The organism is Nonomuraea recticatena (genome assembly GCF_039533245.1).
GTDB lineage: Bacteria > Actinomycetota > Actinomycetes > Streptosporangiales > Streptosporangiaceae > Nonomuraea > Nonomuraea roseola.
Genome location: NZ_BAAATE010000028.1, coordinates 1 through 80,910 on the forward strand (window position 1 = coordinate 1; position 80,910 = coordinate 80,910).

Genomic DNA, 80,910 nt, shown 5'->3' on the forward strand with positions numbered 1-80,910 from the left:
GCCCATCGATTGGACGACGCCCCAGCGCCGGCAGGCGTCCTGGAAGCGGGCGGCGCTATATTCGCTGCCGCGGTCGGTGTGAAAGATCACCCCGTCGGCGGTGCCGCCGCGGGTGACGGCTGCCATCTGCAGCGAGGCGATGGTCAGCGCCGCGTCGGCGATCGAGACCGGCTGGCCGTCGGGCGACCGATCCGTCGCGACCCGGGCATTGGGCGGGTGTACGTCGAGGATGCGGTTGTGTCGACCTGTCACAGTCGAGATGTCTTGGCCAAGGAGTCGCCGCAGCAGGTTAGTCGCGCTGTCCTGCGCTTCAGCGGGAAGAGCGACTGGATCGCCCTCGAACCGATCACGGAACCTTTCCACGAAGCGGTCGCCGAAGTCGTCATCCACGCGGAAGAGGTAGCCCTGGTTGACGCCGCCGTCCTTGTTGAACGGGCCGCCTGGCGAGGAGTGCCCGGTGCGCCAGGCCTCCGGGATCTCATCTCGGTGCACGGACTGGGAGGCCTGACGGTAGGCCACGTGTACGAGGCGACCGTCATCCTCCCAATCGCTTTGCAGACTATTCGGACGGCGGGCATCGATTGCTTCGGCGGTCACCCGGCTCAACGCGACCACTTTCTGGGATGCGTAGTGAATCACCGTGTCGTCGAGGCGCACCTCCGTCATGGTCGTCCAGTGCGACTTGCGGCGTCCGTTTCTATCCGCCTTGGGCGCCCACAGGATGCCGGCTGCGGCTCCTGATCGAACGTGCGCTGCTGATTCACCCACCAGATTGCCACGCAGGGATCCCTTCTCGTCGCGAGGGAACTCAGCGTAGGGAACATAGACGACATTTCCTGAATAAGCCGCTATGGGCATGGGGTTCAGGAGAGGAATTTGGGTGAGCGTCCCCGACGCCCGGGCTTGGGATGGTGAGCATGAGACGACTGACAATCATCGAGCGTGGCTGGGTCTCCACCGATCCCGGCGTGGTTTACTACGCCAGCCGCACTCTGTAGGGCCCACCTTGGATCTCTGTTCGGTACTTACTCTCTGGCCGGCTGTTCCGAAAGTGCGCCAGGTGAAGGCATCGTCCAAGGTTCGCTGATGGGTGACGAGCAAGGGCTCCAAACAGGCCGCGCACATGGGTGGCATCCAGCCAACGCGGCAAGACTCCGCGAGGACCCAGGGCACCCGTCTGGGCGGGCACGGCCAGCACCTGCTGAGTATGGGCGTACTCATGCCGTGGGTCGAGCTTCGACGTCACCGTCGGGGTCCAGGTCGTCTGCCGCCCAGGAGTTTCCCGTGGTTGCTTTCAATTTCACGCCCGTCAGTCGCCCGTTGAAGGAGGACGTCTTCCTGGAGATCGGCGACGGGGACACTGCCACGATCCAGGCTGATGTGCGGATGGTGTCCATCGACACTCCGGAGAAGGAGCAGGACGCCGGATCGCCCCCGGTGGCTCAAGCCAAACTCGACCTGTGCAAGAGCCGGCTGCTCGATGGCACCTACAAGGCCCTTCCGCGGCGCTCCCACAGGGCGCGGACCTGGCGGCAGGACGGAGGTGGGGCCAGTTGCGGCGCATCAGCACCGGGTTGAGCAGGCGGCGCTGGTCGGTGTCGTCGCCTTCCTCCGGGACGATCTTGTAGAGCGCGCCGCGGTCGTAGTCGTCGTCGAGATCGAACTGGCGGCGACCGCTCCAGGCCAGCGCGAGCGGGAGTTGGATCACGCCGTGTTCGGGCCCCTGGAGGTCCTCCAGCGACCGCGGCACGGTGTATGGCCTGGTGTCGGCGTAACTGAAGGGAGGCGTGTCCATGCTTCCAGTGTGCCCAAACGGCGAATGGGGAGTCGCACTCCCAGCCCGATTCGCCGAGCATGAGGGTGAACGGCACCTCTGCGCCGTCTGGTGACGGCATACTGACATATTGTTATGTCTCATACGCGTACTCAGGTATTCGCGCACCTCGATGTCCCCAACGCTTCCCTCTACCGGCGGATCATGAATGTCTTCATGGCCAACAAGCGGCGCTTCGTGGTGCACCTGCGACCGGAGGATGTGGCGGAGGCTCTTCGTGGAGACGGTGGTGAGCCGGTTGTCCAGGAACAGGTCGACAGCGCGCTGGACAGCTTGGACAAGTGGGACAACCTGCGCGCCGACCCCGACACGGGCCGTGTCACTACAGTCGAGGACTTCTACCGCGCCCGTTACCTCTACCAGCTCAGCCGTGAGGGTGAGGCCGCCGAGCGGGCGCTGGAGGTCTTCGAGCAGGAGCTTGGACGCAGGGGCGAACTCCAAGCGGTGGCACTGGAGGACATCCGCGTACGGCTCCACGCGCTGTCGGCTCTGAAGGCGCCGCCGGATCCGGCGGTGGTGCACAACCTGCTACTGGAGATCATGAGCAGGCTCGACAGCCTGGCCGCCAACGCGAGCGCCTTCATCGGCGGGCTGCAGAGGACCATCGATCTGCAGGACATCGAGGAGGAGGCGTTCCTCGCCTACAAGGATCGCTTGATCGCCTATCTGGAGCGGTTCGTCTCGGAGCTGGTCGTCAAGTCCTTCGACATCTCGGACAAGATCCAGAAACTCACCACAGTCGAGGCGCTGCTCAGGCTGGCCGCAGAACGGGAGGCGGCCGATGCGGCGCCTGATGAGGAAGACCCCGTCGGCTTGAAGCTGGTGGAGTGGCGTAACCGCTGGTCAGGCTTGCGGTCGTGGTTCGTGGGCGATCGCGCGCGTCCCTGTCAGGCCGATCTGCTGCGGACCCGGGCTCGCCAGGCGATTCCGGATCTGCTGGCCACCATCAGCGTGCTGCAGGAACGCCGCGCGGGCAGGAGTGACCGCTCAGCTGACTTCCGGGCACTGGCGCGGTGGTTCGCCGAGTGCCCCACCGAGGAGGACGCGCATCGCCTGTGGCGGGCGGCGTTCGGGCTGGCCTCCGCACGGCACCTGACCGTGGAGGCCGGAGAGCCGGACGGGGCGCCGTCTGCTACGAGCTGGCTTGAGGGGCCACGTGCGGAAATCTCGGTACGGCTGCGCGCCACCGGCAGTTACTCGAGAAGAGGTGCCCCGAGCAAGGTCGTCAACCGGAGCAAGCAACGTGAGGAACTGGCGGCGTTCGTGGCGGCAGAACGCGAACAGACGGAGCTCGCCCGCAAGCGGCTGGCGACAGGCCGGCCGGTGCTGCTGAGTGAGCTGGGCGATCTGGACCCGATGGAGTTCCGGCTCTTCCTGCGCCTGCTGGGAGATGGGCTGGCAGCCGGGCCGGGTGAGGTGACGGCCAGGACCTCGGATGGCAGCTTGGAGGTGCGGTTGAGGCCGGTGGACGGCTATGCGGAAATCCGGACGGAGGACGGTGTGCTGCGTGGGCCCGATCATGAGCTGACCATCATCGACCTGTCGGTGGTGCCGTATGGCGGCTGAGGTCGCCGATGTGCTGGACGCGCAGCGTGAGGAGGAGCGCGGCAAGGCGATTCGGGCGCTGCTGCGTTATCCGCTACTCACCCCCGAGGCGCCCGATTTCCGGCTTGTGCGTAAACACCAGGGTTGGTTGACGGACTGGTTCGCGCGCGAAGCCGGGTGGCAGCTGCACGCCGATACGGCCGTGGCCCGGCTGCGCAAGGTGCCGTCGCGTCACGTCGATGGCACGCGAGCCGCGCAGACCAAGGGAAAGGTGGCGTTCAGCCGCCGCCGTTACGTGCTGACCTGCCTGGCGCTGGCGGCGTTGGAACGGGCCGACAGCCAGGTGACGCTGGGCTGGCTTGCCGAGCGGATGCTGGCCTTCGCGGGCGACCCGGACCTGCTCGCCTCCGGAATGGTCTTCACGCTCGGCACCCGTGAGGAGCGCACGGACCTGGCGACCGTGGCCGGGCTGCTGATCGGTATCGGAGTTCTGAACAAGGTGGCGGGAGACGAAGCCGCTTATGTGAGCGGCTCCGGCGACGCCCTCTATGACGTGAACCGGCGGGTGCTCGCTGTCCTGCCGGTCACCCGACGTGGGCCTTCCATGGTGGAGGCCCACGACCTGTATGAGCGGCTGGCCGCGATCATCGAGGAGCTCGTGCCCGATACCGAAGACGGGCGCAACCGGCTGATCCGGCACAGCCTTACCCGGCGGCTGCTGGACGACCCCGTCCTGTACTATCGCGAGCTGACCGAGGCCGAGCGCGGCTACCTCGAACGCCAACGCGGACCGCTGCTCAAGCGCCTCACCGAGGCGACCGGCCTGGTGGCGGAGGTTCGATCTGAGGGGATCGCCCTGCTCGACCCCACCCGTGAGACCACTGATCTGGGCATGCCGGAGGAAGGAACCGACGGGCACGCCACCTTGCTGCTCGCCGAGTATCTCGCCAACCACCTGCGGACGTATCCCGGAACGGCGGTAGAGGCGGACCAGGCAACGAGTGAGATGGAGCGCCTTGCCGTACAGCACCGCACGTTGTGGCGGAAGAACGCCTCGGTCCCGGAACTGACCGCGGCGGCCATCCACCGGCTGGTGTCGCTCGGGCTCATCAGGCTCCAGGCCGACACGATCGTCCCCTTGCCCGCGCTGGCCCGTTTTGGCTTCGCCGACCCCGTGATCATTGGAAAGAAAGACGCATGACACTCCCGATCGTCGTAACGAATCGCTGGCAGCCGCTGCGCACGGGTCTGGTGGACCTGTTCTACTACGACGACCAGGAGTTCTGGTTCCGGGACGGACGCATCCTGTTCCGCGGTAACAACGGCACGGGCAAATCCAAGGTGCTGGCCTTGACGCTGCCGTTCCTTTTGGACGGAGAGCTGACGCCGAGCCGGGTGGAGCCCGATGGCGACCCCGGCAAGAAGATGGAGTGGAACCTCCTGCTGGGCGACCGGTACGAGGAACGGCTCGGCTACACCTGGCTGGAGTTCGGCCGGATCACCGACGACGGCGAACCCGCGTATCTGACCGTGGGATGCGGGCTGAAGGCGGTCAAGGGCAAGGGAATCGCCGACCGCTGGTTCTTCGTCACCTCGCAGCGAATCGGTCAGGACCTGTTCCTGATCGGCAAGAGTGGCACCGCGCTGACCCGGGACCGGCTGACCGAGGCGATCGGCCTGTCCGGTCAGGTCGTCCAGCAGTCCTCCGCCTACCGCAGGCTCCTGGACGAGCACCTGTTCCACCTGGGGACGGAACGGTACGAGGCGCTGATCAACCTGCTCATCCAACTTCGCCAGCCGCAACTGTCCAAGCGCCCGGACGAGAAGAAGCTGTCACAGGCGCTCTCCCAGGCCCTCGCCCCGCTTGACCAGGCGCTCATCTCCGACGTCGCCGCGGCCTTCCACGATCTGGAGCAGCAGCGTGAGGAACTGGCCGGGCTCAAGGACACCCGTGAGCACGTGCGCCGGTTCATGACGCGCTACCAGCGTTATGCCGCGGTGGCCGCCCGCAGACAGGCCGGGCAGGTAAGGCTCGCGCACTCCGCCTACGAGCAGGGGCAGCGCGACCTGAACACCGTGGCCGAACTGATCGCCGACGCCGCCTGGCGCGAGAGCGAAGCCGCCGCCTCCACCGAGAGCGCCCAGACAGAGCTGGCCGAGCAGAACGCCGTCAAGGAGGAACTCGCCGGCGACAGCCGGATCAAGGATCTGGACGCCGCCGAACGGTACGCCGACGAAGCCGATCAGGCCGTCACCGCCGCAGTGGAGTCGGTCGAGGCAGCCGAGAGCAAGGTTGCCGAGCGGACCGTACGGCACGGCAGGGCCGAGCAGGCCGCGGCCGAGAGCGCGCAGGCGCTGGCCGACTGCCGTGATCGCGCGCTGCCCCTCGCTGAGCAGAGTGGGCTGGCGGCCGAGCACGAGCGCCTGCTGGAGGCCGGTGAGCCGATCGAGTCCGCTCTGCGGTCGAGGGCCGAAGCCATCGACCACGTCACCGCCCTCGCCCAGACGGCGGCCGAGCGCGAGCGCGATCTGGTCGCCGCCCGCACCCTGCTCGCCAAACGCGAGTCCCAACGTGACGCGGCAGCCGACCGGCTTGCCACCGCCCGCGACGGGCTGGCTGCCGCCGCCACTGATCACGTCACGGCCTGGCGCCGGTACGGCCTGGGACTTCGAGAGCTGAGCCTGCCCGATCCCGAGGAGTACGGCCTGGCCGCCTGGTCCGAGAGCCTGACCGGGCCGCATCCAGGCGAGGTGGCGCTGCGCGAGGCCGGGCAACGCAGCGGGCAGGAGCTCGCTCACGCCCTGGCGGCCGCGACCATGGCCCTGGATGCCCGCCGCGCTGATCACGACGAGCTGGTGGCCGAGCGTGACCGGTTGTCCGCAGGCGAGCAGGCGACGCCGCGCGTGCCGTACACCAGAGGAGGGGACGTCCGCGAGGGCCGGCCGGGCGGGCCGCTGTGGGCGTTGACCGACTTCGCAGCCGAACTCGATGCCGGCAGCCGGGCCGGGCTGGAGGCGGCACTGGAGGCCTCCGGTCTGCTGGACGCCTGGATCACCCCGGACGGGCGGCTGCTGGCTGCCGGTACCCACGATGTGATCGCGCTGCCTGGCGATCGTGCGCAGACGCCGCTCAGCCGCGCGCTCGTCACCTCCGACCCTGCGGCGCAGGCCGTACTGGAGAGCATCGGTCTGGCGGAACAGCCTGGGCCTTACGTCTGCGTCGACGGACGCTGGCGGCTCGAGCCGTTGAACGGCGCTTGGACCAAGCCGAGCGCCGAGTACATAGGCGCCACGGCTCGCGAGGAAGCCAGGCAGCGCCGTCTGGCGGAGCTGGCCGCGCTGATCGACGTGGCCGCCACTGAGGTACGGCTGGCCGAAGAACTGGTGATGGCCATCGAGGCGCGGCAGGAGCGGGTGGCCGCCGAGATGGCCGGACACCCGCCGGACACGAGCGTGCGGGACGCCCACACGGCGCTTGCCAGCGCGGCCGATCGCCATGCAGATGCCGTTGCCGCGATGGAGGAACAGGAGAACGACGTCCAGTGGGCCATGGACGACCTGACGTCGGTGATCGGCGAACGGGACCGCGCCGCGACCGACACCCGGCTACCCGCCGATCTCGCCGGGCTGAAGCAGGTACGTCAGGCCTTGGGTGCCTACCGCCAGGTGGTCACCGAGCTGCTGGCCGCCACCCACCTGAACAGCCAGAGTCAGGCCGAGGTGCTCACTTGGACGGGTGAGCTGCGCGCCGCGGAGCAGGAGCGGGAACGAGCCCAGGAGGTTGAGCGCACGGCGCGCAGACGGGCGGCCGAAGAACAGGCCCGGCTGGAGACCCTGCGGGCCGCGATCGGCGCGTCGGTGGAGGAACTCCGGGAGCGGCTCACCGAGACCAAGGCCCGGATCGCCGCGCTGACCGTCGAGCTCAAGCGGCTGGGCCAGGCCCACCAGGAGGCCGTGGAGCAGCGCGCCAAAGCCGAAGGACGGCAGGAGCAACTCCGTGAGAACGCCGACGGCGTGGCGCGCCGCAGGGAGGACGCCATCGAGGCGCTTCGCCGCTTCGCCGAAACCGGGCTGCTGGAGGTGGCCTGCGAGGTGGAACAGAGCGGCTCCTGGGCGGCCGATCCTGCAGTACGGCTCGCGCGACGCATCGAGCAGGCACTCTCGGAGGTCGACGACTCCGACGACGCGTGGCGCCGGGTCCAGGATGAGATCACCCGGCGCTATAGCGAACTGGCTGAGGCACTTACAAGGCACGGCCACCACGCCGTTGCGGGCCTGTCGGACTGGTTCGTGGTGACGATCCAGTTCCAGGGTCGTGAGCGGGCACCCGGCGAACTGGCCGCCCTGCTGGAGGTCGAGCTGGACTACCGCGAGCGGACACTGACCGCGCGCCAGCGGGAGATCGTCGAGGAACACCTGGTCAATGACGTGGCGGCGCATCTGCAGCAGCTCATCGCGGATGCCGACGAACAGGTCGACCAGATGAACAAGGAGTTGAAGGAACGGCCCACCTCCACCGGCATGCTGCTGCGCATGTCCTGGACGCCCGACAAGGACGCTCCCGCCGGATTGGCCGAGGCCCGCGCCCGGCTCCTGCGCCAGGGCGCCGACCTGTGGTCTCCGGCCGATCGGACGGCCGTGGCCGACTTCCTCCAGGGCCAGATCGAGGCCGAGCGCAGCAGGGACGAGCACGGCACCTGGGCCGAGCACCTGCGGCGGGCTCTGGACTACCGGAGCTGGCACACCTTCGTGATCGAGCGCTACCAAGACGGACGCTGGCGTCCCGCCACTGGCCCCGCCTCGGGCGGCGAGCGGGTGCTGACAGTCTCCCTGCCGCTGTTCGCGGCGGCCTCCTCCCACTACCGCTCCGCCCACCCGCACGCTCCGCGTCTGGTCACCCTGGATGAAGCCTTCGCCGGAGTCGACGACGACGCGCGGGCCAAGTGCCTGGGTCTGTTGACCACCTTCGACCTGGACGTGGCGATGACCAGCGAGCGGGAGTGGGGCTTCTATTCCACGGTGCCCGGCATCGCCACCCATCAGTTGGTCCGCCGCGACGGTATCGACGCGGTCCACGTGACTACCTGGGAGTGGGACGGGACCAGGGCCGAACGCGTAGAGAGGGAGGATTCCAGCCAAGAACCCTCGGCACTGTCCGAGGAGGAGGACGGTTTGTGGTGAACGACCTCGACCGGCTTCGCCGTACCCTCGGCGGGGCCGGGCTGGCGCGCGTCGTGGCGCGCCTAACAGATCGAATCGCTCACGATCGGTATCTCTACGCTCCGCTGATGCTCGATGAGGTCACGGACGAGGAGCGACGGGCGGTCGCCGCGCTGCTGGGCCGCAAGGACCGCGGCGCGGCCAGCCTCAGCGTGTCCCCAGCAGCGGTGGAGGCGACGCTGCGCCGAGCGGGGATCTGCGACGACCTGCGCGCCGCCGTGCTTGCGCTCACAGGGCCGGTGCCGGTGCGCGCCGAGGAACAGGCTCGCCACGACCACGCTCGCGCTGAACTGATGGAGGTCCTGGCCGCGTGCCGTCACGCGAGCGAGCCATGGTTCGCTGACTGGAGCGCCGGGCTGGCCGCCGATGGCAGCTTGACCAAAGCAGTACGGCAAGGCGGTGAGGTCATCCATCGGGCGCGTGCCGTCCTCGACCTGCTACCCGCCGCCTATCCGATCCCGATCAGCGTGCTGGCGGAGCGGGCCACCGGCGACACCAAAGCACTGGCTGGGACCCCGCTGGCCAGATTGGTGCTGCGGGCACTGGCGGCTCGGATCAGCGCGCCTGCCTGGGCGACTGCGGAGGGACGCCGCGCGCTGTGGGAGTCCGCCGGAGTGATCGTGGACGACCTCGCGAGCCAGGTGCTCGTCCTGGGCCTTCGCGCGACCGGCTCGCCGCTGGCCGACTGGCTGAACGCGGCGGCGGATGCGGCCACGCCCTTCCGCGTCACGTTGCACCAGCTGACGACGATGCCGCTGCGGGTTACCACGCCGCTGATCTTCGTGTGCGAGAACCCCGCAGTGCTCAGAGCCGCGGTGGCCGTGCCCGGAGCGGCCCTGATCTGCACAGAAGGGATACCGTCTCTGGCGTGCCACCGGCTGGTTGCTGCATGCGCGGGCGCGGTGTGGTGGCGCGGCGACTTCGACTGGACGGGCGTGCGGACCACCGCCGAGGCATGGACGAGATATGGGGCTACGCCCTGGCGGATGGACGTGACCACCTATCGGCAGGCGCTTGCTCGCGGCGAGTCAGAGGCGTTGAAGGGTAGTTCGGCCGATAGCCCCTGGGCGCCGGAGCTCGCGGCACAGATGGCGGCCACTGGACGAGCGGTCATGGAGGAACGACTCATCGGTGAACTTCTCGAGGACCTGGCCGACTTCGATGAACCTTTCCTGGGACGCTGAGCTGCCCGTATTTGTGGACACAGATTTCGGGTCGGTGCTCGACGGGTGCTCGGACGTCAGAGACCGATCGAGCACCGGGATGGACCGGCCAGCACGGTAATCAGCGGAGACGCGGACGAACAGGGTCGTTAGTGGACATCCCGGTGCCCGTCCGGACGGCTGATTCCATGATCCTGAATTCTCTTAAGTCAGCGGTTCTTCGTGGTGGAGCGTTCATAGGGGTGCCTCGTCGTCCGTCCACGTGTTGCTCTGTCCGTGTCTCCGCTGATTTTCGTGGTGGCCCGTCCGCCCTCGTGCTCGCCCGCTATTTGACGTCGGAGCACCCTCGCCGCCGCACGACGTTCCCGGGGTGTCGTCGGGCACGCGGCGTGAGTCTTGAAGTGCAGAGCCGAGAGGGAAGTCTGGAGGGGCACGTAGTTGGGGAGGTTGTACGCCAGGCCGATCGCCAATCGACGGGTTCTTCCAGCGATGTCGCTGCTTGATTTGATGGAGTGCCAGTGGACGTGTTGAGCCTGACCAGGTCGGCTTCGTGAAGGTCGCGGGCGCGCCGTTCCCGCTCGAAGAGTCCCGGGCCAGTGGGCGCTGTACTGGCACCCGGTTTGTCGATCCTGGCAGCCATAGCGCTGTGGACATAGCTACTGACGGGCATGGCGACTCTCCGATCAAGATGGGGTAATGGTGAGTGAATCGGGGGGATGTTTGCGATGATGAGGGGACTGAGTCGGGCCGAGGGAGGTGAAGTGGGTGTCCTACAGTCCGAAGCTGGCGGCGGCGTTGTCGGGCGCCACGCTTCGTCAGCTCGCGCACTGGCGTAAGGCCAGCTCAGGCCGTGGGGCCGTGCTGGTACCGGAGACCTCGCCGGTGCGCCCGGTGCTGTACTCGTTTCGAGACCTGGTCGCCTTGCGCACCTGTGTGAAGCTGCGCAACGACGCGTCCCTGCAGAAGATTCGCCGGGCGTTGGACACGCTCCGCGACGACCTGCAGGAGCGTGAGCATCTGTCGGCGTATCAGTTGGTGACCGATGGCTCGACGATCTATCTGGTGGAGCAGGGCCAGGCCACCGATCTGGTGCATCGCAAGGCCAACATCGTCATCCATGACATGGTTGAGGTGTTGCGGCCGTTCTACCGCAATGGGCGGCATATCCCGGACCTGCTGCATCCCCGGGAGCACGTCATCGTCGACCCGGCGGTCCGTGGTGGCATGCCGGTGATCGAGGGGACCCGCGTGCCGTACGACGAGATCGCTGCTCTGCTGCGGGATGGTGTCCCGGCTGAGCGGATCGCGGACTACTACCCGAGTGTGTCGGCCACCGCGGCATTGGACGCCGCTGACTTCGCCGATTACGTCGACAGCTACGACCCCCCAAGGGAGCAGCGTGAGGCTGCTGCTGGATGAGAACGTCCCCCGCCCCCTGCATCAGGTTTTGACCAGCTTCGTGTTGAACCACGACATCGCCCATCTGCTGGATCTTCCTGGCTGGTCGGGCACACGTGACGAGACCCTGTATCCGCGAGCCGCGGCGGAGGGGTTCCACGTTGTGCTCACCAATGACGGCCGTCAGATGCAACGGCCGCGGGAGGTGGCCGCGATCGCAGCCTCTGGCCTGCACCGGATCGAGTACCCGCACAAACATCCCGGGCTGGCCGGGATGGGCGTCGCGATCGCGACGGTCGCCGCTGGGTTGCCGAGCGCACTGGCGTTGCTGGGACAGGCCGGCGGACCACGCTTGATCACGTTGCGAGGAGTCGACCCCACGGTGGCCAGTCGGTTGCGGGTGACCGATCCTGCGGTGAACCCGCCCAAGTTCTGGCCAACGTCTCCGTAGGGTGGGCGGACCGCCAGGCTTCCCAGATCTCGGGCCGGATTTTACCCCGTGATGCAACGGAGAGGCTTCGAGTGAGTCGCCCACGCCCGGACTTCGGCGATGGAGGGTTCATGCGTGAGTGGAACCGCAGGCGAGTTGTCCGACTGTGGTTCGGACGGTGGCAGGGGCTGCGGACGGAGTGGCGCTCGCGTAGGTGTTTCAGCGGTGGTGAAACCGAGGCGGGTCAGGGTGCGGCGGCGCTTGCCGTACATCCGTTCCAGCTGAGGGGACCTGCACGTCGAGGTAGTCGTGGACCTCGACGTCGTGTTTGGTGGCGGCTTCGCGCATGATGCGTCCGACCTGTTGGATGACGCGTCCTTTGAAGGAGATGGGAATGGCCAGGAACAGCGTGTCGAGCCTTGGCAGGTCGAATCCCTCCCCGGCGATCTTGTCGATGGCGATCAGGGCCAGCGGTCTGCCTTGGTTGTCTGTGAGGTCGGCGCGGAGCTGGGCTCGTTCGGCCGGAGTGAGTTTGCCGTGCAGCAGAGTAGAAGTCACACCGAGGCCACGGAGGTTGGCGTCGAGACGTTCGAGGTGCTCCAGCCGGTTGGTCAGGATGAGGCATTGTCGCCCACGCGCGACAGCGTCGGCAACATCGGTGGCGATCTGGGCGTTTCGCTTCTGATCGGCGGCCAGTTCGCCGTACATGGCCTGGAAGGACGCGCCGTCATTGCCGATCTCCTCAGTGGTGAAGGAGGTGATGTGTACCAGCTGGCGCTGGGCGAAGGTAACCTCGGCGGCGATCTCGTGCCGGATGGGCCCGCACTGCATCGTGATGATCGCGTCCATCTGATCGGCGCGATACGGGGTGGCCGACAGGCCTAGCCAGCGCTCCACCCGCACTTGCCGGATCGCGGCTTCGGCCGCGGGCGCGCCGATGGCGTGACACTCGTCGACCACGACGAGTCCGTAATCGTCCAGGAGGTCGTTGGCGCGCTGCGGCTGGTCAGTGAAACGAACAGCGTCCGGAACAACGCCAGCTTCTGCGTCGGAGTTGAGGAGGCATCCGCGTAGGGCAGGCCGGAACCGGCCGTCTGTGATGGCGAACTTTGCTGAGCTACTGGCGGACTTGACTGCCGCGAGTTTCCGGTCGCCAGCAAACCACGCAGGCGCTCGTTCTCCTCCCGTAACTCAGCGATCTCCATCAAGGCCAGATCCAGCCGGATCCGAAGCTCTACCGGATCATTCCATTCGGCCCACGAGTCCACGCCTCCATCCTGCGCGATGTGCTCCGTGCCGCCAAACGAACACCAGCCGTGTCGATGGGATGCGCTTGAATCACTGCTGGGGCAGGAGCGTACCCGCCGGGCGCGACGTTTTTGGTGACGCCGTAATTACGAACACGGGCGGACGGGCGCTCGGTGGGTGCTCGGACGTCAAAGACCAGACGAGCACGGACGCGGACGGCCCAGCACGGGAACCGGCGGAGGCGCGGACAAACCAGACCGTAGGCGGACGCCCAGGCGCCTGTCCGGACGGCTGATTTCATGATCCAGGGCTCTCTTAACCAGCGGGTCCGGGGTTCGAGTCCCTGGCGGCGCACCGGCAGAAACCCCGGCTCATGCCCTAGTGAGCCGGGGTTTTCGCTTCCCCGCGACCTGCGTACTCCATGCGCAGTAGTTCGACCGTCTCCCGCCGACGGATGCCCCGAAGGGCGCGCTGTCCGACCGTGGGGGCATGGAACTCTTGCGCCTGCTCCTCCTCTTCTTCCACCTGGCTGGGTTCGCCGCGATGGTCGGCGGGTTCTTCTACCAGATGCGCGTCAAGCAGCCGGAGATCGGCGGCTACATGATCGGCGGCGCGATCGGCCAGGCGGTCACCGGCGCCGCGCTGATCGGGGTCAGGTACGCGCTCGACCTGCCCGTCAACAACCCCAAGATGGGCCTCAAGCTGGGGCTCGACCTCATCCTGCTGGTGCTCGCCGTCGTGGGGGTGCGGCAGCGGGTCAAGCGGCCCGCCGTCTTCTACGGCGTCGGCGCGCTCGCCATGCTGACCGCGGCGGTGGCGGTTTTCTGGAAGTAGAACTGTCGGTGACGATCTCTAGTGTCCCCGGCATGACGAACGCGGTGCAGGCGTACTCCTACGCGGGGCCCTCGACCCTCGACGGCTCCAGGCTAGACCTGTCGACCTCCGGTGGCCGGGCGCTGTCCGGACCTCAGGCCCATCCTCGCTTCTTCAGCGGGCTGATCACCGAGGCCGCGCCCGCCGCCGCCGGCCTGCTGGCGCTGGCCGACGTGGCGATGACCCGCTACCACCAGCCGCGGCCCGGCTGGACCCGCGACCCTGTGGTGACCTGCGACGGGCAGCGGCTGCGCCTGGAGTCCTTCTCCGCGTGCGGCGGCGTCTACGCCAGGCTCGACCTCGACGCGCTCGACGGTGAGGTGCTCGACAGGGGCACCACCAACGTCGACGTCAACGGTCCGCTGCGCGAGGCGCTGGTCAGGGTCGGCGGGAAGGATCCGCTGCACCTGGGCGTGGGCCCCGACGAGCTGACCGTCACCACGCTCGAAGGGGCGGTGGTGGAGAAGAAGGTGCCGCTGCCCACGCGCTGGCTGCGCGGTTTCGCCGAGGTCCAGGTCATCGCCGCGGGCTTCAACCTGCGCGCGGAGCTTCGAGGGCCGCAGGCGGTGCGCTTCCTGCGCGGCCTGCCGCGCGCGTCCAAGGCCACCGTCTGGGTCGCGCCCGCGGGGCGCGACCTGCGGGTGGTCTCGGGCCCCGCGTCAGGCGCGGTCTGCCTGTCGGGGGCAGGGCGGATCACCACGCTGATGCCGCTGCTCAGGTTCGCCAAGGCCCTCAGGGTGTACGGCCCGGCGGCCGGGAGCGAGTTCGAGGCGAGCGCGTGGGAGCTCGAGCTGCCAGGCATGCGCTACACCCTGGCGATCTCGCCCCAGCCCTGGCGCGGCTTCTCCGGCGAGGGCGCCGTTCTCGACGACCTGTCCACCGACGAGGCGGCCGGCGACGCCGACGTGATCGGCATGCTGCTCAACTTCGAGCCCTCGGTGGAGATCGGCCTGCTGGCCGACCGCTCAGGGCTCTCCCCCTCGCGCGTGCGGGCCGCCCTCACCCAGCTCGGTACGGCAGGGCGCGTCGGCTACGACCTGCACGAGGCCTCGCACTTCCACAGGGAGCTGCCCTACGACAGAGACCAGGTCGCCGAGCTCAACCCCAGGCTCACCGCGGCCAGGGCGCTCGTCGACTCCGGCGCCGTGCGGCTCGACGGCTCGACGGCCGAGGTGACCACCCCCGGCGGCGTCCGTCGGGTGAGCCTCGCCGAGGGGAGCTGCACCTGTGAGTGGTGGTTCGACCACCGCGGCTCGCGCGGACCGTGCAAGCACGTCCTCGCGGCCAGGATCGCCGCCAGGGTCGCGGTCGAGGCCGAGGTGACCGCATGAGCGCAGGGCAGCCGACGGAAGTGGTGCGGGCCGAGCGCGCGGACGCGTGGGAGGCGGTGACCGAGGCGATCGACAGCGGTCAGGCCGACCGGGTGGCGGAGGTCGTGATCCGGCTGGACGAGGCCGAGCGCAGGCAGGTCGCGGCCGAGTTGCCCAGTCACCTTCCCACGGCCAGGCGCAGGGCGCACGAGCGGTACGAGACGCGGCAGGGCGAGGCGCACCGGCGCTACGAGCGCGCCCAGCAGGATTTCCTGCGCGAGGCGACGGAGGGCGGCCTGTCGGAGGAGCAGGCCCACGCCCAGTGGTGGTCGGGCCATCACTACCGGTATGAGCAGTGGGTCGACTGGCGTGAGCGCGACCGGTGGATCGAGCCCATGCGGGTCGCCGGCGCGGGCACGATCGGCGGAGCCGCGGCGGTCGCCGCCTGGCTGCACCGCCGAGACCTGATGGAGGCGGCGGACGACCTCGGCCCGATCCTGCGCGTCATCGGCGAGCGTCCGGCCGAGTGGCAGGCCGACCTGGCGGTCAGGCTGGCCACGCGGATCCGGGCGACGCGGCGGCGCGACACGGGCAACGCGGCCGAGCTCGCGCTGGAGCTGCTCCGCAGGAGCGGAGCCGAACCTCCCGAGTACGACCCGCTCGTCGTCGCGTGGGTCGCCGCCGCCCGCAGATCACGTCCCGACCCCCGGAGCGATCGATGGACGGACGCGCTCACCTGGGACGACCAGGGCAGGGGAGCGGTGCCCACCCTTCGTGACGATCCTCTCCTCGTCCACCTCCTGCCGCGGCTCTTCGAGGCCGAGGGCGTGGGGAACACGCTGCGCGACGACCCCGCCGACCCCGGCGCCTCAGGCTCCTGGCTGGGTGCCTTACGGCGGCTCGAGCAGGAGGGCAGGATCGACCGCAAGCTGCTGCTCGACGGCTGCGTCAGCCGCTTCCTGCGCGGTGGCGGCGCCACGGACCTCCGCTTCTTCGCCCGCCTGCACGAGCTGCTGCTGCCCGCCCCTGACGAGACGGCCCCGTACACGCGCGACTATCTGCGGCTGTTGCCGGCCGCCCCTGGGCCGGTGGCCGAGCTGGCCGTGCGGCAGTTGCGCGGGGTCGGTCTCGGCGCCGACGACCTCAACGAGGCGATCGAGGCACTGCTGTTCCGCGCCGAGAGCAAGCTCGTGCGCACCGGGCTGACCTGGCTCGACCAGGCCGCCCGCGCGGCGGCGGGCGACCTCGACCATCTGGCTCCCGCGCTGGGCTCGGCGTTCCTGTGCGACTCCTACGACGTGCGGGAGCGGGCCGTACGGCTGGCGGTCAAGCACGCTCGCCGCTTCACTCCCCTCGGTGCCGACGCCGTCCGCGAGGCCGGCGCGGTCCTCCCCGCCGACCTGGCCGTACGGCTGGCCGAGGCGTTCGGCGGTGAGGTCGTCCCCGAGGCGGAGGCCGACGACTTCCAGTCGGGAGAGCTCCCTGTCGTCGACGAGCGGCCAGCAGCCTTCCCGCCTCCGGCCGAGCGGGCGCCCTCGCAGGGCGGGGTCGCCTTCGAGAGCTGGCTGGCGTGGTTCGTCGGTGAGGGGGCGGCCAGGCGAAGGCCCGTGGAGGGGGAGACCTCCCTCTACGACCGGCGTGAGTGGCACCACCTCGAGGAGTGGGCGGAGGCGATGCTGCGCGAAGCCGCCGCGCCCGGCCAGGAGCCGCCTATTCCCGAACCTGAGGAGCCACCGGCGTACGCTCGCCACACCATCGGCGTCACCACCGCCGACGGCCACTTCGAGGTGGAGTTCGGGCAGCTGCCCGCCGACGTGCGAGAGAGCATCACGGCCGATCTGAACGCGCGCGGGGTGCCGCTGGGCAATCTGGAGCACGTCGAGGAGGCCGAGCCGATCGCCATCGAGATCCTCGGGCTCTCGATGGCGACGACGGGCAACTGGCCCACGCGCGACAGGAAGCCGGAGCCGCCACGCGACAGACTGCCCAAGAACGTCTCCATGCCGCATCTGGTCATGCTCCGCCGGTGCGCGGAGGTGCACACCGCGCTCAAGGCCGGGACGCTTCCGCCGTACCTGCTGGCCACGCCGACCCGCACGGACGGCCACCTGGACCCGGCGGTGCTCGTGGCCCGGCTCGAGGGTTACGAGCGGGCGGGTGTCGAGGCGCTCCCCCTCGACCTGCAGCAGGCGCTGCTCCGGGTGCCCCGCGAGGTCGCGCCCGAGGTGGCAGGCCGGGCGCGGGCCCTGGGCACCCGGGCGGGCGCCACCCTGGTCGGCTGGCTGACGAACAGGCCGGAGCCGGTGACCCGCGTCGACTGGACACACCGCGTCGACTGGACACACCGCGACGGCGACTACACCCACGACCAGCAGCCAGGCGAGCGCTACTCGCTGCGCCTCAAGCCCCGCATCGCGATCGAGCCCACCGGTCTCGAGATCGTCGACGCGCTGCTGTCCGATCCGGAGCCCTACCACTGGGATGGGTACGGGCGCTACACGGAGTCCTGGCCGATGCTGCTGCCCGCGGATCGGGAGGTCGTGGCGATGCACCTGCTGCCGCATCTGCTCAACGAGTGGGACAGGCCCGGTGACTTCCACCGGACCGTCGCCGCGCTCGTCGACGGAGACGGTCCGGCCGGAGAAGGGCTGGCCCTGCTGCTCGCCCGGCTCCTGGCAGAGAGAGGGCCCTGGCACGCGCGCGACGCCGGGACCACGCTGCTGCTCAGAGCCGTGGCGCGCGGCAGCCTGCCCGCCGTCGAGTGCGGCCGCCAGCTGGGGCTGGTGCTGCGCAGGACCGAGGTCAAGCTCGGACGCGTCCTGGAGTCCCTGGAGGACTGCGCCAGGAAGGGCGCCCACCGCGAGATCTGGCAGCTCGTCGAGGGGATGCTGCCGGTCCTTCTGCCTGGCACGGACGAAAGGGCGCACGCCGGGCACACCCAGGTCCTCGGCTTCGCCGTAAGGGCCGCCGGTTGGGCGGGGGCGAGCGGCCCGATCCCGGCCGTCGCCGAGGTGGCCGCGCGCACGGGGTCGAGCGGCTTCGTACGGACGGCACGCCGCCTGCACGAACTGCTGACCCGCTAGGTCGACGGCCCGGAGTTGTCGGTGGCGCTCTGTTCAACGGAGCGCATGCAAAAGGAGACGCGGCGGCGCGGACTGTTCTGGGATGTGCAGGAGGGGCGGGTCGCGCCGCCACCCGCGGCGGTCCTTCTCGGCTGGGAGCTGGTCAGGGTGGATCTCGAGCAGGGGACCGGCAGGGAGGTGTGCTTCCTCGCCGGAGAGCTGCTCGGGCCCGATGGCTGTCCCGTGGCCGTCGCCACCGCGACCGCGCGCATCCAGACCGTCCGGGGGGAGGGGGCGCCGCCGTCCCGAGTGTCAGCCTGACGCGTGCGGGTGTGAGCGGTTCGCCACCAGCGGCTCATCCTGAGGAGCGGGTGACACAGGCGTCCAGGAGGGGCCCCAGCTCGCGCGCCACGGTGGTCAGGGCGCGCACGTCCCGCTCGGTCCTGGCCATGAGGATCGCTCCCTCCAGCGAGCTGATCATGAGTGTCGCGAGAGACCCGGCCCTGGGGCCCGGCACGCCCATCCCCTCCAGCGCCTGGGCCACCGCGCTGCTCCAGTGGGCGAAGGCGGCGGCGGCAGCGGCTCTGACGGAGTCGCTGGAGTCGGCGCAGTCCACCGTCGCCGCGGCGACCGGGCAGCCCGCGACGAACCCGGCCGTCTCGAACTCGTCGGTCCACTGGCGCACCATCGCGGCGAACAGCCCGCTGGGCGAGGGCTCGGCCAGCTCGCCGACAAAGCGGGCGACCCGCTTGCCCGCGTAGGCGCCCGCCCAGGCCACGGCCTCGTTGACGAGCTGCTCCTTGCCTCCGGGAAAGTAGTGCTGGAGCGATCCCCTCGGCGCCCGCGCGTGGGCGGCCACGTCGCGCATGCCGGTGGCGGTGACCCCGTCACGCCGGATGAGCTGAGCCGCGCCGAACACCATCCGCTCGCGCGGCCCCCGTTCGGAAACCGCCACGATGAGCCTCCTCCTCTATGACGAGTGTCATAAGGCTACTACTATGACAGGTGTCATAGCGGACGCGGAGACGGCGGTGCGTCGTGGACGTGGGTTTCATCGGACTCGGCGTCATGGGGCAGCCCATGGCGCTCAACCTGGCCAGGTCGGGCACGCACCTCGTCGTGTGGAACCGCACCCCCGCCAGGTGCGAGCCGCTGCGGGAGGCCGGAGCGGAGGTGGCGGGCAGTCCCGCCGAGGTCTTCAAGCGCGCCAGGACCGTCATCCTCATGCTGGCAGACGGCGCCGCGATCGACTCCGCCCTGGGTCGTGGCACTCCCGACTTCGGGGCGAACGTCGCAGGGCGCACGATCGTCCACATGGGGACGACGTCGCCGGGCTACTCACGCGGGCTCGAAGCCGACGTCCGTACGGCAGGCGGCGGCTACGTCGAGGCTCCCGTCTCGGGATCGCGTAAGCCCGCGGAGGCCGGGCGGCTCGTGGCGATGCTGGCCGGAGAGCGGGCGGCCGTGGAGGCGGTACGCCCCCTGCTGCGGCCGGTGTGCCACGAGGCGTTCACCTGCGGGCCGGTGCCGAGCGCGCTGCTGATGAAGCTCTCGGTCAACCTGTTCCTGATCACCATGGTCACCGGCCTCACCGAGGCCTTCCACTTCGCCGATCGACACGGGCTGGACAGGGCGCAGTTCCTGGAGGTCCTCGACGCCGGCCCGATGGCCAGCGGTGTCTCCAGGATGAAGGCGCCCAAGCTGCTGGCGCGTGACTTCGCCGTACAGGCCGCGGCCAGGGACGTCCTGATGAACAACCAGCTGATCGCCGACGCGGCCAGGGCGTCGGGCATCGCCTCGCCCCTGCTGGACGTCTGCCACGCCCTGTTCGGCGAGGCCGTCGCGCTGGGGCACGGCCAGGCCGACATGGTGGCCGTCCTCCACGCGCTCGAGGCCAGGACCGCGGGCCAGGCCGCACGGCGCACCAGGCGCGGCGGGGAGTGGTGATTGTTAAATGCAGTTGCGGGCTAATGGGGTGATTCGGGATGCTTTCCTCATGTACCGCAGCCGAATGTGCCACAGGGCTCGCACGCGACGTTAGGACGTCACGTGCGAGCCGTCATGGCGGGTGAGGGTGCTGGTGTGCTCGGCGGTTTCATAAGCCGCACAAGGCGGGTTCGATTCCCGCACCCGCTACGACGCGGCGAAAAGTCAGCAACGGGGGCAGCGGGTGCGCCGCCGCCTCGTGTGGACCGTTCTCATGGTGGGCGTGCAGGCCGTCAGTGAGGCGTCGCTGGTGAGAATGGCGAGCTCCAGCCGGCGTAGTTCGGCGCCGGGTTCGAGGCCGAGGTCCGTGCTGAGGATGTGCCTGCCCGCGCGGTAGACCTCCAGGGCCTCGGCCTGGCGGCCGGCGCGGTAGAGGGCGAGCATGAGCTGGCCGCGGAAGCGCTCCTGGAACGGATGCTCCTCCACGAGGACCGACAGCCGTCCGATGAGGTCGGTGTGGCGGCGTAGGCGCAGGTCGGCGTCCATGCAGTCGCCCAGCGCCGACAGCCGCTCCTCGTTCAGCCTGGTGGCCTCCTGGTTCAGCAGCGGGGCCCCTTCCAGGCCGGAGAGCGCGGGGCCGCGCCACAGGGCCAGAGCGGTGTGGAGCAGGTCGCTCGCCCTTTCGACCAGGCCTGAGGCCAGGGCCTGTCTGCCCTGGTGGGCGAGGCTCTCGAAGCGATGGGCGTCGAGCGAGCCGGTGGGGATGTCGAGGGCGTAACCCTGGGCGCGGTGGACGATGGCCTCAGGGGAGCCGAGCGTGCGTCGAAGCCGGTGAAGGTGCAGGCGCAGGCGTTTGACGCCCTGCTCTCCCGCCTCGTCGCCCCACAGCGCGTCGACCAGCGCGTCGCTGCGGACGACCTTGCCGGCCTGGCACAGCAGGAGGGCCAGCAGCGCCTGCTGTTTGCCGGATCTGACCGTTAGAGGGCGATCATCCTTTATCACGTCGAGCGCGCCCAGAATTCTGAATTCCATGGCACTCAAGAGCTTTTCCACGAACGGAGGATAGAAGCGCGGATCGAGAAATGGAGGAGAAACCCAAGAGAAATCCTCTGAACCCACACTCAAGCAAGAAGTCACCGGCCTCGCGGGCTTTAAACCCACCAAGAGGGGGAATGTCGTGAAAAAAGCCTGGTTTGTGCCGGTCGCGATCGGCGTCGTCGCCGCGCTGCCCGCCCCTTCGATCGCCGCGCAGAAGCCACCGCAGGCAGAGAGCCGCGAGGAGACCCACGCCCACGCGGGTCCCGAACGGTCGGACGTGACGCGGCCCAGACCGGAGAAGGCCAGACCGCTCCCCAAGGCGGACCTGCGAGCGGTCGAGGTCGAGCAGGAGCCGAGCGCCCGCGCGACCGCCTCTGGCAGGGTCGCGCTCAGGGCGCTGGTGATCGCGGTGGACGGCGCCGACTTCGGCCTGGCCACCTGGAAGGCGGCGCTCGATCGAGCCGGCATGCCGTACGACGTGGTGGAGAGCAGGTCGCAGAGCCTGCCCCCGCTGGTCAGGCAGGACGGCACGGGCGCGTACAACGCGATCCTGCTCACCAACGGCTCGCTGCTCCACCAGGGCGGCGACGGGTACGTCAGCGGGCTCGACCCCGAGGAGTGGAACACGCTGTGGGCCTACGAGCGTGACCACGGCGTGCGGCAGGTGTCGCTCTACACCGCCTACGGCGCCTTCCCCGAGGACTACTGCCTGCGTCCCGGCAGTGAGGGCGGCATCGGCGCCACGCCGGTCAACGCCACCCTCACTCCTGCGGGCGCGGCCGTCTTCGACCAGCTGAAGGGGACCGTCCCGATCAGCCAGTCCTACCTCTACCGCAGCGTCGTGCAGCAGGGCTGTCAGGCGGAGCCGATCCTCACCTCGGGCAGCGACGTGCTCGGCGTCAGGAGCACCTCGCCGGACGGGCGTGAGCGGATGGCGCTGACCTTCACCTCCAACCAGTACCTCCCGCAGGCCGACCTGCTCACCCCCGGCCTGCTGCGCTGGGCGACCAGGGGCGTGATGCTGGGAGAGCGGCGCCACTACCTCAACGTGGACGTCGACGACTGGTTCTCCCACACCGACCATCTCAGGACCGACGGCACGATCGACAGCACGCCGGGCTTCAGGATCAGCAGGAACGACGCCGAGGCGACCTACAACCAGCAGCAGAGCTTCAGGGCGAACAACCCGCTCGCCGCGAACTTCAGGCTGGCCCTGGCCTACAACGGCGAAGGGGCCAACCCGGGCGCGCCCAAGAGCTGCGTGCTCACGCTGCTCAGCCCCGACCCGCTGACCAGCTACTCCCGCTGCAGAGCCGGCGCGTTCACCTGGATCAACCACACCTTCACCCACCCGAAGATGAACTTCACCGACTACCAGACCAGCTACAACGAGATCACCGACAACCTCACCAGGGCGCAGCAGCTCGGGCTGAGCGTCGACAGGACCGTGCTGAAGACGGGTGAGTACTCAGGGCTCGGCGTCTATCACCCCGACCCCGCCAACGACATCGACCCGCCCACCGACCACGGCCTGGCCGCCTCCAACCCCGGACTGCTCCAGGCGGCGAAGGCGGCGGGGGTGAAGTACCTGCACGGCAACATGTCCTTCGCCAGCCACCGGCCCTCCTGCTTCAACTGCGGCACCCGCCACCCGCTCCAGCCCGAGCTGCTCGTGGTGCCCGACTGGCCCACCAACGTCGCCTACCACGTGACGACCAGGGCCGAGCAGACGCTGTTCTACAACTCCTACTACGGGCCGCGCGGCAGGTTCCCCCACTGGCCTGCCGACCAGACCTACGCGCAGATCCTCCACCACGAGAGCGAGGTCGGCCTGCAGCACGTCATGTCGGGCTCGGTCTACGCGCACACCTTCCACCAGGGCAACCTGCGCGGCACGCCGAACCTCGTCTTCGACTGGGTCAACGCCGTGATGAACAAGTACAAGGGCCTGTACAAGGTGCCGGTGCTCACGCCGACCTGGACCGAGCTGGCCGCCTACGTCGAGGCCCGCGGCGCCCACTTCGCGGCGCTGCCGAACGTCGACGCCGTCCTCGACCGGGAGGCGGGCACGGTCACCCTCACCTCCCCGACGGCGGGGAGCGTGTTCGTCACGCACGCGGGCACGGGCGGCACGCCGTACGGCACCGACAGGATCGCCAGGGTCACGCTCGGCGCCGGCACGTCGGTGACGCTCCCCGCGAGCGTGCGTCCGTGAGGGTGACGCTCGTCTCTGAAGGGACCTACCCCTTCGCCATGGGCGGCGTGAGCGTGTGGATGGACCAGCTCATCCGCGGCATGTCCGACTACAGCTGGGACGTCGTCACGCTGACCGTCGACGGGACCGAGCGCTCGCTGTGGGAGCGGCCCGGCAACCTCGCGACCGTGACCGCGCTCCCGCTGTGGGGGCAGCAGGCCAGGAGGAGCGCTCCCGTCCCGCCGTCCTACGCGGAGTTCCTGCGGCTCATCCTCACGCCCGCGGTGATGGGGCAGGGCAGCGCCGCCTTCCTGGCCGCGCTCGAGGACCTGTCGCGGTGCGAGGACCTGCTCGGCGCGCTGACCGGGGCGCGGGGGCTCACGTTGCTCATGGACAGCTGGTACGGCCATCGCATGGACGGCATCAACCTGGCCGACGCCATCACCGCGGCCCATCTGCTCGGCCACATGCTGCGCCCGCTCACCGAGCCGCCCGTCCGCTCCGACCTGACGCACGTGGCGATGAACGGGCTGAGCATGCTGGTCGCCATGGCGGCCAAATGGCGGTACGGCACGCCGATCGTCCTGTCCGAGCACGGCGTCTACCTGCGCGAGCGCTACCTGCAGTACCTCACGGAGCCGGCCTCGCACGCCGTACGCGTGCTGCTGCTGAGCTTCTTCAGGCGGCTGGCGGGCGCGTCGTACGCCATCGCCGACAGGATCGCCCCGCACTCCTCCTACAACAAGCGCTGGCAGCTGAGGGGCGGCGCCGACGACGAGCGGATCAGGGTGATGTACAACGGCGTGGACCCCGACGACTTCCCCGTGGCGAAGGGGGAGCCCGAGGCGCCGACGCTGGTGTTCATGGGCAGGATCGACCCGCTCAAGGACATCCACACGCTGATCCGCGCCTTCGCGGTCGTCAGGGAAAAGCTGCCCGACGCGAGATTACGGATCTTCGGAGGGGTGCCCGACGGCAACGAGTCGTACCAGGCGAGCTGCGAGGCGCTGGTCGGCGAGCTGGGTCTGGAGGGCGCGGCGATCTTCGAGGGCAGGGTCGCCTCGCCGCTCGAGGCCTACCACGCCGGGCACGTCGTGGCGCTGACCAGCATCTCCGAGGGCTTTCCCTACACCGTGGTCGAGGCGATGGCCTGCGGCAGGCCGGTGGTGTGCACGAACGTCGGCGGCGTCTCCGAGGCGGTGGCGGGAGCGGGCTACGTCGTCGCGCCGCGCGATCACCGGGCCGTCGCCGAGGCCGCGCTGCGGCTGCTGACCGACCCTCCGCTCAGGCGCAGGCTAGGCACGCTGGCCAGGTCGCGCGTCATGGAGAGGTTCACGCTCCGGCAGTCGCTCGCCGACTACCGCCACGTCTACAGGGAGGTCGTGCCGTGAAGATCATCATCGAGCCGATCGACGAGCTGGTCGAGCAGCTGCGGCCCAGGCTGGCCAGGGCGGTCGAGCCGCTGCAGGTGGCCGCGGCGCTGGAGTCGGAGGGGCTCAACGACAAGCTGGCGCGCGAGCGCTACGGCCATGCCGACGTCTTCTCCCTCGCCGAGACCGTCTACGCGCGGCTCGTCAGAGCCGAGCCCGCGCCGCCCGCCGAGGCCGGCCGCGACACCACCTGGCGCTCGCTCGTCCACGGGCCGCTCTACGCCATGCCCGCCGCGCTGCTGCCCGCCGTGACGGCGCTGGTCGGAGTCGAGTCGCTGATGCCCGGTCTCGTCGTGACGACGGGGATCGGGTGGGTGCTCGGCTCGGTGCTGTCGCGGCTGGCCTACGGCCTGACCGGGCTCGGCGCGCCGGCCTCCGCGGCCATGACGCTGCGCAGGGGGCTGGTCCTCGGGGTGATCGTGGCGGGCGGCACGGCGCTGCTGTGGGGGCCGGTGTCGATGGTCGTGCTGGCCGTCGCGCAGCTGACCTTCCAGGTGTGCTCGGGGATCCTGCTGTTCCACCGGCGTGAGGGGCTGCTCGCGCTGCTGATGCTGCCCGCCACCGTGGCGGGAGCCGGCTACGTGGTCGTGGGCGAGCCGGTCGTCGCGCTCGTCGCCGTGGCGCTGGGCGTGCTGTCCATCGGCGCGGTGGCGTGCGCGGCCGTCCTGCTGACCAGGCACGGCAGGCCAGAGCGGCCGGTCAGGGGGCAGTTCACCGCGGACCTGGCTCTCGCGCTGGTCTACAGCGCGCTGACAGCCGGCTTCCTGCTGCTGGCCGAGGCGGTCTACGTCGTCTCCAGGCCCGACCTGGCGGTCGCCGGCGCGGGCCTGGTGCTCGGGATGGGCGTGCTCGAATGGCGGGCGCACCGCTTCGAGTCGGCGGTGCGGGGCGTGGTCAGGCAGGTGTGCTACCCGGTGGAGTTCACCGCCCAGGGGCACAGGCTGCTGCTGCGCGGCCTGCTCTGCTGCCTCGCCGCGCTGAGCTGCCTCGCCGCGCTGAGCTGCCTCACCGTCGCCGTGCTGGCGATGACCGAGGTGAGCCTGCAGGGCGTGGCGATGGCCGCTGCCCACGTGGTGCTCGGCGGCGCCTACTTCGTGGCCTTTCTGCTGGCCAACCAGGGCAGGCTGGTCGAGCTCTGCCTGGCGCAGGGCGCGGCGCTGCTGGTGCACCAGGGCGCGGGGCCGCTGCTGCCGGAGGGCCCGCTGGCCGACGTGCTGCTGTTCCTCGCCGCCTGCCTGCTGTTGCTGTCGCTGCTGCTGGCCCTGATGTCCGGCAGCCTCAAGGACGTGTGGCACTACCGCTGAAGGAGCGCGCGTGAGATCCCCGATCTGTTTCTACTACGGCGACGGACGGCTCGACCGCCTCGCCGCCTACGAGAAGGTCGTCCTGCAGGCCGACTTCTACACCCCCGAGCAGCTGGCCGTCCTCAAGGGCCAGGACGTGCACACGCTCGGCTACCTGTCGCTGTCGGAGGACGTCGGCCCGCCCGCGCCATGGCAGCGGGCCGCGCGCAACCCCGACTGGGGCGGCGCGTTCGTGCACGTGGGCGACCCCGGCTGGGTCACCCACGTGGTGGAGCAGGCCAAGGCGGCGATCGCCACCGGCTTCACCGGGCTCTTCCTCGACACGCTCAACCTCGAGCAGACCTTCCCGGAGGACCTGCCCCACCTGCTCGCCCTCATCGCCGCGATCAGGGAGGAGGCGGGGCCCGACTACCTGCTGGCCAACAGGGGCTTCGCGCTGCTGCCCAGGATGGCCGAGCTGGTGGACGGCGTGCTGTTCGAGTCGTTCTCGGCCCGCTGGGTCGACACCGAGACCTACGCGCCGTGGTCCGACGACGTGCTGGAGGTGCACGCCACGGTGGCCGAGCACCTCCTGGAGTACGACCTGGACCTCTACGCGCTCGACTACGCCGACACCGCCGAGCTGGCCGACTTCGCCCACCGCAGGGCGGCGGAGTACGGCATGCTCTGCTTCGTCAGCGACCGCGTGCTGTCGAGGGCGTAGGGCGGATGCCCGCGCCCGCCACGATGGCGGCCACGCCAGGGTCGTCGTCGAACGCCTGCTGGGGAAGGGTCGTGTTGCCGGAGAGCGTCACACCCTCAGGGGCCTGGCCGGGGTCGGCGTCCCAGAAGTTGCCGGCGAAGGTGACGTGCTCCAGCGGCGGCGACACGTTCAGCACCACGGGAGCGTCGGCCCGATGGACGACGTTGCCCTCGACGGTGACCCACGCGGCCCCGTAGTCGGTGTAGAGGCCGAAGTTGTAGGGAGTGATCGTGTCGCGGACGACGTTGCCGCGGATCAGCGCACCGGTGTCCCGCGAGAGGCCCTGGCTGCCCGAGACGTAGATGCCGCCGCCGTCGGCCAGCACCTGCATCGTGTCGTGCACCAGGTTGTCGAGCACCTGGGCGCCGCGCCCCTCGTAGACCACGATGCCCGCGTGTGGCACGTCGTTGACCTGGTTGTGCGACAGGACGGTGTCGCGGGTGCCGGACAGCAGGATGGCCGGTGAGCCGTGGTAGTCGCGCCCGATGTGGTGGACGTGGGTGTTCTCGATCCGGTGGCGCAGCGCGCCCGAGCCGATGACCACGCCGCCGCCCGACACGTCGTCGACCACGCTGTCGCGCACCACGTTGTCCGCGCCTTCGCCGCGGAACTCCAGCGCCACCCCGCCCATGCGGGTGAACCTGCAGTCCTCCAGCGTGACCCTGGAGGCGCTCTCGAAGATCACGTTACCTGGCATGGTCGCGGGGTCGCCCGGGACGGTGACCTGTCCCTGCCCTTCGGCGAAGGTGACCGTCTGGAGCAGGCCGCCGTCGTAGTAGCCGTTGCCGTGGTAGTGCAGGAAACCCTCGGGGGCGCTGGGCCGCAGCCAGGTCGCGTCGGCGAAGGTGATGCCGAGGAAGGAGACGTCGTGCACGTCCACGGCGTGCAGCAGCGTCTCCAGCACCGGCGCCACCACCTCGCCGAGATCCTCGCCCGGCAGCGGCAGGTAGTGCAGGACCCCGCCGGCCAGGGCGAAGGAGCCCTCCGTCAGGAAGGCGGGGCTGTTCTCCGCGGAGGTCGGGGCGTCGGCGCCGTTCGACTCCCCGGCGCCGGGGCCGTCCCAGGAGATGATCGAGTGGTAGAGCCGCGACGCCCAGCCGAAGGCCGGCTGCGCCATGGTGACGGTGGCCGAGCGGTCGTCGCCCGAGATCCGCGCCACCGGGCAGCGCGCCTCGGACCACGGATAGGCGCCCCTGTAGACGAACTCCACCTCGCCCTGCCACGAGGCTGGAGCGGGGTCGTCGGTGACGTAGCCGGTCTCGGTCCTGGTCAGGCGGTGATCGAGGGTGATGGCCGCGCGGGCGGCGCGCCGCCCCGAGACGTAGAGCTGGCGCGTGGCGAGGCCGGGGACCTCGGCCCTGTGGACGCCGTCGTCGTCCCTGCGCCAGCCGGTGACCGGCCGTCCTCCGCTGATGACGACGCTCTCATGCTCGGCGGTGCCGTAGCCGTGGGCCTGGTAGACCACGCCGGAGTCGGCGGCCGAGAGCCTGAGCGGCTCGGTGAGCCGGTGGACGCCGGCCCTGAGGCTCACCACGGTGCCGGCCTCGGCCGCCGCGCGGGCCCGCTCCAGCGTCGCGAACGGCCGCTCCTGCGTGCCGGGACCTGAGTCGTCGCCTGCCGGATCAACGAAAAGCATGGGGGAGTCCTCTCGCGTGTATGGTGTACACATCTGGTATACAGCATAGACGGGGAGGGAGGTCAAATTGAGTGATCCTGAGCGCAGTACCGAGCTGCTGTGGGGCGAGAGGTCCAGGAGCGGCCTCAGCCTGGATCGGATCGTGCGCGCCGCGATCGAGCTGGCCGACGCCGAGGGCCTGGCCGCCGTCTCCATGCGGAGGGTCGCCGAGCGGCTCGGCTTCACCACCATGTCGCTGTATCGTCACGTGCCTGGCAAGGCCGAGCTGGTCGACCTCATGTGCGACGAGGTGATGGGCGAGACGGCCGGCGAGGACACGCGGCCGCGCGACGGCTGGCGGGCGGAGCTGGAGGGGTGGGCGCGCGCCGACCTGGCGCTCCACCGGCGCCATCCGTGGCTGGTCGAGGCGGCGCATTCCAGGCGGGTGCCGGGGCCGAACGCGCTGGCGGGCTTCGAGTGGGCGCTGGAGGTCGTGTCGAGGACAGGGCTGCCGCACGCGCAGGTGGTGGCCGTGGTGACCCTCGTCGGCGGCTTCGTCGAGAGCGCCGCCAGGCAGATGGCTCAGCGGATGCGCACCGAGCGGCGCACGGGCGTGAGCGAGGAGGAGTGGTGGGGTGCGCGCGACTCCCTCTTCCAGCACATGGACAGGTATCCGACGCTGAGCCGCATCTACGAGGAGGGTGGCTACGACGCCCCTCTCGACCCGTTCGAGTTCGGCCTGCAGCGGGTGCTCGACGGCATCGAGGCGCTCATCCGTGATGAAACGCGTGATGAAAGTCGATGTGCGATATGCGGGAAGGCTCTCGACGAGACCGGTACGGGCAGGCCGCGAGACTACTGCTCCCGCGCCTGCCAGCAGCGCGCCTACCGCATGCGCAAGGGCTAGAAGGCGAAGGCCGCCTCGAAGTGTCTGGTCCTACCGGGGCGTCATCGAGTCCCTCGTCCTGGCCCGCTTCTCCGACGACCCCCTGCACGCGTCGCGCTGAGAGAGCCGCCTGTAAGGTCTGCGCATCGCAGTCGAGGCCGGGAGGCGCAGGTGAGAAGAGACTGGGCGTGGGCCCTCGGCATCCCGCTGTCGGTCATCGCGTGCGCCTGGGTGGCGTTGAACCCGTGGTTGTTCTGGCCGGGGATCGTCGTGGGAACGCTGCTCTGCTTCATGGCGTGGATCGTGACGTCGATGCCGCACGACCGGCATGGGCCCGGCGTGCTGGCGATGTTCGGCGCCTTCGCCCTCCTGCTGTTCGCCGGGTCCGCGGCGTACGAGGCAGCGATGCGGGCGTACGGCGTGCGCGCCGACGTCGTGGTGGTGGCGGTGGAGCACAGGGAGAACGACGGGGGTGCCGACTGGGAGTGCCAGGTGGCGCGGCTCGATGGCACGGCACTGCCGTACACGCTGACCGAGGCGACGGGGTGCGGCGAGGAGCTGGCGCGCGGCCGGCACGTCCGGGTGGTGGAGGACCCGCTGGGCTGGCTGCGCCCGAGGCTGGACGAGCCGCCGACCTTCTCGGCGGCGACTCAGCTGGGAGTCGCGGGCGGCGTCACGGTAGGCGTCGCCGCCTCGATCCTGTGGGGGCGGTCGCGCCCGCGGCCCGGTCGGGGAGCGTCCGTCGGGAGGGGCTCGTCAACCGGTCCGTACCAGTATTGACCGGGCGGCAACCGGGTGATCTCATATGGGCAATCCTGCACCCTTTGAGGGTGGATTGCACATAGGAGGACGAGTGCCCCCCAAACGTCCCGGTTTGATCATCCTTGCGACTGCTCTCATGGCCTCTTCGCTGTTCGCCCCGGTCTCTGCGCACGCCGACGCCGTCGAGATCTATCCGACTCCCCAGCAGGTCACCACCCGCGACGACGGTTTCCCCCTCAGCCCGGTCGTCGGACTGGTCCGTACCAGCCGTAGCGACCCCCAGGCCGAGGCCGTCGTACGGCAGGCGCTCCGAGCCGCAGGGGTGAAGCGCGTCAAGGCGACCGACGGCGAGGACCCCAGGACCCCCGTCACCCTCTGGCTGGGCGGCGGCGCCGACAAGCTGGGCGTGGAGGGGTCGCAGGGCCTGCCCGCCGAGGGCTACGTGCTGGCCGCGGGCGAGGGTGAGGGCGGCAAGCACGTCGCCCTCGACGGCGTCGACGCCGACGGCACGTACTACGCCGCGCTCACCTTCGCCCAGCTGATCCGGCAGCGCCAGGGCAACGACAGGATCCCCGGCGTGGTCGTGCGCGACTGGCCCTCCATGGCCTACAGAGGCTCGATCGAGGGCTTCTACGGCACGCCGTGGTCGCACCAGGACAGGCTCGACCACCTGGACTACCTCGGCGCGCACCGGATGAACACCTACCAGTACGCGCCCAAGGACGACCCCTTCCACAGGGACAGGTGGCGCGATCCGTACCCGCAGGACAAGCTGGCGCAGCTCGGTGAGCTGATCGGCCGCGCCAGGGCTAACAGGGTGGACTTCACGTTCGCGATCTCGCCAGGCCTGTCGATCTGCTACACCTCGGCCGACGACGTGAACAAGCTGCTGGCCAAGTTCGAGGCGATCTACGCCCTCGGCGGCAGGTCGTTCAACGTCGCCCTCGACGACATCGACCCCAACAGGTGGAACTGCGAGGGAGACAGGGCGAAGTACGCGGCGAAGGGCCCGGGGTGGGCGCAGACCGACCTGCTCAACACCGTGCAGGACTGGGTGCGCGGCAAGGGTGACGTCTCGCCGCTGCAGACCGTGCCGACCGAGTACTACAACGCCACGGAGACGCCGTACAAGAAGGCGTTCAGGGACAACCTCGGCCCCGAGGTGATCGTCCACTGGACCGGAAGGGGCGTGGTGCCGACGGCGATCCTCAAGAGGGACGCCGCCGAGGCCAAGGCGGTCTTCGGCCACAAGATCCTGGTCTGGGACAACTACCCGGTCAACGACTACGCCCCGGGCAGGCTCCTGATCGCCCCCTACACCGGGCGGGAGAACGGCCTGTCCGAGAGCCTCGTCGGCATCATCTCCAACCCGATGAACCAGGCGGCCGTCAGCAAGATCTCGCTCTACTCCTTCGGCGAGTTCGGCTGGAACGACCACGCCTACGACGCCGAGCAGTCGTGGTTGAGAGCGCTGTCGGAGCGGGCGGGCGGCGACGAGGCGACCGTGCGGGCGCTGCGCGACTTCGCCGACCTCAACACCCTGGACGGCACGCTGCACCGCCGGCAGTCACCGGTCCTGGCCGAGGCGATCGCGAAGGGCGAGGGGCTGCGCGAGCTCGCCGAGAGGTACGCCAAGGCGCCGGACCTGATCGAGAGCGGCGTGCGGGACAGGGCCTTCGTCGAGGAGGCCAGGTCGTGGCTCGACGCGACCAGGTTGTGGACGAAGGCGCTGGTCCGGTCGCTGGACCTGCTCGAGAAGGTCCGCGCGGACGACGGGGCGGGCGCGCTGGCGATCCGCGGCGAGATCACCCGGCTGGTCGCCGACGCCAAGGCCATCAGGGACGTGCGGCAACCCCACTCCACCACCTCCCCCAAGATCGGCGACGGTGTCCTCGACAGGTTCGTCACCGACGCGCTCAAGACGTACGACGCGTGGATCGGGGTCGGCTCGGGTCGCGCCACCGCCTCCAGCACACTCGGCGTGTACTCCGGTCACGGGCCCGAGCTGATGACCGACGGCGATCTGGGCACCTTCTACTGGAGCCCCTCCTCTCCGCGCACGGGTGACGCGGTCACGCTCGACCTGGGCGCGGTGAAGTCCATCGGCGACATCGCGGTGCTGATGGGCAAGTCCTCGAGCCCCAACGACTACATCCGCTCCGGTGTGCTGGAGCACTCCCTCGACGGGCAGTCCTGGACGAGGCTGACCAGCGGCACCACCGCCGAGGTCCGGTTCAAGGCCCCGGCGGGCACGCTCGCCCGCCACGTCCGTTACCGCTCGGCGGGCGCGCAGGACAACTGGCTCGTCGTGCGCGAGTTCACCGTCGCCACGATGGACGACTCGGAGACCAGGTTGACGGCGAGCGGCACCCCCGCGGGCGCCCTTCAGGCCACGGTCGACGGCAACCTGGACACCGTCTACACGGCCTCCGCCGTTCCGGCCGAGGGCGACGCGCTCCAGGTCGCGCTGTCACGGCCGCGCCTGATCGACAAGGTCGTCGTCATCGGCACGGGAGCCGCCGAGGTGCAGGTCAGGACCGGCGGACAGTGGCAGGGGGTGGGCTCTCTCACGGGGCCCTACACCGAGTTGGACGTCACCGACACGACGGGCGACGCCGTACGGCTGGCGTGGACGGCAGGCGGCGCCAAGCCGCAGATCGCCGAGATCGTGCCGCGCTACGCCGACGTGCCCGCCGCCGAGCTCAGGATCACCCCCGGCACGCTGGTGGCCACGGCGGGTCAGCGGGCCACCGCCACCGTCGTGGTGAGCTCCCAGCTGGCCAGGCCGGTCACCGAGACGCTCAAGGTGACCGCGCCCGAGGGCTGGACCGTGTCGCCCGCCCAGAAGGAGGTCACCGCGCCGCGTGGCGGCCAGGTGGCCGTCCCCTTCGAGATCACCCCACCGGCGGGCGCGGCGGGCCGTAGCGAGAGGCTGTCGTTCACCTTCGGCTCGGTCACGCAGGAACTCCAGGTGGAGGTCCACCGGCCGGTGGCGGCGGACAACCTCGCCAAGGGCAGGCCCGCCACCGCCTCCAGCGTGGAGGGCGGCACCGTCTTCCAGGCGGCCAAGGCCGTGGACGGCGACGCCGCCACCAGATGGTCGTCCAGGGCGGCCGACGGCGAGTGGATCCAGGTGGAGCTCGCCCAGCCCGTGGACGTGGGCAAGGTCGTGCTGCGCTGGGAGGCCGCCTACGGCTCGGCCTACCGGATCGAGGTGTCGGCCGACGGCGTCACCTGGACGCCCGCCGCCGAGGTGGGCGCGGGTAACGGCGGCGTCGACGAGGTGTGGATCGACTCGCCCAACAGCACCAGGTTCGTCCGCATGCAGGGCGTACGGCGGGCCACCCGTTACGGGTACTCGCTGTGGGAGGTGGAGGTCCACAGGGCCGCCTGATCGATGAACGTCAGGACATGCGTCGGCCCCCTCCGTGACGATTCGTCCCTGGCCGGTATGGCCGGGGGCAGTCGTCCGGGAGGGGGCCGGCGCATGCGAAGGAAGCTCGAGGGTTTCGGGTGGATGCGGGGCGGTTTGCCGACTTGGGGCGGTCGGTTGGTGTTGCGCCGAGGCCCTGCTGGCAAGGCACTACAGCATGGGGAGCGAGAAGAGGGGGAATGTCCGACGGACCGGATCCATGCTCAGCTTCCTCGGCCGGGATCTGGCCATCGATCTCGGCACCGCGACCACCCTGATCCACGTCAGAGGACGCGGCATCATGGTCAACGAGCCCTCCGTGGTCGCGCTCGACACCATGACGGGACGGATCGTCGCCTACGGGTCGGAGGCGAGGCGGCCGCCCGCGGGGTCGGTGACCGTACGGCCGGTCAGGAACGGGGTGATCGTCGAGCCCGACATCGCGCGTCGCATGCTTCGATATTTCGTGAGAAAGGTGCACGGACATCCGTTCGCCAGGCCACGGATGACCATCGCGGTCCCCGGAGGGATCACCTCCATCGAGCGGAAGGTCGCGTGGGAGGCGGCCTACGAGGCAGAGGCCCGCAGGATCACCTTCATGGAGAACACCCTTGCCGCCGCCTTCGGCGCTGGACTGGGCAACGGCGACCCCATCGCCGCCATGGTCGTGGACATCGGCGGAGGCACCACGGACGTCGCGGCCGTCTCGCTGGGCGCCGTCGTGGCGGGCGTCTCCAGGCGGGCCGGTGGCGAGGAGATGGACCAGGCGATCAAGGCCGCGGTCCGCCGCCTCTACGACCTCGAGATCGACGACAGGACCGCCGAGACGCTGAAGAAGGAGATCGGCGGGGCGGGGGCGCCGCCGAGGCACCGCGGCCTGCGGGTGAGCGGGATCGATCCCGGCACCGGCAGGAGGGGATATGCCACGATCTCGGCCGTGCACGTCCATGAGGCGATCGACCCGACGGTCAGGACGATCATCGACGCGGTGCGCAGGGTGATCGAGTCGTGCTCGCCCGAGATCGCCACCGATGTGGCGCGCCGGGGGCTGTTCCTCGCGGGAGGGGGAGCGCTGCTGAGCGGCCTGCCCGCGCGGCTCGGCACCGAGCTCGGCATCCCCGTGTCACGGGTGGAGAGGCCTGAGCACTCGGTGGCCCTCGGCCTGAGCATGTGGTCGGCCTCCTCCCGAGCCCTCAAGGCCTGAGCCACCAGAGCCAGGGGCGGCGGATCGTGTGCCCCCGCCCCTGCTCGCGTCGTCAGCCGGGGACGCGCTCCAGCAGGCTCTTCATGTCGTCCGCGTGCTCCTCCTCCTTCGCCAGCAGCTCCTCGAAGATCCTTCGCGTGGTCACGTCCTTGTCGCCGAGCCACTGGACGATCTCGGTGTAGGCGGCGACCGCGATGCGCTCGGCGACCAGGTCTTCCTTGATCATTTCGGAGAGTCCGAGACTGGCGTCGTACTGCGAGTGCGAGCGCGAGGTCAGCGTGTCGGGGTTGAAGTCGGGCTCCCCGCCCAGCTGGACGATCCTGGCGGCCAGCTTGTCGGCGTGCTCCTGCTCCTCCGCCGAGTGCTCCAGGAACTCCGACGCCACCGACTCGGCATTGATGCCGCTGGCGGTGTAGTAGTGGCGCTTGTAGCGCAGCACGCAGACGATCTCCGTCGCCAGCGCCTCGTTGCAGACCTGGATCACACGCTCCAGGTCGGCGCCGTACGCGTCGGTGATCGGGCCCTTGCCGATCTCGGCCCTGGCGCGCTCGCGGATGGTCTTGATATCGGTCAGGAACTCAGCCATGGCCCGCATATGCCCAGGAGTCGGTCCGTAACGCACCGGACGCCGCAAAGGATGACCCTGCACTTCCTCTCCGGGCTCGGGACCTACGGATAGAGCCTGAGCAGGTCATCCTCGCTCTCGCGGCGGACGATCACTCTGGCCGAGCCGTCGGCGACCGCCACGACGGGGGGCCGTGGCACGTGGTTGTAGTTGCCTGCCATGGACCGCTGGTAGGCGCCGGACACCGGTACGGCCAGCAGATCGCCAGGGCGCAGGTCGGAGGGGAGCGGGAGGTCCCTGACCAGCACGTCGCCGCTCTCGCAGTGCTTGCCCACGACGGTCACCTCGCTGAGCGGCGCGTCGGAGCGGCGGTTGGCCAGGGCGGCGGTGTAGGCGGCGCCGTACATGCCGGGTCGCGGGTTGTCGCTCATGCCGCCGTCGACGCTGACGTAGCGCCCCTTGACGGTGCCGACCTCGTAGAGCGCGACCGTGGAGGGCCCCGCGATGGACCTGCCGGGCTCGACCGCCAGGCGCAGCCCCTCCGTCTCCTTCCTGAGGACGGCCAGCAGCTCGGCGGGCGTGGGTGGGGCAGGGTCGCCGGGGGTGTAGGCGACGCCGAGGCCGCCGCCCAGGTCGAGCCTGGTGACCCCGGTCGAGGCGGCGAACTCCGCCATCCTGGCCGCGGCCAGGCCGAAGGCCTCCAGCTCGACGATCTGCGAGCCGATGTGGGAGTGCAGGCCGTACAGCTCGAGCGAGGGCTCGGCGGCGACCCTCGCCACCGCGCGGTCGGCCAGCCCCGCGGCCAGCGAGAAGCCGAACTTGGAGTCCTCGCCGCCGGTGGCGATCGCGGCGTGGGTGCGGGGATCGACGCCGGGCGTGACCCTGATCATCACCCGCTGCCTGACACCCAGCTCGGCGGCGACGGCCGCGAGCCTGTCGATCTCGGTGAAGGAGTCGACGACGACGCAGCCGATGCCCCACTCCACGGCGCGGCGCAGCTCGGCGGGCGACTTGTTGTTGCCGTGGAAGACCACCCGCCCGGGCGGCATGCCGCCCGCCCTCGCCACGGCCATCTCGCCGCCCGTGCACACGTCGAGCGACAGGCCGAGCTCGTCCAGCCAGCGCACCACCTCGGGGCAGAGGAAGGCCTTGCCTCCGTAGTGGACGTCACCGTCGGGCAGCGCGTCGAGCCACGCCTGGGCCCTGGCCCTGAAGTCGGCCTCGTCGAGCAGGTAGGCGGGCGTGCCGTACACCTCGGCCAGCTCGACCGCGCCGACGCCGCCGAGGTGGAGCTGCCCGCCGGTCCACGCGGTGGTCTGAGGCCATATGTCCAAGCTCATGACGTGCGAGCGTAGGCAGAGGCGATGCCTATGAGGGTCGAGCCTCGAAGATTTCGTGGCTGAGAGCCGCATGCCTTCACGGGCCTTGGTGGCGCGCGGCCCGCTCACCACCATGGGCCCATGCGGAAACACCTGGTCATCGCCCTGGCGGCGGTCTGCGCACTGAGCGTGGGATGCGGGAGATCAACCTCCGGTACGGCTGCGCCCACACCCTCCTCCTCCACCGGCAAGAGCGCCAAGGAGCTCGTGCCCGAGGCGGTAAGGAAGTCGGGCGAGCTGCGGATGGCCACCTCGGAGGGCTATCCGCCGATGGAGATGTACAAGCCGGGCACCCAGGAGATGACCGGTGTCGACGCCGACCTGGCTGTCGCGATCGGCGCGAAGCTCGGGCTGAGGACGCGCATCGTCAACGCCTCCTTCGACGGCCTGATCCCGGGGCTGCAGGGCGGCAGGTGGGACATCGCCATGGCCGCGCTGAGCGACCTGGAGCAGCGGCGCAAGGCCGTCGACTTCGTCGACTACTTCAACGCGGGCGGCGCGATCATGGTCGCCAAGGGCAACCCCGAAGGGATCAAGACCCTCGCCGACCTGTGCGGCAAGAAGGTCGTGCTGGCCAAGGGCAGCTCCAACCTGGAGATCGGCAAGCGGCAGAACGACAAGTGCGCCGAGAAGATGGAGATCATGCAGAGCGAGGACGCCCCGACGGGCCTGCTCAGCATCGACTCGGGACGCACGGTGGCCACGATCGTCGACTCTCCCGTGGCCCACATGTACGCCAAGGAGACCGGCAAGTACGAGGTCCTGCCCGAGCAGTACGACGCGGGCCCCTGGGGCATCGCCGTGGACAAGAGGCAGACGGGCCTGCGCGACGCCATCGCCATGGCGCTGCAGGAGCTCATCGACAACGGCGAGTACGGGAAGATCCTGGCGAAGTACGGCACGACGCCGAACGCCGTCGCCAAGGTCACGATCAACACCGGCGCATGATGGAGCTCCCGATCGAGGCGGTGCAACCGTCCAGGCCTGGGCGGGTGGTCGCGGCGGCGGTGGCGGCGCTCGTCATGGCCTGGCTGGCCTACACGATCATCGTCAACCCCAACCTGCACTGGGATGTGATCGTCGGCTTCCTGCTCGACGGCCGCATCCTCGGCGGCCTGTGGATCACGATCGCGCTCACCGCGCTGTCCATGGTGATCGGGGTCGCGCTCGGCGTGACGGCCGCGGTCATGCAGCTGTCGGACAGCCCGGTGCTGCGCGGCGCCGCCGGGCTCTACACCTGGTTCTTCCGCGGCACGCCGCTGCTGGTCCAGCTCATCTTCTGGTTCAACATCGGCCTGGTCTTCCCCGAGATCGGGATCGGCATCCCGTTCGGCGGCCCGATGTTCCTGCAGTGGCCCGCCAACGAGCTGATCACGCCGTTCACCGCGGCGCTGCTCGGGCTGACCATCAACGAGGGCGCCTACATGGCCGAGATCGTCCGGGCGGGCATCAGGTCCGTCGATCCGGGACAGCGGGAGGCGGCCGAGTCGCTGGGCATGAGGCACCGGCAGATCCTGCGCAGGATCGTGCTGCCGCAGGCGATGCGTGTGATCATCCCGCCCACCGGCAACCAGTTCATCTCGATGCTGAAGACCACCTCGATGGTCTCGGTCATCTCGGGCGCCGAGCTGCTGACCGTCTCGCAACGCATCTACCTGGACAACTTCGAGGTCATCGCGCTGCTGGTGGTCGCCTCCACCTGGTACCTGCTGCTCACCAGCGTGGCCACGGTCGGCCAGCGCTTCCTGGAGAGGCGGTTCAGCCGTGGCCACTAGCATGGTGAAGATCGAATCGGTGCGTAAGCGCTTCGGGCGTCTCGAGGTGCTGAGGGGCGTCAGCCTCGACGTGGCGCCGGGTGGCGTCGTCTGCGTGGTCGGCCCTTCGGGTTCGGGCAAGTCCACGCTGCTGCGCTGCGTGAACCGCCTGGAGACGATCGACTCGGGACGCGTCTGGGTGGACGGTGAGCTCATCGGCTTCAGCGAGAAGGCGGGAAAGCTGCACCACCTGCGCCCTGAGGAGCTGTGCGGGCAGCGCCAGGAGATCGGGATGGTCTTCCAGCGCTTCCACCTGTTCCCGCACATGACCGCGCTGGAGAACGTCATGGAGGGCCCGCGCACGGTGAAGGGCGTCGCCCGGCAGGAGTCGAGACGGCAGGCGCTCGCGCTGCTCGACAGGGTGGGGCTCGCCGACAGGGCAGGGCACTATCCCAGCCAGCTGTCAGGTGGGCAGCAGCAGCGCGTGGCGATCGCGCGCAGCCTGGCCATGAACCCCAAGGTGATGCTCTTCGACGAGCCGACCAGCGCGCTCGACCCCGAACTCGTGCAGGAGGTGCTGCAGGTCATGCGCGACCTGGCGGCCAGCGGGATGACGATGATCGTGGTGACCCACGAGATGGGCTTCGCGAGGGAGGCGGGTGACCATCTGGTGTTCATAGACGACGGCGTGATCGTGGAGGAGGGGCCGCCGCGCGAGGTCCTGTCCAACCCTCGGCACGACCGTACCCGCGCCTTCCTCGGGCAGGTCCTGTGAACCTCGAGTTGCTGATCCGCGGGGGGCTCGTCGCCGACGGGACCGGCGCCCCCCTGCGCCCCGCCGACGTCGGCGTCGCGGCCGGTCGCGTCGTCCTGTTCCCCCGCGACCCCGTGGTCGCCGCCCAGGAGCGGGGCGCGGCCAGGGTGATCGAGGCCGAAGGGCTCGTGGTGGCCCCCGGCTTCATCGACGTGCACACCCACTCCGACGCCGTGACCCTGCTCGGCGAGCGGGGCAGGCAGCTGGCCGCCGCCCCCGTGCGGATGGGCGTCACCACAGAGATCTGCGGCAACTGCGGGTCCAGCCTCTTTCCCGCCCTGCCCGAGCGCGTTCCCGCCCTGCGCAGGTCCAGCAGGGCAGGCTTCGGCGGCGACATCCCGATCTTCCAGGACTACGGGGCGTTCGTGGAGGCGCACCGGCAGGCCCCGCGATCGAACCATCTCACCTCGCTCGTCGGGCACGGCACCCTCAGAGCGGGCGTGATGGGCTACGAGGACCGCCCCGCCACCGCCCGCGAGCTCGAGACCATGTGCGCCCTGCTCGACGAGGCGCTGGCGGCGGGCGCGGCGGGCCTGTCCACCGGCCTCATCTACACCCCCGGCACCTACGGCGACACCGCCGAGGTCGTCGCGCTGGCCAGGGTGGCCGCACGGTACGGCAGGCCGTACGTCACGCACCTGCGGGACGAGATGTCGCGCGTCGAGGAGGCGCTGGAGGAGGCGGTCGAGATCGCCAGGGCGAGCGGCGTCGCGCTCCACGTCAGCCACCACAAGACCGCCGGCAGGCACGGCTGGGGCAGGACAGAGCGCACCCTGCCGCGCATCGCGGCGCTGCGCGAGCAGGGCCTCGACATCACCTGCGACGTCTATCCCTACACCGAGGGCAGCACCTCACTGTCGGCGATGTTCCCCCCGTGGGCCAACGACGGCGGCACCGAGGCGCTGCTCGAGAGGCTGCGCGACAGGGCCGAGCGGGAGCGGATGCGCAGGGCCATCGCCGAGGGCGTGCCCGGCTGGGAGAACACCGTCGGCAACGGCGGATGGGACCGCATCTCGGTGGCGGGCGCCACCGGCCACCCCGAGGTGGAGGGCCGCACGATCGCCGAGCTGGGCGGCGACCCCTTCGACGCCGCCGCCGAGCTGCTGCTCGCCGAGCAGGGCGAGGTGACGATCATCAGTCACTCGATGCGCGAGGACGACGTCGTGCGCGTCCTCGCCAGCGAGTTCGCCATGATCGGCTCGGACGGCGTGCCCAAGCCCGGCCGTCCTCACCCTCGCCTGGCCGGCACCTTCCCGAGGGTCCTCGGCCGCTACTCCCGCGACCAGGCCCTGTTCCCCCTGGAGAAGGCCGTGCACAAGATGACCGGCATGGCGGCCGAGCGCTTCGGCCTCGACGGCAGGGGAGTGGTGCGCGACGGCGCCCACGCCGACCTGGTGCTCCTCGACCCCCGCACCGTGGCCGACGGCGCCACCTACACCGACCCGCTGCTGCCGCCCACCGGCCTGGCCGCGGTCGTCGTCGCGGGCGAGGTGGCCGTCGAGGACGGCACGCTCACCGCCAGGCGGCCAGGAAGGATCCTCGCCCTGTGAACGCCATCACGCTCGCCGTGGCGACACGCGACCTGCTCACGGGGGAGGCCCACGGCGTCAACGAGGACGTCGAGCTCCCTCTGGCCAGCGTCGGCAAGCTGCTGCTGCTTGCCGAGGTGGCGATGAGCATCGAGGGCGGCATCCTGGGCGCGGACGAGCCCGTCGAGCTGCTCGACGACGACTACTGCGCAGGGTCCGGACTGCTGACCTCGCTCGCGAACAGGGCGTGGACCGTCGGTGATCTCGCCCTGCTCACCGCCGCGATCAGCGACAACACCGCGACCAACGCGCTGCTGCGCAGGGTCGGCGTGGAGCGCGTCAACGCCGCGGCCGCCGCGCTCGGCCTGTCGAGGACCAGGCTGCTCGACCGCGTCAGGGAGCCCAGGGGCCCCGAGCACCCGCCGACCTTCGCCATCGGCACCGCGGCCGAACTGGTCTCGCTGGCCGTCCTGGTCAGCGGCGAGGAGGGCTGGCAGGTGCTCATGCGCGGCTGGATGCGGCAGAACACCGACCACAGCCTCGTGCCCGCTCTGGTCAGGCACGACCCCGAGGGCGGCTGGCTGGCCAACAAGACCGGCACGGACGACGGCGTCAGGACCGACGTCGGGATCATGTCAGGACGGGTGGCCTACGCGGTGCTCGCCTGCGGGCCGCCCGGCAGCGACCACGAGCTGGCCACCGCCGTACGGCAGGCGGGGCTGGCCATCGCCTCACCTGAGCGCGGGCTCCAGTGAGTTCCTGAGCTGGGCCGAGGCCGTGCGCAGATAGGCCAGGAACGAGATCGCGGCGGGGTTGGGGTTGGTCGGCCTTCGCGCGACGCCGATCCTGCGGAACAGGTTCGGCGTCGCCAGGCGGCAGATCTGCAGCCCCGAGGCGCCGTGCAGGCCGAGGCTCGGCACCAGCGCCACGCCGAGCCCGGCCCGCACGAGCCCGATGGTCACCTCGTAGTGGTCGCTGCGGCAGCGGATCTGCGGGGAGAAGCCCTCCAGGGTGCTGGCCCGCTCCAGGATCGACACGGGGTGGTCGGCGCCGAACGTCGTGATCCACGGCTCGTCGGCCAGCTCCGCCAGCCGTACCTTGGGCCGCAGTCCCGCGGGGTGGCCTGCGGGCACGACGAGCAGCTGCGGCTCGTCGAACAGGTGCACCACCTCCACCCCCTCGGGGCACTTCCACGGGTCGAGGGCGTGCTCGAAGACCACCAGCACGTCGAGCGCGCCGCGCTCCAGATCGGGCAGCAGCTCGTACGGCTGGCCCTCCACCAGGTCGAGCGCCACCTGTGGATACCTGGAGGCGAAGCGCGACAGCGCCAGGGGCAGCAGCCGGTAGCCCGCGGAGGCGAAGAAGCCGATGCGCAGCTCGCCCGCGTCCACCCTGGCCTGGGCGAGCAGATCCTTCTCCGCCGCCTCGATGATGTCCACGACCTCCTGCGCCCTGAGCGCCAGGCGACGGCCCGCCTCGGTGAGGCGCAGGCTCTGGGCGTTGCGCTCCACCAGCCCGACGCCCGCCTCCTGTTCCAGACGGGACAGCTGGTGGGAGACCGCCGAAGGAGAGAGCCTCAGCACCCTGGCCGCGCCCGCGATGCTCCCCGTCCTGAACACTTCGAGGAGCACCCGCAGGCGATTACTACTCAGCACGCCCCCAGGGTAGTGACCCTTTCCCGGGGAGCCTCGGCCGGTGACCGGGCCTACGTCCTGGAGGGGCCCTCCGAGATCACGACGTCGTGCCTGTCCTCCGGTGCCAGGAAGGCCAGCAGCCTGCCGGCCTCCTCGACCGCCTCGGCAGGGTCGAACGGCTCCCACCGGTGGATGGTCAGCGTCGTCGTCCCCTTCGCCCGAGCCGTCGTCCAGTCGCCCGCGGGGAACCCGTCCACCAGGATCGTCCTCGGCTGCACGTTGTAGGGGGCGAACCGCCTGACCAGGTCCACATGCTCGACCACCCTGGAGCGGTCCTCGTGGGAGAGGAAGAGGTTGTCGAAGTCGTACATGAACCGCACGGGCACCGGCAGATCCTCCGGCGGCAGCTCGGCGTCGGGAAGGTCGTACAGCACCCGCCCCGAGGGGTCGCGGTAGGTCACCAGGTCGAGCGACGAGACCACCTCCGACAGGCGCGTCAACCCCGACCACGTCTGCACGTCCTTCACCCCGGCAGGGCCGAAGGCCCTCAGGTAGCGCAGCACCAGCTCGCCGGGCGTCATCGCGGGCGTCTCGAACCCCAGCCACGACGCGGCGCTGGTGTGGGCGATCGGCCCGCTCCTGCCCCACACCCCTCGTGGCGGCACCTGTACCAGCGGCACCAGCCAGCGCACGCCCTGCCCGAGCGCGTGCTGGTCGTGGCCGGGCCAGCGCTCGCCCAGCGCCCTGCCCAGCGCGGCGAACGTCATCGGCCCCCGCTCCAGCAGCGAGCGCCCGAGCGCGGCCAGCTCGTCGAGGTCGACGCCCTCCAGCTTCCTGCCGAAGGTGGAGCGCGTCATGCGCTCGGTCACGACCTGCACCAGCGGCCGCATGGCCAGGCAGTCGCGGGCGCTCACCAGGTGGATGGTCGAACGCTGGAGCGCGATGCGGACGATCTGCCTGCTCTCGAGCAGTTCGGCGGCGTCCTCGGGGCGGAAGTCCTCGATGCGGTTCCACAGGCCCGTGTACCAGGAGTGCGGGGTCTGCGCCTGCAGCCCCACCACGTGCTCGATGACCTCGATGACCGGCCTGGTGGTTCTGGTGATCAGGAGCTGCCTGTCGAGGGTGGCCCTGTTGAGAGCGCGGCGGCTGAGGACGGGATCCATGAGCGCAACCCTAGAGCCGCTCAGGAACACATCCCGCCGGGATAGGGCGTTTCAGGGAAAAGCCGCTTCCAGCCCTCTTCGTCCAGCGCGCCTCCCGCCTTGGCGCACACCGCCTTCGCGGTCATGGAGGGGTCGACGGGGCTCTCGCGCACGGTGCCGTCCTTCAGCAGCCCGATCAGGCGGGTCCCGTCGGCGCTGAAGGCGACGTCGGCGACGTCCTGCCCCAGCGGCACCCTGCTGATCTCGTGCAGCGTGGCCGCGTCCCACAGCGAGGTGTACTCACCCGTCATCGCGACCAGCTTGCCGTCGGGGGAGAACCTGATGCCGGTGCCGTACCCGGACGCCTTCATGACCGGCCGCTTCGGCCAGGTGGACAGCTCCCACACGAAGAAGAAGTCGGCGTCGGTGATGAAGGCGCCCCATCGGCTGTCGGGGCTGAAGGCGGTGGCGACGGTGCTGCCGCCTCCTGTCTCCTTGACGGTGCCGGTCGCCAGCTCGACCACGTCATCACCGGCGAACAGCCGCCTGCCGTCGGGCGTGAAGGCCAGCGGCGTCCTGGTCGTGTCGAGGGGGCCCTTGACCTGCCTGCCCTCGGGGACACTCCACAGCCTCAGCCCACCGTCACCGGAGGTGGCGAGCAGCTCGCCGTCGGGCGACAGCGCCACGGCGAAGACCTGCCCTGTCGGCACCTCGGCGACCCTCTCGCGCGTGCCGACGTCCCAGACGGTGGTGGCCGGCTCTCCCGCCACGGCCAGCAGTCTGCCGCGCGCGTCGAAGGACAGCTCGCCCGCGACGGGCAGCTCGCCGAGAGGTCTGCGCGCCTCGACGTCGTAGAGCCTGGTCGAGGACTCCGCCCCGATCGCGGCGATCCTGCCGTCGGGCGAGAGCAGGCGCTGGGCGGGGGCGTACGCGGACTGCGTGGTGGCGCTCAGCGCCACGGTCTCCTGCCGGGGAGCATCGGTGAGCACGTCGGAGACGTCGAGCGACAGCACCCTGCCGCCCTCGGCGGTGTAGCGGAGGGCCCTTCCGTCGGCGGAGAAGGCGAAGTCTCCTGTCGCCTTCTCGGCAGGGAAGGTGCCGAGCAGCCGGCCCTCACGGACCTCCCACAGGCGGACCTCCTGGCCGATCTCCGGTTCGTCCGGCTGCCGCTGTTCGGGCGGCCGCGGGGAGGGCGCGTCCGTCACAGGGCCGCTCCGTGCGCGCGTCGCGGGGTCGACCTCCTCGGGTTCGAGCGGCTCGAGCAGGTGGCGGCCGTCAGGTGAGAAGACCAGCGGGCCCCAGACGCCGGTCCTGCGTTCGGCCAGGCTGAGGGTGGCCGCGGGCTCGCCTGTGACGGTGCGGAGGACCAGCCCGCCCTCGCCGCCACCGATCACCAGCAGGCGGCCGTCGGGGCTGAACGCCGTGGTGGGCGGGTACTCGATCCGCATCGTGCTGACGGACGGCCGCGTCGTACGGGCGTAGAGGCGCCTGCGCCGGTCGAGATCCCACACCACGACCTCGCCCGTCACCGAGGACACCGCCGCCCAGCGGCCGTCGGGGGAGGTGGTGATCGCCCTGTCCGTCACGTCGAGCAAGGGGCCGCCGCCACCGCCCGCGTCACCGCCCGCTCGGTAGAGCCTGGTGCGGAAGCCGTTCGAGATTGACACAAGCTCGCCCCTCGCGTGGAGCGCGGGCTTGCCGCCAGGCCACTCGCCCTCGATCTCGGCGCCCGACTCGAGGTTCCACATGCGCACCGCGGCCTCGTCGCCCGCGGCGTAGACCCTGCCGTCGCCGGTGAGGGAGGTCCAGGCGTCGGCGGGCACGGGAAGCCGGTGCTCGGCCGTCCGCCGCTCGGTGGACAGGTCCCATACCTCCACCTGGTCGGAGCGCTGCTTGAGCAGGCTCTTCCCGTCGTCGGCCAGCCGGTAGGCGGCTCCGCCGCTCTGCCCGGGGTCGGTGAAGGCGCCCAGGTCGGTCTGGCCGAGTGAGCGCTGCAGGGCGTTGCGCGCCTCGGGCACGGGGGCGAGCCTCCACGCCGCCACGCTGAGCTTCATCGCGGTCCTGGGGTCGGCGCTGCGCAGGCTCTCGGCCCGCGCCGCCACCGTCCGCGCGACCGTCTCCGCCGTCTCGTGCCGGCGCTCCGCGCCCTGCCGTACGGTCACGGCCGTGACGCCAGCACCATGGCCACGCAGGCGGCCAGGCCCGCGACCATGGCCCTGCGTACCAGTTTCCGCCTCCTGAACGGAGTGACATCCTCCGACCATGAGCGCAGCCTCGGCCATGCGTGGAACAGCGCGGGGCTGACCGGGCCTATCGAGTCGTCGGCGACCGCCACCAGGCGGCCCTCAGGGCGGTCGGAGGGAGGGACGGCGATGCTCCGCCGTACGAGCAGGCCCGCCTCGGTCAGCGCGGCGACCACGGGCTCGTCCTCGACCTCGGCCAGAGTGAGCCTGCCCGGCTCGCGCATGCGCAGCAGCAGCTCGGGCAGCGCGCTCTGCTGCTCGGGCGGCAGCTCCTGGTAGACCTGCTCGGCCACCTCGCCGAGCGGGCGGGGGCCCGGCAGGTCCTCGGGCGGCCTGATCTCGGCGGCCAGGTGCGCGCCCACCGCGGGCTCGGCGCTGCCGGTCAGCCCGATCAGCAGCTCGCGCGCCGTGGGGCGGTCCTCGGGCCGCTTGGCCAGCGCCCTGGCGGCCATCGACCTGAGCGGTTCAGGCAGGTCGCCGACGTCGGGGTCGACGGTCAGCACCGCGTGCATGAGCTCGCCCAGGCTCTCCGCGGCGAAGGGGTCGCGCCCCGTCGCCGCGAACAGGACGGTCGCGCCCCAGGAGAAGACGTCGGCCGGCGCGCCGGCCTCGCTGTCGGTGAAGACCTCGGGAGCGGGGCCCTGCGTCCGCGCCGTGCCCACCCCTGTGACCTTGGGCCCCTCAGGGCCGAGCAGCAGGGAGTCGGGCCCCAGGTGGCGATGGGCCGCCCCCGCGTCGTGGATGGCGACCAGCGCCGTGGCCAGCGCCACGGCCAGCCGGTGCAGCCGGTCGCCGGCGTAGGGGCCGGCGTGCGCCACGGCCTCACGCAGGCTCGGGCCCTGCACGAACTCGCTGACCACGTAGCCGGGCCCCGACTCCACCACCCTGGCCACGCAGTGCGGCGCGACCGACGGCGCCCTGCCGCGCGCCATCTTGATCACAAAACGTCTGCCGCCACTGTCGTAGGCGTCGAAGCACGAGCCGAGCCGCCCGGCCAGCCAGTAGCCACCCAGCCGGTCCGGATCCCCCGGGAGCAAACGCGTCGTCACGGCAGCTTAGATGCGCCAATCCCAGGTTTGGTTGTGACCCATTCCTCGCGCAGCACCGACATCACGATCTCGTCGTGCCACCGGCCCTCCCACAGCAGGGCGTCGCGCAGCACGCCTTCCTGGACGAAACCCACCTTCTTGTACACGTGGAGAGCTCGCTCGTTGAAGGCGTAGACGCCCAGGCTGACGCGGTGCAGCGGGGTGGTGGCGAAGGCGTGGTCGAGCACCAGCCTGATCGCCTCGGTGCCGAAGCCCCTGCCGGGCCTGGTCAGCATGATCCGCAGGTTGCAGGAGAGATTGTCGGCGTCGAGCTCGTTCAGCACGATCTCGCCCACGTACTCCTCGTCGTGGCAGACGGCCAGGTCGAGACGGTCGGCGTGGTCCTTGCGGGTGGCGTACCACTGGGCCAGGGCAGCCGGCTCGTCCGCGCCGGCGTGCGAGCCGGTCAGCCGCTGGAGCTCGGGGTCACGCACGCCCTCGAGCAGACCTGCGACGTGCTCGGGGCCGACGGGGCGGAGCGTGACCAGCTCCCCGACGAGGGTGGGTTTGGTGGCGAACATGCGTCTTGGGTATCACATGGCGTCAAGCGCTTTGTCGGCCGCTTCCTGGGGAAGCGTCGAGGTCACGTCCACGCGCAGGTCGGCGATCTGCCTGAAGTACGGGTCGCGGCGGGCCTTCATCAGAGCGGGGTCGAAGTCGGGGCGGTGGTCGCTCGACTTCATCCGCTGGGCCAGCACCTCGGGCGTCGCGTCCAGCCAGATCACGAACGCCCGCTTGAGCGCCTCGCGCACCTCCGGGCGTTCGACGGTGCTGGCGGCCGCGGTGATCACCTGGTTCTCGCCCAGGGCGCTCAGGACGTGCTCGGCCTCCCGCTCGTGCAGGACGCCGGCGCCCTCCTCCTTCGCGATCTCGGCGGCGCTCCTGCCGTACCGCTCCCTGAGATAGGGGTCACTGTCGCTCATCGGCACGCCGAGGGCCTGCGCGAGCAGCAGCGCCACGGTGGTCTTGCCCGAGCCCATCAGCCCGACGACGACGACGGGTTTGTTTCTCGACATGGGGATAGAAGTTTCCTTGGCTTTAGGGAGGTATTCCATGACCATCGCCGGAAGCATTTTCCTCATCATGCTCGGCGCCGTGCTCACGTGGGCTGTCGACTGGGACGTCGCCGGCCTGGACATCAACGTCGTGGGCGTCATCCTCATGCTGGGCGGCATCGCTCTGATGCTGTTCGGTCTCTACAGGGTCAGGGTGACGCGGGAGATCGTGGCTCCGGTGGAGACGGAGAGGGACAGGACAACGGTCTACGAGGAGCGACGCTACACCGATCCTCCGACGATCTAGAACAGCGGGAAAGGGGGCTGTCATGCCAGCACGCCAGGAGATGCCGTCGACCATCGCCAGGTCCCCCAAGAAGGCGCAGGAGACGTGGATCAAGGCCCACGACTCGGCCGTCGAGACCTACGGCGAAGGTGAGCGGGCCCACCGGACCGCCTTCTCGGCCTTGAAGCACTCCTTCGAGAAGGTCGGCGACCACTGGGAGCCGAAGGCGCGCAAGGGTCCCTCTGACAAGGGCGCGACCGACCGCTCAGGACGGACCGACGAAGGCGTGGACGCCAACGCCAGCAAGGTACACCTGTACGGCGTGGCCGCCAGGCTCGGCGTCAGAGGGCGCTCCAGGATGACCAAGTCCGAGCTGGTCGAAGCCATCAAGAAGGCCAACAGGCGCGAGAGCGCCAAGTCGCGCTGAAAGCCAGGGGGATCCCGACATTCACCGGGATCCCCCTGGCTTTCAGAGCAGCCGCCTGACCGCGGCCACGATCGCGTCCCTTCCGATCCCCGCGTCGGCCAGCTGCTCTCCAGGGGCGGCGGAGCCGGGCATCCCTCGCACCGCGAGCTTGACCACGCGGGGGCCCAGCTCCGAAACCGCCTCCAGCACGGCGTCCCCCAGCCCGCCCTCGGGCCGGTGATCCTCGACCGTGATGAGATTGCCCGTCGTGGTGGCCGCCTCGTTCAGCACCGCCCTGTCGACGGGCTTGACGGAGTACATGTCCACCACCCCGACGGAGATGCCCTCCTGCTTCAGCAGGTCGGCCGCGGCCAGCGCCTCGTGCACGGTGATCCCCGCCGCGACGATGGTGGCCCTGTCGTCGGAGGCGTGCCGCAGCACCCTCGACCCGCCGACGGGGAACCTCTCGCCCGGCTCGTAGATGACAGGGGTCTCGCCTCGCGTGGTCCGCAGGTAGGAGATTCCTGAGATGTCGGCCATCTCGGCGACCAGCGCGGCGGTCTGGTTGGCGTCGCACGGGTACAGCACGGTGGTGCCGTGGAGCGCGCGCAGCATCGCCATGTCCTCGAGCCCCATCTGGGAGGGGCCGTCCTCGCCGATCGACACCCCCGCGTGCGAGCCGATCAGCCGCAGGTCGGCGCCGCTGATCGCGGCCATCCTGATGAAGTCGTAGGCCCTGGTGAGGAAGGCGGCGAACGTCGCCGCGTACGGCACCCAGCCGCGCACCTGCAGGCCGACGGCCGTGGCGATCATCTCCTGCTCGGCGATGTAGCACTCGAAGAAGCGCTCGGGGAAGGCGTGGGCGAACTCCTCCGTCTTGGTGGAGTCGGCCACCTCGCCGTCGAGCGCCACCACGTCGCCACGGGCCGCGCCGAGCGCCTTCAGCGCCGCGCCGTACGCGCTGCGGGTGGCCGCCTTCTCCCCGAGGGGATAGGAGGGCAGCGCCAGTGGCCCGCCGGTGAAGGTGTGCGGAGGGCGGGAGACCTCGGGCGGGCTGACCTTGACGGTGACGCCTCTCTCGCCGCCCAGCTCCACGATCGCGTGCTCGGCGTCCTTCAGCGGCTTGCCGTGCGCGCCCTCGCGGTTGTCCACGTCGTTGACGCCCTCGCCCTTGCGGGTGCGGGCCAGGATGACGGTCGGCCGCCTGCGGGTGTTCCTGGCGTCGCCGAGAGCGAAGTCGATCTGGCCGGGGTCGTGCCCGTCCACCTCGATCGTGTGCCAGCCGAAGGCGCCGAACCTGCGCGCGTACGCGCCGGTGTCCCACCCGTGCCTGGTGGGTCCCTGCTGACCGAGGCGGTTGACGTCCACGATCGCGGTGATGTTGGAGAGCCCCTCGTGACCCGCGTGCTCGGCGGCCTCCCAGATCGAGCCCTCCGCCAGCTCGCTGTCTCCGCACAGCACCCACACGTGGTACGGCAGGCGGTCGAGGCGCCGGCCCGCCAGGGCCACGCCCACGCCCACGGGCAGCCCCTGGCCAAGGGAGCCCGTGGCCACGTCCACCCAGGGAAGGCGCGGCGTCGGGTGCCCCTCCAGCCGGCTGCCCCTCTTCCTGAAGGTCAGCATCTCCTCGTCGGTGATGGCGCCGGCCGCCTTGTAGAGCGCGTAGAGCAGGGGAGAGGCGTGCCCCTTGGAGAAGATCAGATGGTCGTTGGCGGGATTGTCAGGGTGATCGAAGTCGTATCTGAGGTGGTGGGCGAACAGGACGGCCATGAGGTCGGCCGCCGACATCGACGAGGTCGGATGGCCTGAGCCTGCGGCGTCGGAGCTCCGCACCGAGTCCACCCGTAGTTGCATGGCCAACTCACACAAGTACTGAACATCCCGCTCGGGCATCGGTCCTCCTAGGGTTTCCCGCCGCCTACCCCGCCCGGCTCTCGCTATGTCAGCGGCGCGCCAGTGTCACCTGCGCAGCGCGCGAGCGGCCAGGGCGCCCGCCGCCGCGGCGCCCAGTGTGACGAGGACAGGCCCGCGGTGCTGGGACAGCCAGAGCTGCGCGCTGTGAGCGTGCGACCTGTCGTCGAAGCTCCCGTGCGCCCCGTAGTCGTGCTCCTCGTCGGCCGGCTCCCAGAGGTTGGCCACGCCCGTCGGCGGTTTGTCGGTCGCGACCTGCGAGGACTTGCCCGTTCTCGCCAGGTACCGGTCGACGAGCCCCGGCGCGAAGCGCTGGCCGAGCAGGGTGAGCGCCGTGGAGGAGCCGACCCAGTACTCCCTGCGCTCGGGATGGTCGGCGGCGTGGACCAGGGCCCGCGCCGCGACCTCCGGCTGGAAGATCGGCGCCACCGGCTGCGGATGCCGCCGCAGCCGCGACAGCACCCAGTCGAACTGCGGCGTGTTCAGCGCAGGCAGCTGGACCATGCACACCCGAACCCCGCTGTCCTCGGCCATCAGCTCGGTGCGCACCGACTCGGTGAACCCCTTGATCGCGTGCTTGGCGCCGCAGTAGGCCGACTGCAACGGGATCCCCCTGTAGGCCAGGGCGGACCCGGCCTGGATCACGACGCCCTTGCCGCGCGGGCGCATCAGGTCGAGCGCCACCTTGGTGCCCCACACGTAGCCGAGGTAGGTCACCGCCGTGGTCCGCTCGAACTCCTCGGGGGTCACCTCGGAGAAGGGCGCGAACACCGACGAGAAGGCGACGTTCATCCACACGTCGATCGGCCCGAGGTCGCGCTCGACGCCCTCGGCGGCCTGCCGTACCTCCTCGTAGGAGGAGACGTCGGCGGGATAGACCACCCCCGCGCCGCCCGCGGCGCCCACGTCGACCGCGGCGGCGGCCAGTCCGGTCGTGCCCCTGGCGATCAGCGCGACGGAGTCGCCGCGCGCGCCGAGCTCACGCGCCACCGCTCTGCCCACACCACCGCTCGCCCCCGTGACCACCACCACGCGAGACGAGCGCATCAACCCGCCTCTCCCGCGCCACGCTCCTTCTGCCGCCTGACGGCCAGCACGATGTCCACGATGGTGGCCACGACCAGCACGCCCGCCACGATGGCCAGCCAGCCGATCCCCGCGATGATGCTGATCGCGCCGATCGCGAAGAGGAAGACCAGAATGAAGGAGCCCGCCCTGATGTGGACGACATCACGGGGAGTCGAAGGAACCATGGGCTTGCCGGAAGAGGAGTGCTCTTCGGGACGGTAGTCATCGTCATGCATGTGCGTCCCCTGCCCGTGCTGTTTGCTGCATAACGTGCCGGGTAGCCGGGCCACGTGCACCCCAGTGACCAGAACGAGCCTGGAATCAGACGCAGGCGCAGGGGGCGGGGGTTCAGCTACTCCTATCCCGACGGGCGTCCCGTGCGCGATCAGGCCACGCTGCGCAGGATCAGGGAGCTGGTGCTCCGGCCTGGAAGGACGTCTGGATCTGCCGCTCGCCCGACGGGCACCTGCAGGCCGCGGGCACCGACTCCGCGGGGCGGCGGCAGTACCGCTATCACGACGAGTGGCGCGCCCAGCAGGACCGGATCAAGTTCGACAGGGTGCTGGAGATGGCCGAGCGGCTGCCGGCCTTCAGGAAGGTCGTCCAGGAGCAGCTGGAGAGCAAGGGGCTGACCAGGGAGCGGGTGCTCGCGGCGGCCGCGCGGCTGCTGGACGTCGGCTTCTTCAGGGTGGGCGGCGAGGAGTACGAGTCGTACGGCTTGGCCACGCTCAGGATGGACCACGTCAGCTGCGCGAACGGCAGTGTCGTCTTCTGCTATCCCGCCAAGGGCGACATCCCCCGCGAGGTGCGCGTCACCGACGCCTCGGCCTGCAAGGTGATCAGGTCGCTGAAGGCGCTCAGGCACGACGGGGAGCTGCTGCGCTACCGCGACGAGAACGGGTGGGTGGACGTCCGCAGCTCCGACATCAACGACTACGTGCGCGAGACGCTCGGCTGCGAGGCGACGGCCAAGGACTTCCGCACCTGGCACGGCACCGTGCTCGCCGCCGTCGGCCTGGCCCGCACGCCGAACGTGAGCGAGGTGATGCGGGAGGTGGCCGAGTACCTGGGAAACACCCCCGCCGTCGCCCGCGCCTCCTACGTGGATCCGCGGGTGATCGAGGCCTTCGAGCAGGGCAGGACGATCGGGCAGGGAGACCCGGAGAAGGCGGTCATCGAGCTGATCAGAGCCGTTTGACCGGTTCGGCAGCGGGCATGCGAGCGATTTGACGAAGGAGGAAGCGATGGAGGCTCCGCAGTACGTCGCGGCGCGTGTCCAGCGGGCGCTCGCCGAGGACGACAGGACCCATGAGCTGGGCATCCGCGTCGACGTGCGTGGGGATCAGCTGTTCCTGCGCGGCCAGGTCACCGGCGAGGAACACAGGCGGCAGATGGAGAGGGTCGCTCAGGAGGCCGCGCCCGAGCTGCATGTCCACAACGAGCTCCAGGTCGTGCAGGTCCGAGAGCCCGGAGAGGATGAGCATCTTGACTGAGCTCCGTATCGCGGCCGTGGGTGACGTGCACCTGGGCGACGACGTGCAGGGCAAGTATCGTGCCCGGTTGACCGGAATCGAGGACAGGGCCGACGTCCTGCTGCTGGCGGGCGACCTCACCAGGCACGGGACGATAGCGGAGGGCAGGCTGGTCGGCCAGGAGTTCCGCGACCTGCCGGTTCCCGTCGTGGCCGTGCTCGGCAACCACGACTACCACTCCGACCTGCAGTACGAGATCATGAGCGAGCTGCGCGACAACGGCATCATCGTGCTCGACGACGAGTCGGCCGTCATCACCTGCCGCGGCGCGCGGCTGGGCGTGGTGGGCGGCAAGGGCTTCGGCGGCGGCTTCGCGGGCAAGTGCGCCAGCGAGTTCGGCGAGCGCGAGATCAAGAACTTCGTCCACCACACCAGGGGCATCGCCGACAGCTGGCAGCGCGCGCTGAAGGAGCTCGACACCGACTACAAGGTCGTGCTCTCGCACTACTCGCCGGTCAAGGAGACCCTGGAGGGCGAGCCGCTGGAGATCTACCCCTTCCTCGGCAGCTACCTGCTGGCCGAGGCCGTCGACACGGTCGGGGCCGATCTCATCCTGCACGGCCACGCGCACAAGGGCGCGGAGAAGGGCATGACACCGGGCGGCATCAGGGTGCGCAACGTGGCGCTGCCGGTGCTGGGCAGGGCCTACGGCATCTACTGCCTGAGTGAGTCCGACTCATGTTAGGTCTTGACCGAGCGGTGGCTCGGTGTTGATGTCAGTGCATGGCCCTCCGCCGTGTCCTGGCTCTCATCGCCCTGCTGGGCGCGGTCGCGATGGCCGCGCCCACGCCCGCACCGTCCGCACCCGTGCGCGGGTTCGTGGACGCTCACAGCCATCTGATGTCGTATGAGGCGTTCGGCGGCAAGCTGCTGTGCGGCAAGCCGTTCGACCCGGCAGGCGCCGCCCGCGCGCTGCTCGACTGCCTCGACCACCACCCGAACGGCGAGGCCGCCTGGTTCGAGAACTTCACCAGGACGGGCTCGCCGGTCGGCACCCACGACCCCGTCGGCTGGCCGACCTTCAAGGACTGGCCGGCCCACGACTCCCTCACCCACCAGCAGGCCTACTACGAGTGGATCGAGCGCGCGTGGCGTGGCGGCCTGCGCGTCATGGTCAACGACCTGGTGGCCAACAGGCAGCTGTGCGAGATCTACCCGCTGAAGAGCAACCCCTGCGACGAGATGTGGGCGATCAGGCGCGAGGCCCAGCGCACGGTCGAGCTCCAGAACCACATCGACACGCTGTCAGGCGGTCCTGGGCTCGGCTGGTTCCGGGTGGTGAAGAGCCCGGAGGAGGCGCGCGAGGTCATCGCGGCGGGCAAGCTCGCCGTCGTGCTCGGCGTCGAGACCTCCGAGCCGTTCGGCTGCCGCACCACGCTGGGCGTCCCGCACTGCACCAGGGCGCAGATCGACCGAGGGCTCGACGAGATGCACGCGCTCGGCGTGCGCAGCATGTTCGTCTGCCACAAGTACGACAACGCGCTGTGCGGCGTGCGCTTCGACTCGGGCACCCAGGGCGCGATCGTCAACCTGGGCAACCTGCTGTCCTCGGGTGGCTTCTGGCGGGTCGAGAGGTGCAGGGGGCCCGAGCACGACAACCCGATCTCCCCCGCGGTTCTCCCGCCCGAGCTGGCCCGATGGCTGCCGCCAGGCGTCGGCCTGCCGGTCTACCCGCCCGCCCCGCACTGCAACCCCAAGGGGCTGACCTCGCTCGGACGCCACATGGTCGAGGGCATGATGCGGCGCGGCATGATGATCGAGATCGACCACATGAGCGTCAAGGCCGCCGACCAGACGCTCGACCTGCTCGAGGCCGCCGGCTACCCGGGCGTCATCTCCTCCCACAGCTGGGCCGACCCCGCCTTCCTGCCGCGCATCTACCGCCTGGGCGGCATGGTCACCCAGTACGGCCACGCGGCCGAGGAGTTCGCCGAGGAGTGGCGGCGCACCCAGCCGCTGCGACAGGAGAGCGGACGTCCCGGCTACGGCTACGGCCTGGACGCCAACGGGCTCGGCCCGCTGCCCGCGCCACGGGCGGGAAGCGCCGTGACCTACCCCTTCCTCTCCTTCGACGGCGCCGTCTCGCTGGACAGGCCGCGCACCGGCGAGCGGGTCTGGGACTACAACGTCGACGGGGTGGCGCACTACGGCCTGGTGCCCGACTGGATCGAGGATCTGAGACAGCTGGCGGGCCAGCCGATCGTGGACGACCTCGCCTCGGGCGCGGAGGCCTACCTCAGGACGTGGGAGGGGGCTACAGCACCCGCAGCGCGATGACGCACACGTCGTCGGAGATGTCGCCGTCCAGGCGGGCGAGCACGCACGCGATGCTCTCCTCAGGGTCGTCGGTGTGGCAGTCGCCCGCCGCGCCGACCAGGGCGTCGAGCCCCGCCTGGACGTCGAGGCCGCGCCGCTCGACGATGCCGTCGGTGTAGAGCACCAGCACGTCGCCGGACTCGAGGACGGTGGTCGTCAGCTCGTAACTCATGGACTCAAAGGCGCCCAGCATCACGCCGGGCGAGTGGTCGAGCAGCGTCGCCTTGCCCTGGCGCACGAGCACGGGGGAGGGATGGCCCGCACTGGTCCACGTCAGGGTCCTGTCGGCGGGGTCGAAGTGCCCGATGATCGCGGTGCCCGTCGCGGTGACGCCCTCGTTGTTGTGGTACATCAGGTCGTTGAGCCAGGTGGCCAGCTGGGCGGCGTCCGCCTTGGTGTAGGCCAGGCCGGCCAGGCCGTACCTCATCTGGGCCATCAGGCCGACGGCGGTCAGGCCGTGCCCCATGGCGTCGCCGATGGCCAGCAGGACCCTGCCGTCGGGCAGCGGCCTGGCCTTGAACCAGTCGCCGCCCAGCCTCGGCACGTCCTCGGCGGGCCGGTAGCGCAGGCCCATCCGCAGTCCGGGCAGGTCGAGCGCGCCCGTGCGCCTGGGAAGGATGGAGTCCTGGAGCCGGACGGCGACCTGGTGCTCCTCCTCGGCCCGCTGCCGCTGCGTGACGGCCTGCTCGTGGGCGACGGCCAGCGCTCTCTCCCTGCGGCGGCCGGCGGTGGTGTCCTGGACCAGCATCCGGATCTTCACCGGCAGGCCGTCCTCGTCGAGGATCGGCTCGCTCACGGTGCGCAGGTGGCGCAGGCCGTACCTGTTCTGGACCCGATACTCGTTCTCGGTGGCCTCGCGGTACCTCAGCAGCGTGCGCATCTGCTCGTCCACGAGCGGGACGTCCTCGGCCACGACCGCGGCCGGCAGGTCCTCGAGCCTGATCGGGCCCTCCGCGGGGCGCCTGCCGAACATCTCGTACATCTGCTGGGTCCACACCGCCGTGCCCGTGGCCAGGTTCCACTCGCCCCAGCCGAGCTCGGCGATCCGCTGCGCCCTCTCCCACCCGGCGACCAGGCGCTCCTCGTCGTCGAGGGTGCGCCAGCTGGCCAGCACACCGTCGCCCGCCCTGACCGCCCGCACCATGATCGAGGCGGGCCAGAGCAGCCCGTCGCGGGCCTCGACGTACTCCAGCGGTCCGCGCGTGAGAGGGGCGCCGCTCTCGTAGACGGACAGGTAGTCGTCGAGGACGCCCGACTTCACCACGCCAGGACTGGTCTCGACGAGACGACGGCCGCGGAGCTGGTCTGCTCCGCGGCCTGTGACGTCTTTCGTGTGCCGGTTGGTGGCGGCGATCAGGAAGTCCACCACCCGCCCTCCCGCGTCCTTGACGGGCACCAGGTAGGCGGCGGAGGCGTGCAACGCCTCCAGCACCCCCGTCATCCACGCAGGGACGACGGGCTCGCGCGTCTCCGCCTGCGCCAGGGGCGGCGGGGTGACGTCCCTGGCGACCTCCAGCAGGTCGATTCCGCTGTCGCGCGAGAGCCGCCTGAGGTGGTCGGCCGCCTCGTCGGGGCGGAGGTTCATCCGCGCCGCGAGCCTGCAGACCGCCTCGTCGATGGCGGCCTCACGCCGCATCCGCCTGCGGAGGACGGCGAGCTGGTCCCTGATCATGGCCTTCGTGGCCGTGCTGTCCTGGCTCACGTGTGCCTTGTGCCCCGCTGGAGGGCGGAAAGGCAGGGCCATATCCTATTTTGGGCAAACCCTCAGGCAGACAGGGCGCTCGTCCCTGCCCACCCGAGGTGGTCATACGTTGAAAATACTGACGCCTCCGGGGCCGACGAGGAATCCGAGAACGATGAGGACGATTCCCCAGAGAATGTCGCGACGGGCCAGGATCACGTAGATCCCAGCGATGACGAGGATTACTGCGATGATCCAGAGCAAAGTAGCCATGGAACCTGAGCTGCCCCAGAGGAAAGCCGTCTAACATTCAACCCGGCGGGAATGGGCCGATTCATGACAACATTCGGCTATTTCCTGGCATCGGAGGAACACGGCCCCAACGAGCTCGTACGGCAGGCCCAGCTGGCCGAGCGCTCGGGCTTCGAGGCGCTGTGGATTTCCGACCACTACCACCCGTGGCTCGACGAGCAGGGCCACAGCCCATTCGTGTGGTCGGTCATCGGCGGCGTCGCGGCCACCACCCGGCTGCCCGTCACCACCGCCGTCACGTGTCCGCTGGTCCGCATCCACCCGGCCGTCATCGCCCAGGCCGCCGCCACCAGCGCCGCCATGACCGAGGGCCGCTTCCGCCTGGGCGTCGGCACGGGCGAGGCGCTCAACGAACACATCACCGGTTCGGTGTGGCCGCCGGCCGAGGAGCGCCTGGAGATGCTCGAAGAGGCCGTCGAGGTCATGCGCAAGCTGTGGCAGGGAGACCTCGTCACGCACAGGGGCGCCCACTACCGCGTCGACACGGCCAGGCTCTACACCCTGCCCGACCAGCCGCCGCCGATCTACATGTCAGGGTTCGGCGCCAAGTCCGTCGAGCTGGCAGGCCGCATCGCCGACGGCTACATCTCCACCGGCCCCGCCGCCGAGATGGTGGAGCTGTTCCACAAGTCGGGCGGCGAGGGCAAGCCGGCGGCGGGCGGTCTGAAGGTCTGCTACGCCCCTGACGAGGCGCAGGCCAGGGCGACGATCCACCGGCTGTGGCCCACGCAGGGCATCAAGGGCGAGGCCGCTCAGCTCCTGCCGCTGCCCAGGCACTTCGAGCAGCTGGCCGAGATGGTCACCGAGGAGGAGGCTGCGGGGTCGAGCCCCTGCGGGCCCGACCCCGAGGTCCACGTCGAGGCCATCAGGAAGTACGTCGAGGCCGGGTTCGACGAGGTCTACATCAGCCAGATCGGACCCGACCAGGACGCGTTCTTCTCGTTCTACTCCGAGGAGGTGTTGCCGCGGTTGCGGTAGAGGTCCACCAGCGGCTGAAGGATCCAGAACCACGCGCCGCTCACCGCCACGGCGCCGGCGAACAGCGCGGCGGGCCAGTTGTTGATCACGGTCTCGGTGACCAGCGCGACCGCGCTGGTCATCGCGATCAGGAGGAACACCGCGCCCGCCACGCCCAGCTCGTTGGCCCTGTGCAGCATCTTCTCCTTCAGTCCCGTGCGGAAGAAGAGCCGGTGCTGGGCGGCGGGGGTGATGAAGCACACCGAGGCGAACGCCGCGGCCATCAGCGACACGAAGAACAGCCATCGGCCCAGCGTGTCGACCCTGGGGAAGCCCGCCTGGAAGGGAAGCGTGAGCAGGAAGGCGAACAGCACCTGCACCCCGGTGACCGCCACCCGCAGTCCCTGCAGCAACTCGGCCAGCTCGCGGTCCACCCGCTCCTTGTGGCTCTCGCCGGGCTCGCCTTGGGACTCTCTCACTCCGCCTCCTTCATGAGCTTGGCATAGCCGAACTGCAACCAGTCCGAGACGGCCACGGCCGTCATGGTCGAGCCCGCCAGGCGGGTCATCCGCGGGGCGAAGACCAGGCCCGCGGCGTATGCGGTGGCGATCCACTGGGCCAGGCAGAAGGGGCAGGCGACCAGCTCGCCCATCGCGCCACGCGGCTCCTCCTTCAGCTCGGCGGGGCCGCTCACCCCTTTGAACCTGGTGAACGGGGCACGCAGCGGGCTCGTCACGCTGTCCTTGGCCAGTGTGCGCGACAACCGGTGGGTGCTCACTCCCATGAGGAAGAGATCGAGAACGCCCACCCGCTCGGGAGGCTTCTTGCCCAGGAGGGCGGCCAGCGCGACCGCGGCCGTGACGGCTCCGCCGTACGTCGCCATGATCCGCAGGTAGCCGCCGACAGGGCGCCCGTACTCCTCGGTGATCTCTGTCATGGAGGGCTCGCTACCCTTGCCGGGCAGGTCTAGTCGCCGATCGTGCGGGTAGCTGTCGCCACATGGGCAGCCACAGCCACGAGGTCACCGATTCAATCTTGGAGACGTTGAAGCGAGCCAGCTCCGGGCTCAAGGACGCGGGCGTGCGGTTCGCGCTCGCGGGAGGTTGCGCCGCCTATGCGCGAGGAGCCGCTCCTTCCCTGCACGACGTGGATTTCGTGATCATGGAGAAGGACGTGCCCGCCGCGCTGGAGGCGCTGATCAGGGTCGATTTCACCACCGCGAAACCGCCCGAGGACTGGCTGGTGAAGGCGTACGACGAGGGTCGCCTGGTGGACCTCATCTTCAGGATCTCCGACCGGCCGGTCACCGAGGAGTTGCTGGCCAGGGCCGAGCCGCTGAAGGCCTCGGCGGTGATCGTGCCGGTACTGGAGGCCACCGACCTGGTGATCTCCTGGCTGCTGCCGATGTCGGAGCACGCCTGCGACTACGGATCTCTGCTTCCGCAGGTGCGCGCGCTGCGTGAGCAGGTCAACTGGAACAGGGTGGCGGCGGTCACCGAGCACTCTCCCTATGCCTTCACCTTCCTGACGCTGCTGGAACGCCTGGAGGTCATCGACAAGCCGGTCGAGGCGGTGATGGACGACAGCTGGCCGTGACGGCACCGGCCATGCGACACCAGGGATGAGACACCTGGCGCCGGGAGAAACCAGTCGTGAGAACCCGGCAATGAGAAAGGGCCGCGCCCCCTGCGGGGCGCGGCCCTTCTGCCTCCTGTGTCAGAAGGTCTGGGGGAAGCGGCCGTAGTAGTCGCCCAGCCGCTGCCGGTAGTCCGGCTCCTTGAACGAGCCCTCGTCGAACTCGGGGGCGTTCTTGATCTCTTCCTTCGTCCTGGAGACGTAGACGTTGCGCTCCTGCGGGTCGATGCGGGTAATCACCGAGCCGGGCAGCATGACCTTCTTACCGAAGATCCACGGTCCGGTGTCGATGATGACGTAGCTCTCGCCGACCTCGTAGGTCGCCTCGTCGATTGACCCGATCTTGCCGTCCGTCGCCTGGACGTGGTATCCCACGAGGTCCAGACTCTGGTTGCGGTCGTAGACGTCAGGACGATAGTTCCAGAGCTCCATAGGTGCTCTCTCCCTCTCTTCTTTCGTCTTGTTCGGGCCCGCCCCCACTACCCCGGCAATTCCCCATCAATCAATCCGCGCGCGGGAAACAGCGCCGCCGTCCGATGGATTTCAGGAAATGGCCAGGTAAAGGGGTATTTAACCGTGCCGGACCGCCGACGTAACTCTCTTGAGGATGCGGTCCCATTCGGTGCCGAACGGGTTTTCCTGCACCATGTACGTCCATGTCGCCGAGGGGCGCTTCAGGTCACGGGCGGGGTCCTCGAACGACTCGAGCGAGCGCCGCTCCACCTCGGCCAGCAGCGTCTTGTACTCCGCCACCGCCTCGCGCTGGAACTCGTCCACCGGGCTCATGCGCCCGAGCGCGCGCAGGTGGATGCCCTCGCGCAGATCGCTCAGGAAGGCCAGGTGCTCGGTCCAGCAGGTGTCGATGGCGTGCAGGACGATCTGCCTGGCGCGATCGTCGCGGGTGTCCTCGTCGAGGGACTCCCAGCGCTCGGGGTCGGCCTTGGCCAGCGCCTGCGCGGCCGAGTCGCCGTGCAGGACCTTGTCGCGCCACTCCAGGATGAGCTCGCGCTGGTGCTCGAGCAGGCGGGTGTAGCGCCAGGTGTTGCGGTGGATCTCCAGGTTGACGCCCTCGGCGACGCGCTGGGCGTGGGCGATGAGGTAGGCGCCGCGGCGGTGCCGTACGACCCCGTCGGGGTCGGCGGCGGGCGGGCGCTCGTCGGGCACGTACTGGGTGATCAGGTCGTCGCGCATGCTCGCGAAGAAGACCGAGCCTCCTGGGTCGCCCTGGCGGCCCGCGCGCCCGCGCAGCTGGTCGTCCAGGCGGCTGCTGACGTGCCGGCCGGAGCCGATCACGTAGAGGCCGCCGAGTTCGGCCACGCCCTCGCCGAGGCGGATGTCGGTGCCCCTGCCCGCCATCTGGGTGGAGACGGTGATCGCGCCGAGCGAGCCCGCCCTGGCGATGATCGAGGCCTCCTCCGCGTCGTTCTTGGCGTTGAGCACGACCGGCTCCATGCCGCGGCGCTGCAGCAGCTTGGCCAGGTTCTCCGACTCGGCCACGTCGAGGGTGCCGATGAGGATCGGCCGCCCCGTGGCGTGCATCTCCTGGATCTCCTCGACCAGCGCCGCGTCCCTGTCGGGCCCGGACGGGTAGAGGCGGTCGGGCTCGTCCAGCCGCACACACGGCTTGTTCGGCGGGATGACCGCCACCTTGAGCCCGTAGAACTCGCCGAGCTGCTCGCTGACCGCGACGGCGGTGCCCGTCATGCCGCACACCTGCGGGTAGCGCTTGATCAGCCCCTGCACGGTGATCTGGTCGAGGATCTCGCCCTTCTCCGTGGGGGAGAGCGTCTCCTTGGCCTCCACCGCCGCCTGCAGTCCGTCGGGCCAGCGCTGCAGCAGCGCGACCCGCCCGCGCGAGGGGTTGATGAGCTGCACCTTGCCGTCGCGCACGATGTAGTCGACGTCGCGCGTGAGCAGCGCGTGCGCGTGCAGCGCCAGGTTGAGCTCGATCAGCGTGCCCGGCTCGTTCTCGTCGTAGAGGTCGACGCCGAGGATGGACTCCACGCTGTCGGCGCCCTTCGGCGTCAGGAAGACGTTGCGCGACTGCTCGTCGATCTCGTAGTGATAGCCCCTGACGAGGGTGCGCACCAGCGCCGCCATCTCGGGCACGGCGTCGCCGGGGTCGGCCGCGCCCGCCAGCACCAGCGGCACGCGCGCCTCGTCCACGAGCACCGAGTCGGCCTCGTCGACCAGCGCCACCTCGGGCGGGGGCATGATGATCTCGCCCGCGTCGGTGCGCATCCTGTCGCGCAGCACGTCGAAGCCGATCTCGCTGACGGGCCCGTAGCAGATGTCCTTGCCGTAGGCCTCGCGACGCTCCTCGTGCGTGGAGTTCTGGCCGATCCAGCCGACGCTGACGTCGAGCGCCTCGTAGAAGGGCGCCATCCACTCCGCGTCGCGCTGCGCCAGGTAGTCGTTGACGGAGATCACGTGCACGCGCTTGCCCTGCAGCGCGTAGCCGGCCGCGGCCATCGCGCCCGACAGCGTCTTGCCCTCACCGGTGGCCATCTCGGCCACGTGCCCGTGCAGGAGCGCCAGCGTGCCGAGCAACTGCACGTCGTACGGCCTGAGCCCCAGTGTCCTGTCGGCGGCCTCGCGCACGACGGCGCAGAAGTGCGCCAGGTCGTCCATCTTCGGCTCGGGCAGCTCGTCGGGGAAGGACAGCTTGCCGGCCGCCTCGACGATCTTCTTGTAAGGGGTCAGGTTCAGGCCTCCTGGCCGGTCCAGAAGATTCCTGAAAAACCCGGAAAACGACGCCACGACTCCTCCAACGAGCGCTCTGTCGGCACCGGTTCCCGTACGTGTCCGGTACGGCGGCGCCCGCCGTACCGGACACTAGCTCATCCGCGCTCGTGCACGGTGAGCACGACAACAGCGCCGAGCAGAACGAGGCAGCCCGCCGCGGTGAGAGCCGTCAGACGCTCACCGAACAGCAGCACGCCCAGGGCCGCCGCGCCGACCGCCTCACCCAGGGAGATCACCGAGACGGTGGTCGCCTTGAGCGCGGACAGGCTCCTGAAGTAGAGCCCGTACGCCAGGGCGGTAGGCACCGCGCCCAGGTAGAGCAGCAGGGCCACGGTCGGCAGCGTCACCTGCGGAACGATGCCCTCGGTCATGGCGAAGGGCGCCAGGCACAGCGCGCCGATCGCGAACCCGCCGACGGCGGTGCCGTAGGGGTCGTCGTGGTGCCGCCTGGAGTGCAGGGTGACGGCGGCGTACCCGGCCGCGGACAGCAGCGCGAGGCCCACCCCTGCGAGTGTGGCGGTGGCCTCGGGCCCGGCGCCGCTCGAGCCCGCCGTGAGCACGACCAGCCCCAGCAGCGCGGCGCCGACGCAGGCCGTGCCGACCCTGTCGAGCCGTTCGCCGAGGAAGAGCCTGCCGCCCACCGCCGTGAACAGGGGCGTGGCGCCCATCGTGACCACCGTCGCGATGGCCACCCCAGAGGTGGCGATCGCGCCGAAATAGGCGGTCTGATAGATCGCCATGCCCACCCCCACCAGCAGCAGCCTGCGGTGGGTGCCGGGCCTGCGGCGCACGATGGTGATCAGGAAGAGCGCGCCGAGCAGATAGCGCCAGAGCGAGACCCCGAAAGGGCCGAGGCTGGTGGACTGGAAGAGCAGGGACCCGGCCGCGCCACCGGTGCCCCAGGCGGCCGCGGCCACCGAGACGTACAGCACGCCGCGCCGTACGGAAACTTGCGTCATTGATCTCTCCGGAAGGAGTGGTTGTCGACGTTCGGCCCGTAGGCGGGCGGCAACCACTCCCGGATCACCCAGGATCCGGAGAACTACAGGAGAGTGCCGCCCGCTAGTGCGCGGGGGGCGGAGAGATCACGAAATACGGCACGACTTCACCTTAGCGTCTGCCGTACCTGACAGCAGCTGACAGGTATGCCTGCCAAGGTGGGCCCATGACAACGAAGGCAAGCCTGATCGCCGTCACCATCGACTGCGAGGATCCGGTCAGGATGGCGGAGTTCTGGTCCAAGGTGACCGGCTTCGACATCCAGGTCGCCGAGAGCGAGTACTCCGCGGTCGGCGACGGCACCACGAGCATCTACTTCGGCCGTCTGCCCGGCTACAAGGCTCCCGCGTGGCCGAGCGACGACAAGCAGTTCCACCTCGACTTCCGCGTGCCGGACGTGGCCAAGGCGGTCGAGGAGTACGAGGCGATCGGCGCCACCAGGCCCGAGTTCCAGCCGGGCGAAGGGTGGGTCATCATGCAGGACCCTGAGGGCCATGTGTTCTGCGTATGTCCTGAGAGGTCCACCTAAAGTCTGATTCAAGCGATGGCGCAGGGACTCTAAGCTGGACCAATGCTCCTGAGAGGTTCCACGCCCCTGCGCGGGCGCCCATGACGTGGGTAGGCCTGATCATCGCCCTCGCCGGGGCACTGGGATACGCGGTCGGCGCCGCGCTGCAGCAGTTCGAGGCGGTCGCCGAGGGCGCCTCGTTCAAGCTGGTCAAGCGCCCCCGATGGTGGATCGGCGGCGTCATCGGCTTCACCGGCGCCAGCCTCCACGCGGTGGCGCTCAGCTTCGCGCCTCTCGTGGTGGTGCAGCCGGTGTCGGTGGCCACGCTGGTGTTCGCGGTGCCGCTGGCCGCCTACCTGTACGGCCGCAAGCCGTACAAGGCGGAGATCTTCGGATCCATCGCCGTCGCGGTCGGCCTGCTCTGGCTGACGCTGCTGGTGCCGCACACGAACGTGAGGCCGGAACTGTCCTCGGCCTCCGCCCTGGGATTCCTCGCGGTCATCGGGGCGATCGTGCTGGTCGCGAACGCGGCGGCGCGCAGGTCGCGAGGGCCTGCCAAGGCGCTGCTGCTGTCGGTGGGCGCGGGGGTGGTGACCGCGAGCGTGTCCACGTTCGTCCGCGTGGTGGGCGGCGGCATGGAGGGGGACCTCTCCAGGCTCGTCCACTGGTTCACGCTGGCCATCCCCCTCCTGCTGGTCTGCGCGGTGGTGCTGCTGCAGCGCTCCTACGCGGTCGGCTACTTCGGCATCGCCTACGCGGGGGTGCAGGTCATCGACCCGATCACCTCGGTGCTCGCCGGCGCGATCCTGCTGGGCGAGCCGCTGCCCACCTCTCCCTCCACGGCCGTGCCCGCGCTGCTCGCGGCGGCGCTCACGGTCGGCGGCACGATCACACTCGGGCGTCTCGCCCCTGACCAGTCCAGGCCGACTCCGGAGGTGTCCATCCCAGTACCTCATCCATCGAGCGCAGCATCAGATCGGAGCTGAGCCTGCCGGCCAGCGACATGCCCATGTCGCGCAGCCGTACGGCCAGCGGGTTGCGTATCGTGGTGGCCCTGCAGATCTTCGTCGACTGCGCCACCACCTTCGAGGTACGCGCCAGCCTCGCCTCGGTGTAGGCGGGCAGGTTCCGCGCGTTGGCGGCCAAGACGATCGCGTCCTCGATGGCCTGGCACGCGCCCTGACCCAGGTTCGGCGTCATGGGGTGCGCGGCGTCGCCGAGCAGCGCCACCCTTCCCCTGTGCATGGCCGGCAGCGGCGTGCCGAGGTAGTAGACGTCGTTGCGGATGATGTTCTCCGGCCTGGCCGACTCCAGGAGCGCGGGGATGGGCCGGTGCCAGTCGCCGAACCTGCGCAGCAGCCCCGCCCGCTCGTCTCCGTGGGGCTCTCCGGCGGGCGCCAGGTCGGTGGCGTAGAGGTAGACGAGGTCGCCGGCCAGCGCGTGGACGCCGACGACCAGGCCCCTGCCCCACGACTCGGTGCTCTCGACGACGAGGCCGCCCGGGTCGGGGACCAGTACCCGCCACGCGGTCACGCCTGAGTAGACCGGGTCGGGGTGGCCGGGGAAGAGTGTCCTGCGCGTGGCGGAGTTGATGCCGTCGCCCGCGATCACCAGCTCGGCCTCGAACTCGCCACCGGCCACGCCCTGGCCGGTGACCGTGCTGACCACGCCCTTCTCGGCGTCGACGCCGGTGACCGTGGTGCCGAGACGCAGGTCTCCGACCCGGTCGGCCAGCAGGTCCATGAGGGTGGCACGCAGCATGATGGCGCCGGAGTCGCCGTAGCGGCCCGCCGCCTTCTCCTCGGTGGTGTGGATCAGCCACCTGCCGCGCGACGTGCGGACGCCGCCCCTGCCCTGGAGCCTGGAGAGCCGGCGGACCTCGTCACCCAGCTCGATCGTGTCGAGCGCCTTCAGTGCGTTGGAGGCGATCGCCAGGCCCGAACCCACAGGTTCGAGCCTCGCCGCGCGCTCCAGGACGGTCACCTGCCACCCGCGCCGCTCCAGCGCGACGGCTGCCGTCAGCCCGCCGATGCCCGCCCCGATCACCACAGCTCTGGACATGCCGCCCCACTTCCTCACTACGTCTGTAGTTCGCGACCCTACTACAGACGTAGTTCGACTACAAGTGTAGTCTTTGCCTCGTGAAACGTTCGGAGACCGTCGCGGAGGCGGCCATCACCCTGCTCGCCGAGCGCGGCATGCGCGGCCTGACCCACAGGGCGGTGGACGAGCTGGCGGGGCTGCCGTCCGGCTCCACCTCCAACCTCGCCCGGACGCGCGCGGCCCTTCTGGAGTTGACGTTGCTGCGGCTGACGGAGCTGGAGGAGTACGCCTTCGCCCCGGCCATCGAGGCGGGCGGCTTCCCCGCTTCCGGCGCCACCGTGGAGACCGATGGGCCTCGGCGCGCAGGGGCCACCCCGGCAGCCGACGCCTCCCCGCCGGCGAAGGCCGCGGAGAGGGCCGGCGGTCTCCCTCCCGCCGGGGCCGCTGAGGGAGCCGGTGGGCGTCCGTCCGCCGGGGCGGCTGAGGGGGGCGGCGGCGGCTTCTCTCCCGCCGAGGCCGCTCAGGGGGTCGGTGGAGTGAGGGCGATGGGGCTCGGCGAGCTCGTGGGGCTGATGGCCGAGGTGCTGGTCGTGCAGTTGAGTGACAGGCGGCGCACGCTCGCCCGCTACGAGCTGGCGCTGGAGGCGACGCGCCGTCCCGAGCTGCGTGAGATCTACGACAGGGTGGGCGCCAGGTTCCGCGAGCCCGCGGTCGCGCTGCTGGCCGCGGCGGGCTCGCAGGACCCCGTACGGCACGGCAGGCAGCTGGTGGCCTACGGCGAGGGCATCATGTTCGACGCGATCGCGGGCGCCGGAGTGACCCCCTCGATCGAGGACCTCACCGCGGGGTTGACGGAGTTCCTGTCCGGCATGCTCAGGTGACGGGCCGTGCTCAGGCGAAGGCGGCCTGGGTGAGCCTGGCGCGGTGGGCGGGCCACTCGTCGTCGAGGATGCCGAAGACGACCGTGTCGCGCCACGTGCCGTCGGGGCGCGGCCTGTGCCTGCGCAGCGTGCCCTCGTGCACCCCGCCGATGCGCCTGATCGCCGCCTGCGACCTCGTGTTCAGGTGGTCCGTCTTCAGCTGCACGCGGTTGTAGCCGATCACGTCGAAGGCGTGGTCGATGAGCAGCACCTTGCACGAGGTGTTGACCGCCGTGCGCCACACCGCCCTGCCGTACCAGGTCCAGCCGATCTCCACGCTCTGGTCGAAGCCGGGCACGTCGAGGTAGGTCGTCCAGCCGACCGCCCTGCCGCTCTCCTTCAGGACGACCGCGTGCGCCGCGTACTTGGGGCTCTCGATCACCTCGGCGGCCACCGAAGCGAGCTGCTCGGCGGTGCGCGGTGTGGCGACGGACAGCCAGCGCCAGACCTCGTCGTCTCCTCCTCCCGCGAGGAAGAGGTCGGGGACGTGGTCATAGGTGAGCGGCTCCAGCCGTACGACGGCGTTCTCGAGCACGACGGGAGAGGGCAGCTTCGCGGTCATGCCGGACACCGTATCGACCGCTCCCACCTGCTCTTATGGCCACCGGCGCGAAATTTCGCGGGACCACTTGTCGACAGCCATACCGGCCGGTCGGTAGGGTCGGCTCATGGACTTCGCCTTCGACAGCGTCACCGAGGACCTGCGCGAGCGACTGCTGCGCTTCATGGACGAATGCGTCTACCCGGCCGAGGAAGCCTTCGAGGAGCAGGCGGCGACCAGCGGCTGGGGGAGTCCCCCGCTGATGGCCGATCTCAAGGAGGAGGCCCGCAAGCGGGGTCTGTGGAATCTCTTCCTGCCCGGTGACCACGGAGCGGGCCTGACGAACCTGCAGTACGCGCCGCTCGCCGAGATCATGGGGCGGAGTCCGAGCATCGCTCCGACGGCGACGAACTGCGCCGCGCCCGACACCGGCAACATGGAGGTGCTGGCCGGGTTCGGCAGCGAGTGGCAGCGCAAGGAGTGGCTGCGCCCGCTGCTCGACGGCGAGATCCGTTCCGCGTTCGCGATGACCGAGCCCGACGTCGCCTCCTCGGACGCCACCAACATCTCCACCCAGATCATCAAGGACGGCGCCGAGTACGTCATCAACGGGCGCAAGTGGTTCATCTCCGGAGCGATGAACCCGAACTGCAAGATCCTCATCGTCATGGGCAAGTCCAACCCCGACGCGCCCAAGCACCGGCAGCAGAGCATGGTGCTGGTCCCGCGCGACACCCCCGGTCTGCACATCAAGCGCGGCATGCACGTCTTCGGCTACAGCGACGCCGACCACGGCGGTCACGCCGAGGTGGTCTTCGAGGACGTGCGGGTGCCCGCCGACAACCTGATCGGCGAGGAGGGCGGCGGCTTCGCGATCGCCCAGGCCAGGCTCGGGCCTGGGCGCATCCACCACTGCATGCGCATGATCGGCATGGCGGAGCGCGCCATCGAGCTGATGTGCAGGCGCGCCATCGCGCGCACGGCGTTCGGCAAGACGATCGCCGAGCAGGGCGTCGTCCAGGACTGGATCGCCGAGTCGAGGGTGCGCGTCGAGCAGCTCAGGCTGCTGGTGCTCAAGACCGCCTGGCTGATGGACACCGTCGGCAACAAGGGCGCCCACACCGAGATCCAGGCCATCAAGATCGCCACCCCCAAGACCGTCGAATGGATCCTCGACAAGGCCATCCAGGTCCATGGCGCGGGCGGCGTCAGCCAGGACTTCCCGCTGGCAGGGCTGTGGGCGGGAGTGCGCTCGCTGCGCTTCGCCGACGGCCCCGACGAGGTGCACAAGAGGTCGCTCGCGCACAGGGAGCTCAAGAAGTGGATGTAGTCGACAGATTCCTCGAGAACGCGCCCGCCGACCGGCTGGAGTTCCTGCGCGCCAGGTTCGACGCGGGCCTGGCGTGGGTGCACTTCCCCGTGGGCCTCGGCGGCCTCGGCGCGCCGCGCGAGATGCAGCAGGAGGTGGAGCGCGCGCTCGCGCACACCCCGCAGCTCGACACCGGCGTGCAGGCGATCGGCCTGGGCATGGCGGCGCCCACGATCCTCGCCTTCGGCACAGAGGAGCAGAAGAAGCGCTTCCTGCGCCCGCTGTGGACGGGCGAGGAGATCTGGTGCCAGCTCTTCAGCGAGCCCGGCGCCGGATCCGACCTCGCCACGCTCGCCACGCGCGCCGTCAGGGACGGTGACGAGTGGGTCATCGACGGGCAGAAGGTCTGGACGTCGGGCGCCCACCACGCGCGCTGGGCCATCCTCGTCGCCAGGACCGACCCCGACGTGCCCAAGCACCGCGGCATGACGTACTTCATCTGTGACATGCACGCCCCCGGCGTGGACGTGCGGCCGCTTCGCCAGATCACCGGCGAGGCCGAGTTCAACGAGGTCTTCCTCACCGGCGTGCGCCTGTCGGACGACCTGCGGCTCGGCGAGGTCGGCGACGGCTGGCGGGTCGCCCAGACCACGCTCATGAACGAGCGCGTGGCCATCGGCGGCGCGCCCGTCCGCAGGGGCGGCGGCATGATCGGCCTGGTCGCCGACGCCTGGCGCGAGCACCCCGAGCTGCGCACCCACGACCTGCACCAGCGCCTGCTCTCGCTGTGGGTGGAGGCCGAGGTCACCCGCCTTTCGGGGGTACGGCTGCGCGAGCAGCTCGCCGCCGGACAGCCCGGACCCGAGGGCTCGGGCATGAAGCTGTCGTTCGCCAAGCTCAACCAGGAGCTGACAGGGTTCGAGGTCGAGTTCAACCGCGACCTGGGCTACGACGACTGGGCCTTCCGCCGTTCGGAGTCGGTCGACTTCCTCGGCCGCGACCCCGGCTACCGCTACCTGCGCGCCAAGGGCAACTCCATCGAGGGCGGCACCTCGGAGATCCTGCGGAACATCATCGCCGAGCGGGTGCTCGGCCTGCCCTCCGAACCTCGCGTCGACAAGGACGTGCCCTGGAAGGACCTGCCGCGATGACGCTGCTCTACACCGACGTCGAGGACGAGCTGCGGGCCGCCGTGCGCGACCTGCTCGCCGACCGCTGCCCTCCTGCCGCCGTGCTGGCCAGGGTCGAGGGCGCGCCGTACGACCTGGGCCTGTGGAAGACGCTGGCGCGCGACATCGGGGTGGCGGGGCTGCTGGTCCCCGAGGAGTACGGCGGGGCGGGCGCCTCCGCGCGCGAGGCCGCGGTCGTGCTGGAGGAGCTGGGCAGGGCCGTGACGCCCGTCCCGTTCTTCGCCAGCTCAGTGCTGGCCACCCACGCGCTGCTCCAGGTGGGGGCGGGCGAGCTGCTGCGCGGCGTGGCGGAGGGCGATCTCACCGTCGCCCTCGTCGTGCCCTTCTCCACCTCGCCGTACAGGGAGGCCGGCGGGCAGGTCAGCGCCACGGACGGCCGGCTGACCGGCGTCGTGGGCGCGGTGGCGGGGGCGGACGTGGCCGACGTGCTGCTCGTCCCCGTGAAGGGGACGCTGCACGCGGTCCCCGCCGCGGAGGCCACCGTCGAGGTCGCGCCCTCGCTCGACCTCACCAGGCCGATCGCCACGGTCACCTTCGCCGGCTCCGTCGCCGAGCCGCTGGGCGCGGTCGACGTGGCCGAGACCCTGCGGTTCGGGGCAGGGCTGCTGGCCTCGGAGCAGCTCGGCGTGGCCGAGTGGTGCCTGGAGACGACGCTCGTCTACGTGAAGGAGCGCTACCAGTTCGCCAGGCCTGTCGGCTCCTTCCAGGCGATCAAGCACAGGCTCGCCGACCTGTGGCTCGACGTCGTGCGCGCCCGCGCCGCGGCGCGCGGCGCGACGGACGGCGCGGCGATGTCGGCGGCGGTGGCGCAGGCGTGGAACGCGGGCGTGGCGGTCCACGTGGCCGAGGAGGCCGTGCAGCTCCACGGAGGGATTGGGATGACCTGGGAGCACCCGCTCCATCTGTTCCTCAAGCGCGCCAAGTCGGCCGAGATCGCTCTCGGAACCCCCGGAGAGCACAGGGAGGCCCTCGCCGCGCTGGCCGACCTCCCTGGCCCCGCCTGACCGGGACCTGACCTGCCTGGGCGGAGAGTTGCCCAGGCAAGTCCGACATATGACCCCCTGAGGTGAGTGGCGGAGCGCCGACCTGGGTAAGGTAAACCTGGCCTAATTTAGGTTTGCCTCACTTAGGGGATTTGACGTGTTCGCCAGCTTTCTCATCGGACTGCGGGAGGGCCTGGAGGCGACCCTCGTCGTCTCCATCCTGGTGGCGTTCCTGGTCAAGAGCGATCGCAGGGACAAGCTCCCCCTCGTATGGGCGGGCGTCGGCCTCGCCGTCGCGCTGTCGGTCGGGTTCGGCGCCCTGCTGTCGTTCACGGCCGCGAACCTCACCTTCGAGCAGCAGGAGCTGTTCGAGGCGCTGACGTCCATCGCCGCCACGGTGTTCGTCACCTGGATGATCTTCTGGATGCGGGGTGCGGCCCGCACCATCGCCGGCGACCTCCGGGCCAAGCTCGGCCGGGCGCTCAACGTGGGCGGGGTCGCCGTCGCCGTGATGGCCTTCCTGGCGGTGGTCAGAGAGGGCCTGGAGACCTCGCTGCTCTTCTACGCCTCCGCGCAGGGCGCCGCCGCCACGGCGCTGCCGCTGATCGGCATCAGCCTCGGCGTGCTCACCTCGATCGTCATCGGCTGGGGGATCTACGCCAGCGCGATCAGGATCAACCTCACCACGTTCTTCACCTGGACGGGCCTGCTGCTGATCCTGGTGGCCGGGGGCATCCTCAAGTACGGCGTGCACGACCTGCAGGAGGCCGGAATCCTGCCGGGACTGAACACGCTGGCCTTCGACATCTCCGCCGTGCTCGACCCTGGCGCGTGGTACTCCGCGCTGCTGGCCGGGATGTTCAACATCACCCCCGCGCCCAGCGTCCTCGAGATGGCGGCCTGGGCGCTCTACGTGATCCCGGTGCTGTTCCTCTTCCTCCGCCCGGCCGCCGCGCCCAAGGCCGCCGAACCCGTTTCGTAACAGGAGACACCCGACATGCGCACTCCATCTGTCGTCGTCACGGGCCTGCTCGCCCTCGGCGCTCTCGCGGGCTGCTCCCAGGAGGCTCCCTCCACCCAGCCGGGCGCCGCGGGGAGCGCCCAGGCGGGCGGCCCCATCAAGGTGGCGGCCAGCGACACCGCCTGCACCGTCGCCACGTCGGAGGTCGCGGCGGGGACCTCCACGTTCGCCGTCACCAACGGCGGCACCAAGGTCACCGAGTTCTACGTCTACGCCCCCGGCGACAGGGTCATGGCCGAGGTGGAGAACATCGTTCCAGGCCTGACCCGCGAGCTGATCGTCGAGCTGCCCGCGGGCGTGTACGAGACGGCCTGCAAGCCGGGGATGGTGGGCAAGGGCATCAGGGGGCCGCTGAAGGTGACGGGCGAGGCCACGCCGCTCAGCGCCGACGCCAAGCTGGCCGCCGCCACCGCCAGCTACCAGCGCTACGTCAAGAGCCAGACCGACGCCCTGCTGATCAAGACGCAGGAGTTCGTCGACGCGGTGAAGGCCGGCGAGCAGGAGAAGGCCAAGGCGCTCTTCCCCGTCGCGCGCACCTACTGGGAGCGGATCGAGCCTGTCGCGGAGATCTTCGGCGACCTCGACCCCAAGATCGACGGCCGTGAGGAGGTCATCGAGGAGGGCATGGAGTTCACCGGCTTCCACCGCCTCGAGCGCGACCTCTGGGTGGACAAGGACGTCAGCAAGTCGGGCCCGATCGCCGACAGGCTGATGGCCGACGTGAAGCTGATCGTCGAGAAGGCCAACAGCGAGAAGCTCTCACCGCTGCAGCTCGGCAACGGCGCCAAGGAGCTGCTCGACGAGGTCGCCACCGGGAAGATCACCGGCGAGGAGGACCGCTACTCGCACACCGACCTGTGGGACTTCGCCGCCAACCTGGCCGGCTCGAAGGCGTCCGTGCAGGCGCTGCGCCCCGTGCTGGAGGAGCGCGCCCCCGACCTGGTGAAGACGCTCGACACGCAGTTCGCCGCCGCGGAGGCCGCGCTGGAGGAGCACCGCAAGGGCGACGGGTGGAAGCTGCACAACGAGCTGTCGAAGGCCGAACTGAAGAAGCTGTCGGACGCGATCAACGCCCTGGCCGAACCGGTCAGCAAGATCGCCGCCGTCGTGGCGAAATGAGGTCGTGATGAGCGGGGTCAGCCGCAGGAAGCTGCTCGGATTGGGCGCGGCGGGCGTCGCCGCGGCCGGGGCGTCCGTCGCGGGCGCCAGGATGCTGCTCGACGAGCCCGCGCAGATGCCCGTCAGCGCGGTCTCGGCCCTGGACTCGGTCGCCTTCTACGGCGAGCACCAGGCGGGCATCGCCACCCCCGCGCAGGACCGCCTGCACTTCGCCGCGTTCGACGTGATCACCACCAAGCGGTCCGAGCTCGACGCGCTGCTCCAGGAGTGGACGGCCGCCGCCGCCCGGATGACGCAGGGCCAGGAGGCGGGGACGTTCGGCGCGGTCGGCGGCGTGCCTGAGGCGCCGCCCGACGACACGGGCGAGGCGCTCGGCCTGCCCGCCTCGGGACTCACGCTGACGATCGGGTTCGGCGCCTCCCTGTTCGACGGCAGGTTCGGGCTGGCGGGGCGGAAGCCGGCGGCGCTGCGCGAGCTGCCCCGCTTCCCCGGCGACGCGCTGCTGCCCGAGCTGTCGGGCGGCGACCTGTGCGTGCAGGCGTGCGCGAACGATCCGCAGGTGGCCGTGCACGCGATCCGCAACCTGGCGCGCATCGGCTTCGGCAGGGTGTCGGCGCGCTACTCCCAGCTCGGCTTCGGCCGTACGTCCTCGACGTCGAGGACGCAGGCCACGCCCCGCAACCTCATGGGCTTCAAGGACGGCACCGCCAACCTGAAGCTGGAGGACACCGCGATGCTCCGCGACCACCTGTGGGTGGCGGAGAAGGACGGCCCCGCGTGGATGAGGGGCGGCACCTATCTGGTCACCAGGAAGATCCGCATGCACATCGAGACCTGGGACCGCACGTCGCTGGCCGAGCAGGAGGCCATCTTCGGCCGCGACAAGGGCGAGGGGGCGCCGCTCGGGCGGGCCAAGGAGTTCGACGAGCCCGACTTCGCGAAGAAGGGCCCCGACGGCGCGCCGCTGATCGGCGAGGTCGCCCACGTGAGGCTGGCCCACCCCTCCAGCAACGGCGGCGCCAGGCTGCTGCGTCGCGGCTACAACTACGTCGACGGCTCCGACGGGCTCGGCCGCCTGGACGCGGGGCTGTTCTTCATGTCCTACCAGCGTGACCCGCACCGCCAGTTCGTCCCCGTGCAGCGGGCGCTGGCGAAGAACGACGTGCTCAACGAGTACATCAAGCACATCTCCAGCGGCCTGTTCGCGATCCCGCCAGGGGTGCGCGACGGGGGCGACTACTGGGGCAGGGCGCTGTTCGCCTGACCCCGCTCCCTCACCTGGGGGCGACACCGTGCATGAGGGTGTCGAGCAGCCGCGCCGCCAGCGCGTCGGGGTCGGCGCCCTCACGGGCGGAGTGCGCCGACTCGGCCAGGAGCGCGAGGTAGGCCTGCCGTACCCAGGCCACGTCGGCGTCGGGCCTGATCAGCCCCGCCTCGCGCGCCCTGGTGAAGACCTCGTCGCACTTGGCCATCACGCCCTCCTGCACCGCGCGCGCCTCGGCGCCCAGCGGGACGGGGCCTGCCAGCGTGAAGCGCCAACCCGGCTTGATCCGCAGGATCGCGGCCGTGGCCTGGTGCAGGGCGATCAGCGGGGGAGCGGTTCGCGGACGGGCGGCCTCGACGACCGCGTCGAGCTCGCGCCATGCCGCCAGCTCCATCGACTCGATCAGCGCCTCCCTGCTGGCGAACCGGCGGTGGACGGTGGCCCTCGCGACGCCCGCCGCCTCGGCGATCTGCTCCATCGTCGCCGCCGGATTCGCTTCGAGCAGCCGCTCGGCGGCCTCCATGATCGAGCGGATGCTGCGCTCCGCGTCCGCCCGCAACCGCCTGTCTGTCATGCGGCGAACGTTACCGCACATATCTGAGACAGAGTGTTGCAGTTAGCGAAATAAATGCTACATTCCATCTCATGAACAAGACTTCACTGGTGACCGGCGCCTCGTCGGGGATCGGCGCCGAGTTCGCCACGCAGCTGGCCGCCCAGGGCTATGACCTCGTGCTGGTCGCCCGTTCCGTGGGCAAGATGGACGAACTGGCCGAGCGGTTGCGCGCGGCCCACAGCGTGGAGGTCGACGTGATCGGCCAGGACCTGTCGACCCCCGACGCCGTCGGCCGGATCGCCGAGCGGCTGGCGGGCCGTCCGATCGATCTGCTGGTCAACAACGCCGGATTCGGCACGGCGGGCCGCTTCCAGGACATCGACCCCGGCCGCGAGCACGACGAGCTGATGGTCAACGTGGTCTCGCTGGTCGGCCTCACCCACGCGCTGCTGCCGGGGATGCTGGCCAGAGGCCAGGGCGCGGTCGTCAACGTGGGCTCGACGGCGGGCTTCAACATCGCGCCCTACTTCGCCACCTACGCGGCGTCCAAGAGCTTCGTTCTCAACTTCAGCCTGGCCCTGTGGAGCGAACTGCGCGGCACGGGCGTGAAAGTGCTCGCCGTGACCCCCGGCCCCGTCGAGACCTCGTTCTTCGAGGTGATCGGAACGCGTGAAGCGGCCATCGGGGCCAGGATGGCCACCCCCGAGCAGGTGGTCACGGCGGCGCTGCGCGGGCTCGAACGCGACCGCGGCTACGTGGTGCCCGGCCTGGGCAACTTCGCGATGGCCCATCTGATGCCGCGCAGGCCGCGCAGGCTCCTCGCGCTGATCGGCAGGATGGCGACCAGGGGAGTGGTCAGGACGCCTGCGGCCGCAACGACGTGAGCAGCAGGTCGGCGAACTGCGCGCCCACCTGGCCGCCGGTCAGCGGCCCCTCGACGCGATACCAGGAGCCCAGATGGTGGACCGAGCCGAAGAAGTAGTCGACCACGATGTCGGCGGGCACGTCAGCGCGGAAGACGCCTTCGCGCTGCCCTTCGGCCACCAGGTCGCGGAAGCGCTCGTGGTAGCGGCGGCGCTCGGCGCGCACGGTCTTCTGCGTCTCGGGGGCGAGCAGGTGCATGGACCTGAAGAAGATCTTGGAGTCGTCGAGGTTGTCCGCCGTCGTCTCGACGACGTCGGCCGCCGCCGCGTAGAGCCGCTCGGACACGGTGCCGGGCCCGTCGGCGATCCGCGTCAGCCGGTCCATCTGCATCCTGAGAACGCGGGCGTAGATCTCGTGCAGCAGGTCGTCCTTGGAGTCGAAGTAGTGGTACATCGCCCCCTTGGTGACCCCGGCCGAGACCACGATCTCCTGCACCGATGTGCTCTCGAAGCCGCGCTCGGCGAACAGTCGCGTCGCCTCGGCGAGCAGCCGCTGTCTGACCGGTTCATCCTGTGCCATGGTCAACAGCATACCGACTGGTCGGTTGAGTGTCCGGTAGGGGCTCATCACGCCTAAGTTAGGCTTGCCTTGGGTATCTTTTGACCGGCGAGGGATCTTCGGCGTGGCAGATCCATGTTTAACCTACTGAACTCGGGGAGTTTGCCGTGCCCGGTGGTTCAATCTACGTGCAGCAGGACGAGAAGTTCACAGGCTCGTCCCCGCAGTGGTGGTACGAGAAGTTCTGGCGCGAGGACGCGAAGAACCGGCAGCGCTCCAGGGCAGTCAAGGCAGGCTTCGGGTTCGTGGCGGGCGTGGCGCTGGCCATCCGCTTCGAGCTGCCGTGGCCTCCCGCCTTCGGCCTGCTGTTCGCCGCTCTCGTGGCCGCCCTCGACTGGGCGATCGTCTGGCACAACTTCAACGCCACCTCCGTCTGGCGGGGCCGCCGCCACGGCGAGGTGATCACCCAGCGCAAGCTCAGGCGCGGGCTCAGCAGGCACGGCTACCACATCCTGCAGGGCAGGGCCATCCGAGGCCAGGCCTCGATCGACCATCTGGTCATCGGTCCCGGCGGGGTCTGGATCGTCGACAACGAGTCGTGGGCGCCGGACACCGACATCGCCGCGTACGGCGGGCGGCTGTTCTTCGGCGAGAAGTTCGGCTCGCACGTGGCCAAGCCGCTGGTCGCCGCCGCGGGCGCCTTCGCCGAACTGCTCGGCAAGGAGACCGGCATCCCGCTGACCATCCATCCGCTGCTGGCCGTCCACTGCGGGCGGCTGCCGCGCGGCGGCGTGGTGAACGGCGAGGGCATCACGCTGCTCAAGCCGTCGCTGGCCGCCAAGCTGATCAGGCGGTCGAACCGGGTGGTGCTGACCGAGGAGCAGATCGAGCTGCTCGCCCGCACCGCGGCGCGGGAGCTGGCTAGGCGAGCCGCTCGATGAACTCCGCCAGCTGGGCGATGTTGCGGCACTCCCGCATCGGCACGATCGAGCCGTAGGACGTGGCGAGCGAGTCGCCGCTGTCCCACTGCTGCCTCGGCTCGGGGTTGAGCCAGTAGGCGTGCCTGGCGTCCTTGACCAGCCGCTTGAGCGTGTCGAGCGCGGGCGGCTGGTAGTTGGAGCGCGCGTCGCCCAGGATCAGCAGGCTCGTTTTGGGGCCGATGACGTCTTTCTCGGCGAACTCCTCGAATGCCCGCCCATAATTTGTCCTGCCAAAGCGGGACATATTGGCTTCTGTCGCGAGTTTGGCCAGCGCCTCGCTGACGTCACCGCCCGGTGTGAAGAATCGGGTGATCTCATCCACGGTGTCCACGAATCCGAATGCCCTGACTTTCGTGAACTGCTCCCTGAGGGCGTAGGTCAGCAGCAGCGTGAAGTGGGCGAAGGAGGAGACCGAGTCGCTGGTGTCGCAGAGGATGACCAACTCGGGCTTGTGCGGGCGGGGCGGCCTGAACCTGGGGTCCATCGGCACCCCGCCGGTCGACAGAGACACCCGCACGGTCTTGCGGAAGTCGAGCCTTCCCCGCCTGCCGTGCCGCTGCCTGATGGCCAGCCGCGCCGCCAGCCTGCGCGCCAGCGGGTGGACCTCCCTGCGCAGCCTCGCGAGGTCCGCCCTGGTGATCCGCAGGAAGTCCAGCTGGTCCAGCGGCGGCCGTACGGCGGAGCGCGCGATGCGCTCGATGCCGGAGTCCTCGGCGATCCTGCGGCGCACGTCAGTGGCGACGGCTTCCTCGAAGCGCTTGATGTTGGCGTTGACGCGCTGGCGGGTGGTCTTCTCCTCCAGCCCGCCTCGCGGCACGCCCTGCAGGATGCGAGCCATGAGCGTCTCGGGTGACAGGGCGCGCATGACGCTGTAGGAGAACCAGTTCTGGCGGCCCTCGGCGGCCGGCTGTCTGCCGAAGCGCTCGACCATCGCCCTGGCGAACTCCCTCATCTCGGGGTCGGTCGAGCCGGTCAGGAGCCTGGCCAGGTGCTCGCGGAGGTCGGGCGGGGGCGCGTCGTCGTCCGGCCTGCTGTACAGGCCCGTGGTCGAGGAGGGGAACCACAGGTCGAACAGCATGTCGAAGCCAGGGCGGTAGGCGGGCTTCTTGACCAGCGTCGCCGCGTAGGCGGCGCGCAGCGACTCACGCTCGGTCAGATCGATCACCCGCAGCGCCCTGGCCGCGTCAAGCCCCTCGGCCAGCGAGACGGGCAGCCCCGCCTCGCGCAGGGCGTGCACGAAGCCGACGTGCCTGTCGACCAGGCTCACAGGCCCAGCTCCTTGCGCGCCCTGGCCTGGTCGGAGGCGTGCTTGAGCACCACGCCGAGCGTGCCCGCGACCGTGCTCTCGTCGAGCTCCTCCCGGCCCAGGGCCAGCAGCGTGCGCGCCCAGTCGATGGTCTCGGCGACGGAGGGCGCCTTCTTCAGCTCGAGGGCCCGCAGCGTGGCCACCGTCCTGGCGAGTTGCTCGGCCAGGTCGCTCGTCAGCGTCGGCACCTGGGCCAGCACGATGTCGCGCTCGCGCTCCTGTGTCGGGTACTCGATGTGCAGGTAGAGGCAGCGTCTCTTCAGAGCCTCCGACAGCTCGCGCGTGGCGTTGGAGGTCAGCACGACGAACGGCCTGAGCGTCGCCTCGATCGTGCCGAGCTCAGGGATCGTGATCTGGAAGTCGGACAGCAGCTCGAGCAGCAGCCCCTCGACCTCGACGTCGGCCTTGTCGGTCTCGTCGATCAGCAGCACGGTCGGCTCAGCGCTCCTGATCGCCTTCAGGAGCGGGCGTTCCAGCAGGAACTCCTCGGAGAAGATGTCGTCGTCCGAGCTGGTCGCCTGGATGCGCAGGAGCTGCTTCTTGTAGTTCCACTCGTACAGCGCCCTTGCCTCGTCGAGGCCCTCGTAGCACTGGAGCCTGATGAGGTTCGCGCCCGTCGCCAGCGCGACCGCCTTGGCGAGCTGGGTCTTGCCCACCCCCGCGGGGCCCTCGGTGAGCAGCGGCTTGCCCAGCGCGGCGGCCAGGAACACCGAGGTGGCGATGGAGTCGTCGGAGAGGTAGTCAACGGCGGCGAGGCGCTCGCTCACGTCGGCGGGCGAGTTGAACATCGATGCTCCTGTCTGCGGGGACCGAACTTTATTCTAGCACTAGTGGCAATAAATCCAGAATTAGGGGGATTCGTGGATGGCGGTGAAAAACCGCAATAAGGAGCGCTCTGCCTTATTGCGGTAATGGGCGGGGCAAGAAGCTGATTTGCCCGGTTCGGCGGATGAGACATAGGGGGATTTCATCGCATGACTTCTCAGTCATTGAAGGAGGAAACGCGATGCGTATCGCAGTTCTCGCCGCCGGCCTCATCCTGGCCTCCGGCTTCGGCGTCACCGCAACGGCGACCGCCGCTTCGGCACAGGCCCAGACCACGGCCGTCGTCTTCACGGGAGACGACGACGGCGACTGGGGCGGTCGCGGCGCAGACCGCGGCTGGGGCCAGCACCGAGGCTTCGACCACGACCGCAAGGGCTTCGGCCACGACCGCAAGGGCTTCGGCCACCACAAGGGCTTCAAGGGCTTCGGCCACCACAAGGGCTTCAAGGGCCACGGGTGCCGTGGCGGGGGCCATGGGTGCGGTGGCGGCGGCCACCACGGGTGCGGTGGCAGGGTCCCCCACTGGGGCGGCCACCACTGCGGCGGGGGCCACGGCGTGGGCTGGGCCCCCGGCGAGGGCCCCGGCTGCGGCGGCTGGGCATGCGGCGGGGGCGGCGGCGGCGGCGGCGGCGGGGGCACGGGCGGCGGCGGAATGGCGTCGGTGTTCGCCCGCTAGCCATGACGGGACGCTTCATTGGCCGCCACGCTCTGCGCGTGGCGGCCTTCCTCACCGCTCTCGCCATGGCGTCGGCGCCCGCACAGGCCGACACCAAGCCGCCGAGGCCCGCACCGGCGGACACCAAGCCGAAGCCTGGACAGCCGGACACCAAGCCGCCGAAATTCGTACCGGTGGACAGGAAGCCGCCGAAATTCGTACCGGTGGACAGGAAGCCGCCGAAATTCGTACCGGTGGACAGGAGGCCGCCGAAACTCGCGCCGGTGGACAGGAGGCCGCCCCAACCCACATGGGCCGACGCCAAGCAGCGGAAGCCCGCGCAGGCGGACACCAAGCTACGGCCGAATCCCGTGCGGACGGACGTCAAGCCGCTGAAGCCCGTGCGGACGGAGGCGAAGCCGGCGCAGCCTGTGCAGGTGGACACGGAGTTGTCGCGGCCTGTGGGGACGGGTGTCAGGCAGCTGAAGCCCGTGCAGGTGGGCACGAAGCCTGTGCGGACGGATGTCAAGCCGCTGAAGTCCGTGCGGGCGGAGACGAAGCCGGCGCAGCCTGTGCAGGTGGATACGGAGTTGTCGCGGCCTGTGGGGACGGGTGTCAGGCAGCTGAAGCCCGTGCAGGTGGGCACGAAGCCTGTGCGGACGGATGTCAAGCCGCTGAAGT

73 protein-coding genes, 1 tRNA gene and 3 pseudogenes are annotated in these 80,910 nt (G+C 70.2%); 48 read left to right on the forward strand and 29 right to left on the reverse strand.

Features of this window, described 5'->3' with window-relative positions; genetic code table 11:
• Window positions 1–858, reverse strand: a pseudogene (locus ABFX50_RS51515) (hypothetical protein); the annotation flags it as partial.
• A gap of 426 nt (window positions 859–1,284) precedes the next feature.
• Between ABFX50_RS51515 and ABFX50_RS37225 the strand changes: the two are divergent.
• The 7 genes from ABFX50_RS37225 (at window position 1,285) to ABFX50_RS37255 (ending at window position 11,611) form a co-directional block, all read left to right on the forward strand.
• The gene (locus tag ABFX50_RS37225; RefSeq protein WP_346153234.1) at window positions 1,285–1,578 is read left to right on the forward strand and encodes a hypothetical protein; all 294 of its coding nucleotides are present in this window, start codon (window positions 1,285–1,287) and stop codon (window positions 1,576–1,578) included.
• A gap of 331 nt (window positions 1,579–1,909) precedes the next feature.
• Window positions 1,910–3,400: a TIGR02677 family protein gene (locus tag ABFX50_RS37230; RefSeq protein ID WP_346153236.1), complete on the forward strand. Its 1,491-nt coding sequence runs from the start codon at window positions 1,910–1,912 to the stop codon at window positions 3,398–3,400.
• Window positions 3,390–4,580, forward strand: a complete 1,191-nt coding sequence (locus tag ABFX50_RS37235; protein ID WP_346153238.1) for a TIGR02678 family protein — start codon at window positions 3,390–3,392, stop codon at window positions 4,578–4,580. Before ABFX50_RS37230 ends, ABFX50_RS37235 begins: the two co-directional genes overlap by 11 nt.
• Window positions 4,577–8,560: a TIGR02680 family protein gene (locus tag ABFX50_RS37240; RefSeq protein WP_346153239.1), complete on the forward strand. Its 3,984-nt coding sequence runs from the start codon at window positions 4,577–4,579 to the stop codon at window positions 8,558–8,560. The genes ABFX50_RS37235 and ABFX50_RS37240 overlap by 4 nt, the downstream gene beginning before the upstream one ends.
• Window positions 8,557–9,783, forward strand: a complete 1,227-nt coding sequence (locus tag ABFX50_RS37245) for a TIGR02679 family protein (protein WP_346153241.1) — start codon at window positions 8,557–8,559, stop codon at window positions 9,781–9,783. Before ABFX50_RS37240 ends, ABFX50_RS37245 begins: the two co-directional genes overlap by 4 nt.
• A 744-nt stretch (window positions 9,784–10,527) precedes the next feature.
• Window positions 10,528–11,181, forward strand: coding sequence for a DUF433 domain-containing protein (locus tag ABFX50_RS37250; protein WP_346153243.1), 654 nt, complete (start codon window positions 10,528–10,530; stop codon window positions 11,179–11,181).
• Complete coding sequence (locus ABFX50_RS37255; RefSeq protein WP_346153245.1) at window positions 11,162–11,611, forward strand: PIN-like domain-containing protein; 450 nt, start codon at window positions 11,162–11,164, stop codon at window positions 11,609–11,611. Before ABFX50_RS37250 ends, ABFX50_RS37255 begins: the two co-directional genes overlap by 20 nt.
• A 198-nt stretch (window positions 11,612–11,809) precedes the next feature.
• On the opposite strand, the gene ABFX50_RS37260 is transcribed toward ABFX50_RS37255, so the two are convergent.
• A complete protein-coding gene (locus ABFX50_RS37260; RefSeq protein WP_346153437.1) occupies window positions 11,810–12,691 on the reverse strand; it encodes a DEAD/DEAH box helicase in 882 nt (293 codons plus the stop codon).
• A 636-nt stretch (window positions 12,692–13,327) separates the two neighbouring features.
• Here ABFX50_RS37260 and ABFX50_RS37265 point away from each other — a divergent pair.
• The 4 genes from ABFX50_RS37265 to ABFX50_RS37280 are packed head-to-tail and all read left to right on the forward strand — an operon-like array spanning window position 13,328 to window position 18,404.
• A complete protein-coding gene (locus ABFX50_RS37265) occupies window positions 13,328–13,672 on the forward strand; it encodes a hypothetical protein (RefSeq protein WP_346153247.1) in 345 nt (114 codons plus the stop codon).
• A 32-nt stretch (window positions 13,673–13,704) separates the two neighbouring features.
• Window positions 13,705–15,042: an SWIM zinc finger family protein gene (locus ABFX50_RS37270; protein ID WP_346153249.1), complete on the forward strand. Its 1,338-nt coding sequence runs from the start codon at window positions 13,705–13,707 to the stop codon at window positions 15,040–15,042.
• Complete coding sequence (locus ABFX50_RS37275; protein WP_346153250.1) at window positions 15,039–18,104, forward strand: DUF7824 domain-containing protein; 3,066 nt, start codon at window positions 15,039–15,041, stop codon at window positions 18,102–18,104. Before ABFX50_RS37270 ends, ABFX50_RS37275 begins: the two co-directional genes overlap by 4 nt.
• A gap of 45 nt (window positions 18,105–18,149) precedes the next feature.
• Entirely contained in the window at window positions 18,150–18,404 is a 255-nt protein-coding gene (locus ABFX50_RS37280; protein ID WP_346153252.1) for a hypothetical protein, read from the forward strand.
• A 34-nt stretch (window positions 18,405–18,438) separates the two neighbouring features.
• Here the strand turns inward: ABFX50_RS37280 and ABFX50_RS37285 are convergent, their stop codons facing one another.
• Window positions 18,439–19,038: a TetR/AcrR family transcriptional regulator gene (locus tag ABFX50_RS37285; RefSeq protein WP_346153254.1), complete on the reverse strand. Its 600-nt coding sequence runs from the start codon at window positions 19,036–19,038 to the stop codon at window positions 18,439–18,441.
• 83 nt (window positions 19,039–19,121) lie between these two features.
• Between ABFX50_RS37285 and ABFX50_RS37290 the strand changes: the two genes are divergently transcribed.
• Both ABFX50_RS37290 and ABFX50_RS37295 read left to right on the forward strand, forming a co-directional pair.
• Complete coding sequence (locus tag ABFX50_RS37290; protein WP_346153256.1) at window positions 19,122–20,030, forward strand: NAD(P)-dependent oxidoreductase; 909 nt, start codon at window positions 19,122–19,124, stop codon at window positions 20,028–20,030.
• A 116-nt stretch (window positions 20,031–20,146) separates the two neighbouring features.
• Window positions 20,147–20,219: transfer RNA gene (locus ABFX50_RS37295), tRNA-Met, on the forward strand.
• Window positions 20,220–20,234: 15 nt separating this feature from the next.
• Here ABFX50_RS37295 and ABFX50_RS37300 read toward each other — a convergent pair.
• Window positions 20,235–21,041 carry an AfsR/SARP family transcriptional regulator gene (locus tag ABFX50_RS37300; protein WP_346153258.1) on the reverse strand — a complete coding sequence of 269 codons (807 nt, stop codon included), beginning with the start codon at window positions 21,039–21,041 and terminating at the stop codon, window positions 20,235–20,237.
• A 145-nt stretch (window positions 21,042–21,186) separates the two neighbouring features.
• On the opposite strand from ABFX50_RS37300, the gene ABFX50_RS37305 reads away from it, so the two are divergent.
• Genes ABFX50_RS37305 through ABFX50_RS37320 form a run of 4 tightly spaced genes read left to right on the forward strand, consistent with a single transcriptional unit; the run spans window position 21,187 to window position 26,678 of the window.
• A complete protein-coding gene (locus tag ABFX50_RS37305; protein WP_346153260.1) occupies window positions 21,187–23,262 on the forward strand; it encodes an Agd3-related carbohydrate deacetylase in 2,076 nt (691 codons plus the stop codon).
• Complete coding sequence (gene pelF / locus ABFX50_RS37310) at window positions 23,259–24,632, forward strand: GT4 family glycosyltransferase PelF (protein WP_346153262.1); 1,374 nt, start codon at window positions 23,259–23,261, stop codon at window positions 24,630–24,632. Before ABFX50_RS37305 ends, pelF begins: the two co-directional genes overlap by 4 nt.
• Window positions 24,629–25,975, forward strand: a complete 1,347-nt coding sequence (locus tag ABFX50_RS37315) for a hypothetical protein (protein ID WP_346153264.1) — start codon at window positions 24,629–24,631, stop codon at window positions 25,973–25,975. The genes pelF and ABFX50_RS37315 overlap by 4 nt, the downstream gene beginning before the upstream one ends.
• Window positions 25,976–25,985: 10 nt before the next feature.
• Window positions 25,986–26,678: a hypothetical protein gene (locus ABFX50_RS37320; RefSeq protein WP_346153266.1), complete on the forward strand. Its 693-nt coding sequence runs from the start codon at window positions 25,986–25,988 to the stop codon at window positions 26,676–26,678.
• Here the strand turns inward: ABFX50_RS37320 and ABFX50_RS37325 are convergent.
• Entirely contained in the window at window positions 26,650–28,353 is a 1,704-nt protein-coding gene (locus ABFX50_RS37325; protein WP_346153268.1) for a right-handed parallel beta-helix repeat-containing protein, read from the reverse strand. The genes ABFX50_RS37320 and ABFX50_RS37325 overlap by 29 nt on opposite strands.
• A 67-nt stretch (window positions 28,354–28,420) precedes the next feature.
• Here ABFX50_RS37325 and ABFX50_RS37330 point away from each other — a divergent pair, with 67 nt between their 5' ends.
• From ABFX50_RS37330 to mreB, 4 genes are all read left to right on the forward strand, one after another.
• Window positions 28,421–29,239 carry a TetR/AcrR family transcriptional regulator gene (locus ABFX50_RS37330; RefSeq protein ID WP_346153270.1) on the forward strand — a complete coding sequence of 273 codons (819 nt, stop codon included), beginning with the start codon at window positions 28,421–28,423 and terminating at the stop codon, window positions 29,237–29,239.
• 150 nt (window positions 29,240–29,389) lie between these two features.
• Complete coding sequence (locus tag ABFX50_RS37335; RefSeq protein ID WP_246452268.1) at window positions 29,390–29,998, forward strand: hypothetical protein; 609 nt, start codon at window positions 29,390–29,392, stop codon at window positions 29,996–29,998.
• Between the two features lie 118 nt (window positions 29,999–30,116).
• Entirely contained in the window at window positions 30,117–33,374 is a 3,258-nt protein-coding gene (locus ABFX50_RS37340; RefSeq protein WP_346153272.1) for a beta-N-acetylglucosaminidase domain-containing protein, read from the forward strand.
• 238 nt (window positions 33,375–33,612) lie between these two features.
• Window positions 33,613–34,596, forward strand: coding sequence for a rod shape-determining protein (gene mreB, locus ABFX50_RS37345; protein ID WP_346153274.1), 984 nt, complete (start codon window positions 33,613–33,615; stop codon window positions 34,594–34,596).
• Between the two features lie 52 nt (window positions 34,597–34,648).
• On the opposite strand, the gene ABFX50_RS37350 is transcribed toward mreB, so the two are convergent.
• Together ABFX50_RS37350 and lysA are read right to left on the reverse strand one after the other, a co-directional pair.
• Window positions 34,649–35,182 (reverse strand): ferritin-like domain-containing protein, encoded by a 534-nt coding sequence (locus ABFX50_RS37350; protein ID WP_346153276.1) that lies wholly within the window; start codon window positions 35,180–35,182, stop codon window positions 34,649–34,651.
• Between the two features lie 83 nt (window positions 35,183–35,265).
• Entirely contained in the window at window positions 35,266–36,501 is a 1,236-nt protein-coding gene (lysA, locus tag ABFX50_RS37355; protein ID WP_346153278.1) for a diaminopimelate decarboxylase, read from the reverse strand.
• Between the two features lie 120 nt (window positions 36,502–36,621).
• Between lysA and ABFX50_RS37360 the strand changes: the two genes are divergently transcribed.
• The 5 genes from ABFX50_RS37360 to ABFX50_RS37380 are packed head-to-tail and all read left to right on the forward strand — an operon-like array spanning window position 36,622 to window position 41,392.
• Window positions 36,622–37,488, forward strand: coding sequence for an ABC transporter substrate-binding protein (locus ABFX50_RS37360; protein WP_346153280.1), 867 nt, complete (start codon window positions 36,622–36,624; stop codon window positions 37,486–37,488).
• Window positions 37,485–38,315: an amino acid ABC transporter permease gene (locus tag ABFX50_RS37365; RefSeq protein ID WP_346153282.1), complete on the forward strand. Its 831-nt coding sequence runs from the start codon at window positions 37,485–37,487 to the stop codon at window positions 38,313–38,315. The genes ABFX50_RS37360 and ABFX50_RS37365 overlap by 4 nt, the downstream gene beginning before the upstream one ends.
• Window position 38,316: 1 nt before the next feature.
• Window positions 38,317–39,069, forward strand: a complete 753-nt coding sequence (locus ABFX50_RS37370; protein ID WP_183656627.1) for an amino acid ABC transporter ATP-binding protein — start codon at window positions 38,317–38,319, stop codon at window positions 39,067–39,069.
• The gene (locus ABFX50_RS37375; protein WP_346153284.1) at window positions 39,066–40,658 is read left to right on the forward strand and encodes an N-acyl-D-amino-acid deacylase family protein; all 1,593 of its coding nucleotides are present in this window, start codon (window positions 39,066–39,068) and stop codon (window positions 40,656–40,658) included. The genes ABFX50_RS37370 and ABFX50_RS37375 overlap by 4 nt, the downstream gene beginning before the upstream one ends.
• Complete coding sequence (locus ABFX50_RS37380) at window positions 40,655–41,392, forward strand: serine hydrolase (RefSeq protein ID WP_346153286.1); 738 nt, start codon at window positions 40,655–40,657, stop codon at window positions 41,390–41,392. Before ABFX50_RS37375 ends, ABFX50_RS37380 begins: the two co-directional genes overlap by 4 nt.
• Here ABFX50_RS37380 and ABFX50_RS37385 read toward each other — a convergent pair.
• From ABFX50_RS37385 to ABFX50_RS37410, 6 genes are read right to left on the reverse strand one after another with little or no spacing between them, the layout of a single operon-like run.
• A complete protein-coding gene (locus tag ABFX50_RS37385) occupies window positions 41,369–42,292 on the reverse strand; it encodes a LysR family transcriptional regulator (RefSeq protein ID WP_346129821.1) in 924 nt (307 codons plus the stop codon). The two genes, ABFX50_RS37380 and ABFX50_RS37385, sit on opposite strands and share 24 nt — an antisense overlap.
• A gap of 50 nt (window positions 42,293–42,342) precedes the next feature.
• Window positions 42,343–43,434, reverse strand: coding sequence for a winged helix DNA-binding domain-containing protein (locus ABFX50_RS37390; RefSeq protein ID WP_346153288.1), 1,092 nt, complete (start codon window positions 43,432–43,434; stop codon window positions 42,343–42,345).
• A 20-nt stretch (window positions 43,435–43,454) separates the two neighbouring features.
• Window positions 43,455–45,575: a WD40 repeat domain-containing protein gene (locus tag ABFX50_RS37395; protein ID WP_346153290.1), complete on the reverse strand. Its 2,121-nt coding sequence runs from the start codon at window positions 45,573–45,575 to the stop codon at window positions 43,455–43,457.
• On the reverse strand, window positions 45,572–46,705 hold the full coding sequence (locus ABFX50_RS37400) for a protein kinase domain-containing protein (RefSeq protein ID WP_346153291.1): 1,134 nt from the start codon (window positions 46,703–46,705) through the stop codon (window positions 45,572–45,574). Before ABFX50_RS37400 ends, ABFX50_RS37395 begins: the two co-directional genes overlap by 4 nt.
• Window positions 46,702–47,265 (reverse strand): GNAT family N-acetyltransferase, encoded by a 564-nt coding sequence (locus ABFX50_RS37405; RefSeq protein WP_346153293.1) that lies wholly within the window; start codon window positions 47,263–47,265, stop codon window positions 46,702–46,704. The genes ABFX50_RS37400 and ABFX50_RS37405 overlap by 4 nt, the downstream gene beginning before the upstream one ends.
• Before the next feature lie 12 nt (window positions 47,266–47,277).
• Window positions 47,278–47,760 (reverse strand): shikimate kinase, encoded by a 483-nt coding sequence (locus ABFX50_RS37410; RefSeq protein ID WP_183656641.1) that lies wholly within the window; start codon window positions 47,758–47,760, stop codon window positions 47,278–47,280.
• 37 nt (window positions 47,761–47,797) lie between these two features.
• Between ABFX50_RS37410 and ABFX50_RS37415 the strand changes: the two genes are divergently transcribed.
• Both ABFX50_RS37415 and ABFX50_RS37420 read left to right on the forward strand, forming a co-directional pair.
• On the forward strand, window positions 47,798–48,046 hold the full coding sequence (locus ABFX50_RS37415; RefSeq protein ID WP_183656643.1) for a DUF6458 family protein: 249 nt from the start codon (window positions 47,798–47,800) through the stop codon (window positions 48,044–48,046).
• Window positions 48,047–48,068: 22 nt separating this feature from the next.
• A complete protein-coding gene (locus ABFX50_RS37420; RefSeq protein ID WP_346153296.1) occupies window positions 48,069–48,452 on the forward strand; it encodes a ChaB family protein in 384 nt (127 codons plus the stop codon).
• Between the two features lie 42 nt (window positions 48,453–48,494).
• Here ABFX50_RS37420 and ABFX50_RS37425 read toward each other — a convergent pair whose 3' ends face one another.
• From ABFX50_RS37425 to ABFX50_RS37435, 3 genes are all read right to left on the reverse strand, one after another.
• Window positions 48,495–50,324 (reverse strand): transketolase, encoded by a 1,830-nt coding sequence (locus tag ABFX50_RS37425; protein WP_346153298.1) that lies wholly within the window; start codon window positions 50,322–50,324, stop codon window positions 48,495–48,497.
• Between the two features lie 66 nt (window positions 50,325–50,390).
• Window positions 50,391–51,389 (reverse strand): SDR family oxidoreductase, encoded by a 999-nt coding sequence (locus ABFX50_RS37430; protein ID WP_346153299.1) that lies wholly within the window; start codon window positions 51,387–51,389, stop codon window positions 50,391–50,393.
• Complete coding sequence (locus ABFX50_RS37435) at window positions 51,389–51,646, reverse strand: hypothetical protein (protein ID WP_183656655.1); 258 nt, start codon at window positions 51,644–51,646, stop codon at window positions 51,389–51,391. The genes ABFX50_RS37430 and ABFX50_RS37435 overlap by 1 nt, the downstream gene beginning before the upstream one ends.
• 141 nt (window positions 51,647–51,787) lie before the next feature.
• Between ABFX50_RS37435 and ABFX50_RS37440 the strand changes: the two are divergent.
• The 5 genes and pseudogenes from ABFX50_RS37440 to ABFX50_RS37460 all read left to right on the forward strand — a co-directional run.
• Window positions 51,788–51,837 (forward strand): annotated as a pseudogene (locus ABFX50_RS37440) (hypothetical protein); the annotation flags it as partial.
• Window positions 51,838–51,978: 141 nt separating this feature from the next.
• Window positions 51,979–52,608 (forward strand): DNA topoisomerase IB, encoded by a 630-nt coding sequence (locus ABFX50_RS37445; protein ID WP_346153438.1) that lies wholly within the window; start codon window positions 51,979–51,981, stop codon window positions 52,606–52,608.
• A gap of 46 nt (window positions 52,609–52,654) precedes the next feature.
• Window positions 52,655–52,903 (forward strand): BON domain-containing protein, encoded by a 249-nt coding sequence (locus ABFX50_RS37450; protein ID WP_183656660.1) that lies wholly within the window; start codon window positions 52,655–52,657, stop codon window positions 52,901–52,903.
• Window positions 52,887–53,627, forward strand: a complete 741-nt coding sequence (locus ABFX50_RS37455) for a metallophosphoesterase family protein (RefSeq protein ID WP_183656662.1) — start codon at window positions 52,887–52,889, stop codon at window positions 53,625–53,627. Before ABFX50_RS37450 ends, ABFX50_RS37455 begins: the two co-directional genes overlap by 17 nt.
• A 38-nt stretch (window positions 53,628–53,665) precedes the next feature.
• Window positions 53,666–55,219: a membrane dipeptidase gene (locus ABFX50_RS37460; protein ID WP_346153303.1), complete on the forward strand. Its 1,554-nt coding sequence runs from the start codon at window positions 53,666–53,668 to the stop codon at window positions 55,217–55,219.
• Here the strand turns inward: ABFX50_RS37460 and ABFX50_RS37465 are convergent.
• Window positions 55,197–56,960, reverse strand: a complete 1,764-nt coding sequence (locus tag ABFX50_RS37465; RefSeq protein WP_346153305.1) for a SpoIIE family protein phosphatase — start codon at window positions 56,958–56,960, stop codon at window positions 55,197–55,199. The genes ABFX50_RS37460 and ABFX50_RS37465 overlap by 23 nt on opposite strands.
• Before the next feature lie 102 nt (window positions 56,961–57,062).
• Entirely contained in the window at window positions 57,063–57,212 is a 150-nt protein-coding gene (locus ABFX50_RS37470) for a GPGG-motif small membrane protein (RefSeq protein WP_164903902.1), read from the reverse strand.
• A 63-nt stretch (window positions 57,213–57,275) separates the two neighbouring features.
• On the opposite strand from ABFX50_RS37470, the gene ABFX50_RS37475 reads away from it, so the two are divergent.
• Entirely contained in the window at window positions 57,276–58,229 is a 954-nt protein-coding gene (locus ABFX50_RS37475) for a TIGR03557 family F420-dependent LLM class oxidoreductase (RefSeq protein WP_346153308.1), read from the forward strand.
• Here ABFX50_RS37475 and ABFX50_RS37480 read toward each other — a convergent pair.
• Both ABFX50_RS37480 and ABFX50_RS37485 read right to left on the reverse strand, forming a co-directional pair.
• The gene (locus ABFX50_RS37480; protein ID WP_346153310.1) at window positions 58,196–58,687 is read right to left on the reverse strand and encodes a DUF6328 family protein; all 492 of its coding nucleotides are present in this window, start codon (window positions 58,685–58,687) and stop codon (window positions 58,196–58,198) included. The two genes, ABFX50_RS37475 and ABFX50_RS37480, sit on opposite strands and share 34 nt — an antisense overlap.
• Window positions 58,684–59,145, reverse strand: a complete 462-nt coding sequence (locus tag ABFX50_RS37485; RefSeq protein WP_346153312.1) for a DUF1360 domain-containing protein — start codon at window positions 59,143–59,145, stop codon at window positions 58,684–58,686. The genes ABFX50_RS37480 and ABFX50_RS37485 overlap by 4 nt, the downstream gene beginning before the upstream one ends.
• A gap of 107 nt (window positions 59,146–59,252) precedes the next feature.
• Between ABFX50_RS37485 and ABFX50_RS37490 the strand changes: the two genes are divergently transcribed.
• Window positions 59,253–59,804, forward strand: a complete 552-nt coding sequence (locus ABFX50_RS37490) for a nucleotidyltransferase (protein WP_346153314.1) — start codon at window positions 59,253–59,255, stop codon at window positions 59,802–59,804.
• A gap of 120 nt (window positions 59,805–59,924) precedes the next feature.
• Here the strand turns inward: ABFX50_RS37490 and ABFX50_RS37495 are convergent, their stop codons facing one another.
• The 3 genes from ABFX50_RS37495 to ABFX50_RS37505 form a co-directional block, all read right to left on the reverse strand.
• Window positions 59,925–60,275: a PRC-barrel domain containing protein gene (locus ABFX50_RS37495; RefSeq protein ID WP_183656679.1), complete on the reverse strand. Its 351-nt coding sequence runs from the start codon at window positions 60,273–60,275 to the stop codon at window positions 59,925–59,927.
• 138 nt (window positions 60,276–60,413) lie between these two features.
• Window positions 60,414–62,603 (reverse strand): accessory Sec system translocase SecA2, encoded by a 2,190-nt coding sequence (secA2, locus tag ABFX50_RS37500; protein WP_183656681.1) that lies wholly within the window; start codon window positions 62,601–62,603, stop codon window positions 60,414–60,416.
• A gap of 80 nt (window positions 62,604–62,683) precedes the next feature.
• Window positions 62,684–63,547: a DMT family transporter gene (locus ABFX50_RS37505; RefSeq protein ID WP_183656685.1), complete on the reverse strand. Its 864-nt coding sequence runs from the start codon at window positions 63,545–63,547 to the stop codon at window positions 62,684–62,686.
• 206 nt (window positions 63,548–63,753) lie between these two features.
• Here ABFX50_RS37505 and ABFX50_RS37510 point away from each other — a divergent pair, with 206 nt between their 5' ends.
• Both ABFX50_RS37510 and ABFX50_RS37515 read left to right on the forward strand, forming a co-directional pair.
• Window positions 63,754–64,116 carry a VOC family protein gene (locus tag ABFX50_RS37510; RefSeq protein ID WP_346153318.1) on the forward strand — a complete coding sequence of 121 codons (363 nt, stop codon included), beginning with the start codon at window positions 63,754–63,756 and terminating at the stop codon, window positions 64,114–64,116.
• Window positions 64,117–64,196: 80 nt separating this feature from the next.
• The gene (locus ABFX50_RS37515; RefSeq protein WP_346153320.1) at window positions 64,197–65,081 is read left to right on the forward strand and encodes a DMT family transporter; all 885 of its coding nucleotides are present in this window, start codon (window positions 64,197–64,199) and stop codon (window positions 65,079–65,081) included.
• On the opposite strand, the gene ABFX50_RS37520 is transcribed toward ABFX50_RS37515, so the two are convergent.
• Window positions 64,984–66,156, reverse strand: a complete 1,173-nt coding sequence (locus ABFX50_RS37520) for an FAD-dependent oxidoreductase (protein WP_346153322.1) — start codon at window positions 66,154–66,156, stop codon at window positions 64,984–64,986. The genes ABFX50_RS37515 and ABFX50_RS37520 overlap by 98 nt on opposite strands.
• Before the next feature lie 80 nt (window positions 66,157–66,236).
• On the opposite strand from ABFX50_RS37520, the gene ABFX50_RS37525 reads away from it, so the two are divergent.
• The gene (locus ABFX50_RS37525) at window positions 66,237–67,019 is read left to right on the forward strand and encodes a TetR/AcrR family transcriptional regulator (RefSeq protein WP_346153324.1); all 783 of its coding nucleotides are present in this window, start codon (window positions 66,237–66,239) and stop codon (window positions 67,017–67,019) included.
• Window positions 67,020–67,029: 10 nt separating this feature from the next.
• Here the strand turns inward: ABFX50_RS37525 and ABFX50_RS37530 are convergent, their stop codons facing one another.
• Window positions 67,030–67,620: a GNAT family N-acetyltransferase gene (locus tag ABFX50_RS37530; RefSeq protein ID WP_346153326.1), complete on the reverse strand. Its 591-nt coding sequence runs from the start codon at window positions 67,618–67,620 to the stop codon at window positions 67,030–67,032.
• A 106-nt stretch (window positions 67,621–67,726) separates the two neighbouring features.
• On the opposite strand from ABFX50_RS37530, the gene ABFX50_RS37535 reads away from it, so the two are divergent.
• From ABFX50_RS37535 to efeB, 6 genes are all read left to right on the forward strand, one after another.
• Window positions 67,727–68,929 (forward strand): acyl-CoA dehydrogenase family protein, encoded by a 1,203-nt coding sequence (locus tag ABFX50_RS37535; RefSeq protein WP_183656700.1) that lies wholly within the window; start codon window positions 67,727–67,729, stop codon window positions 68,927–68,929.
• A complete protein-coding gene (locus ABFX50_RS37540) occupies window positions 68,920–70,059 on the forward strand; it encodes an acyl-CoA dehydrogenase family protein (protein WP_346153327.1) in 1,140 nt (379 codons plus the stop codon). The genes ABFX50_RS37535 and ABFX50_RS37540 overlap by 10 nt, the downstream gene beginning before the upstream one ends.
• Window positions 70,056–71,102 (forward strand): acyl-CoA dehydrogenase family protein, encoded by a 1,047-nt coding sequence (locus ABFX50_RS37545; protein ID WP_346153328.1) that lies wholly within the window; start codon window positions 70,056–70,058, stop codon window positions 71,100–71,102. Before ABFX50_RS37540 ends, ABFX50_RS37545 begins: the two co-directional genes overlap by 4 nt.
• Before the next feature lie 136 nt (window positions 71,103–71,238).
• Window positions 71,239–72,063, forward strand: coding sequence for an iron uptake transporter permease EfeU (efeU, locus tag ABFX50_RS37550; protein WP_346153329.1), 825 nt, complete (start codon window positions 71,239–71,241; stop codon window positions 72,061–72,063).
• Window positions 72,064–72,078: 15 nt separating this feature from the next.
• Window positions 72,079–73,221 carry an iron uptake system protein EfeO gene (gene efeO / locus ABFX50_RS37555; RefSeq protein WP_346153330.1) on the forward strand — a complete coding sequence of 381 codons (1,143 nt, stop codon included), beginning with the start codon at window positions 72,079–72,081 and terminating at the stop codon, window positions 73,219–73,221.
• A 7-nt stretch (window positions 73,222–73,228) separates the two neighbouring features.
• Window positions 73,229–74,485, forward strand: a complete 1,257-nt coding sequence (gene efeB, locus ABFX50_RS37560) for an iron uptake transporter deferrochelatase/peroxidase subunit (RefSeq protein ID WP_346153332.1) — start codon at window positions 73,229–73,231, stop codon at window positions 74,483–74,485.
• 10 nt (window positions 74,486–74,495) lie between these two features.
• Here the strand turns inward: efeB and ABFX50_RS37565 are convergent, their stop codons facing one another.
• A complete protein-coding gene (locus tag ABFX50_RS37565; protein WP_346153334.1) occupies window positions 74,496–75,059 on the reverse strand; it encodes a TetR/AcrR family transcriptional regulator in 564 nt (187 codons plus the stop codon).
• A gap of 71 nt (window positions 75,060–75,130) precedes the next feature.
• Here ABFX50_RS37565 and ABFX50_RS37570 point away from each other — a divergent pair, with 71 nt between their 5' ends.
• Window positions 75,131–75,925: an SDR family NAD(P)-dependent oxidoreductase gene (locus tag ABFX50_RS37570; RefSeq protein ID WP_346153336.1), complete on the forward strand. Its 795-nt coding sequence runs from the start codon at window positions 75,131–75,133 to the stop codon at window positions 75,923–75,925.
• Here ABFX50_RS37570 and ABFX50_RS37575 read toward each other — a convergent pair.
• Entirely contained in the window at window positions 75,897–76,484 is a 588-nt protein-coding gene (locus tag ABFX50_RS37575; protein WP_183656720.1) for a TetR/AcrR family transcriptional regulator, read from the reverse strand. The two genes, ABFX50_RS37570 and ABFX50_RS37575, sit on opposite strands and share 29 nt — an antisense overlap.
• 146 nt (window positions 76,485–76,630) lie before the next feature.
• Between ABFX50_RS37575 and ABFX50_RS37580 the strand changes: the two genes are divergently transcribed.
• Complete coding sequence (locus ABFX50_RS37580) at window positions 76,631–77,404, forward strand: nuclease-related domain-containing protein (RefSeq protein ID WP_346153339.1); 774 nt, start codon at window positions 76,631–76,633, stop codon at window positions 77,402–77,404.
• Here ABFX50_RS37580 and ABFX50_RS37585 read toward each other — a convergent pair.
• On the reverse strand, window positions 77,385–78,710 hold the full coding sequence (locus ABFX50_RS37585) for a vWA domain-containing protein (protein ID WP_346153341.1): 1,326 nt from the start codon (window positions 78,708–78,710) through the stop codon (window positions 77,385–77,387). The two genes, ABFX50_RS37580 and ABFX50_RS37585, sit on opposite strands and share 20 nt — an antisense overlap.
• Entirely contained in the window at window positions 78,707–79,537 is an 831-nt protein-coding gene (locus ABFX50_RS37590) for an AAA family ATPase (RefSeq protein WP_346153343.1), read from the reverse strand. Before ABFX50_RS37590 ends, ABFX50_RS37585 begins: the two co-directional genes overlap by 4 nt.
• A gap of 218 nt (window positions 79,538–79,755) precedes the next feature.
• Between ABFX50_RS37590 and ABFX50_RS37595 the strand changes: the two genes are divergently transcribed.
• Window positions 79,756–80,250, forward strand: coding sequence for a hypothetical protein (locus ABFX50_RS37595; protein WP_346153345.1), 495 nt, complete (start codon window positions 79,756–79,758; stop codon window positions 80,248–80,250).
• Window positions 80,251–80,288: 38 nt separating this feature from the next.
• A pseudogene (locus tag ABFX50_RS37600) lies at window positions 80,289–80,910 on the forward strand (hypothetical protein); the annotation flags it as partial.

Excerpts from the sequence above, each read along its gene's own strand:
- ABFX50_RS37425 (WP_346153298.1), bottom strand. The coding sequence starts at position 50,324 with ATGCCCGAGCGGGATGTTCAGTACTTGTGTGAGTTGGCCATGCAACTA.
- ABFX50_RS37370 (WP_183656627.1), top strand. The coding sequence starts at position 38,317 with ATGGTGAAGATCGAATCGGTGCGTAAGCGCTTCGGGCGTCTCGAGGTG.
- ABFX50_RS37300 (WP_346153258.1), bottom strand. The coding sequence starts at position 21,041 with ATGGAATTCAGAATTCTGGGCGCGCTCGACGTGATAAAGGATGATCGC.
- ABFX50_RS37535 (WP_183656700.1), top strand. The coding sequence starts at position 67,727 with ATGGACTTCGCCTTCGACAGCGTCACCGAGGACCTGCGCGAGCGACTG.
- ABFX50_RS37515 (WP_346153320.1), top strand. The coding sequence starts at position 64,197 with ATGACGTGGGTAGGCCTGATCATCGCCCTCGCCGGGGCACTGGGATAC.
- ABFX50_RS37415 (WP_183656643.1), top strand. The coding sequence starts at position 47,798 with ATGACCATCGCCGGAAGCATTTTCCTCATCATGCTCGGCGCCGTGCTC.
- ABFX50_RS37240 (WP_346153239.1), top strand. The coding sequence starts at position 4,577 with ATGACACTCCCGATCGTCGTAACGAATCGCTGGCAGCCGCTGCGCACG.
- ABFX50_RS37280 (WP_346153252.1), top strand. The coding sequence starts at position 18,150 with ATGCAAAAGGAGACGCGGCGGCGCGGACTGTTCTGGGATGTGCAGGAG.
- ABFX50_RS37575 (WP_183656720.1), bottom strand. The coding sequence starts at position 76,484 with ATGGCACAGGATGAACCGGTCAGACAGCGGCTGCTCGCCGAGGCGACG.
- ABFX50_RS37590 (WP_346153343.1), bottom strand. The coding sequence starts at position 79,537 with ATGTTCAACTCGCCCGCCGACGTGAGCGAGCGCCTCGCCGCCGTTGAC.
- ABFX50_RS37445 (WP_346153438.1), top strand. The coding sequence starts at position 51,979 with ATGGCCGAGCGGCTGCCGGCCTTCAGGAAGGTCGTCCAGGAGCAGCTG.
- ABFX50_RS37360 (WP_346153280.1), top strand. The coding sequence starts at position 36,622 with ATGCGGAAACACCTGGTCATCGCCCTGGCGGCGGTCTGCGCACTGAGC.
- ABFX50_RS37270 (WP_346153249.1), top strand. The coding sequence starts at position 13,705 with ATGACGAACGCGGTGCAGGCGTACTCCTACGCGGGGCCCTCGACCCTC.
- ABFX50_RS37570 (WP_346153336.1), top strand. The coding sequence starts at position 75,131 with ATGAACAAGACTTCACTGGTGACCGGCGCCTCGTCGGGGATCGGCGCC.
- ABFX50_RS37410 (WP_183656641.1), bottom strand. The coding sequence starts at position 47,760 with ATGTCGAGAAACAAACCCGTCGTCGTCGTCGGGCTGATGGGCTCGGGC.
- ABFX50_RS37435 (WP_183656655.1), bottom strand. The coding sequence starts at position 51,646 with ATGCATGACGATGACTACCGTCCCGAAGAGCACTCCTCTTCCGGCAAG.
- ABFX50_RS37430 (WP_346153299.1), bottom strand. The coding sequence starts at position 51,389 with ATGCGCTCGTCTCGCGTGGTGGTGGTCACGGGGGCGAGCGGTGGTGTG.
- ABFX50_RS37350 (WP_346153276.1), bottom strand. The coding sequence starts at position 35,182 with ATGGCTGAGTTCCTGACCGATATCAAGACCATCCGCGAGCGCGCCAGG.
- ABFX50_RS37230 (WP_346153236.1), top strand. The coding sequence starts at position 1,910 with ATGTCTCATACGCGTACTCAGGTATTCGCGCACCTCGATGTCCCCAAC.
- ABFX50_RS37325 (WP_346153268.1), bottom strand. The coding sequence starts at position 28,353 with ATGCTTTTCGTTGATCCGGCAGGCGACGACTCAGGTCCCGGCACGCAG.
- ABFX50_RS37545 (WP_346153328.1), top strand. The coding sequence starts at position 70,056 with ATGACGCTGCTCTACACCGACGTCGAGGACGAGCTGCGGGCCGCCGTG.
- ABFX50_RS37520 (WP_346153322.1), bottom strand. The coding sequence starts at position 66,156 with ATGTCCAGAGCTGTGGTGATCGGGGCGGGCATCGGCGGGCTGACGGCA.
- ABFX50_RS37235 (WP_346153238.1), top strand. The coding sequence starts at position 3,390 with ATGGCGGCTGAGGTCGCCGATGTGCTGGACGCGCAGCGTGAGGAGGAG.
- ABFX50_RS37485 (WP_346153312.1), bottom strand. The coding sequence starts at position 59,145 with ATGACAGAGATCACCGAGGAGTACGGGCGCCCTGTCGGCGGCTACCTG.
- ABFX50_RS37470 (WP_164903902.1), bottom strand. The coding sequence starts at position 57,212 with ATGGCTACTTTGCTCTGGATCATCGCAGTAATCCTCGTCATCGCTGGG.
- ABFX50_RS37530 (WP_346153326.1), bottom strand. The coding sequence starts at position 67,620 with ATGACCGCGAAGCTGCCCTCTCCCGTCGTGCTCGAGAACGCCGTCGTA.
- ABFX50_RS37475 (WP_346153308.1), top strand. The coding sequence starts at position 57,276 with ATGACAACATTCGGCTATTTCCTGGCATCGGAGGAACACGGCCCCAAC.
- ABFX50_RS37450 (WP_183656660.1), top strand. The coding sequence starts at position 52,655 with ATGGAGGCTCCGCAGTACGTCGCGGCGCGTGTCCAGCGGGCGCTCGCC.
- ABFX50_RS37595 (WP_346153345.1), top strand. The coding sequence starts at position 79,756 with ATGCGTATCGCAGTTCTCGCCGCCGGCCTCATCCTGGCCTCCGGCTTC.
- efeO (WP_346153330.1), top strand. The coding sequence starts at position 72,079 with ATGCGCACTCCATCTGTCGTCGTCACGGGCCTGCTCGCCCTCGGCGCT.
- ABFX50_RS37495 (WP_183656679.1), bottom strand. The coding sequence starts at position 60,275 with ATGGAGCTCTGGAACTATCGTCCTGACGTCTACGACCGCAACCAGAGT.
- lysA (WP_346153278.1), bottom strand. The coding sequence starts at position 36,501 with ATGAGCTTGGACATATGGCCTCAGACCACCGCGTGGACCGGCGGGCAG.
- ABFX50_RS37565 (WP_346153334.1), bottom strand. The coding sequence starts at position 75,059 with ATGACAGACAGGCGGTTGCGGGCGGACGCGGAGCGCAGCATCCGCTCG.
- ABFX50_RS37390 (WP_346153288.1), bottom strand. The coding sequence starts at position 43,434 with ATGGATCCCGTCCTCAGCCGCCGCGCTCTCAACAGGGCCACCCTCGAC.
- mreB (WP_346153274.1), top strand. The coding sequence starts at position 33,613 with ATGCTCAGCTTCCTCGGCCGGGATCTGGCCATCGATCTCGGCACCGCG.
- efeB (WP_346153332.1), top strand. The coding sequence starts at position 73,229 with ATGAGCGGGGTCAGCCGCAGGAAGCTGCTCGGATTGGGCGCGGCGGGC.
- ABFX50_RS37420 (WP_346153296.1), top strand. The coding sequence starts at position 48,069 with ATGCCAGCACGCCAGGAGATGCCGTCGACCATCGCCAGGTCCCCCAAG.
- ABFX50_RS37340 (WP_346153272.1), top strand. The coding sequence starts at position 30,117 with ATGGCCTCTTCGCTGTTCGCCCCGGTCTCTGCGCACGCCGACGCCGTC.
- ABFX50_RS37405 (WP_346153293.1), bottom strand. The coding sequence starts at position 47,265 with ATGTTCGCCACCAAACCCACCCTCGTCGGGGAGCTGGTCACGCTCCGC.
- ABFX50_RS37275 (WP_346153250.1), top strand. The coding sequence starts at position 15,039 with ATGAGCGCAGGGCAGCCGACGGAAGTGGTGCGGGCCGAGCGCGCGGAC.
- ABFX50_RS37365 (WP_346153282.1), top strand. The coding sequence starts at position 37,485 with ATGATGGAGCTCCCGATCGAGGCGGTGCAACCGTCCAGGCCTGGGCGG.
- ABFX50_RS37455 (WP_183656662.1), top strand. The coding sequence starts at position 52,887 with ATGAGCATCTTGACTGAGCTCCGTATCGCGGCCGTGGGTGACGTGCAC.
- ABFX50_RS37265 (WP_346153247.1), top strand. The coding sequence starts at position 13,328 with ATGGAACTCTTGCGCCTGCTCCTCCTCTTCTTCCACCTGGCTGGGTTC.
- ABFX50_RS37505 (WP_183656685.1), bottom strand. The coding sequence starts at position 63,547 with ATGACGCAAGTTTCCGTACGGCGCGGCGTGCTGTACGTCTCGGTGGCC.
- ABFX50_RS37510 (WP_346153318.1), top strand. The coding sequence starts at position 63,754 with ATGACAACGAAGGCAAGCCTGATCGCCGTCACCATCGACTGCGAGGAT.
- ABFX50_RS37460 (WP_346153303.1), top strand. The coding sequence starts at position 53,666 with ATGGCCCTCCGCCGTGTCCTGGCTCTCATCGCCCTGCTGGGCGCGGTC.